Source organism: Aquimarina sp. MMG015 (genome assembly GCF_018100855.1).
Classification (GTDB): domain Bacteria; phylum Bacteroidota; class Bacteroidia; order Flavobacteriales; family Flavobacteriaceae; genus Aquimarina; species Aquimarina latercula.
On record NZ_JAGJEB010000009.1, the window covers coordinates 57,672 to 173,014 of the forward strand.

At 31.5% G+C, this 115,343-nt stretch carries 103 protein-coding genes (2 of these 103 cut by a window edge); 52 read left to right on the plus strand and 51 right to left on the minus strand.

Translation table 11 applies throughout. From position 1 onward, the window contains the following. Positions 1 to 265: the end of a hypothetical protein gene (locus J8L88_RS17060; protein WP_211061377.1), read on the plus strand. 773 nt of this gene lie to the left of the window's left edge; the window shows 265 of its 1,038 coding nt (coding positions 774-1,038); the start codon falls outside the window, past its left edge; the stop codon is at positions 263 to 265. Between the two features lie 13 nt (positions 266 to 278). Here J8L88_RS17060 and J8L88_RS17065 read toward each other — a convergent pair whose 3' ends face one another. Beyond that, the gene (locus tag J8L88_RS17065) at positions 279 to 935 is read right to left on the minus strand and encodes a class I SAM-dependent methyltransferase (protein ID WP_211061378.1); all 657 of its coding nucleotides are present in this window, start codon (positions 933 to 935) and stop codon (positions 279 to 281) included. Positions 936 to 1,180: 245 nt separating this feature from the next. Between J8L88_RS17065 and J8L88_RS17070 the strand changes: the two genes are divergently transcribed. From J8L88_RS17070 to J8L88_RS17090, 5 genes are all read left to right on the plus strand, one after another. Continuing rightward, positions 1,181 to 1,534 carry a hypothetical protein gene (locus tag J8L88_RS17070; RefSeq protein ID WP_211061379.1) on the plus strand — a complete coding sequence of 118 codons (354 nt, stop codon included), beginning with the start codon at positions 1,181 to 1,183 and terminating at the stop codon, positions 1,532 to 1,534. A gap of 34 nt (positions 1,535 to 1,568) precedes the next feature. After that, on the plus strand, positions 1,569 to 2,039 hold the full coding sequence (locus tag J8L88_RS17075) for a YHS domain-containing (seleno)protein (protein WP_035084482.1): 471 nt from the start codon (positions 1,569 to 1,571) through the stop codon (positions 2,037 to 2,039). 28 nt (positions 2,040 to 2,067) lie between these two features. Further along, positions 2,068 to 2,421 carry a hypothetical protein gene (locus tag J8L88_RS17080; RefSeq protein ID WP_027391859.1) on the plus strand — a complete coding sequence of 118 codons (354 nt, stop codon included), beginning with the start codon at positions 2,068 to 2,070 and terminating at the stop codon, positions 2,419 to 2,421. A 240-nt stretch (positions 2,422 to 2,661) separates the two neighbouring features. Continuing rightward, a complete protein-coding gene (locus J8L88_RS17085) occupies positions 2,662 to 3,711 on the plus strand; it encodes an AraC family transcriptional regulator (RefSeq protein WP_211061380.1) in 1,050 nt (349 codons plus the stop codon). A 137-nt stretch (positions 3,712 to 3,848) separates the two neighbouring features. Continuing rightward, complete coding sequence (locus tag J8L88_RS17090; protein WP_051335973.1) at positions 3,849 to 4,358, plus strand: DUF2306 domain-containing protein; 510 nt, start codon at positions 3,849 to 3,851, stop codon at positions 4,356 to 4,358. Positions 4,359 to 4,399: 41 nt separating this feature from the next. Here J8L88_RS17090 and J8L88_RS17095 read toward each other — a convergent pair whose 3' ends face one another. Continuing rightward, a complete protein-coding gene (locus J8L88_RS17095; protein WP_027391861.1) occupies positions 4,400 to 4,918 on the minus strand; it encodes a fasciclin domain-containing protein in 519 nt (172 codons plus the stop codon). A 121-nt stretch (positions 4,919 to 5,039) separates the two neighbouring features. Between J8L88_RS17095 and J8L88_RS17100 the strand changes: the two genes are divergently transcribed. From J8L88_RS17100 to J8L88_RS17135, 8 genes are all read left to right on the plus strand, one after another. Then, positions 5,040 to 5,594: an RNA polymerase sigma factor gene (locus J8L88_RS17100; RefSeq protein WP_027391862.1), complete on the plus strand. Its 555-nt coding sequence runs from the start codon at positions 5,040 to 5,042 to the stop codon at positions 5,592 to 5,594. Continuing rightward, positions 5,594 to 6,379, plus strand: a complete 786-nt coding sequence (locus J8L88_RS17105) for an anti-sigma factor (protein ID WP_211061381.1) — start codon at positions 5,594 to 5,596, stop codon at positions 6,377 to 6,379. The genes J8L88_RS17100 and J8L88_RS17105 overlap by 1 nt, the downstream gene beginning before the upstream one ends. Before the next feature lie 28 nt (positions 6,380 to 6,407). After that, entirely contained in the window at positions 6,408 to 6,950 is a 543-nt protein-coding gene (locus J8L88_RS17110) for a DUF4287 domain-containing protein (RefSeq protein ID WP_118385709.1), read from the plus strand. 172 nt (positions 6,951 to 7,122) lie between these two features. Then, entirely contained in the window at positions 7,123 to 7,521 is a 399-nt protein-coding gene (locus J8L88_RS17115; protein WP_027391867.1) for a heme-binding protein, read from the plus strand. Between the two features lie 92 nt (positions 7,522 to 7,613). Continuing rightward, the gene (locus tag J8L88_RS17120; RefSeq protein ID WP_211061382.1) at positions 7,614 to 8,255 is read left to right on the plus strand and encodes a spermidine synthase; all 642 of its coding nucleotides are present in this window, start codon (positions 7,614 to 7,616) and stop codon (positions 8,253 to 8,255) included. 32 nt (positions 8,256 to 8,287) lie between these two features. Then, positions 8,288 to 9,223, plus strand: a complete 936-nt coding sequence (locus J8L88_RS17125; protein WP_211061383.1) for a threonine/serine dehydratase — start codon at positions 8,288 to 8,290, stop codon at positions 9,221 to 9,223. Positions 9,224 to 9,374: 151 nt separating this feature from the next. Then, positions 9,375 to 9,734, plus strand: a complete 360-nt coding sequence (locus J8L88_RS17130; RefSeq protein ID WP_027391870.1) for a BlaI/MecI/CopY family transcriptional regulator — start codon at positions 9,375 to 9,377, stop codon at positions 9,732 to 9,734. Next, a complete protein-coding gene (locus tag J8L88_RS17135; protein ID WP_211061384.1) occupies positions 9,734 to 12,469 on the plus strand; it encodes a M56 family metallopeptidase in 2,736 nt (911 codons plus the stop codon). The genes J8L88_RS17130 and J8L88_RS17135 overlap by 1 nt, the downstream gene beginning before the upstream one ends. A 156-nt stretch (positions 12,470 to 12,625) precedes the next feature. On the opposite strand, the gene J8L88_RS17140 is transcribed toward J8L88_RS17135, so the two are convergent. Genes J8L88_RS17140 through J8L88_RS17155 form a run of 4 tightly spaced genes read right to left on the minus strand, consistent with a single transcriptional unit; the run spans position 12,626 to position 16,093 of the window. Then, positions 12,626 to 13,534, minus strand: coding sequence for a hypothetical protein (locus J8L88_RS17140; RefSeq protein WP_211061385.1), 909 nt, complete (start codon positions 13,532 to 13,534; stop codon positions 12,626 to 12,628). Between the two features lie 29 nt (positions 13,535 to 13,563). Further along, positions 13,564 to 14,031, minus strand: a complete 468-nt coding sequence (locus tag J8L88_RS17145; protein WP_211061386.1) for a hypothetical protein — start codon at positions 14,029 to 14,031, stop codon at positions 13,564 to 13,566. A gap of 21 nt (positions 14,032 to 14,052) precedes the next feature. Next, positions 14,053 to 15,108 (minus strand): alpha/beta hydrolase-fold protein, encoded by a 1,056-nt coding sequence (locus tag J8L88_RS17150; protein ID WP_211061387.1) that lies wholly within the window; start codon positions 15,106 to 15,108, stop codon positions 14,053 to 14,055. A gap of 46 nt (positions 15,109 to 15,154) precedes the next feature. Further along, positions 15,155 to 16,093: a DUF4440 domain-containing protein gene (locus tag J8L88_RS17155; RefSeq protein ID WP_211061388.1), complete on the minus strand. Its 939-nt coding sequence runs from the start codon at positions 16,091 to 16,093 to the stop codon at positions 15,155 to 15,157. 247 nt (positions 16,094 to 16,340) lie between these two features. On the opposite strand from J8L88_RS17155, the gene J8L88_RS17160 reads away from it, so the two are divergent. Next, entirely contained in the window at positions 16,341 to 17,501 is a 1,161-nt protein-coding gene (locus J8L88_RS17160) for a sensor histidine kinase (RefSeq protein ID WP_211061389.1), read from the plus strand. 10 nt (positions 17,502 to 17,511) lie between these two features. Further along, complete coding sequence (locus J8L88_RS17165; RefSeq protein ID WP_211061390.1) at positions 17,512 to 18,246, plus strand: LytTR family DNA-binding domain-containing protein; 735 nt, start codon at positions 17,512 to 17,514, stop codon at positions 18,244 to 18,246. 87 nt (positions 18,247 to 18,333) lie between these two features. On the opposite strand, the gene J8L88_RS17170 is transcribed toward J8L88_RS17165, so the two are convergent. Next, positions 18,334 to 19,797: a glutamate synthase subunit beta gene (locus J8L88_RS17170; protein ID WP_211061391.1), complete on the minus strand. Its 1,464-nt coding sequence runs from the start codon at positions 19,795 to 19,797 to the stop codon at positions 18,334 to 18,336. A gap of 12 nt (positions 19,798 to 19,809) precedes the next feature. Beyond that, on the minus strand, positions 19,810 to 24,309 hold the full coding sequence (gltB, locus tag J8L88_RS17175) for a glutamate synthase large subunit (RefSeq protein WP_211061392.1): 4,500 nt from the start codon (positions 24,307 to 24,309) through the stop codon (positions 19,810 to 19,812). A gap of 436 nt (positions 24,310 to 24,745) precedes the next feature. Here gltB and J8L88_RS17180 point away from each other — a divergent pair, with 436 nt between their 5' ends. Together J8L88_RS17180 and J8L88_RS17185 are read left to right on the plus strand one after the other, a co-directional pair. Then, on the plus strand, positions 24,746 to 25,084 hold the full coding sequence (locus J8L88_RS17180; RefSeq protein ID WP_027391878.1) for a P-II family nitrogen regulator: 339 nt from the start codon (positions 24,746 to 24,748) through the stop codon (positions 25,082 to 25,084). A gap of 61 nt (positions 25,085 to 25,145) precedes the next feature. Continuing rightward, the gene (locus J8L88_RS17185) at positions 25,146 to 26,399 is read left to right on the plus strand and encodes an ammonium transporter (RefSeq protein ID WP_211061393.1); all 1,254 of its coding nucleotides are present in this window, start codon (positions 25,146 to 25,148) and stop codon (positions 26,397 to 26,399) included. A 64-nt stretch (positions 26,400 to 26,463) separates the two neighbouring features. On the opposite strand, the gene J8L88_RS17190 is transcribed toward J8L88_RS17185, so the two are convergent. Next, the gene (locus J8L88_RS17190; protein ID WP_211061394.1) at positions 26,464 to 26,802 is read right to left on the minus strand and encodes a DUF4870 domain-containing protein; all 339 of its coding nucleotides are present in this window, start codon (positions 26,800 to 26,802) and stop codon (positions 26,464 to 26,466) included. A 196-nt stretch (positions 26,803 to 26,998) separates the two neighbouring features. Beyond that, positions 26,999 to 29,425 carry a T9SS type A sorting domain-containing protein gene (locus tag J8L88_RS17195; protein WP_118385697.1) on the minus strand — a complete coding sequence of 809 codons (2,427 nt, stop codon included), beginning with the start codon at positions 29,423 to 29,425 and terminating at the stop codon, positions 26,999 to 27,001. A gap of 279 nt (positions 29,426 to 29,704) precedes the next feature. Here J8L88_RS17195 and mnmE point away from each other — a divergent pair, with 279 nt between their 5' ends. Further along, positions 29,705 to 31,096: a tRNA uridine-5-carboxymethylaminomethyl(34) synthesis GTPase MnmE gene (mnmE, locus tag J8L88_RS17200; protein ID WP_211061395.1), complete on the plus strand. Its 1,392-nt coding sequence runs from the start codon at positions 29,705 to 29,707 to the stop codon at positions 31,094 to 31,096. 140 nt (positions 31,097 to 31,236) lie between these two features. After that, on the plus strand, positions 31,237 to 33,501 hold the full coding sequence (locus J8L88_RS17205; protein WP_211061396.1) for an acyl-CoA dehydrogenase: 2,265 nt from the start codon (positions 31,237 to 31,239) through the stop codon (positions 33,499 to 33,501). Between the two features lie 65 nt (positions 33,502 to 33,566). Here the strand turns inward: J8L88_RS17205 and J8L88_RS17210 are convergent, their stop codons facing one another. Then, positions 33,567 to 34,076: a hypothetical protein gene (locus tag J8L88_RS17210; RefSeq protein WP_027391885.1), complete on the minus strand. Its 510-nt coding sequence runs from the start codon at positions 34,074 to 34,076 to the stop codon at positions 33,567 to 33,569. Positions 34,077 to 34,335: 259 nt separating this feature from the next. Here J8L88_RS17210 and J8L88_RS17215 point away from each other — a divergent pair, with 259 nt between their 5' ends. Next, positions 34,336 to 34,722 (plus strand): Fur family transcriptional regulator, encoded by a 387-nt coding sequence (locus J8L88_RS17215; RefSeq protein ID WP_027391886.1) that lies wholly within the window; start codon positions 34,336 to 34,338, stop codon positions 34,720 to 34,722. A 73-nt stretch (positions 34,723 to 34,795) separates the two neighbouring features. Here the strand turns inward: J8L88_RS17215 and J8L88_RS17220 are convergent, their stop codons facing one another. Continuing rightward, positions 34,796 to 36,064 carry a S8 family serine peptidase gene (locus tag J8L88_RS17220; RefSeq protein WP_118385694.1) on the minus strand — a complete coding sequence of 423 codons (1,269 nt, stop codon included), beginning with the start codon at positions 36,062 to 36,064 and terminating at the stop codon, positions 34,796 to 34,798. Positions 36,065 to 36,481: 417 nt separating this feature from the next. Here J8L88_RS17220 and J8L88_RS17225 point away from each other — a divergent pair, with 417 nt between their 5' ends. From J8L88_RS17225 to J8L88_RS17260, 8 genes are all read left to right on the plus strand, one after another. Beyond that, positions 36,482 to 36,793 carry a hypothetical protein gene (locus tag J8L88_RS17225; RefSeq protein WP_211061397.1) on the plus strand — a complete coding sequence of 104 codons (312 nt, stop codon included), beginning with the start codon at positions 36,482 to 36,484 and terminating at the stop codon, positions 36,791 to 36,793. 213 nt (positions 36,794 to 37,006) lie between these two features. After that, positions 37,007 to 37,480, plus strand: coding sequence for a hypothetical protein (locus tag J8L88_RS17230; RefSeq protein ID WP_211061398.1), 474 nt, complete (start codon positions 37,007 to 37,009; stop codon positions 37,478 to 37,480). Continuing rightward, entirely contained in the window at positions 37,477 to 38,013 is a 537-nt protein-coding gene (locus J8L88_RS17235; RefSeq protein WP_027391889.1) for a hypothetical protein, read from the plus strand. The genes J8L88_RS17230 and J8L88_RS17235 overlap by 4 nt, the downstream gene beginning before the upstream one ends. Positions 38,014 to 38,072: 59 nt before the next feature. Then, positions 38,073 to 38,591, plus strand: a complete 519-nt coding sequence (locus J8L88_RS17240; RefSeq protein WP_027391890.1) for a DUF6702 family protein — start codon at positions 38,073 to 38,075, stop codon at positions 38,589 to 38,591. A 13-nt stretch (positions 38,592 to 38,604) separates the two neighbouring features. Next, a complete protein-coding gene (locus tag J8L88_RS17245; RefSeq protein WP_027391891.1) occupies positions 38,605 to 39,192 on the plus strand; it encodes a HupE/UreJ family protein in 588 nt (195 codons plus the stop codon). A gap of 28 nt (positions 39,193 to 39,220) precedes the next feature. Then, positions 39,221 to 40,174 carry a DUF5829 family protein gene (locus J8L88_RS17250; RefSeq protein WP_211061399.1) on the plus strand — a complete coding sequence of 318 codons (954 nt, stop codon included), beginning with the start codon at positions 39,221 to 39,223 and terminating at the stop codon, positions 40,172 to 40,174. Positions 40,175 to 40,208: 34 nt separating this feature from the next. Next, entirely contained in the window at positions 40,209 to 41,036 is an 828-nt protein-coding gene (locus J8L88_RS17255) for a hypothetical protein (protein WP_211061400.1), read from the plus strand. Between the two features lie 12 nt (positions 41,037 to 41,048). After that, entirely contained in the window at positions 41,049 to 42,266 is a 1,218-nt protein-coding gene (locus tag J8L88_RS17260; protein ID WP_211061401.1) for a GTP-binding protein, read from the plus strand. Positions 42,267 to 42,355: 89 nt separating this feature from the next. Here J8L88_RS17260 and J8L88_RS17265 read toward each other — a convergent pair whose 3' ends face one another. From J8L88_RS17265 to J8L88_RS17285, 5 genes are read right to left on the minus strand one after another with little or no spacing between them, the layout of a single operon-like run. Beyond that, positions 42,356 to 43,270, minus strand: coding sequence for a bifunctional UDP-sugar hydrolase/5'-nucleotidase (locus tag J8L88_RS17265; RefSeq protein WP_118385688.1), 915 nt, complete (start codon positions 43,268 to 43,270; stop codon positions 42,356 to 42,358). Positions 43,271 to 43,282: 12 nt separating this feature from the next. Beyond that, positions 43,283 to 44,077: a 5'-nucleotidase C-terminal domain-containing protein gene (locus tag J8L88_RS17270; protein WP_247666504.1), complete on the minus strand. Its 795-nt coding sequence runs from the start codon at positions 44,075 to 44,077 to the stop codon at positions 43,283 to 43,285. Positions 44,078 to 44,122: 45 nt separating this feature from the next. Further along, positions 44,123 to 44,557, minus strand: coding sequence for a hypothetical protein (locus J8L88_RS17275; RefSeq protein ID WP_118385687.1), 435 nt, complete (start codon positions 44,555 to 44,557; stop codon positions 44,123 to 44,125). Next, the gene (locus J8L88_RS17280; protein ID WP_118385686.1) at positions 44,550 to 45,713 is read right to left on the minus strand and encodes an ABC transporter permease; all 1,164 of its coding nucleotides are present in this window, start codon (positions 45,711 to 45,713) and stop codon (positions 44,550 to 44,552) included. The genes J8L88_RS17275 and J8L88_RS17280 overlap by 8 nt, the downstream gene beginning before the upstream one ends. 50 nt (positions 45,714 to 45,763) lie before the next feature. Then, the gene (locus J8L88_RS17285; protein ID WP_118385685.1) at positions 45,764 to 46,396 is read right to left on the minus strand and encodes an ABC transporter ATP-binding protein; all 633 of its coding nucleotides are present in this window, start codon (positions 46,394 to 46,396) and stop codon (positions 45,764 to 45,766) included. A 103-nt stretch (positions 46,397 to 46,499) separates the two neighbouring features. Here J8L88_RS17285 and J8L88_RS17290 point away from each other — a divergent pair, with 103 nt between their 5' ends. The 8 genes from J8L88_RS17290 to J8L88_RS17325 all read left to right on the plus strand — a co-directional run bounded on the left by J8L88_RS17290 (position 46,500) and on the right by J8L88_RS17325 (position 56,012). Then, positions 46,500 to 46,904, plus strand: coding sequence for a MerC domain-containing protein (locus J8L88_RS17290; RefSeq protein WP_233557601.1), 405 nt, complete (start codon positions 46,500 to 46,502; stop codon positions 46,902 to 46,904). 6 nt (positions 46,905 to 46,910) lie between these two features. Next, positions 46,911 to 47,588, plus strand: coding sequence for a GTP cyclohydrolase I FolE (gene folE, locus J8L88_RS17295; RefSeq protein ID WP_027391900.1), 678 nt, complete (start codon positions 46,911 to 46,913; stop codon positions 47,586 to 47,588). Positions 47,589 to 47,762: 174 nt separating this feature from the next. Then, the gene (locus tag J8L88_RS17300) at positions 47,763 to 48,575 is read left to right on the plus strand and encodes a S9 family peptidase (RefSeq protein ID WP_211061402.1); all 813 of its coding nucleotides are present in this window, start codon (positions 47,763 to 47,765) and stop codon (positions 48,573 to 48,575) included. A 140-nt stretch (positions 48,576 to 48,715) separates the two neighbouring features. Beyond that, entirely contained in the window at positions 48,716 to 49,615 is a 900-nt protein-coding gene (locus J8L88_RS17305; protein ID WP_211061403.1) for a GTP-binding protein, read from the plus strand. Between the two features lie 308 nt (positions 49,616 to 49,923). Then, positions 49,924 to 50,619 carry an ABC transporter ATP-binding protein gene (locus tag J8L88_RS17310; RefSeq protein ID WP_027391902.1) on the plus strand — a complete coding sequence of 232 codons (696 nt, stop codon included), beginning with the start codon at positions 49,924 to 49,926 and terminating at the stop codon, positions 50,617 to 50,619. A 26-nt stretch (positions 50,620 to 50,645) separates the two neighbouring features. After that, entirely contained in the window at positions 50,646 to 53,144 is a 2,499-nt protein-coding gene (locus tag J8L88_RS17315; protein ID WP_027391903.1) for a TonB-dependent receptor, read from the plus strand. Between the two features lie 73 nt (positions 53,145 to 53,217). Further along, the gene (locus tag J8L88_RS17320; protein WP_211061404.1) at positions 53,218 to 54,669 is read left to right on the plus strand and encodes a DUF3526 domain-containing protein; all 1,452 of its coding nucleotides are present in this window, start codon (positions 53,218 to 53,220) and stop codon (positions 54,667 to 54,669) included. Continuing rightward, positions 54,666 to 56,012 (plus strand): DUF3526 domain-containing protein, encoded by a 1,347-nt coding sequence (locus J8L88_RS17325; RefSeq protein ID WP_211061405.1) that lies wholly within the window; start codon positions 54,666 to 54,668, stop codon positions 56,010 to 56,012. The genes J8L88_RS17320 and J8L88_RS17325 overlap by 4 nt, the downstream gene beginning before the upstream one ends. Before the next feature lie 25 nt (positions 56,013 to 56,037). Here J8L88_RS17325 and J8L88_RS17330 read toward each other — a convergent pair whose 3' ends face one another. Then, positions 56,038 to 57,096 carry a succinylglutamate desuccinylase/aspartoacylase family protein gene (locus tag J8L88_RS17330; protein ID WP_211061406.1) on the minus strand — a complete coding sequence of 353 codons (1,059 nt, stop codon included), beginning with the start codon at positions 57,094 to 57,096 and terminating at the stop codon, positions 56,038 to 56,040. A gap of 148 nt (positions 57,097 to 57,244) precedes the next feature. Between J8L88_RS17330 and J8L88_RS17335 the strand changes: the two genes are divergently transcribed. Next, complete coding sequence (locus tag J8L88_RS17335; protein ID WP_027391906.1) at positions 57,245 to 57,850, plus strand: pyridoxamine 5'-phosphate oxidase family protein; 606 nt, start codon at positions 57,245 to 57,247, stop codon at positions 57,848 to 57,850. Positions 57,851 to 57,926: 76 nt separating this feature from the next. On the opposite strand, the gene J8L88_RS17340 is transcribed toward J8L88_RS17335, so the two are convergent. Continuing rightward, on the minus strand, positions 57,927 to 59,270 hold the full coding sequence (locus J8L88_RS17340) for a PAS domain-containing sensor histidine kinase (RefSeq protein ID WP_118385679.1): 1,344 nt from the start codon (positions 59,268 to 59,270) through the stop codon (positions 57,927 to 57,929). Further along, positions 59,260 to 60,606 (minus strand): sigma-54 dependent transcriptional regulator, encoded by a 1,347-nt coding sequence (locus J8L88_RS17345; RefSeq protein ID WP_118385678.1) that lies wholly within the window; start codon positions 60,604 to 60,606, stop codon positions 59,260 to 59,262. Before J8L88_RS17345 ends, J8L88_RS17340 begins: the two co-directional genes overlap by 11 nt. 361 nt (positions 60,607 to 60,967) lie before the next feature. Between J8L88_RS17345 and J8L88_RS17350 the strand changes: the two genes are divergently transcribed. From J8L88_RS17350 to J8L88_RS17405, 12 genes are all read left to right on the plus strand, one after another. Beyond that, complete coding sequence (locus J8L88_RS17350; protein WP_211061407.1) at positions 60,968 to 62,218, plus strand: efflux RND transporter periplasmic adaptor subunit; 1,251 nt, start codon at positions 60,968 to 60,970, stop codon at positions 62,216 to 62,218. Between the two features lie 27 nt (positions 62,219 to 62,245). Beyond that, on the plus strand, positions 62,246 to 62,923 hold the full coding sequence (locus J8L88_RS17355; protein WP_027391911.1) for an ABC transporter ATP-binding protein: 678 nt from the start codon (positions 62,246 to 62,248) through the stop codon (positions 62,921 to 62,923). 45 nt (positions 62,924 to 62,968) lie between these two features. Beyond that, positions 62,969 to 65,368: an ABC transporter permease gene (locus J8L88_RS17360; RefSeq protein WP_118385676.1), complete on the plus strand. Its 2,400-nt coding sequence runs from the start codon at positions 62,969 to 62,971 to the stop codon at positions 65,366 to 65,368. Positions 65,369 to 65,431: 63 nt separating this feature from the next. Next, positions 65,432 to 67,852, plus strand: coding sequence for an ABC transporter permease (locus J8L88_RS17365; RefSeq protein WP_211061408.1), 2,421 nt, complete (start codon positions 65,432 to 65,434; stop codon positions 67,850 to 67,852). Positions 67,853 to 67,877: 25 nt separating this feature from the next. Continuing rightward, positions 67,878 to 70,325 (plus strand): ABC transporter permease, encoded by a 2,448-nt coding sequence (locus tag J8L88_RS17370; protein ID WP_211061409.1) that lies wholly within the window; start codon positions 67,878 to 67,880, stop codon positions 70,323 to 70,325. A gap of 25 nt (positions 70,326 to 70,350) precedes the next feature. Continuing rightward, positions 70,351 to 72,777, plus strand: a complete 2,427-nt coding sequence (locus tag J8L88_RS17375) for an ABC transporter permease (protein ID WP_118385672.1) — start codon at positions 70,351 to 70,353, stop codon at positions 72,775 to 72,777. A gap of 45 nt (positions 72,778 to 72,822) precedes the next feature. Further along, entirely contained in the window at positions 72,823 to 75,177 is a 2,355-nt protein-coding gene (locus J8L88_RS17380; protein ID WP_118385671.1) for an ABC transporter permease, read from the plus strand. Between the two features lie 14 nt (positions 75,178 to 75,191). After that, entirely contained in the window at positions 75,192 to 77,570 is a 2,379-nt protein-coding gene (locus tag J8L88_RS17385; protein WP_211061410.1) for an ABC transporter permease, read from the plus strand. Between the two features lie 163 nt (positions 77,571 to 77,733). Continuing rightward, positions 77,734 to 80,166 carry an ABC transporter permease gene (locus J8L88_RS17390; protein ID WP_211061411.1) on the plus strand — a complete coding sequence of 811 codons (2,433 nt, stop codon included), beginning with the start codon at positions 77,734 to 77,736 and terminating at the stop codon, positions 80,164 to 80,166. A gap of 52 nt (positions 80,167 to 80,218) precedes the next feature. After that, a complete protein-coding gene (locus tag J8L88_RS17395) occupies positions 80,219 to 80,962 on the plus strand; it encodes a GIN domain-containing protein (protein ID WP_211061412.1) in 744 nt (247 codons plus the stop codon). Positions 80,963 to 81,143: 181 nt separating this feature from the next. After that, positions 81,144 to 81,812 (plus strand): ABC transporter ATP-binding protein, encoded by a 669-nt coding sequence (locus J8L88_RS17400; RefSeq protein WP_027391921.1) that lies wholly within the window; start codon positions 81,144 to 81,146, stop codon positions 81,810 to 81,812. An 11-nt stretch (positions 81,813 to 81,823) separates the two neighbouring features. Further along, positions 81,824 to 83,245 (plus strand): TolC family protein, encoded by a 1,422-nt coding sequence (locus J8L88_RS17405; protein ID WP_211061413.1) that lies wholly within the window; start codon positions 81,824 to 81,826, stop codon positions 83,243 to 83,245. A 153-nt stretch (positions 83,246 to 83,398) separates the two neighbouring features. Here the strand turns inward: J8L88_RS17405 and J8L88_RS17410 are convergent, their stop codons facing one another. The 4 genes from J8L88_RS17410 to J8L88_RS17425 all read right to left on the minus strand — a co-directional run bounded on the left by J8L88_RS17410 (position 83,399) and on the right by J8L88_RS17425 (position 86,995). Beyond that, positions 83,399 to 84,616, minus strand: a complete 1,218-nt coding sequence (locus J8L88_RS17410; protein WP_118385668.1) for a S8 family serine peptidase — start codon at positions 84,614 to 84,616, stop codon at positions 83,399 to 83,401. 441 nt (positions 84,617 to 85,057) lie between these two features. Then, the gene (locus J8L88_RS17415; protein WP_211061414.1) at positions 85,058 to 85,552 is read right to left on the minus strand and encodes a MepB family protein; all 495 of its coding nucleotides are present in this window, start codon (positions 85,550 to 85,552) and stop codon (positions 85,058 to 85,060) included. A gap of 98 nt (positions 85,553 to 85,650) precedes the next feature. Beyond that, positions 85,651 to 86,061: a VOC family protein gene (locus J8L88_RS17420; RefSeq protein WP_211061415.1), complete on the minus strand. Its 411-nt coding sequence runs from the start codon at positions 86,059 to 86,061 to the stop codon at positions 85,651 to 85,653. Between the two features lie 4 nt (positions 86,062 to 86,065). Continuing rightward, positions 86,066 to 86,995, minus strand: coding sequence for a glyoxylate/hydroxypyruvate reductase A (locus J8L88_RS17425; protein ID WP_211061416.1), 930 nt, complete (start codon positions 86,993 to 86,995; stop codon positions 86,066 to 86,068). A gap of 118 nt (positions 86,996 to 87,113) precedes the next feature. On the opposite strand from J8L88_RS17425, the gene J8L88_RS17430 reads away from it, so the two are divergent. Beyond that, the gene (locus J8L88_RS17430) at positions 87,114 to 87,524 is read left to right on the plus strand and encodes an Lrp/AsnC family transcriptional regulator (protein ID WP_211061417.1); all 411 of its coding nucleotides are present in this window, start codon (positions 87,114 to 87,116) and stop codon (positions 87,522 to 87,524) included. Positions 87,525 to 87,660: 136 nt separating this feature from the next. Next, on the plus strand, positions 87,661 to 88,935 hold the full coding sequence (locus tag J8L88_RS17435) for a M18 family aminopeptidase (protein WP_211061418.1): 1,275 nt from the start codon (positions 87,661 to 87,663) through the stop codon (positions 88,933 to 88,935). 5 nt (positions 88,936 to 88,940) lie between these two features. Here J8L88_RS17435 and J8L88_RS17440 read toward each other — a convergent pair whose 3' ends face one another. The 27 genes from J8L88_RS17440 to J8L88_RS23800 all read right to left on the minus strand — a co-directional run. Beyond that, the gene (locus J8L88_RS17440) at positions 88,941 to 89,510 is read right to left on the minus strand and encodes a hypothetical protein (protein ID WP_211061419.1); all 570 of its coding nucleotides are present in this window, start codon (positions 89,508 to 89,510) and stop codon (positions 88,941 to 88,943) included. 163 nt (positions 89,511 to 89,673) lie between these two features. Beyond that, complete coding sequence (locus J8L88_RS17445; RefSeq protein WP_211061420.1) at positions 89,674 to 90,957, minus strand: S41 family peptidase; 1,284 nt, start codon at positions 90,955 to 90,957, stop codon at positions 89,674 to 89,676. Between the two features lie 190 nt (positions 90,958 to 91,147). Then, a complete protein-coding gene (locus J8L88_RS17450; RefSeq protein WP_211061421.1) occupies positions 91,148 to 92,014 on the minus strand; it encodes a helix-turn-helix domain-containing protein in 867 nt (288 codons plus the stop codon). A gap of 389 nt (positions 92,015 to 92,403) precedes the next feature. Continuing rightward, a complete protein-coding gene (locus J8L88_RS17455; RefSeq protein ID WP_211061422.1) occupies positions 92,404 to 93,966 on the minus strand; it encodes an amidohydrolase family protein in 1,563 nt (520 codons plus the stop codon). 57 nt (positions 93,967 to 94,023) lie between these two features. Further along, positions 94,024 to 94,392 (minus strand): nuclear transport factor 2 family protein, encoded by a 369-nt coding sequence (locus tag J8L88_RS17460; RefSeq protein WP_027391931.1) that lies wholly within the window; start codon positions 94,390 to 94,392, stop codon positions 94,024 to 94,026. Between the two features lie 12 nt (positions 94,393 to 94,404). Then, positions 94,405 to 95,148, minus strand: coding sequence for an SDR family NAD(P)-dependent oxidoreductase (locus tag J8L88_RS17465; RefSeq protein WP_027391932.1), 744 nt, complete (start codon positions 95,146 to 95,148; stop codon positions 94,405 to 94,407). Next, the gene (locus J8L88_RS17470; protein ID WP_027391933.1) at positions 95,145 to 95,348 is read right to left on the minus strand and encodes a 4-oxalocrotonate tautomerase family protein; all 204 of its coding nucleotides are present in this window, start codon (positions 95,346 to 95,348) and stop codon (positions 95,145 to 95,147) included. The genes J8L88_RS17465 and J8L88_RS17470 overlap by 4 nt, the downstream gene beginning before the upstream one ends. 131 nt (positions 95,349 to 95,479) lie before the next feature. After that, positions 95,480 to 96,043, minus strand: coding sequence for a Crp/Fnr family transcriptional regulator (locus tag J8L88_RS17475; protein ID WP_027391934.1), 564 nt, complete (start codon positions 96,041 to 96,043; stop codon positions 95,480 to 95,482). A 158-nt stretch (positions 96,044 to 96,201) separates the two neighbouring features. Beyond that, positions 96,202 to 96,963 (minus strand): hypothetical protein, encoded by a 762-nt coding sequence (locus J8L88_RS17480; protein WP_118385657.1) that lies wholly within the window; start codon positions 96,961 to 96,963, stop codon positions 96,202 to 96,204. Between the two features lie 11 nt (positions 96,964 to 96,974). After that, a complete protein-coding gene (locus tag J8L88_RS17485; protein ID WP_118385656.1) occupies positions 96,975 to 97,847 on the minus strand; it encodes an SDR family oxidoreductase in 873 nt (290 codons plus the stop codon). 62 nt (positions 97,848 to 97,909) lie between these two features. Beyond that, positions 97,910 to 98,767 (minus strand): AraC family transcriptional regulator, encoded by an 858-nt coding sequence (locus J8L88_RS17490; RefSeq protein ID WP_118385655.1) that lies wholly within the window; start codon positions 98,765 to 98,767, stop codon positions 97,910 to 97,912. Positions 98,768 to 98,882: 115 nt separating this feature from the next. Then, positions 98,883 to 99,731, minus strand: a complete 849-nt coding sequence (locus J8L88_RS17495; protein WP_211061423.1) for a GNAT family N-acetyltransferase — start codon at positions 99,729 to 99,731, stop codon at positions 98,883 to 98,885. Between the two features lie 165 nt (positions 99,732 to 99,896). Further along, positions 99,897 to 101,216: a sulfatase-like hydrolase/transferase gene (locus J8L88_RS17500; RefSeq protein ID WP_247666506.1), complete on the minus strand. Its 1,320-nt coding sequence runs from the start codon at positions 101,214 to 101,216 to the stop codon at positions 99,897 to 99,899. Continuing rightward, entirely contained in the window at positions 101,188 to 102,420 is a 1,233-nt protein-coding gene (locus J8L88_RS17505; RefSeq protein WP_211061424.1) for a cytochrome-c peroxidase, read from the minus strand. The genes J8L88_RS17500 and J8L88_RS17505 overlap by 29 nt, the downstream gene beginning before the upstream one ends. A gap of 281 nt (positions 102,421 to 102,701) precedes the next feature. Next, positions 102,702 to 103,883 (minus strand): FAD-dependent monooxygenase, encoded by a 1,182-nt coding sequence (locus J8L88_RS17510; RefSeq protein ID WP_211061425.1) that lies wholly within the window; start codon positions 103,881 to 103,883, stop codon positions 102,702 to 102,704. Between the two features lie 228 nt (positions 103,884 to 104,111). Further along, positions 104,112 to 104,372 (minus strand): Imm17 family immunity protein, encoded by a 261-nt coding sequence (locus J8L88_RS17515; protein ID WP_027391943.1) that lies wholly within the window; start codon positions 104,370 to 104,372, stop codon positions 104,112 to 104,114. 145 nt (positions 104,373 to 104,517) lie between these two features. Then, on the minus strand, positions 104,518 to 105,102 hold the full coding sequence (locus J8L88_RS17520) for a GrpB family protein (protein ID WP_118385650.1): 585 nt from the start codon (positions 105,100 to 105,102) through the stop codon (positions 104,518 to 104,520). Between the two features lie 195 nt (positions 105,103 to 105,297). Continuing rightward, the gene (locus J8L88_RS17525; RefSeq protein WP_211061426.1) at positions 105,298 to 106,716 is read right to left on the minus strand and encodes a S41 family peptidase; all 1,419 of its coding nucleotides are present in this window, start codon (positions 106,714 to 106,716) and stop codon (positions 105,298 to 105,300) included. A gap of 106 nt (positions 106,717 to 106,822) precedes the next feature. After that, the gene (locus J8L88_RS17530) at positions 106,823 to 107,968 is read right to left on the minus strand and encodes an AraC family transcriptional regulator (RefSeq protein WP_211061427.1); all 1,146 of its coding nucleotides are present in this window, start codon (positions 107,966 to 107,968) and stop codon (positions 106,823 to 106,825) included. A 350-nt stretch (positions 107,969 to 108,318) separates the two neighbouring features. Continuing rightward, entirely contained in the window at positions 108,319 to 109,032 is a 714-nt protein-coding gene (locus tag J8L88_RS17535; protein WP_211061428.1) for a hypothetical protein, read from the minus strand. A 160-nt stretch (positions 109,033 to 109,192) separates the two neighbouring features. Next, positions 109,193 to 109,462 (minus strand): hypothetical protein, encoded by a 270-nt coding sequence (locus tag J8L88_RS17540; protein ID WP_211061429.1) that lies wholly within the window; start codon positions 109,460 to 109,462, stop codon positions 109,193 to 109,195. A gap of 201 nt (positions 109,463 to 109,663) precedes the next feature. After that, the gene (locus J8L88_RS17545; RefSeq protein WP_091409098.1) at positions 109,664 to 110,314 is read right to left on the minus strand and encodes a Yip1 family protein; all 651 of its coding nucleotides are present in this window, start codon (positions 110,312 to 110,314) and stop codon (positions 109,664 to 109,666) included. Positions 110,315 to 110,593: 279 nt separating this feature from the next. After that, positions 110,594 to 111,292, minus strand: coding sequence for a thioredoxin family protein (locus J8L88_RS17550; protein WP_211061430.1), 699 nt, complete (start codon positions 111,290 to 111,292; stop codon positions 110,594 to 110,596). A gap of 1 nt (position 111,293) precedes the next feature. After that, on the minus strand, positions 111,294 to 111,809 hold the full coding sequence (locus J8L88_RS17555; protein ID WP_211061431.1) for a TlpA disulfide reductase family protein: 516 nt from the start codon (positions 111,807 to 111,809) through the stop codon (positions 111,294 to 111,296). Positions 111,810 to 111,882: 73 nt separating this feature from the next. Beyond that, on the minus strand, positions 111,883 to 112,779 hold the full coding sequence (locus J8L88_RS17560; protein WP_211061432.1) for a DUF2911 domain-containing protein: 897 nt from the start codon (positions 112,777 to 112,779) through the stop codon (positions 111,883 to 111,885). A 67-nt stretch (positions 112,780 to 112,846) separates the two neighbouring features. After that, the gene (locus J8L88_RS17565; RefSeq protein WP_211061433.1) at positions 112,847 to 114,103 is read right to left on the minus strand and encodes a hypothetical protein; all 1,257 of its coding nucleotides are present in this window, start codon (positions 114,101 to 114,103) and stop codon (positions 112,847 to 112,849) included. Between the two features lie 139 nt (positions 114,104 to 114,242). After that, positions 114,243 to 115,343, minus strand: partial view of an AsmA-like C-terminal region-containing protein gene (locus J8L88_RS23800; RefSeq protein WP_211061434.1) — the 3' end only. It continues 2,094 nt past the right edge of the window; the window shows 1,101 of its 3,195 coding nt (coding positions 2,095-3,195); the start codon falls outside the window, past its right edge; its stop codon occupies positions 114,243 to 114,245.

Sequence of the window (115,343 nt, forward strand, 5' to 3'; positions counted from 1 at the left end):
TATTATTGAGTTATGTAATATTGATAGCATAGAAATCTCATCAAAAGATATTGAATTAGACAAAATTACCAGAAAACTATCATTTTTAGGAGCGTTAGAAAATCATAATATGATTATAAGACTAAAAGAAGAAAACACCTTAATTGGGCTTTATGGAATTAAACGTACTTACAAAAATTTAGCAATACATATTGATGACAAAAATGAATTTAAAAATCGAATAATTAGTGTTTCTAATCGATTAAAACTAGATGCAACTTTATAATATAATACACGATCTAAAAAACTTCATAAATTGTTGTTTTTATAAGTCCTTTACCATCTGCTGTATTAATTGATAGTAACTCTTTTTCTTTTTTTATTTTAAAATTAAAAGGTGGTGCTAATAAATTTATTCCGCTTTGCTTTTTTAATCTGATTCCTTGCCCAGAAATCACATCTGTATTTGGATTAAAAATACCTTTTGGTATATGCTCTGTAAGAATAACATACTTAAAATCATATAGCTTATTCACTACTTGTTTTACTTCCTTATTTGACAAATGTTGTAATACTTGCCGTACTATCAAACAATCTGCAGAAGGTAAATCATCGACCGCAGCATCTAGACAATGAAACTCTAAATTTTGTTGCTTAAATTTTTCTTTATTGTACGCTATTAGTTCTTCTACTATATCTATTGCAATATATTTCTTACTGTATTCAACCAATTGCTTCCCTATATTAAAGTCACCACAACCAATATCACATACGATCAATGGTGTCTTAAACGACGTTAGAAATGATATTATAGCATCTATATAAGGAAGTACAATCTTAGGGTTATGAGATCCATCGCCAGAATAAAAATCAAATTCTGTACCTCCCCAAAGTTTCTTTTCATAAACCTGAGCCATTGCATCTTTTGTTGGCCAAGGAGTTTTCTTTTTATTCATATCTGTTTTTCTATTCGTCTTTAAAAACTGCTCCTGCAAACTATTAAAGGGATTCTCTTCTAAAAATAAAAATATAATATCGAAACAAACTTACAAATTATGAAGTATAACAACCTCTTAAATTGTTTGATCATTATTATAATGACAGCTTCAAAAAAGTACAATTAGTAGTCTTTTTTTTGTAGCATCAAAACCTTCATTCTACTTCATCTTTGCATTGTATTAATCATTAAATAAACAAAAAAATGAATATTAAAGACCAAGTACAAAAAATGGATGCAATCGTAGCACAAGGTGCTATTGTTGACGCTGTAAAAGATTTTTTTGCAGATAATGCAGTAACTGCTGATTACCGTAATAGTGGAACAAATGGAAAACCTGAAATGGTAAAAAAAATGGAAGGTTTTGCTAATGCTATAGCTAAGGTTAATGGAATTACACATCATCATACCATTGTTGATAAGAATATTTCTGCTTCTGAATTCACTTTTGATTTTGATATGAAAGATGGCAGTAAAATATACTGGCACGAAATTATACGTCGAATTTGGAATGACCAAGGAAAGGTTACTCAAGAAACATATTTTAACGCAGAATAATTAACATCAATAATAACATTTAAATAAAAACATTATGAAACTTATAAAATCATCATTAATAATAATCGCACTAATTTTTACCGCTAATTTATCTGCACAAGATAAAAAAGCCAATAACGTAGACAATAGCAATATAGCATTACAAGGATATAGCCCAGTATCTTACCTAGATCTAGGTTTAGCGCAGAGAGGAAATAAACAATATAAGTCAGAACATCAAAAAATCATTTATTATTTCACCTCATCAGATCAAAAACAAGCTTTTGATAACAACCCTGCCAAATATCTACCACAATATGGAGGATTCTGTGCATTCGGTTCGTATGCAGGTGCAAAATTTAGAGTTGATCCAACAAAGTTTATTGTTAAAGACAGTAAGTATTATCTATTCTTAAATAACGTAGAACTAGATGCCAAACAATTATGGTTAGCTGAAAATAATCATAATAAATTAAAAAGTACCGCTGATAAAAACTGGAGTAAACTAAGTAAAACTCACAATTAATTTTTCCATCACCTCAAATTTAAAAATCATGAAATTTGTAACCAAAAGAATACACGCATTTTTAGATTATCCTGTTGCGATTATATTAATATTACTACCATACATACTTGGTTTAGGAAGTTCCAATCCAATGGCGCTATATGTTTCTGTAGCAACTGGGGTTGCAGCTTTTATATTGACCTTATTAACAGATCATAGTTTAGGAGTATATCGTATTGTACCATATAAAGTTCATTTAATTGTAGATTTTTTAGTAGCAATTGTATTTATTATCGTTCCTTTTATTTTATCATTCCAAGGAATAGATGCTTACTACTATTGGATAAATGGTGCAATGGTTCTTATAGTAGTAAGCCTACATAAACCAGAAATATCTGTCTGATATATAAATATTTGATCAAATAGATTACAGTAATAACATTAATGAGTAATAACCGTTTGAATCCTAATTTAAGCGGTTATTTCTTTTATATACTATAATTAAAAAAGCTATCATTAATATCTTGAATGATTCATTCTAAAACTTCTTACACTTTTATTATCTTGCTTTTGAATAATAAATTTCTTGTTAATCTTGCGGGATCCACTATAAAGGATCCAAAAAGTGTATATTGTAAATTGAATGCATCACGTCGAAAAATTTTCACCAGAACTTAATAAAGTATACTTTATAGAAAAACATACGTTAATCCACATTTTATCGGGTAACGGGAGTATTCAGGTTGATTTTAAAAATTATTTAGACTGGCAAGAAAAAGCCATTTTTTTAGAAAAAGGACAATACATCAAGTTTCTTTCAGACAATTTCACCGTCAGAAGAATTGAATTCTCGAACAAAGAGAAATTTTATAATACCGAAGTTCGAGTATTATTTAAACATCTAATATCTTTAGGGTATATTGATTTATTAGAATGTGACGAATGTAATAACTTTTTATCAGAATCAACGTTAACAGATAATTCCTCTAATATTATAGATATTTCTTCAAAACAATGGTACTGGCAAAACCCTTTTAAAGCAAACAAAGAAGAATATCAGATTATTTTTGATATTAAAGATATTATTGATGAAGAATATTCTAATAATTTAACCAGTAGCGATCTAGTAAATCTTATTAATGATAATGGATATAATGCCCAAGCACTTATTAAAAATAAAGTAGGATTGTCAATTAAAAATTTAGTTAGCTCTAAAAGATTACAGGAAAGCCAAAAACAAATTGCTTTTACTGATAAGAATATTCAGGAAATCTCTTATGATTTAGGGTTTAAGGATGATGCTTATTTTAATCGTGTTTTTAAAAATTCAACTGGACAAACGCCTAAACAGTTTCGAGAAAACTTCGATTTTGAAAAACGAGATACATTTACCCAAAATATTCTAGAACTTTTACAAAAATATCATACTCAAGAAAGAGCTCTAGAATTTTATGCTGATAAAATGAATCTATCTATTAAAGCGCTTTCTAGTAAAGTTAAATCTAAAATGAATATCACTTTAGGCCAATTAATCAGATTAGAACTTATCAATACTGCAAAATTTATGCTCATTGAAGGGGAATCTATTTCTGAGATATCTAGAACCTTAGGTTTTGAAGAACCTAACCATTTTACTCGGTTTTTTAAACATCATCTAGGTATTTCACCAACGGATTTTAAATCAAATGTTTAAATAAAAAATCCTAGCCAATATCCTGTTTACAAAATGTATCCGATTTGTAACAATTCAGCCAAAACATATAACAATTCGGTAATTATAATTACTTTCATACTACGTATCGCAGTAGCTTTCGCATAAATTAATATATTATGTTTTTAAGCGCTATAGGTATTGTTCATTTCGCCTCATCAATAATTTCATTATTATTTGGAACTCTAGCTTTAATCAAACCTAAAGGCACCAAAAATCATAAGAGAATTGGTTATATCTATACCATTGCTATGAGCGTTTTACTGGCAACTTCTTTTATGATATATCGATTACACGGAACATTTGGTGTACTACATTGGTTCGCAGTAATTAGCAGCATCACTTTATTATTAGGAATTATACCAATGTTCATAAAAAAGCCAACAAATTATTTACAACTACATCTTAGTTTTATGTATTGGAGTGTGATAGGATTGTACTGTGCATTTTTTGCCGAAGTACTTACGAGAATACCATTTATGCTAAAGGTTAATAGCAACATAATCCCTATTTTTTATTCATTAGTAGGAATTGCTGCAGCAGTAGTTAGTATAATAGGTTCAATTTATTTTAGAAAATATAAAGAATCTTGGATGAGTCTTATAGAAGATTCTACAACTAAAAAATAAACGCTGTATTTCTACAGCGCTTACAAATGATACAATGACTTTTATTTTGGCATTACAACATCACCAATTACATGAATCACTCCGTTAGAAGCCATTACATCAGTTTTTACAATTTGGCTATAATTACCATTTTGGTCTTTTAGCCATATTTTCCCATCCTTTTTCAGAACTTTTAATTTCGCACCATTCAGAGTAGTTAGTTCCGCTTTTCCACCGCCACTTTTCAATGCTTTTACTACAGCTCCAGCATCAATTTTACCTGATACTACGTGATATGTAAGAATTGAAGTTAACTTTGCTTTATTAGCTGGTTCTAATAAAGAATTTAAAGTTTTAGAATCAATCTTTGCAAAAGCATCATTCGTGGGAGCAAACACTGTAAATGGGCCATCGCCTTTTAATGCTCCTACTAAATCTGCTGCTTTTACCGCTGTAACCAATGTAGAGAAATCATCTACCGAAGCTGCCACATCTACAATATCTTTTTTTGATTGTGCAAACATCGATTGAGATACTACGAATAAGAAAAGAGTCGAGGTAATAAAAATTAGTTTTTTCATGATTTTATTTTTTAATAATTAAACAATGTTAAACGCGCTTTTCATTATCATATACACAAGTTTGTTTCGTTTGGATGAGTTTGGATGAGATTTTTTTTAAATTTGAAGAAGTCAATAATAAATGAAAGACGATTTAGAGCTCATAAAAAGATTACAGAATCAAGACACAAAAGCGTTGTCTAAGGTCTATGATCTATACTCTGGAGCGATTTATGGCGTAATTTTAAGAATGTGTAAAAATGAACCTTTAGCACAAGAATTATTACAAGAAACATTTATGAAAATTTGGCAAAAAGCAACTACTTATGATTCAGAAAAAGGAAAGTTTTTTACATGGTCCTACCGAATAGCTAGGAACCTTACGTTAAATTCTTTAAGAAAAACAGAAACCCTCATCCAAAATGAGGATTTAAGTGTATATAAAGATAGAAGTACTTCTGAAGAAGAAATAGATACAAAAGGGATAGTAGGTTCTTTAAAGAAATTAGAACCTCATCATCAAAAAGCTTTAGAACTTGTATACTTTAATGGACTCACTCATAGAGAAGCTCATGAAGAGATGAATGTACCATTAGGAACATTCAAATCGTATATAAAACAAGCTCTTAAGAAATTGCGTGAATCTTACAAAGAAGAACTTATTATCGTATGGATTATTATTGAACTGATGAGATGATGGATAGGAATACAATAAAAAATACAGGAATACTAGAACAATATCTATTAGGTGAGCTTTCGGAGAAGGAATCTATAGAAGTAGAAAATATTCTAAAAGAGGATGATGAGTTGCGTGAATACTTTAGCAAAATGGAAGATGATATGGAGCAAATAGCTTTAGAAAATGCCATCTCCCCTCCCACTCATTTAAAAACAGCACTATTTAATACGATAGAAAAAGCTACTATACATTCTGATGAAAAAGTAATTCCATTACAAAAAACAAAAAGAACATCTTATAATTTTGCAGTTGCGGCAAGTTTAGCTACACTATTTTTATTGAGTTCTAGTTGGTTATATAATCAATGGAAAGAGACAGAACAGACTATAGTGGATTTACAACAAGAAACAGATAATTTACGAACCAAATTGGTAAATATAGAAGGAGATTTAAAGGAAACGAATGATTGGTATCGAGCGATTAATAAACCCGATGTAGTTCAATTGGTTTTAAAAGGAAATGAAAAATCACCTAATTCTGCTGCTGTTGCTTATGTTAATCATCAAAACAAAGAAGTTATATTAAACACTCAAGGACTTTCTAAGCTAAAGAACAATAATACTTATCAAATGTGGGCGGATGTAGATGGAGAAATGATAGATATGGGGGTTATTTCTTCTGATGCTGAAATGATAAAAATGAAATACATAGAAAATGCTGAATCATTAAACATCACTATTGAACCAGCTGGTGGAAACGATCATCCTACGGTAGAACAGCTTATTTCTAATGTGATTTTATGATAAACCATTTTTGAAACTTTAGTATCCTATGGACAAAGCACTACAAACCATGATAAGTAACATGCCTGAAAAAACAGGTAAATCATTAGATGAATGGAAAAAAATTCTACAAGAAAAATCTTTCGCTAAACACGGAGAAGCTATGAAGTTTTTGAAGGGTGAACATGGAGTTACACACGGTTTTGCTAATACCATTATTGCGCTATCTAAAGAATCAAACGAAACTCCGGATGACTTAGTTACGAATCAGTATAAAGGAAAAGAAACTTTATTACCAATCTATCAAAAACTATTAGCTGTAGTTAATTCTTTTGGTACTGATGTCATAAATACTCCTAAAAAAACAAGTGTGAGTATTATCAGAAAAAAACAATTCGCACTTATTAAGCCAGCAACTAAAACAAGAATAGATCTTGGTTTAAAATTAAAAGACGTACCAACAACAGATCGATTACTAAATTCTGGTCCTTTTGGAACAATGTGTACTCATAGAGTTCAATTAACAACTGTAGATCAAATAGACTCAGAACTTACAGAATGGCTAAAAGAAGCTTATAAAAAGGCTGAATAACAACCAAGCATTTAATGTTATTTAATATAAACAACTATCTATCAATACATTACCATATAGTATACAATCATCAATAAAACTTTATATTTTATTTATGAGGTAATTCAAATGTTCAGGACAGTTTTATCAAGATATTGCTGTCAAATTAGAACACTCATAAAATAAAATTTAAATGAACATTACATTAGATCAAGCAGAAAAAATAATTAATGCTGCAAAAGCAAAATCAATTGCGCTAAACACTAAAATGAATATTTCTGTTGTTGATGCTGGAGCAAATCTAGTTGCTTTTGCACGCATGGATGGCGCATGGTTAGGATCTCTAGATATATCATTAAAAAAAGCTAAAACAGCGCGATTTTTTGATATGAATACAGGTGTTATTGGAGAGTTATCACAACCAGGAGGCGCTTTATATAATATAGAACATTCTAATGGAGGTTTAATAACCTTTCCCGGTGGAATACCTATAAAAAACGAAAAAGATGAAATTATTGGTGCAATCGGAGTAAGCGGTAGTACTGTAGAAAATGATCACGCGGTAGCAGAAGCTGGAGCTTCAGCTCTATAATTTTTTATAAAAAGGTGTAGATTATCTAAAAACAAAACTTATATAATCTACACCTTCTAATTTCATTCTTAGGCATTACTAATAGTATAAATATGAAAAAAATAGTTAGCTATATCTGGCCGCTTACCCGAAAAATCTCATCTAAGATCAACGGAACATTGGAGATTACCTGGATGAATGGTAAAAAAGTTTTGGATAGTGAAATGGCTAATTATTCCTACGGTTCATTGCAGCGTATTTTAGATTATGGTTTATCTAAGATATACTTTGATAGTAAAGCAAACATCCTGTTGTTAGGAATGGGGGGAGGAAGTGTCATAGAGACATTAAAAAAGAAGTATAATCATAGAGGACATATTACCGCTGTAGAAATTGATCCAGTTATAATCAAACTAGCAGGAGATGAATTCGATATTATTCAAAGTAATAATTTATCTATTATATCTGACGATGCAGCTAATTTTATTAAAAATTGTAAAAGTTCTTTTGACCTTATCGTTATAGATATTTTTATTGATTTAGAAGTACCGGACAAATTCTATACAATTGAATTCTGGCGTTCTCTCATAAAACAGTTGAAATCAAAAGGAAATATCCTTTTTAACGCCGGAATCCAGTTAGAAAATGATACCGATATACAATCAATAATACGAACATACTCTAAAGAGATTGAATTTCAGTTACATGATAATGTTCACGGAACAAATACTCTTTTAATCGGAAGGAAAAAATAGTATCTTCGTTTGAGATATTTATTTCGTCCTTCATGAATGCAAAAAGCCTTAGCACTACTGCTCAAACGATAGCATCCTATATCCATAGAACTCCCGTATTGACATCTAGACTTATCAACCAAATATCTGGTGCGGATCTTTATTTTAAGTGCGAAAACTTTCAGAGAATGGGAGCTTTTAAAATGAGAGGTGCTACTCATGCTATTCTTAAATTATCAGAGGAACAAAAATCAAAAGGTGTTGTTACTCATTCTTCCGGTAATTTTGCACAAGCACTATCTCTATCCGCTCAAATTTTAGGTGTTAAAGCCTATATCGTGATGCCATCTAATGCTCCACAAGTAAAAAAGGACGCGGTTAAGGATTATGGAGGAGAAATCATAGAATGTCCTCCTACCCATAAAGATCGAGAAGAAACCGCAAATAAAATTCAAAAAGAAAAAGGAGCTACATTTTTACATCCATATAATGATCATAATGTTATATTAGGACAAGGGACTGCTGCATTAGAATTATTAGAAGATTACCCAGATTTAACATATATATTTGCTCCTGTTGGTGGTGGTGGATTAATTGCAGGAACGTCATTAGCTGCTCATTATTTTGGAAAAAATTGTACCGTAGTTGGAGGAGAACCTTTTGAAGTTGATGATGCATACCGTGCATTACAAAGTGGTACTTTAGAAATTAATGAAACAACTAATACTTCTGCTGATGGACTTAAGATGCCTCTAGGTGATCTTACTTTTCCAATTCTACAACAATACGTTTCAGAAATTATACGAGTAGATGAAGAAGAAATTATAAGTGCTATGCGTCTTATCTGGGAACGTATGAAAATCATAATAGAACCTTCTTGCGCTGTTCCTTTAGCAGCTTTACTTAAAGAAAAAGAACGTTTTAAACATCAAAAAATAGGAATTATTCTATCCGGTGGAAATGTAGACCTTAGTAATCTTCCTTTCTAAAACCATTTTAATACTTATTTAACAAAGCCTAAAAAGGCCTTATCTGTAAAGGCCTTAGCAACAATACTCCTAATAAATTAGTTAAACTACTAATAGATTAGTTGTAAAACTAATTTATTAGGAGTATGTTTGTTCTATCAAATTGAAAATCATGCAAAAGTTAGCTAAACGAGAAGAACAGATTATGCAGAGTTTATGGAAACTCAAGAAAGCTTTTATTAAAGAGATTATTGAAGAGCTACCAGATCCGAAGCCTCATTATAATACCACTGCTACTATCGTGAAAATTTTAGAAGAGAAAGGTTTTATTAGTCATAAGGCATTTGGTAATAGTTTTCAATACTATCCTTTAATTTCAAAAAATGATTATCAAAAAGATGTTTTGGGAGAAGTTGTCAATAATTACTTCGATAACTCACCTTTAGCATTGGTTAAATTCTTTGCTAAAGAAGAAAAAATAAATACTGAAGAGTTAGAAGAAATTATTAAACTCATTAAAAGCAAGAAATAATGGCGTATATCATCTACAGTTCAGCACTTATAGGTTTGTCATATTTGATATATAGATTATTCCTATCTAAAGAGACTTTTTATCACCTAAACAGAGGAGTATTACTTAGCTTGATGGTGATCTCATTTTCCATACCTTTTATCTCGGTACCAGAAAATATATCTTTTAGAACGGCCTTATTTCAGAAAGAAATTATCGAAAATCCGGTACCTAACTTGGTTGAAACTAATGTTTATAACAATGAAGACTCAGTAAGCTTTTCTGAGAATACAACTACCATTACTGCTACTGAATCAATAAACCCTTCTATTATTTCTTTGGATTGGAAATCAATAATTCTCTATATCTATATTTTAGGTGTAATGGCGTTTGGAGTTAATTTTTTAATTCAATTGATTGTATTAGTATACAGAATGATAAAGTTTCCTACTATCGAAGTTGATGCATACAAAATTGTAGAAACGGATACTAATCATGCACCCTACTCTTTTTGGAATAGGATATTTATCAATCCAAATCAATACAATCCAGATACATATTTGCAAATACTAAAACATGAACAATTACATATTTCCGGAAAACATAGTTTAGATATGTTATTAGTAGAATTATTAGTTACTATACAATGGTTTAATCCATTTGCCTGGTTATATCGTAAGGCCATTGACAATAATCTAGAATATCTTACGGATCACGGTATGCTTATTAAAGGGGAGAATAAAGAAGTATATCAAATGAATTTATTAAAAGTATCAACCCCAGATATGCCTACAGGTTTGGCAACAAGTTACAATCAATCATTTCTCAAAAAACGAATCATTATGATGAATTCCAAAAAATCAACAGCAAAATCAGGATGGAAATACCTAATCATTATTCCATTACTGGCAGTAACCGTATTATCATTTAATCCGGTCAGTATTAACACATCAATCGACGAATCTATTTCTAATGAATTAGAAACCCCAAGTGATGAACATTTTAAAGAGTCCAAGTTTAAAAATGACTTTACCAAAGGAGCCTGGGATGCAGAAGAAGGAGGCGGTAAACTCTGTATTATGTATAGAAATGCAGAACCTCTAAAAAGAAGTTATTGGTCTATAACGCGTTGTTACGATCCTTCATTTTTTGCCGATTTCCCATCGGGTAACAAACAAAAATTCGAAATTACACGAGATGCAGGAACTATGGTATTTAGTGGTCAATACGAAAATGGGATTGGAGATGGAAAATATACTTTTACACCCAATACAAGTTTTAGCAGCGCATTATCTAAACAAGGATTTAAGGTAGATAATGAAGAGCTTGTACATTGTTTTCTTACTGATTTTGACAATGCTTATTTGGCTTATCTAAAACAAGAAAACCTTTCTCTAGATCAAGATGATTTTGAAGATATCATACACAAAGGACTTTCTTTGGAAAAATTAAAAATGTATAGAAAAGAATTATCCAAATTAGGATATACAGATTATACTATGAATGAGATAAGTAAATTAAACTTATTTGATGTAGATGTTGCCTATATAAAATTCATTAACAACGTTAATGGTCAACAAGCTACATTAAAAGAAATTACGAAAGCTAAAATTCATAATCTATCTCCAGATTTTATTAAATCTTATAATGACAATGGATATAAAAAGATGTCATTAAATGACTATATGAGACTAAAGATTCATAATGTATCTCCTGATTTTATTGCCGATTTTAAAAAAGAAGGATACACAAATATTTCAGCAAAGGAGGCACAGAACCTGAAGATCCACAATGTGACTCCACAATATGTGCAAGCTTATAAAAACGTTGGATACAAAAACATTACTCTAAAAGAGGCTAAAAACCTAAAAATACATAATGTAACACCAGCATTTATAAGCAGTTTTAAAACATCGGGGTATCCAAATATCACATTAAAAGAAGCTAGAAATCTTAAAATACATAATGTAACACCAGACCTTATAAAATCTTATAAAAAAGCAGGGCAAACCAATCTTTCCTTAAAAGAAGCCATTAAATTAAAAATTCATGGAATTTCTCCTGAACAAGCAAAAGCTGCTCAACAAAACGGAAAATCAAGTTCTTCTACAAGTAGTTCGGGAAAAGGATATCAAGAAATTAAACAAAACCCTAATGACTTTATAAAACAATTTAAGGCACTTGGTTATGAAAACGCTTCCGTAGATGATATCATTTCACTTAAAATTCATAAGGTGACTCCAGAGTTTATAAAAAAATATCACGCCGCGGGGTATAAAAACATTCCTTTAGATAAAGTTGTAGGTTTAAAAATTCATAATGTGACTCCAGAATTCATTAATACCTTTAAAAAAGCTGGATATCAGAATATTTCTATAGATGAAGCAATGTCATTAAAAATACATAATGTATCGCCAGATGTTGCTAAAGAGTATAAAAATATTGGATATAGTAATTTAGATATTGACGATTTGATGTCTTTAAAGATTCACAATATTTCTCCTGAATATATTAAAGAATTTAAAAAAACTAAGTTTGGTAATCTTCCTTTAGATGATATTATGTCTTTCAAAATACATAATGTAACTCCAGAGTTTATAAAAACATTTGAAGATATAGGTTATAAGAATATCACAGCTGATCAAGCGCAAAGTTTAAGAATTCATGGAGTAACTCCAGAGTTTGTAAAATCATTAAAGGAACAGGACAATGATGTCTCTCTTGATCAAGCAATCAGAATAAAAATTCATTTTTAAATGAATATTGTCAAGAACTAATCTATCATTTATACATTCATCAATCATAGAAAATGCTGTTACTAATAGTCTGTAACAGCATTTTTAATTAATCTTAAACGATTAGGCAGACATTCTAAATCATCAGATATAATCAAAATCTATATAGAACTTAGATTATTTGTGTATATGTAATCCTATTTGCCTATGTATTCTGAGTGAATTGTCTTTTTCTCTTCTCCAATATGAGATCCCAGATCCTGTGGTAATACCTGAAAATCCTGGCACCGTCCAATCTACATAAAACCCTCCATATTTGATATATCCATTTTCTACTTTATCATATGCATACGTCATAATTTCAAGGGAATCAATTTTTGCGGGATTCTGATAATATGCTTTATAATGATCTAACAAAACAGCTTTTCCAGTTTTAATGGTATCGGCGAATGGCAAATACATTGTATCGTCGGTATATGAATCTGCTGTTTTTTCAGGAATTCTAGCAATTACATTACTTTTTCCCAAAGTTGTATAGGCCATCAATTCTCTTGGTATCTCAATAGTTTTTAGTACAGATGTACTTGCTTCGGGAACCAAAAATACTTTAGGATCATCAATATGCTCTAAATAGCCTAATGCTTCTGCGCGTATCATTAGTTTTCCATTTACCATCTTTTTCCAAACATTAAAATACTTTCCTTTTAATTTTTTCGAGTTTTCAAAAACCTTGGTAAACAAACCTATTTCTATAATTCTATTAGAAAATTCTATAACATCAATCGTTTCCCTATGATATTCTTTAATATTCTGTCTCGCAAATATAGTGTCATAGTATATTTTAATATTATCACTATGAACTATTAATGGATTGTAATCCGTAAATAACAAAGATTCTTGATCATACAAATCATGTATCGCTTCAAAAGAACTTGTCTTTATTGCTGTACTAATTCTTTCATTATACTCTTGCAAAAGATCTTCCACCCTTTCTGATTCTTGTAATTCATCAATCTTATTATTCTTTGAGTTTTTACAAGCCAATAACGTTGCTAATACAATAGTTAGGACTATGAAATTTTTCATGTTTTGTTTTTTTAAATTCTAAATCTAGTTTAAGAAGTCATATTAAAAATCACTTTCCAAATTTTTAAAGAATCGTTTTTTATCCTTCTAAAAACAAATAAGTTTTTAGTACTAAAAGTATTCGATGTTTCGGTATTTGCTGGATAGAAAGTTCCAGTTACTTTGCCCTGCATCACTACTATTTCTTGATAAGAGTGTATCTCTGTTATTTCGTGTTTCATATCAGCAAAACCAAATTCTTTTTCTTTATCAATATGTGCTATCAATGCCATTTTATCCGTAATTAAAGGCTGATTTGGAGCCATAAGAACGAGATCATCTACCCAAATTCCCATTTTATTTTCTGTAGAAATAGTATGATCATCTAATATTTCTAAAATAGTCTTCACGGATTTTTGATCTTTTTCTACAGAAAAATTTTGTTTTTCTTTTTGATCATCACACCCAATTCCTAAAACCATAATCATCAGCACTATAGTTAAGTTTTTTATCCGCATAAGTATTAATTTAGAGGTTCATTAAAAGGATAAATGTTTGTTTAAAAATGGTAAAACTCTTGTGGCTAAGCGCCCTTCATCTCCCCAATACTTATTCCAAGGATCTCCCACAAATTCTTCACCCATATGATCTACTCCCAAATCCATCATTTTTTTACTAAACCTACGATTAGAAATTACATGTGCTTGTGTTTGATCAAATCTTGCCCAATCAAATGCAATTGCGGTAAGATTTCTTAAATTATCTGCATAATCATCCAGTCTTTCATCAAGATGAAATTCTCTTTGCTCTTTTCTTATATTTTTTGGATGAAGTTGCAAAACGTTATTTTCATCTTTTTCAAATAGAAAATCACAATATAAAGGTGATCTATTTGGATTAGGAAGAAATGCCTGACATACACTGGTAAAAATCTTAGTCCTAATATCATCACCTACTTCTTCATATGATCGTGCTACTAATACTTTATCCCAATCAACACCTAAAGAAACTCTTGGCAAATACCCAGAACCAGTAGCTACTGGATGCAACGCATAAACAATATTGAAAATTTCTGGATATGCCATAGCAACTTTTAATGCTCCTCTTCCACCCATAAAATGACCGATTACCGCTCTACTATTTTTATCAGAAATCGTTCGATACTTCCTATCTATAAAAGGAACTAATTCTTCCGTAATAAAATCTAACCAAAAACCGCTTGTGCTAGAGTTTTCAAACAAACTCCCAACAGTTGGCGAAGAGAAATCAGGTATTACCAAAATAAACTTGTTAGATTTATTTTTTATAATATTTTTATCAATGATTTCTGGAGTTTTATGATCAGAAACCACTTGATTTGGATTTTCAAATAAACTATGGAAATAATAGACTACTGGATATTTATTTTTTGATGATGAATAACCTGGCGGAAGGTAAATTTTAATGTTTCTATTGGTATTTAATCCTATTTTATTTTTAGTTAGAATTCTAGATTCTATAGTATCATCTATAATACTACCCTTTATTTTATATTGTGCAGAAGTAGTATGAATACACAAGAATATTAGAAAAAATGATATTGATATTTTCTTCAAAAAAGTAATATACATATTAGAGTTCTTTATGGATTCGTTTATTCGATTAATAGTTATAATCATACGTTGATATCTGTCTTACAATTTTTAAGGTCCCATTAGGTGCTCTTTGCCATATCTTTATTCCCTTACCAGTGCTAATACCAGAATGTTCATTATTTCTCCAATTAGCTATATGACTCGCATAATTCACTACATAACCCCCTAAGTCATTTATGTAGTTGTTTCTTATATCTAGTTTCTCGAAAATCGGAAGTTCTACAACGTGATCTTTAATAAACTTATCTAATGTGGGCTTATCTTTAAATACTGGTTTATAGCTAAAAAAAGCGATCACATCATCGGCATATAACTGCGTCCATAATGTATGATCTCTATGCGCTATAAATTCTTCTGTAAAATGATTAATACTTGCTATTTCAAATCTAATGTTACTATTTATCGGAAGATGCTCCTGATAGGCCAAAACAGTACCTGGAATATCATCAAACTTTAATTGTTCAGTAATATCTGTATGATGATTATAATTCCATATTTCTGAAAGTAAGGAAATGTTATTTTCTTGTTTTCTCCATATGTTCATATATTTTCCATTAAGTTCTTCGACTGCGGCTCCATTTTTTAATCGAATTTTCATAGTAAACTCACCTAATACGGAGATTTGAGATCCTAAATCCAGCGCTTCAATATTCTTTCTTTTATACTCGATAATATCAAATCGATCAAAGAATGCTTTGTAATATCGCATTGCATTTTCTTTTCCTATAAGTGTTTTTTGAAAAGCAGGCATTAGATAAATATCATCAGAATAGTATCCTTCTATTATTTCTGGCGTAGCGGTTATCATTGCTTTATTACTATCCTCAATAAATCTATTTAGAGAAATATTAATATCATTCTCACACACCATTTTAGTCTGAGCTATTATCGTTAAGGTATGTAGTAAAAAAAATACCCAAAATAGTCCATCTCTAATTTGTCTCATAAAATATTTAGTTTTAGTGGTTTCAACTAAAATATTCTGAAAACAAACATGATAACGTTCGAAATTGACAAAATCAGTATAAGTATTGATCTATAACAAAAATGATGTATCTGCTAGCATGAAAGGACACAAAACGAGATCAATACACTTTCATCAATAATTTGAACACTTTCGTCAATAAATTAGAACCTCAACTCATCTTTAAGAACTATTTTCTTATTTTAATAGATTGTAAATGATATCATTTATGTCTATAAAATTAGATACTATAAAAAACTCTAAAGTACTTATTGGTTTATATCATTATAAAGTACATCACCTTGTGTTTTGGTTTGTTTATCACTATATGTGGTGGGCAATCGGTATTGGAAGTGCTAAAGAAGCTGCTTACAACATTTTTTTTTCGCCATATAATGTGAAATTTTTATTCTATTTTATTTTTCAAGCGGCAGCTGTATACTTTAACTTGTATTATTTGATACCAAAATTTTTAGAGAAAAGAAAATACTTCATATACCTCTCCTTTTTTAGTTTGACTATACTAATTACTGTATTAATCATTACTTCTGGTTATTTTGTTGCGGCTTATGTTTCTGATACTACTCTTACTGAATTATTTGGCGAGCAAACCTTTATTTCTCTTTTAAAATCAGGTCCTTTATCTTCTACACTAGCTAGTATGACACTAGCAATGAGTATTAAGCTGACTAAAAATTGGATTAAATCTCAACAACAGCAACAGTTATTAGAAAAAGAAAAAATAGAAACAGAGCTTAAATTTTTGAAATCTCAATTTAATCCACATTTCTTATTCAATACTATTAATTCCATTTTTGTTTTGATCCATAAAAACCCAGATATGGCTTCAGAATCATTAGCAAGCTTTTCAGACCTTATGCGGTATCAGTTATATGAATGTAATGAAACAAAAATCCCTTTAGAAAAAGAGATTAATTATCTTCATAATTTTATTAACCTTGGAAAACTTCGTCTTGACCAAACAGTACAAGTGACTACTGCTATCAAAGATCAGATGTACGATGATTGCTCTATAGCACCTTTTATTTTAATGCCTTTCGTAGAAAATGCTTTTAAACATGTTTCTCAAGGTGTGGATCAAAAAAACTGGATTGATATAAAACTTCATAATACAGAAAATAAAATCATATTTGAAATAACAAACTCTATTAATTCCTATGATAATTATACCACGGAAGATCTAATGAAAAACAATGGAATTGGATTAAAAAATGTACAAAGAAGATTAGATTTAATTTATAAAGATCAATATGATCTCTATACCAAAAAAACCGACGAATTATATCGAGTAGCACTTAAATTAAAGTTGAATCCACACTCTGTCACTTCTGAAGGTATAATTACACCTATTGCGACATTACAATCTTAAAAAGATAATTATGGTTTTAAAATGTATTGTAATTGATGATGAACCACTGGCAAGAGAATGCATAACTAACTACATTAATGAAGTAGATTTTTTAGAATTGCAAGGAACTTGTAGTAACCCTTTGGAAATTAATAAAGTTGAAAATGCGCATGAAGCAGATCTACTTTTTTTAGATATTCAGATGCCTAGAATGAATGGTATAGAATTTTTAAAATCTATGAAATCTAAACCTTTGGTAGTAATCACTACTGCTTTTCCTAACTATGCGTTAGAAGGTTTTGATCTAGACGTAATTGACTATTTACTAAAGCCAATCACCTTTACTCGTTTTTTTAAAGCGGTTTATAAAGTAAAGGATCAGTACATCCTCTTACAAAATAACACTAGTATAAACACTAACAAAGAAAACAGCACTGCTAATTATGTTTTCATAAAATGTGATAGCAGTTATAAAAAAATATATTTCGACGATATTCTGTTCATCAAAGCAATGCAAAACTACGTAGCATTCCATACATCTGATGGAAAAAAACACCTTTCATTAATACCCCTAAAAGAAGTCGCAAAACAACTTAACTCTGAAATGTTTATGCAAGTTCACAAGTCATTTATTATACATATCCATAAAATTGAGGCTATCCAAACAGAAGGGATATCCATAAAATCTCATCATATTCCATTAGGTAGAAATTATAAGGAAGCTATTATGAAAAAGATAGTAAATGATAAAATTTTAAAAAAATAATCATATTCTAACTTTGTAAAAAGGCTGCTTACAGAATAGTTAGCAGCCTTTTATTAACACTAATATTGAATATTAGATTCTAAAAAACTAAATTCTTGGTAAGTCTCCATCCCCTTTAAGAGGTAAATTAGAACTTCCCATAAGATATGTATCTATATGATATGCCGCCTGTCTACCTTCTGCGATAGCCCAAACAATTAATGATTGTCCTCTTCGCGTATCACCCGCTGCAAAAATACCTTTTACATTGGTAGCATAATTTTCTTCTGTAGCTTTTATATTTGTTCTTACATCCATATCAACACCTAATTGTTCTGCAATTGTAGGTTCTGAACCAGTAAACCCTAATGCCAATAAAGCTAACTCACATTTCCATTCTTTTTCTGTATCTGGAATCTCTTTTAAAGTAAAACGACCATTCTCTTTTACCCATTCAACTTCAGATGTTATTAAACCTCTAAGATTACCATTTTCATCTCCCAAAAATTCTTTTGTAGAAATACTCCAATTACGTTCCACTCCTTCTTGATGTGAAGAACTCGTTCGTAATCTCATTGGCCAAAAAGGCCATGGTTGATTAGCAGGGCGTTCAACAGTACCTTTACCCATGATTTCAAAATTCGTCACAGATGTTGCACCATGTCGTACAGAAGTTCCAATACAATCTGATCCTGTATCTCCACCTCCGATTACGATTACATCTTTATCCGTTGCAAGAATTTCTTCGCCTAAATCTTTAATTCCATCGACTCTACGATTGTTTTGTGGAAGAAAATCCATAGCCTGAACCACTCCTTTTAGATCAGCTCCTTTTACCGGTAACTTACGTCTTACTGTAGCACCTGTACATAATACTACAGCATCAAAATCAGCTTTTAGTTGATCCGCTTTAACATCTTTACCTATATGCGTATTTGTTTTAAAAACAATACCTTCTTCTTCTAAAACAGCAACTCTTCGATCGATTACATTTTTTTCCATCTTAAAGTCAGGAATCCCATATCGTAACAATCCTCCTACCTTTTCATCTCTTTCGAAAACAGTTACTAAATGTCCAGCTCTATTTAACTGTTGGGCAGTAGCCAATCCAGCAGGTCCAGAACCTATAACTGCGACTGTCTTTCCTGTTCTTTCTTTAGGTAGATTCGCTTTTACCCATCCATTTTTAAAAGCTTCTTCTACTATATTTTTTTCAATATTTTCTATCGTTACAGGATCTTCATTAATCCCTAGAACACAAGCTTCTTCGCAAGGTGCTGGACATAATCTACCCGTAAATTCTGGAAAGTTATTAGTCGAATGTAATATCCGAGCTGCCTTTTCCCATTTACCACGATATACAGCATCATTAAAATCAGGTATTAGGTTTCCTAATGGACATCCACTATGACAAAAAGGGATTCCGCAATCCATGCATCTTGCACCTTGATTTTTAAGCTTACTTTCCTCCATTGGCACAGTAAACTCCTTATATCCTTTTATACGATCTTTAACAGGCTGGTACTGTTCAATCTCTCTTTCAAATTCTAAAAATCCAGTTATCTTTCCCATGTCTATTATCGTTTATGCTTGTGCTAATTTTTCTTCTTCTAATCTTTTTAAAGCCTGCTTGTATTCCTCTGGGAAGATCTTAATGAATTTTGGTAATTCGCTCTCCCAATTCTCGAGAATTCTCTGTGCTAAAGGACTTAGTGTTGCATTATAATGTGATTCAATTAAGTTTTTAAGTTCTATCACATCTTCTGGTATTTCTACAGGATCCAAGTTTAGCGCTTCTTTATTACAATGCGCTTCGAATGTCTTTTTATCATCATATATATATGCAATACCTCCAGACATCCCCGCGCCAAAGTTTCTTCCTACTTCACCAAGGATAACGGCAACTCCACCAGTCATATATTCACACCCATGATCTCCAATACCTTCTACAACAGCTCTGGCTCCTGAGTTACGAACACAAAAACGTTCTCCAGCCTTACCATTGATAAATACTTCTCCATCTGTTGCTCCATATAATGTAACATTTCCTGTAATTACATTGTTTTCTGGAACAAGTGTTGCTTCATCCGGAACTTTAATAATTAACTTAGCTCCAGAAAGTCCTTTCCCTAAGTAGTCATTTGTGTTTCCATTTACGATCATTGTTAATCCCTTGGTTGCAAAAGCTCCAAAACTTTGTCCAGCTGCACCTGTGAAATTTAATTTTAGGGTACTTTCAGGTAACCCTTGAGCCCCATAAATTTTAGAAATTTCATTACTCAGAATAGCACCTACTGCTCTATCGGTATTTGTAATATCAAAGTCTAAAGTGGTCTTTTCTTTTCTAAACAACGCTTGATGCGCCTGTTCTATAATTTCAAAATCTATAGATTTTCCTAATCCATGATCTTGTATTTCGGAATTGTATATACCTACTCCTTCTGAAGCTTCTACCTGATGTAATATTGGCGAAAGATCAACTCCTGCAGTTTTATAATGTTCGATAGCTTGCTTACGATCTAATTTATGTACCTGTCCTACCATTTCATTAATCGTACGGAAACCAAGTTGAGCCATAATTTCTCTTAGCTCTTGAGCTACGAAATACATGTAATTTACTACGTGTTCTGGTTTTCCTTTAAACTTCTTACGCAATTCAGGGTTTTGAGTTGCTATACCTACAGGACAAGTGTTTAAGTGACAAACACGCATCATAATACATCCAGAAGCTACTAAAGGAGCTGTGGCAAATCCAAATTCTTCTGCCCCTAACAGACAAGCTACTGCTACATCTCTTCCTGTTTTTAATTGTCCATCACACTCTAATACAATACGACTACGTAGATTATTCCCTACTAAAGTCTGTTGTGCTTCAGCTATTCCTAATTCCCAAGGCAATCCAGCATGCTTTAATGATGTTAATGGTGATGCTCCTGTTCCTCCATCAAATCCAGATATTAATACTACGTCTGCCTTTGCCTTTGCTACTCCTGCTGCAACGGTTCCTACTCCTACTTCTGAAACTAATTTTACATTAATTCTAGCATCTCTATTAGCTGATTTTAAGTCATAAATTAACTGAGATAAATCTTCAATAGAATATATATCGTGATGTGGTGGTGGTGAAATTAATCCAACATACGGAGTAGAGTTACGAGTTTTAGCAATCTCAGGATTCACTTTTGGACCTGGTAATTGCCCCCCTTCTCCTGGTTTAGCTCCTTGAGCCATTTTTATCTGTATCTCTGCAGCATTGGTTAAATAATTCGAAGAAACACCAAATCTACCTGAAGCAACTTGCTTGATAGCGCTATTTTTCCAATCTCCATTTACATCTTTATAAAAACGTAGTGGATTCTCTCCTCCTTCTCCCGAATTACTTTTCCCACCGATACGATTCATAGCAACAGCCAAGTTTTCATGTGCTTCTTGACTTATTGACCCATAGGACATCGCTCCTGTTTTAAAGCGTTTTACAATTTCTGTCCAAGGCTCTACCTCATCTAGTGGAATTGGATCATAGTTAGAGAATTCTAATAATCCTCGAATGGTCATTAAACTTTTAGACTGCTCATTAATTAAACTTGCATATTCTTTATAAGTTTTAGGATCATTATCTCTTACTGATTTCTGAAGTTTAGCTACAGAAAGCGGATTAAACTGGTGTTTTTCACCATTTCGTCTCCATCTATATTGTCCCCCAATTTCTAAATCTAAATCAGCATCTACTTCTCTTTCTATGTATGCTCTTTTATGACGTTTAGCAATTTCCTTTTCGATTTCGTACAATCCAATTCCTTGAATTCTAGTAGCAGTATTTGGAAAATATTTATCTACCACTTTAGTATTAATACCGATACATTCGAAAAGTTGAGAACTACGGTACGAATTTAAGGTAGAGATACCGATTTTATTCATCACTTTCAATACGCCTTTACCTACAGCCTTATTGTAATTATTAACCGCTTCTTCTGCAGCTAACTCTGTAATATTATTGTCTTCAATTTGTTCCTTGATAATTTCATTTACCATATAAGGATTTATAGCACTGGCCCCATATCCAAATAATAAAGCAAAGTGATGTACCTCTCTTGGTTCTGCAGATTCTATTATGATACTTACTTGAGAACGTTTCCCTAATTTCTGTAGACCACTATTTACAAAAGAACAAGCTAATAATGCCGGAATCGGTGCTCGATGCTTACTTATATTTCTATCAGAAAGTATTATAATATTACTTCCATCATCAATTGCCTCAGATACCTTTTGTAAAGTAGCTTCTAAAGCATCTTCTAACCCATTAAGCCCTCTATTAATATTATACAACATAGAAACAGAAGTTGCTTTAAAGCCTTTATCTGAATATGTTTTGATCTTATCTAAATCTTCTTTAGAAATTACGGGATTCTGAATCTTTAGTTTATTGCAATGCTTTTCATCAATATTAAAAATATTATGATCTGCTCCTAGTGTTAAACTAATATCTGTAATCAGTTCTTCTCGAATCCCGTCTAAAGGAGGGTTGGTTACCTGTGCAAATAACTGTTTAAAGTAATTGTAAATTAATTGCGACCTCTGCGAAAGTACAGCTATTGGTGTATCTGATCCCATAGAACCAATTGGTTCCTTTGCTAATTGACTCATCGGAACGATAATCGTATCAATATCTTCCTGAGTATATCCGAATACTTCTTTACGTTTACCAATAGTTTCTTCACCCAAAAACAAAGGGCAATCATTATATGCAATGTCTTTTAAGTGCACTAGATTATTATCCAACCATTCTCTATATGGATGTTTCGAGGCTATTTCTTCCTTTATTTCTTCATCATTAATAATTCTACCTTCATCCATATTTACCAAAAACATCTTACCAGGCTCTAATCTCCCATGAAACTCTAAATTGCTTGGTTCTATATCTACTACACCAGTTTCAGAAGACATAATTACATATCCATCTTTAGTAACGGTATAACGAGAAGGTCTTAATCCATTTCTATCCAATACTGCTCCAATATAATTACCATCAGTAAACGGGATAGATGCTGGGCCATCCCAAGGCTCCATTGCACATGAATTATATTCATAAAATGCCTTTTTAGCTTCAGACATTTCTGAGTTCTTCTCCCAAGCTTCTGGCACCATCATCATCATAACTTCTGGAAGCGATCGTCCAGTCATCAATAACAACTCTACAACCATATCCATAGATGCAGAGTCTGATTTTCCTTTAAGAACTACTGGTAGTATCTTTTTTATATCATCTCCAAACCAATCACTGGCTAATAATTCCTCTCTAGAGCGCATTCTGGTTACATTTCCTCTTAAAGTATTGATCTCTCCATTATGACACATATATCGGAATGGTTGTGCTAAATCCCAGGTAGGAAATGTATTTGTAGAAAAACGTTGGTGTACCAAGGCTAACCTAGTTACCACTTTTGGATCCATAAGATCTGTATAGTACAATTTAATATCTTCTGGCATTAATAAACCTTTAAATATTAAAGTCTTTGTAGATAAGCTTGGTAAATAAAAGAACTTATTCTCTGACAGTTTAGAACTGTATATTTCATGTTCTGTAACCTTACGAGCAGTAAATAACTTTAAATTAAAGTCAAAATAGCTCTGCTCCCTATCACTTTTGCCAATAAAAATTTGTTTAATCGAAGGTTCTGTAGTTGCTGCTATTTCTCCTAAATGTACTGTATCAACAGGTACGTCTCTCCATCCCAAAAGAACAAGACCTTGATCGGTGATATTTTTTTCAAAAGTATCAATACAGTATTGTCTTTGATTTTCTTTTTTAGGTAAAAACACATTACTTACAGCATATTCTCCAGACTCAGGTAAATTAAATGAACAATTTTCTATAAAGAAATCATGTGGTATATCTATCAGTATTCCCGCTCCATCTCCTGTTTTTCCATCAGAGCTTACAGCTCCACGATGTTCTAATTTTTCAAGAATTTCTAGTGCCTTATGAATAATATCATTAGACTTTTTCCCTTCCAAGCTACAAATAAATCCGGCACCACATGCGTCGTGTTCGAATTCTGGCAGATACATTCCTTGTTTCTTCATATTATTTCCGATCTAAAGTGTTTCAAGTTGTTGAAATTAACAAAACCTTAAGGAAGGAGAAAGAAAAACCACTTATCGAACACCACTTTTTGGAGCTCAATAAAAAAAGTACTATTTAACTAATAGAATCCTAAAATAAGGACTTCAAATTACGAATTTAATAACGCGATTTTTGGTAAAAAACACCAAATAACATAGGGGTTTACAGCATTATAAGGCCAATAGGTACTAAAGAAAACGTTTTCGTAAAAAACAAAAACACCTAACTGCGAAATCCTCATTTATTTCTTCAAAAAATACACACCCCCAATTTTTTAGGGGGTAAATATTTTAAAATGATAAAAATACCTTGATTACCCTTCAAAATTTTGAGGCTAAAGAGTAATTCACATATTTTTGACATAGATTTAACATTAATTTTAACTTTTTAGTCTTTATGAAGAAAATAGAAGCAATCATCAGAAGATCAAAATACCGTGTTGTAAAAGAAGCTTTACACGAAAAAGGTATCACATTCTTTTCTTATTGGGATGTTACTGGTGTGGGTAATGAGAAACAAGGACACGTATATCGTGGAATCTCGTATAGCACCACAGATATCCAGAGACGTTTTTTATCTATCGTGGTAAACGATGAATTTGAAGAAGCAGCCGTATCGGCAATTCTTGAAGCTGGTAAAACAGGAGAAGTCGGAGATGGAAAGGTATTTGTATCCGATATCAAAGAAGCATACAGAATTCGTACTTCTGAAAAAGGAGGTTCTACACTATCCTAACCACCACACACACAAATTACCAACTGAAAACAAAAAATAACTTTTAATAGTCAATTATATAATGGAAATGTTAACTATAAACAACGTATGGATGATGGTGTGTACAGCACTAGTCTTTTTCATGCATTTGGGTTTCTCTTTTTTAGAAATTGGATTAACTCGTCAAAAAAACACAATTAATATTCTTTTCAAAAATGTATTCATCATCTGTGTAGGTTTATTATTATACTGCCTAGTAGGATTCAATTTAATGTATCCAGGATTTGGAGAAGGTGCAGCAGGATTTATTGGATTTGCTGGATTTGGATTGAGTTCTCCTGTTGTAGAAGGAGCTTTAGACTTAACATATAATGAAGGGTATACATACTGGACTGATTTCTTATTCCAAGGAATGTTTGCTGCTACTGCAGCTACTATAGTTTCTGGAGCTGTTGCAGAACGTATAAAGCTAGGAGCTTTTATGATTTTTACCATAATATACGTTGGTGTTGTATATCCAATTGTAGGTTCTTGGCAATGGGGAGGTGGGTTCTTATCATCATTCCAGATTGGTGAAGCTGAAGGTTTTTATGATTTTGCCGGTTCTACCTTAGTTCATTCTGTAGGAGGATGGGCTGCTTTGGTAGCTGTATGGTTATTAGGGTCTAGAATTGGTAAATTCGGTTCTGACGGTAAGCCAAACGCTATACCAGGTCACAACATTCCGTTAGCTGCTGCCGGTGTTTTAATTCTATGGTTAGGATGGTTTGGATTTAACGGTGGTTCTGTACTTTCTGCTGATGCCGCTGGAACATCTCTTACTCTAGTAACGACATCTCTTGCTGCCGCTGCTGGTGGAGTTGTTGCTTTTTTAGTTTCAACGTTATTATACAAAAACTACGATTTAACAATGTTCTTAAACGGTATTCTTGGTGGATTAGTAGGAATTACTGCTGGTGCTGATCAAATGACCCCAACAGATGCTGTATTAATTGGAGCTATTGCTGGTGCTATCATAGTATTTGGTGTAGCATTGATTGACAAATTAAAGCTAGATGATCCTGTAGGAGCTATTGCTGTTCACTTAATCTGTGGTATTTGGGGAACCTTAGCCGTTGGAATTTTTGGGGCAAAAGCTGGTTTTGATCAATTCTTAGTACAAGGAGTTGGAGTATTAGCTGCTGGTGGGTTTTGCGTACTAACTTCTTTCATCATCATATTTGCTTTAAAGAAAACTATTGGAATTAGAGTTTCTGAGAAAGAAGAAATAGATGGTCTTGATGGTCACGAACACGGAATGGATGCTTATCCAGATTTTAGAATTAATCAACACTAGAATTTAATTCAACTTATATATTTATAAAAAGGGTCGATTTACAATCGACCCTTTTTCTTATTCATTATCTTATAATGTCCATGGATAACGGATATGATGGCTCTTCTCCGTTACTAGCTTTAATTGCATTTATTATAGGAAATACTAAGCATAAAATACCTATAACAATTAATCCTAGAATTCCTACTCCAAATAATAGTATTAACGGTATACAAACAATTGCATAAATAAACATACTTATCTGAAAATTCATAATTGATTTTCCGTGATTATCCATTGCTAATACTTGTTCTCTTTGTGTAAGCCATAATATTAATGGTACTACAAACCCTCCGAACCCGGTTACAAGGTCTAATAATTGTGATAAATGGGTAATGACTAGTAATGATCTGTCTTGTCTCATGATTTCTTTTATTTTTGGTTGATGATTGCTTTACAGAATTGCTAATTTAATTAGCAACCTATGCATATATGACGAAATATTGAGCAAAACGTTACAGTTACATCTATGTATAAGAGAAAAAATTACAAAAAAAGCACCCTAAAACTTAGGGTGCTCTCTATTATAATAGTAACTAAATTTAATTCTATATCATTTATTAATTGATTATTAGTTTTTGTGTTATAGATTCTCCATCGCTCTCTATTCGAATTAAATAAATACCTAATCCTAATGATAAATTCTTAGCAGAAATCGTGTTTGCCCCTGGTTGAAGTTCTATCTCAGCTTGTTTTTGACCTAGAATAGAAAATACTGTCGCATTTGCTTTTTTAACAAACGGATTAAGATATATCGAAAAATTATTCGTCGCTGGATTCGGTGCAATTCTTACGTCATTAAATATACCTTCTGGTTCATCTCCTAAAATCGCTTCAGCAGATTCCAAATCAGCGATTAGACTTTCTGCATTAGCTGATTGTCCACAAGAACCTTCATAAATTTTAACATCAGAAAAAGTAGAGTTGTTACCACTACCCGCGTCATTATCATTTATAAATACTAACCTGTCCATATTTCCGGTATAAAAATTACCTACAGGAATCACATAAGTTGTAGATCCACTGCTGTAATTATCAAAATTAGTCACACCATAATTCTGGGTTCCATGAACTTTAAAATATCTGCTAGAGGTCAGCGTATTATCATCTTCAAAACCAACTCCGTGGATTTCTCCTTGACTACTACTACTAAAAGTAAACTCAATAACCGTATTAGCTGTTACATTATAATTAAAAGGAATAAATTTCCAAGTATTATTAGTCATTGATATCGATGCTCCTCCATTACCTATAGAAAAGTTCCCTGCAGAATCTTGGTTAGAAAAACCTGTAATTGCATAATCATTAAAATTTAATGAATCACAAGTCGGCGGTGGTGGTGTATTACCATTAGTTATGCTTAGGTCATCAATTGTAATATCTCCTTGCCAGCTAGTACCTGTAACTACATTTAATCGTAATTGTACACTAGAATTACCCGCATATGCAGAAAGATCTACGCTTGCAGCATTCCAATCAGCACCTTGATCTCCAGATCTAGTAAATACACTACTCCAGTTCCCAGTATTATTAGTTCTAGCTTCAACATTTAATGTTCCTACCGCATTTCCGGTCATATGATATTGAAAGCTTATTGTTGGAGAAGACACGCCATTAAAATTTAAACAAGGAGCATTTAAAATTGCTTGTTTATTTGGATATCCAGTTCCATTACCTGAAGCTTCTACATAAATGTAAGAATTACCATCTACTGCTCCACTAGGTCCTGTTCCATTAGAAGGAGTACCTCCTGAATTTACAGTCCAATTAATATCATCATTAGATGATTGTGACCAAGCACCGATAGATCCTTCAAAACTTTCGCTGTAAGGGAAAGATGAAACATTCCCTGAACACTCATCTGTTGGAGGTGGCGGCGGTGTCCCTAACCCCATTGCATCCCAAAAAGCAGGAATCGTAGCTCTTTCTCCGGAATTAGATCCTCCAGATCCAGAACATCCTCCATATGCATGCACTCCAACAGCATTACCCGTTGCTGTATCTATAATTGGGCTACCAGAGTTACCTCCTGTAGTATCTGTTCTATATCTTACAAAAGTATTTGTCGAAGAGCTTAATGGTCCAGTGTGAATTTGTTGTGTTTGATTATCAATTCCTGTATCTGTTCCGAAACCAGTTATTGTGATATTAGCTCCAGGCGCATCCTGTGTCACATTGTATGATGCTCCTTGCCCTTGAATTGGCGTTTGACCTGTTTGAGAATTCGCAAAACCATCAAAAACTGCCCAGTCATTTGCCTGACTCGGACTATTTGGATATGGTGATACAAAATTTCCTATTGGATATTGATCTTCTGGTCCAGGATGTACTATCGTTCTATCAGGATTTGATTTTGGTACATTAAATTCGATTATCTCAGCTCTACTACCCACACAGTGACCAGCAGTTACTAATTTACCATTTGTGATAATCCAACCTGTACATCCTATTGGAACAATTCTTCCAATAGCATCATCCGCAGAATCCACCCTATCATCGCTAGATCCGCATTGTGATTTTACAGTAGGATCAAGTTCCCCAACACTTAATTCCGAAATATTAATTCCTACTGATGAATCGTTTGCAGCTACCGATAATGTAACTGTAACTGCATCTCCGTTAAAATAAGCACTAGAGTTATTCCAGTCCTTTATAGTTTTGGATGTTAAGGTCTGAGTTGCTCCATCTAGTTTTGAAGTAATAGTAATTGTACTATTATTACCCAAATTTACGTCCTTAAAAAACAGACGTAGCCAAGTAGCTCCTGTTTCTGAAACTTCTTCGGTAATCACTTGTGAGTTATTCTTACCCACAACTCCATCTGATTTTAAGGTTAAATTATAAGGAGTTTCATGTCTTGCTAAACTCTGCGTCTGAGCATAATTGACAAATGGAATTAGCATAAATACTACGCAGACGGCAGCAATAATTTTGTGTTTTAATAGTAGTTTCCTATTATTAAATGAGTTTGTGCTGTGAAAATTCATAAAAATAAAAGTTTTAGTATATAGAAATTAAATTTAGTTACTAAATCAATTTTGTTTAAGGTTAGTTACTCCTTAAACATATACTCCATATAAATGCATTTAAAAACTATTAAATTACATCTACTTTATTTCCCTTTATTTTTTGTCTTAGAAATCTATTAAAATTTCAACCCCAGCAATAAAAGTAAGGAAGAAAATTTTGTCTACAAAAAAGTTTGAAGTCTAAAATGAAATGTAAGATTATATTATGTCTATTTTTGTACTTTCTATTAGTAAAATATGATTTCACAAGATACCATAGTTGCTTTAGCTACTCCAGCAGGAGCTGGTGCTATAGCAGTGATTAGAGTTTCGGGAAAAGATGCAATTAGTATTTGCGCTCCCCTATTTCGTTCTATTAAAGGAAAAGATCTAAATAAACAAAAAAGTCATACAATACATCTAGGTCATATTATTGATAATGAGCGTATATTAGATGAAGTATTACTCTCTTTGTTTAAAGGAACGACTTCTTATACAGGAGAACCTACTGTAGAAATATCATGTCATGGGTCAAGCTACATCCAACAAGAAATTATTCAGTTATTACTTCGTAAAGGATGTAGAATCGCTAACGCCGGAGAATTTACATTAAGAGCATTTATTAATGGTAAATTAGATTTATCACAAGCAGAAGCAGTGGCAGATCTTATCGCTTCTGATTCTGAAGCTTCTCATCAGATTGCTATGCAACAAATGCGTGGTGGTTTTAGTAATGAAATTCAAAAACTGCGGGATGAGCTTCTCAATTTTGCATCATTAATAGAACTAGAACTTGATTTTGCCGAGGAAGATGTAGAGTTCGCTAATAGATCGCAGTTTCAGGATCTAATCTCTCGGATCACCAAAGTTCTAAAGCGACTAATTGATTCTTTTGCTGTTGGAAATGTAATTAAAAATGGTATTCCGGTTGCAATTGTGGGAGAACCTAACGTTGGTAAATCTACGCTATTGAATGCTTTATTGAATGAAGAGCGGGCTATTGTTTCGGATATTGCTGGGACAACGCGTGATACCATTGAGGATGAAATTAACATAGGGGGTATTGGATTTAGATTTATCGATACTGCTGGTATTAGAGACACTAAGGATATCGTAGAAAGTATAGGAATAAAGAAGACTTTCGAAAAGATTGAGCAAGCACAGGTGGTTATTTATTTGATTGACAGTTCTGCATTAACCGTTGATAGTTTAAAGTTATTAAAAACTGAAATCGGTAAGATCAAAAACAAATATCCGCAGAAACCATTAATTGTTGTAGCTAACAAAGTAGATAAACTTAGTGAATCCGAGATTTCATCATTAACTTCAGAGATCGAGAATATACACCTGTTGTCCGCCAAACAAAATATTGGAGTTGAAGAATTACAAAGTAAACTCTTAGATTTTGTAAATACAGGAGCTTTAAGAAATAACGAAACTATTGTGACCAATTCTCGTCATTATGATGCTTTATTAAAAGCTTTAGAAGAAATTCAAAAAGTACAATACGGTATTGACAATGGTTTATCTGGAGATTTAATGGCGATTGATATTCGTCAGGCATTATATCATTTTGGTGAGATTACCGGTGAGATTACTTCTGATGATTTGCTTGGTAATATTTTTGCTAATTTTTGTATTGGGAAGTAGTTTAGATAATACTTCTCAACTCTGCTTTGTTATATGATTATTTATTTAAACTTATAATGCAATAAACTTAAATACAAAAAGTAGATCACCTCATTGTATTATCCATAATTATTCTGAAATAATTATTGTATTTTCATTCTATGAATGCAACAAGCTATACTCAAGGTATTTTACAATATATTCCTTTCTTTTATGTAATCTGGTCAGACGATTTATTATCCTACTCGGAAATTTCTGTTGTAAAGACAGCAATCCAAGGAGATGAAACATTAGGCAAGGAGGACAGAGGTGTTCTTACAAGTTGGTTAAACCCTAATGACCCACCTAAAGATCAAGAGCTAAAAAACTGGAAAAAAACAATAACAAATTCTTCCATTAAACTAGTAGAAAGTGAAGTGCATCCACTGGCAACATTCAGCCAAAATTTAGTTTGTTATTATCAGTCAGCATGTCCTTTTAATACACATTTAAAAGATATAGAAATAAACCTTGGTATTCAGCCCAACCACTACAGGCATTTATTTGATTTAGAAGTAGTCCAAGAAACATCGGCTGAACATTATGAAGCTTCTGCTATTGACCAGATTCTAAAGGGCGAGCACACCGATGTGGTTGATGCTTTTAGAGAAGTTCTTAAAGATCCAATTTTTGATTGGGATATCAGGAGAACCAAAGAAGAATTTAGAGAACACGTATTACAACAAGTAAAATTCTTAGCCAAAGAAGGATATGGAGCTATGGCGTATCCAGAAACCTATGGCGGCACCGAAGATATGCCTGGATATGCAGCTATTTTTGAAAATCTAATGTATGTAGATGGAAGTTTAGCGATAAAGTTTGGGGTTCAGTTTGGTCTTTTTGGAGGAAGTATTCAAAAATTAGGCACAAAAAAACATCATGATCAATACCTAGCAGATACCGGAAAAACAAAACTATTAGGATGTTTTGCCATGACCGAAACTGGACATGGTTCTAATGTAAGAGGTATTAAAACTACTGCAACATATCATAAAGAAACAGATAGTATAATTATACATACGCCAGGACAAAACGATAATAAAGAATATATAGGTAATGCCTTAGATTCTAAGATGGCATCAGTTTTTGCCCAATTAATTGTTAATGGTAAGAACGAAGGAGTACATGCTATTCTGGTTCCGATAAGAAATAAACAACACGAATTAATGCCTGGAGTCACTATTGAGGATAATGGTTATAAATTAGGACTTAACGGAGTAGACAACGGAAAGATATGGTTTCATCAAGTGCACGTTCCCAGAGAGAACTTATTAAACAAATATGGAGATATTGATGCAAATGGCTCATATCATTCTGATATCAAAAATCCAAACAAACGTTTCTTTACGATGTTAGGCACATTAGTTGGAGGTAGAATATGTGTAGCTCGCGCTGGACTAGGCGGAGCTAAAAAAGCCCTAGCAATCGCTGTTAGGCATGCTTTAAAAAGAAGGCAATTTAATGATAGTATAAAAATCCAAGAGGATCTCCTTATGGATTACCCCACACATCAATTACGCCTCACACCGGCTGTAGCAACTTGTTATGTATATGATATTACATTAACGCATATGATGAAAATCTACAGTGACAAATCAGTAATAGATAAACGAAAAATTGAAACTCAGGCAGCTGGACTTAAATCCATAATTACCTGGTTTGCAAATGATACGATACAAGAATGTAGAGAAGCCTGTGGTGGAAAGGGATATTTAATAGAGAATCAAATTGCTGACCTAAAAGGCGATGTAGATATCTTCACCACTTTTGAAGGAGATAACCATGTATTACTATTATTAGCGGCAAAGGGTATATTATCAGAGTTTAAATCTGAATTTAACAGTGCCGGTTTTACGGCTGTGCTAAAATTACTGGGAGCTAGACTTAATGATAAATTAAGTACTATAAATCCTGCTTATACTAACAATGTAGACAAGGATCATCTGTATAATCCTAAATTCCACAAACATGCATTTGATTATCGAACCAGAAGACTTACGTATACCTTAGCAATGCGAATTCGTGATTATGTGAAAAAAGGAATTCCCTCGTATCAAGCTTTTCTAAAAGTTCAAACACATTTATTATCCCTAGGAAAAGCATATAGCACTGAATTGGCATATAGCACCTTTACAAGTTTTGTAGATACCATAGAAGATAAAAAATATCAACAGTTGTTTCAGAAAATAGGTACTTTGTATGCATTACACGAATTAAGAAAAGATGCATCCTGGTATTTAGAACAAGGATATATTGGTAGTGCAAAATCAAAAGCAATTCGAAACCGTGTAGAGCGGCTTTCTACAGAATTAAGACCGCATATAAAAACATTAGTTGATGGATACGGAATTCCAGAGCATTGTATGAGTGCTCCAATAGCAATCTAAAAATAAAAAACCAGTAAATAAACAATTCATTTACTGGTTTTTTTAATAACTATATCTATTTTTATTTACTCTTGTTCCGAAACTTCTTCTTCGGCCTTCTTTTTATCTTCCTCAATCATTTTTTTATCCTCATCAGTAATACGCTCGTGTTCTGCAGCTATACCTTTATGCTCTTTCTCCATATGCTCATGTTCCGCTTTCATGGATTCATGTTCAGATTTCATTTGCTCCAATGTAATCTCTCCAGAAACATGTTTTGTTTCTAATTCAGCGTGCTTTTCTATCAATGTCTGATGATCTTCAATAAGTTTACCGTGTTTGGCTAATAAATCTATGTGACTCTTTTCTGTTATCAAATGAATTGAATCATTTTCGATTGTTTTATGAGCAGCTACCATCTGCTGATGATCATCTTTCATAGTGTTATGTTCTTTAGCCATAGTTTCATGAGAAGCTTCCATTTCTTGATGCTTTTCTACCATAGCTTTATGCTCAGGTGCTTCTGCGGGGTTTTGTTTGCAAGACACAAATAAAAGAACTGTTGCAATTACTGCTAATCTACTAAGTGTTTTCATGATTTTAATTAATTGGTTTACGATTCAAATGTATAAACTATTTTTTTACTGAATTATTTTAGTTTTGCTTTTTTAAAAAATTTAAAAATTCCCTATTCCCTAACAATCTAATTTGGAAAAATTTCCTTTATAAGTAAGGTTTGGATTAATCAGAAGACAAAATGGTGAAGTATACTTTTTTCGAATTTTATAAAAAAAAAGTACTTATGGTCAAAAAATCATTATTTTCGATAAAGTAAAGGAATCCGAATACGATAGCATGGAGATTAAAAAATCAAGAAATACTGAAAAACAAAATCTTGTTAAAAAAATCCTTTCTGACACGGAACATGCAATGTCTGCTGAAGAAATTATGGCTACTATGCCAATAAAAGTTAACAAGACCACCATATATAGAATTTTAGATCGATTTGCCGATAAAGGAGAGGTTCATTTCGTAACTGGCAAAAATGGAAAAGCGTATTATGCACTTTGTGATACTAATTGCGGAACATCTCATAAAATTCATAATCACATACATTTCGAATGTCAGACATGTAAAGAAGTAACTTGTCAACCCAATACACTACATATCCCAAGCTTAGAAGGGTTTACAATCCAAGAGACTCAATTTTTAATTATTGGTATTTGTAATAAATGTAAATAAAGAGAAACCATCAGCTCTCCAGCCAATGGTTTCGTAACTACACATCCCAACGTAAAAATAAAGACTGTGTCTTTTATCTTACTGCTATAGGATAGTTTTCTCCTCTGTTACTTACAGTACCAGATGTTCTAGGTCCGTTATTTCTAGCATGCATAATTCCAGCTACGTGAGGTGATGCCATTGATGTACCACTCAATGTTGCATAACCACCGTTTAAATATGTACTTCTAACGCTACTACCTGTAGCAATAACATCAACAGGATTCATATTGTAATTTGAGAAAGATGAGAATCCTTGACTACAAGTCATAGAAGCTACTGTGAATATATTAGTTCCATTCACACAAGCTGGTTGATAGTTTGCTGAATTAGCACTACTATTTCCTGCTGCAATAGCAACTCTAGTTCCTGCATTTCCAAGAGCTAATAATGCACTTCTGTAAGAAGAATTGTTTGCACATCCTGACCCAAAGAAACCTCCTAAACTTAAGTTAGCTACATCACCAGCTAAATCATATTGACCAACGTGGTTGATTCCATTTAATATTGTAGAAGTACTTGTACCACCACTACATCCAAAAACTCTTACTGGCACAACTGGTGCTCCAGCAGAAACTCCTACTACACCAATACTATTGTTTATAGCAGCTGCAGTTCCTGCTACGTGTGTTCCGTGACCATTACAATCATTAGCGGATCCTCCTACAAATGATCTAGCATAAGTAGTATTTGTAACTACATTAAGGTCTGGATGATCTAAATCAATACCAGTATCGATTACCCATATCCAAGCATTACTACCAGAACCATCAGCGGCTCCACCAGCTCTAGTAATACCACAAGGTGTTTGCTGAGCCATTCTTTGTGATTGATCTCCAGAAACTACTTCTTCGATATCGAATTTAGGCAATTCTACCACTCTATCGTACTCGATCGCTGCAATATTAGCGTCTTTAGATAATTTTTGAAATTCACTATCGCCTAATTCAATAGCCATCCCCGAAATTTTGGTAGTATAGTAACTTAATACTTTAGACTGATCCAAATCATTTTCTGATAAGATGTCATTCATTTTTTTGATAGATACTTCGGAGATCTCTCTAACCGAATTTGCCTTATCTTCTCTACTCGTAAAAGATCTTTTTTCTAAAACTTTCGATGCAGGTTCTATTTTAGAATCTTTAAACACTACAATATACTGTCCGGGAATTATTTTCCCTTCAGTACTAGTAGGTTCTACAATAGTTTCTGCAGTTCCATCATTAAAATTTTCATTTTGACATGATGTGAATACCATAGCTGAGAGTAGTGTCCCCACAGCGATTTTACTTAAATTTTTCATATTGAGTTAAATTTGTGTTAGGCGCAAATTTATAAATTCAAACGAAAAATTTAATATGGTAAAACCGTATGCTATTTCGTTAACAATTAATAATTAAGATAAAAAATTGCATTTAAAAATAATTTGTTGCAACTTTGTTGCTTTAGTGATAATAATGGTTTCAAGAAGAATTAACAAAAACAAAAACCAGTACAAAAACACATAAAACTAAAATAATTAATCAAAATTAATTAACATTTAATTAACACTATTTAACTAAATTTTCCAAAGACAAGTACTTCTAAAGGTTAAAAACTGTTTAATTAACTAAAAATTATATTAAACAAAGTGCCACTTTTTCGAAAACATAGTAAAACAAAATAGCTTTATTAAATACTTTATTATCTAAAAAAGCTTATTAGTTATCATATCTAACCAATGAGGTTGAACTTTTATAAAAATATAATTTCTCTTTTTTTAGTTACAACTTTTCTGCTTTTAAGAGTTGTTAGTGCACACGCATTTTCACATTTTTCCGATGACACGCATCCAGATACAAATTGCGAATTATGTGAGATCATTACAGCATCAAATCAGCTTACACCTTTTATAGGTGATACTACCGAAGAAATAGAACAAAAATCTACAGCAGATTATCAAGAACATAAAGTAGATTTTAGTTACGAAACATCTAAATATAGTATAACACTGCCCAAAAGTGTTTACAACAAACCTCCTCCAACACTTTAAATTAGAGTTAAAACACTTTATTTTTTACTTATTCTTTTACGATTATACAGTGATATATAAAATAACTCAACTTTTCCTGCTAGAAAACCTTATTTCAAATTTTTCTAATCTATCACAATTTTACTCATTATCAAGAAGGTTCTCTATCAGGTATAAAACCTCTCAATATTAAGATTTACATCAAATAACATTATTAATAATTTAAAACTTACCATGATTACTAAAAAAGAAATTGAAAATGCCCAAAAAATTTGGGGAGAAGGAGTTGTTCAAATAGGTGCACTTCATACAGATAGATCAGCAAATGAAACTTATACGGAAAACTTCGTAAATGATTTGTATGATTTTGACAACAAAGAAGTATTATTTAAACCAACTAAAGCTGCAATTGACCAGTTTAGAATTACTAAAGAAGGTGCGATTTCTTATTTTATTGGTGGTAATTCAAAATTTTCTGAAGATAAAGGTTTTGCTCTTCAACCTTGGACACAGGTTAGGTTTGAAAATGCAGCCTTAATATTAGAAGAAAATAGGGCGTTAGCCATGGGGAATTATTTTTTTACTGATACAAATGGACAAGACACTAAAGTTGAATACACTTTTGGATATCGAAAATATTCCAACGGAAAACTAAAAATAGATGTACATCATTCATCTTTACCATTTAGCATAGTAGAAAGTGTATGACTTTTAATAAACTAAAATCAGGTAATTCTCTGTTTTTGATTTGCCCAACGGACCATATAGAAGGTGTTTTAAGACAAACTTGTAGTAATGAAGCATTTTTCTATACGGCCCTTGGGGCTAATTTTAGATGGGATATTGATACTCAAGAAAACCTTATTTCTGTAATTAAAAATCAAAACATTACTCAAGTTATTTTTATAACAAAAAACACAAATATTTTTTACAGAGAAGTACTTGAACCAGAAATCGAGCCCTTTTTCAACGCTAATAAAACCTTATTACAGCTTGATAAAACGTTACCTAAACATTTCTTAAGTCAAAGTCATCCAATATTGAGAGTAATGCTTTTGGCCTCCAGACATTTACAAAAACAACGAAAATACATGTTAGACACTCCAATACTGGGAAAAGCTTTAAAACATCACAATGTTATTACCCAAAGTTTTGTCTACTATTCAAATAATCAAATTTTTTATCCTCCAAAAACAATCGAAAATAAGGTTTTGTTATATGGTAAATTATCTCCTAACTAAAAATTAGGTAGCCAATTGTACAAAATGAAAATTATCATAATAATTAAAATACTGTAATTATGAAATTCTATCAAATATTACTTCTCGGATGTCTATTGCTATTTTCTACATCATTTAGCCTAACACATCCAATAAAGCTAACCTCATCATTAATTCAATCTTTTCCGGAAAGTAATATTTTAGGAGTAGAATGCAGAGTTTTTATTGATGATTTTACTTTTAGTATGAACGATACATTTACTAAAAATTTTAATGCATCAGACTTATCCGAAGAAGATATTGAAGGAATTGAGAATTATTTTAAAAAGTATTATAAAATAATCATTAATGATAAAATATACACCCTTAAATATATTTCATCAGAAGTTTTTGAAAAGCATAATGTTTTATCAATTAAGTTTTCCAAAAAAATTCCGGTGATAAAAGAGGGAGATCAAATTTGTATCGAAAACACACTTTTTTTTCAAGAATTTGACTTTTTACAATCTAATAGGATGACTGTTCGTATACCTCCATTTATTTCAGAAGATTACTTCGAAGTTACATCACTAGACAAACCTATAACTCTTAATTTATAATACCCTAATCCTAATGGATAATTTAAGTTCTTTTTTTATTAATGGATGGCATCATATCGTAGATATTAATGCATACGACCATTTATTATTTGTAATGACATTATGTGCTGCTTTTAAACTAGAGCAATGGAAGCAAATATTAGTAATCATTACCGCTTTTACTATTGGGCATAGCGGAACTCTTATTCTAAGCGCCTTAGATATAATTCCGGCAAATTCCAAACTTATAGATATGCTCATTCCTTTTACCATAATGTTAACTGCATTAGCCAATATTATCAATTACAATAAACATGGTAAATTTTCTGATACTAAAGTAAAATATAGCATTGCCTTAATTTTTGGGTTAATTCATGGATTAGCATTTGCCAGCAATTTTAAATTTATGCTATTTAGTGATAGCATAATTATGCCACTATTGGCTTTTAATATTGGTATCGAGGTTGGACAGTTATTTATTGTACTCCTTTTTATGTTATCCCTATGGATATATACTCAATTTATTAGGGGAGAACATTTAAAATGGAACCTGTTCATTTCGGGAGCTGGTTTTGGAATTGCTGCCACGATTTTATTAAATGCTTTTAATGATATACAATAATAGACTATGTTAACAAAGGAGTTTTAATATGTTTAAACAAATAGCTATTTACTTAATTCTTTCATTTTTGTTTGGATCTTGTGGGGCACAAGAAAAAAAAGAAGAATTTGAAGTTATTATTGATCGAAAAAAAATTGATGCAACTTTTAACAAAGATGTATCTAAGTTATTATTAGATCATTTATACGTGGTTGTAGATAGCATTACTTATGAAAAATTAATAAAAAACAATAGCTGGAAAAGTAAATATGCCTCTATAGATATAGGATTACCAGATTTTGCTCCCGCAGATCATAAAGTATCTACCTGTTATTTACGAGGACATCAACATTATATTGAAATCTTAAGTCCAAAAAATAACTATAACGAACCTGTAGGAAAAAGTGGAATTGGTTTCTCTTTAAAAAACAATGACGAACATTTTCATTTGGGTGTTAAACCAAAATTAAAAACTACTAAAGACTCGCTTCTTTATGCTATGGAAACTGTTGAGATGCCTTTGGATGATCATAACCATACCTGGTTCAAGGCTTTTTACACACCAAGTCCTGGCACATCTTTACACACTTGGTATGGTTTTTATAACCCAGCTTTTTTAGATAACCTTCTAGGCAAAAGACATACCACATATTCACGGGAAGCATTTCTTGAATCTACGTATACTGATGAAAAACTTTTTAACGGGATTAAAGAAATTCATTTAAGCTGTATCCCAAATGATTATCGCCGCGTAACCCAAGAACTAAGGCATTTAGGTTGTAAGCTATTAGAAAAAAACGGAAATACTCTAACCATAGCTAGCGGTGACATTACTATTAATATTCAACCCTCTAATCAGATCGAATACAGTCAAATTACCAAAATAATTTGTCGATTAAACGAAAAAGATAACAGCACGATTCAATTAGGTAATGTTACCATAACCAATCAAGGGAATGAATCTACATGGAATTTTGATAAACTTCATAAAAACAATTTTTAGAAAACACTGTAATATTATTTAAAATTAAAACAAAATGAACAAAAAAACTCACTATCAAATTATTGTAACTCTTCTTTTATTTTTTGCTATTACATCCTGTAAACAAGAAAAAAAGGCTCCAGAAACTACTGATGAGTTAGAAACAGAAATTACTGAAGAAGCCGAAGTAGTACAATCTAAAATTACCTTAGAGAAATTAGAAGGTTCGCCTGCATATAAAGACGCCGCACTTATTTTAGATACTTCTGATGAAATAGTCGCTAAAAAATCTGGAGAAATGGATTTCTCTTTTAACGTTGAAAATTATGAATTAGGTGCTCAAACTAAAGGTCCAAACGCACAAAAACTAGCAAATTCTGGGAAAGGACAACATATTCATTTCATCCTAAATAATCAGCCCTACTCTGCACACTATGAACCAAATTTTAAAAAAGAAATACCTGATGGCATTCACCATTTAGTTGCCTTTTTAAGCCGTTCATTCCACGAATCAGTAAAGAATGAAAATTCTGTAGTTGTTCGTAAACTAGTAGTAGGAGAAAAACCTGAGGATAAATTAAACCTTAATATGGAGGCACCAACACTAATTTATAGCCGACCTAAAGGTGAATATACTGGTGACGGTACAAAGGAAGTATTATTGGATTTCTTTGTACTAAACACAAAACTTTCTAAAGAAGGAAATAAAGTTCGTGCAAAAATTAATGGCACAGAATTTACAATCACAGAATGGGTTCCTCACGTTATCAAAGGGCTTCCTATGGGAGAAATTACTATTCAGCTAGAATTAGTTGATGAAGCTGGAAATTTAATTCCAGGGCCATTTAACAAAGTGACTCGTAAGATCACCTTAAAAAACTAAAAAATAAAGCCCATGAAAAAATTACCTGTAACTGTATTAAGTGGCTTTCTTGGAGCAGGAAAGACGACACTTTTAAATCACATTTTACATAACAAAGAAGGATTAAAAGTTGCTGTTATTGTAAATGATATGAGTGAAATCAACATTGATGCACAGCTTGTAGAAAATGAAAACACCTTATCTAGAACCGAAGAAAAACTCGTTGAGATGTCTAATGGTTGTATTTGCTGCACCTTAAGAGAAGACCTAATGGTGGAGGTAGAAAAATTAGCCAAAGAACAACGCTTTGATTATTTGATTATAGAAAGTACTGGGATTTCGGAACCTATTCCTGTAGCACAAACCTTTAGTTTTACTAGTGAAGATGGACAACTAGACTTAAGCAAGTTTAGCTATGTAGATACCATGGTTACTGTTGTAGATGGTTATAATTTTCTAAGGGATTTTTCTAGCCCACAATATCTAACAGATAGAAACCTTACTAATATTGAGGGAGACGACCGTACTATTGTTAATCTATTAACTGATCAAGTAGAGTTTGCCAATGTTATTTTGCTAAATAAAGTAGACTTGATAACGGAATCAGAATTGAGGAATTTATATGATATTATCCATAAATTAAACCCAAACGCTCGTGTTATTCCTACTCAAAATTCTCAAGTATCAATACGTGAAGTAATTGATACAGGTTTGTTTGATTTTGAAGAAGCAGAAGCATCTGCCGGATGGATACAGGAACTCGAAAATGAGCACATCCCGGAAACCGAAGAATATGGGATTGGTTCTTTTGTTTATCGAAAATGCAAACCCTTTCACCCTGAACGTTTTTTAAAATTTGCTACAGATCACTTTCCTTCAAATATTATTCGTAGTAAAGGATTATTTTGGCTTGCCTCTCGTCCCGACCAAGCCCTTATTTGGGGTTCTGCAGGAGGTTCACTCAAAACAGATCCAGCCGGAGTATGGTGGGCTTCGATGCCTTTTAGTGAACGAATCACTTATGCTTCGTTTTTAGATAATCAAAAAATGATTGAAACTGAGTGGGATCCTACATTTGGCGATCGTAAAATCGAACTCGTATTTATTGGTCAGAACATTGATGTTGATCTGGTAACTAAACAATTGGATGATTGTTTGATTACAAAATCAGAACTTGACGAATGGAAAAAAGGAGTATTTGCTGCAAATGATCATTGGCCAATTCCTAATTACGAAGGATCATCCATCTAACATATAAAACTGAAAGGTGTGAAATAACAATAAATCCGGTTAACTAAAAGCTAACCGGATTTATTTATATTCTATATATTATTAGAATTTTATACAACCATAGCAGTTCCGTCTGAAGTTTTATTTTTTTGGCTATCAAAATAAAAATCTATCCTACCTAGGTACAGACCGTAACACCCAACCTGATTTACCAGCACATTTTTATCTTTTCTATTTTTTACTACTGTTGGTTCTTTTAGAAAGGTATGCGTATGTCCACCTATAATTAGATCAATGTTTTCTGTAGCTGCCGCTAGGCTTAAATCACTCACTTTATTTGGCTCGTTTTTATAATCATATCCTAAATGAGATAAACATATAACCAAATCACACTTTTCTTCGTTTTTTAATACAGCACTCATGTCCTGAGCAATCTCTATTGGATTAAGATAGTTAGTCTCCTTATATAAATCTTTCATTACAAGTCCTTCTAACTCTATTCCTAAACCAAATATTCCAATCTTAATAGAATCCTTTATTATTATTTTATAAGGCTTTACGAACGTATCCATAACTGTATTAGTAAAATCATAGTTAGCGGACACAAAATTAAATTTTGCATAAGGCAATTGTGCATGCAATCCTTCAATCCCATTATCAAAATCATGATTCCCTATAGTTACTACATCGTATTTAAGCATACTCATCAACTTAAATTCTAGCTCACCTCCGTAAAAATTAAAATAAGGAGTTCCCTGAAAAATATCACCTGCGTCTAATAACAAAGTATTAGGGTTCTCTTTTCTTATATTTTCGATAATTGTAGCTCTTCGGGCCACTCCCCCTTTATTAGAATTTCTACCATCATTTGGCCCAAAAGGATCTATATGACTATGTACATCGTTTGTGTGTAAGATGGTTATCTTTTTCGCGTTACTCGCAGAAAAAGAAGATAAACCTACACCTCCAACTGTTAACAAGCCAGCCGTTAATGCAGAATGTTTTACAAATTCTCTTCGTTTCATCGCTTTATTTAATTAGTTGGTTTGTAAAAATCTATCGTCAATTTTCGGTGCAATTGTATCTACTTTTTTAAAGTAGTCAATCATTGCATTCCTAATTTTATAATTCAACTTATGAGCCTTGCCCGCTTTTTTAAAAAAATACATCTCACTACCACCATGATACAGATAATCATTAGTTGCTACGAAATAAACCTTGTCTTCGTTAATTTCCATATCATTAATCAAAGCTTTCACGATATTAAAATCTTCATTAACGGTCAATTTTAATCCAGAAATAGGATGTGCTTTTCTAGATTTTTGTAAATAGGAAATCAATTCTTTAATATGGGCGCCATTCATTTCCACAACTATGATACTATTCTCAAATGGCATCACCTGATAGGCAGTACGTGCGGTAACATTACCTTTTGGAATTGGTGCTCGTATTCCTCCTTGATTTAATAATACCATATCAATGGCACTTTTAGTTTTTGAGATAAAAAAAGGATTGGCTTGTTCTAATACGATATCGGCCATTAAATTACCAATAGCTGTATTAAGGTTTCCATCTCTTTTAGAGTAAGTTTCTGGAGCATACGCCAAGGTACTATCCAAAGTCTTATTTACATGTTCTTTATAAGGTTTTATAAAAGCCTCCACATCTGAATTATCCAGAGTAGTATCATTTATTTCAATTCTCACTCCTTCTACTTTTATAAGATGTTCTTTTTTCTTACAAGATGAGAAAACCAATATGAATGTAAGCAATAAGAAACTCTTATCAATCATATTTTTTCGTAGGTAATTATGATCTATTATTTTATCCATGATTAATTCTTTCTCTAGCAGCTAATGTATAATTTTAATTCTATTTTACTGTATCAATCTAGCGGTTGCTTTTTTCAATATATAATTACAGTGATCAACATCATCCGCATTTAATTCTAGTATTCCCGTTACTTCTATTATTTGGTCTGTTTTATAGCCAGGTTTATTTTTAAAAATCACTTCTACAATAGTTTCAGGACCAGCTCCCCCGCAGAAAAAACAAGATGACATTGGATTTCTAGAAACCATAAAAAACTCTTCTTTATAAGAAAAATCTAAAAAATAACCCCTGATACTAATTTTGGATCCTTCATAAGACTTTATTTTAGGTCCAAATGTTGGTTTCAAAAAATAATCATCATAATGTACGTTATAAATATCTTGAAAACTAACATCTGTAAAATCATCCCATAACAATTTTTGCTGAGCCATAAGATGAAGTGGGATACTGAAGACCAGAAATAAAAATACTTTACGCATCGGCTAAAATTTTAGAAATATTTAATTTAAATAAAGAATAAGAAGCAAAAATTGTAGCAAGTATTGTGGTAAAAAGTACTAGAGTGAATATAAAAAACTCTTCTGTATCAGGTATACTTATCTCCAATTGATACTGATATACCTCTGAAGCTAAGGTTGCAAATAGCAAAACACTTCCTCTACCTAAAATCCATCCTAAAATGCATCCAATGATGGATAAAGAAAGTGCCTCGTAAAAAACTAATTTCAGCAATTGAAAGTTCGTTGCTCCATATGTTCTTAATAAAGCTAATTCATGTTTTCTTTCTCTAACAGTCTTTATTAGGTTAGTAAAAATACTTAACCCTGCTACAAGTAGTATTGCTATGGCAATTCCATTAATTGCCTGAAAACCAACACCTAAAAATCTCAATAATCGGTCAATCTCTAATTTTGGAAGTGCTGCCTGTAATGAGCTATTTTTATTGATAGATCTAGAAAGTTGCAAGGCCCCAATAGGGTTTCTGAAATTTAATAATAAAGCTGTAATTTCTTTATGCTCTTCCTCGTGCTCTGTATGTTCCTCACCTTCGATGTGTTCTTCATCTGATGGATGCTCATGAACTTCCCAAATACTTTCAAGATTTGTTATAATAAGATCATCTACTACTGTTCCTGTAGACACTAAAATTCCACTAACTACAAAAGGTTTATCATCATGAATATCAATTTCATTTTGTATCAACCCATGAGAACTAACAAAAGTACTTCCAACGCTAAGGTTTAAGTTACTAGCTACTTTACTACCCAATACCGCTTCAAAATTTTTCGTGTTTAGTTTCCCTTCTTTACAGGTAGCATTATATTTAAGTAAATACTGACTAGAAGTTCCTAAAATCTTATAACCTTTATAATTATCACCATAAGAAACAGGTATAGCTTCCTTTATCATAGGATTTTTACTTATCCTTAAAGCTTCATCTAGAGATATATTTCCAGTTGGGTTATCTATGTGAAAGATAGTCGATAATACAAGTTGCAAAGGACTTCCTTTTGCCCCAACTACCATATCAAATGGTTTACTATTTTTCTCTAGATGATGATTAAGCTGTTTGCTTATTTGTAAAACAAAAGTAGCTAACAAAATACTTAACGTTAATAGCAAAACGCTAAGCATTGTATTAAGAGGTTTTGAAATGAGATTTTTAAACGCTAAGTATAACAAATTTAGAGGATTATATGTTTATCAAAATGTGGTTTAACTCTTTGATCATGGGTGATAATGACCAAATTACTTTTGCAAATCTGAGCCTCTTTTTTTAATAAGGAGATGACCCTCTCACAATTCTTATCATCTAAATTAGAAGTAGGTTCATCTGCTAAGATTACCTTTGGTTTATGTATAATCCCAAGAGCAATGGAAAGTCGTTGTCTTTGACCCTCGCTTAATTCTTGAACTTTCTTATTCCTAACATTCATTAAATCTAATTTCTCTATTAATCCTATTCTCCTTTCTTGATCTATTGTTTTTTTAGACAGTTTCTCACGAATTTTAATGTTCTCTAATAAACTTAAAGACTTAATAAAATATGCTCTTTGAAAAATTATTCCTATATGCTTACCTCTGAAATTATTTAATTGATTTCTTGTAAGTTGTTGCACACAAGTATTACCAATAAATACATTTCCTTTTTTTGGAACTAAAAGACCAGCCATAATATGTAACAACGTAGTTTTACCAATACCTGAGTCTCCCAAAATCAAAGCATTTTGTTCAAATGATAAATCTATGTCTGGAAAATAAAAAGTATTAGTTTTTGTGTTCTTATATGCAAACCTTAACGATGTCGTTCGGATCATAAAAAAGTTTTGTCAAAAATAAATAAATATTATTAACGCAACAAAGTTGCGTTTGTAAATTATACACTATCTTTGCCCTCATTAAAATATATACACTTTTACTTTGAATATTTTACAAATACGCAGCAACTCCGATACCTTAGGTATTATAGCCAGTAGCTTATGTTTAGCACACTGCTTAGCAACTCCTTTTTTATTTCTAGCCAATACCGGCTCCACCTTATTTCAAGATGGACATTCTTTATGGTGGAAATCACTGGATATTATTTTTTTAGGGCTTTCATTTATCGCAATTCGTCAAACCACTAAAACCACCACAAACCATAGAATAAAATATGCTTTTTGGTCAGCTTGGACGATGTTGTTATTTATTATAATGAATGAAAAACTATCAATTATACCGCTTCCTGAAGAAGTTATTTACGTAGTATCTTTAATATTAGTAGGATTACATTTTTATAATAAGAAGTACTGCCGTTGTAAAGATGAAAAATGCTGCACAAATTAATGCATAATGAGCACTAAGAATCAAAACGAAATAGAATTAATTGGAGATGCGCATATTTCCAATTCAACAGAAACTCCTTTACGGGCAAATGCTTTTGACACATCTGATGAAGACAAAATTAAAAACATACAACATCATTTTGCTGAAATCATGAAAGAGTTAGGACTTGATCTAACCGATGACAGTCTCTCTGGAACTCCTTACAGGTTTGCGAAAATGTATGTAAAAGAACTTTTTTACGGTCTAAATCCAAAGAACCGCCCTAAGACTTCCATTTTTGAAAATAAATATGGATATCAGAAAATGTTGGTTGAGCAAAACATCAATATTGATTCTTCTTGTGAACATCACTTTTTACCAATTGTTGGTACCGCACATGTGGGATACATTCCTAAAGAAAAGGTAATCGGGCTATCAAAAATCAATAGATTGGTAGATTATTATGCCCATCGTCCCCAAGTACAAGAAAGATTATGCTTACAAATTTTAAAAGACTTACAAGAAACTCTAGGAACTGAGGATGTGATTGTAGTAATACAAGCTAAACATCTTTGTGTTTCCTCAAGAGGAATTAAAGATAAAAGCAGTTTTACGACTACCATCGAATATAGAGGAAAGTTTATTGAACCGGATACTAGAAAAGAATTCTTTGATGTTATAAACAAACCTTTTGAAAGTATTTAAATGTTAGAAATCATTAAGTAAAAACCAATAATGAGATATAAACTAACATTACTTTTGCTTTTCACTATTTTTAAGTGTTTTGTTTCTTTTTCCCAAAATGGGAAAATTATAGAAAAGGAAAGGTTAATTTTAAGTGATTCTATAATTACCAAAATTCACAAGGCTGATTCAGCCATGATTAAAGCACTTAAAAACATTGAATTTTTTCGAATTACATATCTATCAGACTCTCTTAAAGTTAAAGGTTTTATCGTTAAACCAGTTCAGAAAGGTAGTTTCCCTTGTATCATTTCAAATCGCGGAGGTACAGGTGAATTCGGGAAATGGAATGAGACTGGAGTGGGTTTCTTTTTAGGAAAACTTGCTAGTTGGGGATATGTAGTCGTGGCAAGTCAATACCGAGGTAATGATGGTGGTGAAGGACAAGAAGAAAGAGGCGGAAAGGACGTAAATGATGTACTAAGTCTTGTTAATACTTTAGGAGAAATTGATAATGCCGATACATCGAGAATTGGAATAGAAGGTGCTAGCAGAGGAGGTATGATGACATATCTTTCACTTAAAAAAACATGTCAATTCAAAGCTGCCGTTGTCCTTGCGGGTGCTGCTAATGCTTTCGAACATCTCGTACATAGACCCGATTTTGAAGAGCATGTATATGCCAAGGTTATTCCTAATTATTATGAAAATAAAGAAAAAGAACTCAAAGCACGGTCGGCAGTATTTTGGGCTGATAAAATGTGTAAAACAACTCCAATGTTAATAATGCAAGGTAGCGCTGACTGGCGTGTTCCGGCAACAGAATCACTAGAGTTATTGAACAAGTTGTATGAATATAAACATCCAGTTCGTTATATTTTATTTGAAGGAGCTGATCACCGAATATCTGAATTTAGAAAAGAGTTTTTTGCACAAACCAAAAGCTTTTTTGACTTTTATGTAAAAGAGCTTAATGATTTACCTAACATGGAGTTACATGGCAGATAACCTTCTTTTATTTAAAAGATGGATTAGTATTAAAAGTGTTGTATTGTTATTCGGAAATATAATCCCCGTCTAATCCAGTGGTATTTTACTCCTTTATTAATCTTCTTTAACCATATAAAATTTTACTTTTTTATTAAAACATGGAAGCTATAATTACAATTGTTGGTTTTTTGGGAGCTGGAAAAACGACACTTTTGAAGCATTTGGTAACAAGCTATATCAAGAATAATTGGAACCCTTTTATTGTTCTAAATGATTATGAAAATGCAAATCTCGATGCACTTCAGCTTATCGATAAAATTGATCCTAAATGGATAAGAGCCCTTACAGGTAGTTGTATTTGCTGTAGTGGTATTAATGAATTAAGAGATCATGTAAACCGAATTCCAGTACGTACTAATGGAGTTACTTTAATCGAAGCCAATGGCACTTCTGATGCATGTGCGCTAATGGAGTTCTTAGGTGTTGGACTTAACGATAGATTCTTACCCCCTATCCAGATATCCGTTGTCGATGTAAAAAATTGGCAAAAAAGAGGAGAATATGATGAGCTAGAAGCAAATCAAGTACAAGTGTCTTCATTGATTATCCTAACTCATCTTGAAAAAACAACTAAAAATAGACAAACTCTTGTTAGGAAAGAATTAAAAGCACTCAACCGATTCGCTAAAATTATGACAATGGATGAAATTGATGCCACACTGCTTCCTGAATTTTTGCCTTCTAAAAACATCGCTCAAAAACTTGATCATCAAAAAGCACATTGGTCTTCTTGCTCCACAGATCTGCCAGATCTGCCCAACTTAGATTGCATATATACTATCTGCAATGCATTACCAAAAAGTATACTAAGGGTAAAAGGTTGCACAAAAATTGGAGACGAAAAAAAGTATACTTATTTTGAACGTAATCCAGATGGTCAAGTTTTTATTCGACCATTTAACGGCATACCTATCACAGGTCCAAAACTTCTTACTGTAGGACCGGGAAGTGAATCTTCATTATTAGAAAAAGTTATCCAAACTAGTCTTAAAAAATAAAACTAAGACCCTAGTAAAATAAAAAAGAGTATCGCAGTAAATAGACAATATGCTCTACATATTCTTTATAAATATACCAATCTATTTCCAAAAATGAATCAAATAATATTTGTGCTAATACCACAGAATTTTAAAATCCATTAACATAATATTAACGCAACAGTGTTGCAAAAACAAATATTATAATTAAGTTTGCAACATAGTTGCTTTAAATACTCTTTTACAGTATAAACTATATGTTTTTTGATCAATTGTATAATTTGATTAAGGAACAAAAAGGGCTTAACTCTCAATTAAAAAAAACTCATATGCTTAAAGCAATAAATCTCACCAAAACATATGGTAAACATCAAGCACTTAGCCAATTAAATTTATCAGTTGATAAAGGAGAAATATTTTGTTTACTAGGTCAAAACGGTGCCGGAAAAACAACTACTATTAATTTATTTTTAGGCCTAATTGAATCTACTAGTGGCGAAGCTTTAATTAATGGAGTTACCGTTACACCCAATAATAACAAAACCACTAACATGATTGCATACATCCCTGAAGTTGTGCAATTATACGGTAATCTATCTGGTACTGAAAATTTAAACTTCTTCAGTAGATTGGCGGGTTTTAAATACTCAAACAAACAGCTTTCTGACTTTTTATCAAAAGCAGGACTACAAGAAAACGCACATCAAAACAAGCTATCCTCCTACTCCAAAGGGATGAGACAGAAAGTTGGTATTGCCATTGCACTTTCTAAAAATGCGGATTACATCTTCATGGATGAACCCATCTCAGGTTTGGACCCCAAAGCCACACTTGAGTTTACCAAAATTTGTAAAGAATTAAGCAATGACGGCAAGGCTATTTTTATGGCTACTCATGACATTTTTAACGCAGTCAATGTAGGAACAAAAATTGGAATTATGAAAGAGGGACAACTTGTACATACTTCCAATACCGACTCTATAACCGCAACTCAACTACAAGATTTATACTTAAAAACTATCTAAACGTAAAACAAATCAATTAACACACAATGAAACTTTTTAGATTATTACCCACCCTTTTATTTATACTATTTGGTTGTGCCACATTTGCACAAGTAAAAGTAACAGGAACCATCGTCGACGCCGAAAATACTCCAATAGTCGGAGCTACCATTTTATTAGAGAATTCTGAAAATAATTTTGGAAAACTAACTAATAGATCTGGACAATTTGAAATAGATGCTCCTTCTGGCAACTACAACCTAGAAGTGAGATATTTAGGATTTCAATCCTATAAGAAAAGTATCGAAATAGGTGATGATTCTACATTTGACGTAGGAACTATTCAATTAGAAGCAGGTACTGAGCAATTACAGACTGTCGAAGTTGTCGGTCGTGTAAGAAAAGATTACAATAGTGATTATTCCTTTTCTGCTACCAAAATAGCTATTAAAAATAAAGAATTGCCTCAATCGGTAGCTACAGTAACTAAAGAACTTATTGATGATCGTCTAGCATTTCAATTACCAGATGCTGTCAAAACAGTAAGTAGTGTATCAGCGACGGGATTATATAATCATTATAACATTAGAGGTATAACTCAAGCTGATGACGGACAAATGCTTAATGGAATGCGTACACGTCAATATTACTTTTTACAACCTATAACATCTCACCTTGAGCGTGTAGAGGTTATCAAAGGGCCTTCTTCAGTAACTTTTTCTAGTGCAGATCCTGGTGGAACTGTAAATATGGTAACTAAAAAACCATTGACTGAAAAAAGAAATTCAGTAAGTTTAACAACAGGGAGTTTTGGAACTTTAAGAGCGACAGCTGATTTCACAGGACCATTGAACGAATCTAAAACTTTATTATATCGTTTTAATGCGGCTTTTCAAGAAGCAGATTCTTTTAGAGATGTTGTAAATAACAATGCTATTTTAATCACTCCTTCTTTAAGTTATATTCCTAACGATAAGACCTCACTTAATGTTGAAATGATTTACAATAACGCCGAGGGTAATTTAGACAGAGGTCAGCCAATTTTTGGTGCAATTAATGGCGAGTTTGATTTGAATAGCACACCAATCACAAGAAACGTAGGTGCATCAAACGATCACTATAAAACTAAAGAACTCATATTCATGGCTAATTTTAGTCAAAAGTTTACTGAAGACTTTGGCTTTAATGCACAGTTCATGAAACAAACTTGGGATGAAGATTTAGCTGAGCATAGAGTTGATGGTACAGCCGTTGATATTGATGGAAATGTGATTCCTACACTTGCTAGAATGCGATATGACAAAAGACAACAATTTTGGGAAACAGATAACTTTAGTGCCTATTTTAATTATGACATCAAAAAAAATAATATTACCAATAAATTATTGGTTGGATACGATGCTACGAGATGGGAAAGAAAAATTGGAGCTGGATTCCTTCGCGCAAGAAGATATCTAACAGTTGATGGAGGTCAGGCTAATTACGACCCAACTAATCCTGGTAATTTTCAGCAAATGGTTGTAGATGGTGTAACTATGCCAGTACCAGCTGTTCCACATTTTAATTTAGAAAACCCTTTTAATGGAGCCAGAAATACAAATAGTTATAATCTTGCTGAATTAACAATTCCTGCAAATTTAAACACTTCAAACGGTATCTATATTCAAAACCAATTCAAAATTGGAAAATTATCAGCATTAGTAAACTTAAGGTATGAGTGGTTTACAGACATTTTTGATTACAAAAATGATGAAGAAGAATTTAAAACTAGTGCTTTTGTACCTAGACTTGGTGTAACTTATGAAATTACAGATGATATTAGTGCGTATACAACATATTTAGAAGGATTTCAACCACATACGAATACAGTATCATTATCTCCAACTGCAGAAGGTTTTTTCTGGGCAGCCTCACCAAGTAGATTCGATCCATTAGAAAGTAGTCTAATAGAAGTAGGTGCTAAAGGAGAATTTTTAAATGGAAAAATCTTTGCCAACTTCGCAATTTTTAATGTTACTCAAAAAAACATCTTGCTAGGAGACACCTACGATTTAGATAATTTAACAACAAGAGGAGAACAAAGAAGTAGAGGTTTTGAAGCAGATATATCAGGTTATATACTACCAAATTTACAATTAACAGCTTCTTATTCTTATACAGATGCTACAATTGAAGAAGATGCTATCGCAGAATTTATAGGAGCTCGAATCGGTGGGGCTCCAAAACATAATGCAAATTTTTGGGGGAGATACGATTTTAATTCAATTTCATTTTTAAAAGGAATTGGAGTTGGTTTAGGTGCACAATATGTAGACGAAAGATTTACGTGGTACAATCCTACATACGATACCAATAGAGTATTATTACCAGAATACACAATATTTGATGCAGCTGTATATTACAAGCCTAGTTACATCAATATGCAGTTAAGCCTAAAAGTAAACAACCTATTTAATGATACTTATTGGTTAGGTGGTCTTAACCCTTCTAGACTAGGACCAGGTGCTCCAAGAAATATTTTGTTAAATGCAACGTATACATTTTAAAGAATGAAACCGATATGATTGGATCAATCATATCGGTTTTATATCACCATTGACAAACAATAAAAGCGAACATATGAAATGGGTTAATATTAAGTTATTCGTATTAAACTTTTGGCATAATGCAACAACTCCCAAGAGTTTCTATCTATTGTATTCCATTTTTATAGTATTAACGTGCTATGCCGCTGTTAGTGGTGTGAAAAATCATATTACACAGAATGAAATTCGATTAGATCATCAAGTCAAAGCTAGACAGAGTTGGGAGGCTAACCCAGATAAGCATCCACACCGAATGGCTCATTTTGGAACTTTTGCTTTTAGAATAAATGCTTCCTTAGGAATATTTGATCATGGGTTAGAAAGTTTTACTGGGAATACAGTTTTTTTAGAAGCCCATCGACAAAATAGCGTAAACTTTTCTGAAGCTACTTTTTCTACAGGTATGCTGCGATTCGGAGAATTAAGCTTATCATTATTATTACAGCTAGTACTTCCGTTGGTCCTGTTTTTTTTAGGATTCTCTAGTGTTGCAAAAGATCGCCAGAATGGAACGCTAAAAATGTTATTGTCCCAAGGAGCTACCTGGAAAGAGATCTTATTCGGAAAATCTCTCGGACTTTTTGCTATTTCTATGTTGTATTTTATTCCCGTTTTTTTGACAGTAATTATTGCCCTTTTGATTTATGGACAACAAGGTGCTAATGATTTTCTTTGGCTACGGTTATTATTCATAAGCTTTGGCTATTTAGCTTTTCTATTTATTATATCAACCTTAACCATCATTGTTTCTGCAAGCACCCATACTTCAAAAGGTGCTTTACTTAGGTTATTAGGTATTTGGTTACTATTAGTGGTGTTATTACCAAAATCTGCACAAGCTATGGGTAATTATTGGTTTCCTACTCCTAGCAAATTAGCATTTCAATCTGCTATTGAAAAAGAAGTTATTAAAAAAGGTGATAGTCACAATCCTAATGATCCACATTATAATAATCTAAGGGACTCTGTTTTAAGTGTTCATAATGTTAAAAAAGTAACAGATTTGCCTTTTAACTACTCAGGTTTTGTTATGAGAGAGGGAGAAAAAATAACGGCTAATTTGTATCGAAAGCATTATAAAAAATTGATCTCTATTTATAACAGTCAAAATGATGTAACCCAGTTTTCATCATTTATCAATCCTTTTACTGCTATCAAACAATTATCCATGATAATGTCAGGAACAGATTTTTCATCTTATATTGATTTTCAAGATCAAGCCGATACGTATCGTTATCAGTTAGCTCAAACTATGAATGAATTACAAATGGAATATATAAGTCCAAAAAAAGAAAGTGGATCTGAAGGGAAAAAACATGTAGTTGATCATGAACATTGGTCAGAATTTAACGATTTTAGACACCAACCAATGATTTTTTCTAAATCAATTAAAGAAGCTTCTCTTACATTGATCTCCATAACATTATGGATGTTATTTGTCTTCTGGTTATTGTTATTCACATCAAAAAAAGCAAAAGCTATATGACAACGTTAAAGTTATTTTTACAGCAATGTATCAGATCTAAAGAGGTCCGGATAAGTTTATTGCTTATTACACTTTTAGGTATAATTAGTATTGTTATTGGCAATAAACATCTGGAGAGACAACAAGATGCAATAGCAGAAGTAAAATCATATCAAGCACAACATTTTGATCGACAAGTAGCGCTGCATAATGAAGACTTAGGGTTATTACTATATTATGCAAAATTCGCCTATATAAACAACTTAAACCCATTAGCTGGACTATCCATTGGTCAGTCAGATGTGAATCCTACTGTAAAGCGAATTACTATTAAGACTTTTGAAGCTCAAAAATATGATGCTGATTTGGTAAACCCAATGAATTTACAATCCGGTAATCTCGATCTATCATTTGTAATCATTTATTTATTTCCATTATTAGTCATTGTGCTATCTTTTAATGTTCTTTCTGAAGAAACAGAAACTGGTACTTGGCGATTAGTAACCATACAAGCGAGATCTAAATTAGGGTTCATTATATCAAAGCTTTTAATCCGAATGCTATTATTATATGCTGCACTAATCGTTCTTTTTTTCATAGCAAAACTAGTGCTTAATCTAACTTTTGACCGTAACTTATTTTGGATGTTAGGGCTATCAATGTTATATATCCTATTTTGGTTTACGCTTACTTTTTTTATCATTATTTTCAAGAAATCTTCTGGTTTTAATGCCTTATTACTTTTATCAGTTTGGCTAGTACTAATCATTCTTTTACCTGCTGGCATTAATGCATATGTATCAACGAAATATCCGGTCCCAGAAGCATTAAGCACAGCTATAGCACAGAGAGATGGGTATCACGTTAAATGGGATACTGATAAATTAGCAACTATAGAGAAGTTTTATGAACACTATCCTCAATTTAAAAGATATGGATATCCTACAGATGGGTTTAACTGGTTATGGTATTACGCCATGCAACAAATGGGAGATGATGACTCTAAAAATCAACAAGAAGCTTTAAATGAAAAGATAAAGCTACGTGAACAAACCAGTAATCAAATTGCATCCATAATTCCGAATATGCATATACAACTAGTTTTTAATCGACTATCTGGAACTAGTATGAGCCAGCAAATGGATTATCTAGAAGCTACTGATGCGTATCATGAAAAACTAAGATTGTTTTTTTATCCAAAAATATTTGAAAAACAACAAGCAGAGACTATCGATTGGAAACAATTTACTCCAGAATATTATGAAACAAACACTAAGATATCACCTGTAAGAAGTATGATTCCAATTGTAATTGCATCCATATTTATGATTTTGATTTCAATACCAAGAATAAGACGTTTATAATTCGAATAGTAAGCTTTGTGTCTCTTTACATTGTTGGTATCATACCAACATTCATAATAGTTTCACCTTTATTAATAGGAGGAGTACCAATCATATAAAGGATCATTCCATTTTGTGATGCCTTAATATTTTCTAATGTATTGCCAAAAAAATCAGTTATGTATCCAACTGGTTCTCCTTTTTTAATAAAGTCCCCTGCTTTTTTATCAGAATAAAAAAGTCCAGTTGATAGACTTTTAATTGTAAATCGCTTCGTTACGATTATTGGTTTTGTGGAAACAAATTCGTCATTAGAGCTAGAGCTCATCATGTTAAGATGAACTAATAACGAAAACATTCCATCAACAATTCTATTCGTTTCCATTTTATCAGGAATCCCCAATTTACCACACTCAATATCAACCGAAGGTATTTTACGATGAAATGCTTCTTGTGAACAATACAAACTAGGTGTCTGGAGTCGTTCCTTTTTAATATTAAAAATGATTGTATAATCAAAACCCATTGCTAAAGCCATTTCTTTTCCTTTTCTAGAAACTTGTGGGAGCGCTTCGCTCTGATACCAAGCATTATAAGAACGTAAATCTTCTGGAGCATCCCCAGCATGTATATCAACGAAGAAATTAGATCTTGCGATTACTTCTTTAGTAAGTACATCTGCCATGCGTTCGGTTATAGATCCATTAACATCGCCAGGAAAAGAACGATTTAAATTCTTATTATCCAATGGGTTTAAAAAAGGGCTTCTACCTAAAAAAGCCGGCACATTAGCTATTTGCACTAAGATAATAGTACCTGATAACTTTGTTGGATCTATTTTTTGATTCAATTGCTGAGCGGCAAGAATAGGTGGATATTCATAGCCATGAACTCCCGCTGTGATTCCTAAAACAGGCCCTGATTTTAATCCATGAAATATAGTAACAGGAATATATGTACTATCCTTATCACTAACTACAGGTATTTTGAAATTTTCTTTAGTTCCTGGTTTGATAGATTTATTTTGAAAAATAAAAGAATTTTGTGCTATCCCATTAGCGACAAAAAAAATAAAAACGTATAACAATAGTCTTGTGTTGAGCATATAAACAAAGATAATTAAGCTTATACAAAGTAAATTATAATAAGCTTTTATACATCATTATTATAATATAAAGTTTTGGTAAGTTTTATTAAAATTATGAAAGCTATTATAAAATACATAGACTATTAAGGTGATTTAAAATTTAGATATGAGTAAGAATTTTGTTAGTGATATAGCGTTTAGTGCAGAGGTAAAAAAGCGACAGGAAGAAATGGGGTCCAGAAAAACTTATCAAAAAATGGCAGAACGTCGTGATTGGCAGGATGAGATAAATGATAGTCTTAGATCTTTTATCAGTTTAAGAGATTCATTTTATATGGCTTCTGTAAATGCTAATGGGCAACCTTATATTCAACATCGAGGTGGACCTAAAGGATTCCTTAAAATATTAGATAAAAAACACTTAGCATTTGCTGATTATTCTGGAAACAGGCAGTACATATCAGTTGGTAATTTTGACACTAACACTAAAGTTCATCTTTTTTTAATGGATTACCCTAACAGGATGAGAATAAAAATTTGGGGAGAAATTGTTACTCACGAACCAAATAACCCACTTTTACAACAGGTACTTGATGAAAATTATACCGCCGAAGTAGAACGTATAATAAAAATTAAAGTTAACGCGTGGGATATCAATTGTCCTCAACATATAGAACAAAGATTCACAACCGAAGAATTTCAACCTCGTGTAAAACAACTTGAAAATAAAATAATCGAATTAGAAAAACAGTTAAAGGAACTTCAAAAATAGAACTATAAAAAAGGATAATTAAAAACTAATTATTTTTCCGCTTTTATATAACAAAATATAATTGCCAATTTAATCTCTAGAATACTAGACTAAATACGGTACCTTCATTTTCTCTGCTATTAACCAAAATTTTACCCTTATGGAGTAACATTATTTGTTTACATAAACTAAGTCCTATTCCACTACCTGTAGATTTACTTGTAAAAAACGGAATAAAAATACTATCCATAATATCTTGAGGAATCCCTGAACCATTATCATATACTTTAATAACTATATTTCTATTTGGTTTTTGTTCTGCTAGTACTCTTATTTGTGGATCTGGTCTATGCTTACACGCATCAACCGCATTAAGAATAAGGTTAATTAGTACCTGTTCTATAAGGTAGCTATCAATATCTAATTCAATTTTTGGAGGAGTAACCTTAAACTCAATGTTTATATTTTTTACATCTAGAGATGGTTGCATTAATAATTGTATCGTTTCAAAAAGTTCGGTTATTTTTTTTCTATCAAGGTTTAAGTGTGTTACTTTACTAAGACTTCGATAGGTCTTAGCGAATTTCAATAGACCTTCACTCCGATTCTTAATCGTTTTTATACCTGAATTTAAATCTTCAATTTCTAATGGATAGTCATCTGGATTATCAAGAGTAAGCTGTAAATGCGACTGTAAAGTATCTGCCAAAGACGAAATAGGCGCTATAGAATTCATAATTTCATGAGTCATTACACTCAACAATTTCTTCCAAGCTTCAGATTCATTCCTATTTAGTGTATCATCTATATTTTGTAATACTATAAGCTTAAATGGATCTTCTTTTACCTGAAAAACGGTATCAGAAATTAATACTTTTATTTTCTCATTTTGAACCGCGATAGAAATTGAATTTGGTTCTTTATGATATGTTTCAAATATAGCATCATATAGATCTGGTTTTCTTCCTTCTACAAAACGAATATTCTTAAACGAAGGAACATCTAAAGTTTCTCTAAAAGAATCATTAGACCATAATACATCTCCTGTTTCTAGATTATAGGCAATAATCCCAATATCTACCATTTCTAAAATCTTCTGTAGATATACATATTGGGCTTCATTCTTAGAGTTTATTTCTTTAATCGTTCTATTAACTTCATTAAAACCTTTATATAAAAACCTGATATCCTTTGGTCCTCTATCTTCTGGGAACCATCTAGAAAAATCTCGATATTTAACAGCTTCAAAAAAATCATCCATCACTACAAAACGTCTTTTCACAAAACTATATGTAGAATATAAAAAGTATAAAATAACGAAGCTAATTATAGTAATACTACTGGTATACTCTTTATCAATAGTATACACAAGACCTAATATTAGAGCTACCAATATTAAAATCCTAAAAAAGAGTCTGGCAATATAACCGTTATAGTTCATATTTATCTAGCCTTCTATATAATGCTGCTCTGGTTATTCCTAACTCTTTTGCAGATTTTGAAACATTCCCTTTATTTTTTTCTAAAACAGTAAGAATTGCATTTTTTTCTAAACTATCTAAATTCATTGTGGTGCTAGAAGTTTTACTAGTCTGTCTTTCTATGGAAGAAAACACTAAATCTTCTGGTTTTAAGGAAGTACTATCAGCCATAATTACGGCTCGTTCTAAAACATACTGCAACTCCCTTACATTACCAGGGAAATCATGATTTTTAAGCTTAGAAATAAAACCAGAATCCAATGAAAATTGGCTTTTATTATATTTATCAGCATACACAGATATAAAATGTTTTGCCAATAAGGTAATATCCGTTCCTCTATCTCGTAAAGGTGGCATTACAATATCCACCGTATTAATTCTATAAATTAAATCTTTTCTAAACTTTTGCTCATCCGCTAATACCTTCGGTTCAATATTAGTAGCACAAATAAGTCTAATATCAATTGATATAGCTTCATTAGATCCTAGTGGAGTAACTAATCTATTTTGTAACACAGTTAGTAAACGTACTTGCTGTCCTAAAGTAATATTACCAATCTCATCTAAGAATAATGTTCCACCATTAGCAGCCTCAAACCGCCCTACTCTATCTTCTTTAGCATCTGTAAAGGCACCTTTTTTATATCCAAATAACTCACTCTCAAACAATGAAGATGTTAATGCTCCAACATCTACTTTAACGAAAGGTTGATCTCTTCTATTAGAATTATCATGTAATGCTTTTGCAATTAAATCTTTACCAGTACCATTTTCTCCTAAAATCAGAACATTTGCATCCGTAGGCGCAACCTTTTTTAGTTTTAAGAAAACATCTTTAATTGCTTCGCTTTCGCCTATTATTGCACTTGTTCCTACCTGAGATGATTTATTATCAGAAGCATTGGATTTTCTAGCCTTTAATAAAGAACTAATCGTGTGTATTATTTTTTCATTTTTCCAAGGTTTCACTAAAAAATCAGAAGCCCCTTCTTTTAATGCTCTAATTGCTAAATCAATATCCGCATACGCAGTGATTAACACCACATCTGTTTTTGGTTTCGACTTTTTAATTTCATTTAACCAAAAAATACCTTCATTTCCGGTATTGACCAAACCATTAAAATTCATGTCAAGTATAATAATATCAAAACTCTTTTTATTTATCTGAGCTCCAATATTACTTGGATTTTTTTCGATTACCACCTCTTTCACCAAAGGCTTAAATAAAAGACGTAATGCAGTTAGTACATCTACATCGTCATCAATAACTAAAATTGTAGCTTCTTTTAATACCATTGATACAATATTACAATATTATCTGCAGCATATAAAAAATAGAAAAATAAAATACTAAAGATTCTTAAATGTACTATTTCCGAACAGAAAGTGTATCGAAACCGAACACTTTTATTTTTACAAAAAACCATTACAAACTGATAATCAGTACTTTGTTTTTTTGGCACCATCTTGAATGTATAAGAAATGAACACAAATAAGATGATAACCTATAACTAGATAACACAAAATAAAATGAGCAAATCAATTCTAATATTAATAGTAAGCTTACTGACTATAAAAGATGTTTGAAAATCTATTACCAATTCGAAAAAAATAAAATAAAATCAACTAATAAACATCAATAATCAAAAGACCTGACATGGACGTTCCAATTCAAAAAAAGAAATTCTCAAAATCACGTATCGTAATGTTGATAGGCGGTGTATTACTCCTAGCACTTCTAGTATTTGTGTTTTCACAATCAATGGGTGGTTCTAAATTAAATGTAGAGAAAGAACGCATTGCAATAAGTACAATTAAAAAAGATGTATTTCAAGAAAACATACCTGTTAATGGAATTGTATTACCTATTACAACAATCTATCTAGATGCTTTAGAAGGCGGAAGAGTAGAAGAAAAATTTGTAGAAGACGGTGCGATAATGAAAAAAGGAGAACCAATATTAAGATTATCAAATACCGATCTAGAATTAAGTCTTATCAATCAAGAAACCTCTGTATACAATTTATTAACTCAAATGCAGATTTCGCAAAATGCTGCTCGTCAAAACACAATAAATCGTCGTAATCAATTTACCGATGTAGAAAACAGTTTGATAGAAGCTAAAAGAGTATATGAATTAAATAAAAGATTATATGATAAAGGAGCTGTAGGACGCCAAGAATATGAATCTTCTGCTAATGATTATAAATATCAACAACAACGTATGCAACTAGCTAAACAAGTTTTAAGTCAAGATTCTTCTGCTACTAAACAAGAAGTTAGTCAAGCGCAGAGTTCATATGCAAGAACACAAAGTGCTCTAGAACTAATGAGAAAAAAAGTTGGTGATCTTGTGGTGCGTGCCCCAGTAGATGGCCAATTAACATCACTAGATGCAGAAATTGGACAATCAAAAAACAAAGGAGAACGACTAGGGCAAATTGATGTATTAAGCGGATTTAAAGTAAGAGTAGATATTGATGAACATTATATTTCAAGAATTTATAATGGGCAAAAAGGAACCTTTACCTTTAATAATGAAACATATACGTTAATCATAAAAAAGGTATTTACTCAGGTAAACAATGGAAGGTTTCAAGTAGATATGCAATTCGAAGGTAATGTACCGGAAGGAATAAGAAGAGGGCAAAATCTTCAAATCCGAGTAGCACTTAGCGCAGAAAAACAAGCACTATTAATTCCGAAAGGAGGATTCTTTCAAAAAACTGGTGGTAATTGGGTATATAAAATAACAGAAAACGGAAACTCAGCGTATAAAGTAGCTATCCGATTAGGTAGTCAAAATACAGAATACTATGAAATCATTGAAGGGTTACTACCTGGAGATAAAGTGGTAACATCAAGCTATGATAGCTTTGGAGACACTGAAGAATTAATATTAAAGTAAAAAAAGTCAATTAAAAAAACGAATAAAATGATACAAATTACGGACTTAGAAAAGTTTTACAGAACTGAAGAAGTACAGACCATAGCACTAAACAAACTATCTTTTAATGTTAAAGAAGGGGAATTTGTTGCCATCATGGGACCATCAGGGTGTGGTAAATCAACGCTACTTAATATTCTAGGGTTATTAGATGATCCCGATGGAGGAAGTTTCAAATTTAATGGTCAAGAAGTAGCTGGATATAATGAGCGTAAACGTTCGGATCTTCGAAAACATAATGTAGGTTTTGTTTTTCAAAGCTTTAACCTGATTGATGAACTTACAGTTTTTGAAAATGTAGAGCTTCCATTAATCTATACAGGTGTTAAACCAGCAGAACGAAAAAAACGTGTAGAAGAGGTTTTAGAAAAAATGCAAATCATGCATAGACGTAACCACTTTCCGCAGCAATTATCCGGTGGACAACAACAACGTGTAGCAGTAGCAAGAGCTGTTGTCAATAACCCGAAACTTATCTTGGCAGATGAACCTACAGGTAACTTAGATAGTACCAATGGTAATGAAGTAATGGATTTATTAATTGAATTAAATGAAGCGGGCACCACAATTATCATGGTTACACATAGTGAACATGATGCTAAATATAGTCATCGAATCATAAGAATGCTAGACGGACAAAAGGTTACAGAAAACGTATTAGTATAGAGGTCATCATCAAATCATCAAAAAACGAACAGTAAATCAGTAATTATGTTTAAGAATTATATCAAAATAGCATTTAGAAACCTCCTTAAAAACAGAATATATTCCTTGATTAATATTTCTGGTCTAGCCATTGGTATGGCAGTGACTATTATGATTGGGCTTTGGGTTACAGATGAACTTAATTACAACAATTATTTTAATAACAAATCTACCGTTGCCCAGATATTTCAAAGTCAAACCTTTAATGGAAAGACTGGAACTGGGCCTGCAATTCCAAGGCCTTTGGAATTCGAACTACGTGAAAATTACAATGACCATTTTGAACATTTAGTAATGTCTTCTTGGACCAACTCTTCATACTTACGATATGGAGAAACTAGTATTTCACGTTCAGGTAATTTTATGCAAGAAGGTGGCCCTAAAATATTAGATTTAAACATTTTACAAGGAGTAAGACAAGGGTTAAAAGAAAACAATTCTATAATGCTATCACAATCTACTGCAAAAGCATTATTCAATAAAGAAAATCCTATTGGTAAGATAATCAAATTACAGAATGAAACAGATATGATCGTTACCGCTGTATATGAAGATGTTCCTATCAATAACTCTTTTGAAGATATGCATTATATCAGTCCTTGGAAATTTTATACTAAAATGCAACCTTGGATAGAAAATGCAAAAGATTCTTGGGGTAATAATTCTTTTCAACTGTTTGTTCAGATTAACAAAAACACAACAATGGAAGCTGTAACTTCCATTATAAAAGATGCTAAGAAAAAAGTAGCAGAGGACGAATCTAGATTTAATCCGCAATTAATGCTATTACCAATGGATGATTGGCATCTACGTTCTAATTTTGTAGACGGTATACGCAAAAATGGACGTATAGAAAATGTTTGGCTTTTTGGGATAATTGGGCTTTTTGTTTTATTACTTGCTTGTATCAATTTTGTCAATTTAAGCACAGCGCGTTCAGAAAAACGTGCTACAGAAGTTGGTATTAGAAAATCTATTGGCTCTAAAAGAGGACAACTTATTTTTCAATTTTTAAGTGAATCATTTTTAGTAGTTGTCTTTTCTTATGTATTAGCCATTATAATGGTATTACTCTTCTTAAGCAGTTTTAACAACCTAGCCAGTAAAGAAATTGTATTTCCTTGGAGTAGTATCCAATTTTGGGGTATTTCTTTAATTTTTATCCTTATCACTTCCTTCTTATCAGGTAGCTACCCTGCTTTATACTTATCTTCTTTCAACCCTGTTGCTGTATTAAAAGGCACATTTAAAGCAGGTCGTTTTGCAGCATTGCCAAGAAAAGTATTAGTAGTTACACAGTTTACTGTTTCCATTGCTCTTATAATAGGTACACTCATAGTTATGAATCAAATAGAGTTCAGTAAAAACAGACCTGCAGGTTATAGTAAAAAAGGATTGGTACAAATTCCAACATTCAGCCCAGAATTCGAAGGTAAGGCAGATATTATGCGTAATCAATTTATCGCGTCTGGTGCTGTCACGGAAATGGCAACCACCAGTAGTCCCACCACAGCAGTTTGGTCTAATCGCGGAGGATATACTTGGGAAGGGAAACCAGAAGGATTTCAAGAAGATCTAGCATATACCGCTGTTTCGTATGAATTTACAGAAGCGCTTAATATTGAATTAGTAGCCGGCAGAGGCTTCTCTAGAGAATTTGCTACAGATTCTAACGCCGTAATACTTAATGAAACAGCCGTTAAGTATATGGGGCTAAAAGATCCAATTGGAAAATATATAAGAGATTCTGATATAGAAGATCCGGAACCTCCAATGCAAATTATCGGTATTATGAAAGATATGATTGTGCAATCACCTTATAGTCCTGTAAAACAAGCAATGTACGTATTTGATAGACATAATAATGCTAGTTATTACAATGTACGTTTAAACCCCGATAAAAGCATAAGTAGTAGTTTACAATTAATCGAAGAAATATTCAAAAAGAATTTTCCAAACCTCCCTTTTGATTATCAATTTGTAGATCAAGAATATGCCAAAAAATTTAGAGCAGAAGAGAGAATTGCAGGTCTTGCCAAAGTATTTACAATCTTAGCTATTTTTATAAGTCTTTTAGGTTTATTTGGCCTAGCTTCTTTTGTAGCAGAACAACGTACCAAGGAAATTGGTGTAAGAAAAATACTTGGAGCTTCTCTAGGTAATTTATGGATGTTACTTTCTAAAGACTTTATAACCTTGGTAATTATAGCACTCTTTATTGCCGCTCCGATTGCTTATTATTTTATGAGTCAATGGTTACAAAAATTTTCTTATCGTACAGAGATCTCTTGGAATACATTTATTATAGCAGGTTTTGGAGCACTTATTATTACAATCATAACTATTAGTATACAAGCCATAAAATCGGTCACAGCCAATCCAGTCGATTCATTACGAACAGAATAAATAAATCAATCAATCAATTTATCACTTTAGACAAATCAAAAAACGAACAGTAAACTAACAATCATGATCAGGAATTATTTTAAAATAGCATTTAGAAGTCTATGGAAAGATCGAACCTTCTCCTTCTTAAATATTATAGGGCTTACAATAGCATTTGGGGTAGCTATATTGTTATCTATGTATGCAGTTTTTCAACTTTCCTTTGATCGTTTTCATGAAAAAGGAAACCAACTTTATCAAGTATATTCAGAAGATAGCACTCCCAAAGGGCTTAAAGCTAATATTGCAAAACCAGAGCCTTTTGCAGCAGCACTTCAGAATGAAACAACTGGCATTAAAAGGATTACACGACATAGTGGCTCGGGTATTCTATTAAGTCATCAAGGCAAACAACTGAATATGCATGCATCTTATGTAGATCCTGATTTTTTTGATATGTTTAGCTTTCCAATAATAAAGGGAAATGTTCAAAATCCAATAACCTCAGAATCTTCCATTGTTATTACTGAAGAAGCTGCAAAACGAATATTTGGAGCAGAAAATCCTATTGGGCAAACTGTTACAGTTTTAAGAGATGAAGAAGAAGTACCATTTAATGTTACTGCCATTGTTAAAGATTTTCCTGCTACAAGTTCCATGGGTTTTGATGTTGCGCTCAATTTTAAAAGTCAATCGAAGCACGCTTACGCAAGAACTATAGGGAGATGGGATATGTCGAATCACGAAGTTTATATACAACTCTCTAAAGAAATAACACCTGAACAGCTAGAGAAAAGCACGGTAAATTTCACCAAACTGCATTATAAAAGTCAGATTGAACATGCCAAACGTGACGGTGCACAACCTAATGCGGATGGACATTATAAACAAATTAAACTATTGTCATTTCCTGACACTCGTTTTGCTAATTTTAATCAAGGTATGGTAACTGTAAATCGTAGTATGCCATATTCGGTATTAGGTATTGCTATTTTGATTGTATTTATCGCCTGTATCAACTTCATAAATATGACCATCGCAAAAAGCTCGCAAAGATTAAGAGAGATTGGAATGCGTAAAACGTTAGGAGCTAATAAATCGCAACTGTTCTTTCAGTTTTGGGGTGAAAGTATTTTAGTCTTTTTGGTATCTACAAGTCTAGGAGTTTTTACTGCTTCTTTATTGTTACAACCTTTTCAGACATTATTTAAAACTAAAGCTTCTTTCGAAACCTTATTGAATCCTTATACATTATCTGGTTTAATTTTAAGCTTGGTAGTTATCACAGTAATTACTGGAGGGTATCCTTCTTTATTAATGAGCCGATTAGGCACTTTGCAAAGTCTAAAAGGCAAAATAGAAAGTAGTGGAAAGAATCATTTAAGAAACAGTTTAATAGTATTGCAATTTGGAATTGCTATAGTACTCATTAGTGGAACACTGGTGCTTTGGAATCAGTTAGAGTTTATGCGCACAAAAGATTTAGGATTTAATAAAGACCAGGTAATTGCTTTTCCTCTTAATGGAAAACGTAATGATCAGCAAGCTTTGAAACTACTTCGAAACAAACTTGAAGCCTATACAGATATAGTTAGTATTACAGCTTCCAATAATATTTTGGGTTTTGGAAAAGACGGAAATCGTTCTACCAGTGTTTTAGGTTTTGACCATAAAGGTCGTGGTATAAATACTCACATGTTAGTTGTTGATGCAGACTATGTAGAAACCTTAGATTTAAATCTTACAGAAGGTCGTTCTTTTCGAAAAAACTTAGCCATTGATAGTTTATCGGTAATCATCAATGAATCGATGGCGAAGCAATTAAACGAAAAAGATATTTTAAACACAAAAATCATCTTAGAAGATTCTATAGCGTTTTCGGTAGTAGGAGTTATAAAAGACTTTAATTTCCAGGAACTTGATCGAAATATTGCACCGATGTCGCTTTTTGCATTACCTAATTGGAATTTAAGACACGTATATGTAAAAGTATCACCTCACAATCTAGAACAATCCTTTACGAATGTAAAAGCTGCATGGGCATCCATAGAACCTAATGCAGAATTCCTAGGATCATTTTTAGATGAAAACATCGAACGTACACTGCACAACGAGCGCTCAATGATAACTATGATTGGTAGTGGTTCTATCCTTGCAATTATCTTAAGTTGTATTGGTTTATTTGCTATCTCACTTCTAGTAGTGGCACAACGCAGAAAAGAAATTGGAATCCGAAAAGTAGTGGGTGCCAGTGTCTCAAAAATTACAATGATGCTCACTACCGACTTTTTAAAACTTGTACTCATAGCATTCATAATAGCTACTCCCATCTCGTGGTATTTTTCTTCTCAATGGCTTCAGAATTACACCTATCGTATACATCTCACTTTTTGGATTTTTCTTACAGCAGGAAGCATTGCAATCATAATTGCATTGGCTACGATTAGCATAAAAACGATCAATGCTGCTATACAGAACCCAATAAAAAGTCTTAAAACCGAATAAATCATCAATCAAAAAACGCACAATCATGATAAGGAATTATTTTAAAATAGCTTGGAGAAATATACGGAAGCAAAAAGTATTTTCTTTGATCAATGTAATTGGTCTTACCATAGGTTTAAGTGTATCATTCATTATTGGTCTAATGGTATATTATGATTACAGTTTTGATAAGTTTCATACCGATGGTGACCAGATCTACAGAATCGTTACAGATTTTCACAGTCCAGAAGGAACATTCTATAACTCAGGTGTCACGGTAGCCTTAGAAGATGCTATAAAAGATAATTCGAATTTTGAAATAGTAAGTGGCTTCTATGTTGAAAGACCAGCAAGTGTTCAAAACAAGGAACAAAATATCAAATTAAAATGGCCAAAACATGTGATTTTTACCGACGCAGATTATTTCGATCTTTTTCAATATAACTTTATTGCAGGAAATCAGTCAACTGCATTATCAAACCCAAATAATGTTGTGCTAACAGCCGAAAGAGCTTCCAATTATTTTCCTGATTTATCACCGAATGAAGTTATAGGGAAAACATTAATTTACAACGATTCATTAAATATTACGGTAACAGCAGTCGTAGAATCTTTTAAAGAGCGAACAGATTTTGTTTTTCAAGAATTTATCTCAGATCCAACACTTCTTAAAACAAGATTAAGAGGAAACTTCTTAGACAAGAATTGGAATTCTACTGATTCTAATTCACAGTTATTTGTTAAGGTAAATCAACAAGCAAACTTTCAAAAAATACAGGAAGAGTTTAATGCTTTGGCAGATGAACATTTAGATGAATACTCTCGTAGCCACGGACAATCTAAAGAGTTTAAATTACAAACTCTAAATGATATTCATTTTAATAAAAACTATGGTGTTTACGATTGGACACAAGGGCAAGCCAGCAAACCTTTATTAAGAAATCTAGCACTTGTGGCATTATTTCTATTATTACTTGGATGTATTAATTTTATAAATCTTAATACTGCTCAAGCAACAAGGCGCGCAAAAGAAATTGGAATAAGAAAAACATTAGGTAGTTCTAGAAAACAACTAATTAGTCAATTCTTAGGAGAAACATTTTTATTGGTATTATTTTCTACTATACTATCACTAATATTATCAAAATGGTTACTTAATCTTTTTTCAGATTTCATAGCCGAAGACCTAGATTTTCAGTTATTCAGCAATCCAATAATTATCATTGGCATCGTAATACTTGTAGTAATAATCACCATACTATCTGGTTTTTACCCTGCACTGGTACTATCAAAATTTAATACTATTACGGTCCTGAAAAATAATATCGCAGTCGGGGAAAGAAAAAATGGGCTTAGAAAGTTTCTTACTGTTTTTCAGTTTACAATTGCTCAAGTTTTTATAATAGGAACCTTATTAGTAGGAAAACAAATTAATTTTTTGCTTAATCAAGATATGGGGTTTAAAACAGATGCTGTTGTATCGGTCTATAGTCCTAGAGGAGAACGACAACTTGATAAGAAGAAACGATACTTACAAAAGTTACAAAGTATTCCACAAATTAAACAATTAAGTTTAGGAGGTGCGCCACCAGCTTCTTTATCTTCTAACACTACAACCACCAATTACAAAACTGAAGAAAGAGATGTTCAATCAGATTTACAATTCATTTTTGGGGATACCAATTATTCAAAACTTTTTGAACTAGAATTATTAGCGGGTAGAACATATAGAAACGATACTATAAAAGAAATCGTTATTAACGAAGCAGCAAGAAAAGTCTATGGGTTTAAAACACCAGAAGATGCCATCGGAAAAAGAATAGACTTCGGAGATTATACTGTTCCTATTGTAGGTGTTATGGCCGACTTCTATCAACGTTCATTAAAATCAGAGATTCGTCCAATGGCATTACGAGGTGATTGGGACAGAGATGTTTTTAGTCGATTCCAAGCAGTACATATCGCTTTCCAAAACACCAATCCCGACGATTTGCAATCTACATTATCCAAAATTAAATCTGCATATGGTGATGTATACACAGATAAAGAAGACTATCGTATAGATTTTATGGATGAAACTGTAGCTAAGTTTTATAAAAGAGAACAAAAAGTTTCTAAATTATTGAATTGGGCAACAGGTTTATCAATTCTAATTAGTTGTTTAGGACTTCTTGGATTAGTAATCTATACTACCAATAGAAGGGTTAAAGAAATTGGTGTTCGCAAGGTTTTAGGAGCTTCATTATTACAGATAAACACATTGCTATGCAAAGAATTTTTAATTCTAGTAGGTATTGCATTTATAATAGCAACACCAATTGCCTGGTATGGAATTCATAATTGGTTACAGGATTTCGCATACAGAAGCGATATAAGTTTTTGGACATTTTTAGTAAGTGGATGTTTAATGATGCTATTCGCATTATTGGTAATAGGTTTTAAAACCTTTCAGGCAGCAAATGCTAATCCGGTAAACTCATTACGCACAGAATAAATCATCAATCAAAAAACGAACAATCATGATAAGGAATTATTTTAAAATAGCTTTGAGGAGTCTTCAAAAGAATAAATTACAAACAATAATCAACTTGCTTGGATTAACTGTTGGGACTGTCTGCTGTTTAAGTATTTTAATTTATGTATTTGCTCAATTAGGGTATGATGATCATCATAAAGATGCAGAAGCAATATATCGGGTAAGAACCATTATTGAAGATCCTAACGCAAAACTATTTAATGCTGCTTCTAGTGGTCCTCCTATTGGGTTTGCTATGAAAGAAGATTTCCCAGAAGTAATTGAAGCTACTCGATTAGTATATATGGGTGAAGGCACCGAAGATTTACTTCGCACAAGTGATGGTACGGCAGGATTTTACGAGCCTAGAGGGTATCTTGCAGATCCCACAATATTTAACATTTTTAATTTCAATTTACTCGAAGGTAATCCAGATACTGCTTTGGTAGCTCCCAATACTGTAGTATTATCTTCTAGCTTAGCCAAAAAACTATTTGGTGATGTGCCTGTGCTTAATAAAACTATTATTTCTGGTAGTGGAGAACAACAATTATCACTAACTGTAACTGGTGTTTTTGATGATAGCGATCTAGAAAAATCTCATCTAAACCCTAATTATTTAGTCACCATAAACACTCCTGGGTTAGGACAGTTTGTTAGAACCGTTCAGAACTTTGCTACTCAAAACTTTATCTATACCTATGTAAAGTTAAATAATCCAGAAAATGCGTCTTTAGTTCAGAACAAATTACCTGAATTTTTAGAGAATCGTGGTGCAAAAGACTTTGCTGCTTTTAATTTTAAGAAAGAACTTATCTTACAAAAAGTGAGTGATATCCATTTACATTCCAAAGGTATATCTAGGCAAATCGGTCCGGTATCCGATATTAGCTACTTATACTTATTAATTACGTTAGCACTATTCATACAATTAGTAGCTTGTGTTAATTTTATCAATCTAAGTACTGCAAGAGCTAATAAACGTGCTAAAGAAATTGGTGTTCGCAAAACTATCGGTGCAGATAAAAAATCATTAATTGGTCAATTTCTTGGAGAATCTATTCTATTATCCCTATTAGCTACCGTTGTTAGTATTCCATTAACATGTATTTTATTACCTCTAGTGAATCAACTAACCCAAGGAGACATAAGTTTCTTAGCAATTCTTGACTGGCGTGTATTATCAATACTTCTTGTAATTGGTATTCTAACGGGCATTATCGCTGGGATATATCCAGCTCTTATATTATCTTCTATAAAGCCAACTCGTGTTTTGAAAGGAGCCGTCACCGCTGCTGTCGGTGGAACTTTTTTAAGAAAAGGCCTAGTAGTTTTTCAATTTGTAATCTCAATTGGCCTAATCGCCACGGTATATATTATCACGGAACAAGTTCGTTATGCTCAAAATAAAGATATGGGTTTTAATAAAGATAATTTAATTGCAGTTCGTTTAGGAACACAAGAAGCCTTTACTCAATACAATACTTTAAAAACAAATATGAGTAAGATTCCTGGAATAAAATCCATTTCAGGATGTAATATATATCCATCTCAATTTTTACGTGGAGATGTAGGTGCTTATTTACCTGGTAACGATCCAACGAAACCTTTATTAGTAAAAGTAAATGGTATTCAAAGTGATTATTTAAAAACAATAGATACCGAATTATTAACAGGTAGAGGACTAAAAAGTCAGGATAGTAGTCGTGTAGTAGTAAATAAAGCCACTATTGATGCATTTAACATTTCAATAGAAAATGCGGTAGGTACAAACCTTTCATTTTCTACAGGTGGTGATGTACAAACTGTAGAAGTGGTTGGTATCACAGAAGATTTTCATTTTGCTTCATTAAAAGAGGAAGTAGAACCAATTATGCTTTTTCTAGATATTAGTTCAGAATGGTTGCTTGTAAAAACGAACACTTCTGATTTCGAAATGATTCTTAATCAGATGGAAACTGTATGGAAACAAGTAAATAAAACTACACCTTTTATTTACAATTTCATTGATAAAGAAACAGAAAAATTAATAGCAGAAGAAAAAAGACTGGCAAATATTTCGATTGTATTTACTACCCTAGCAATCCTAATAAGTTGTCTTGGATTATTTGGTCTAATCTCGTTTATGGCAGAACAAAAAAAGAAGGAAATCGGTATCCGAAAAGTTTTGGGAGCAAGTGTCAGTACAGTCATGAAAATGTTAACAAAAGATTTTTTCTTACTAATACTTATTGCATTAGCCATTGCTACTCCTCTATCCTACTATTTTATGGAAAACTGGCTACAAGATTTTACATATAGAATTTCAATAAGCTGGTGGGTTTTCCTAATAGCAGGTATTGTAACAATGACTATTACTTTTTTAACGGTTAGTATACAAGCTATTAAAGCAGCAACCGCCAATCCTGTAAATTCATTGAGAACGGAATAAATAAAACAATATTTCTGCCCTTGGCAGGTCAAAAAACGAACTATCATGATCACTAATTATATAAAAATAGCTTTCCGTAGTTTACTTAAAAACAAAGGATATAGTTTTTTAAACATTTTTGGTTTAGCCATTGGAATTACGTGTGCTAGTCTAATTTTTCTGTGGGTAGAAGATGAATTAAGTTTTAATGAATCCTTCGCTGATCAGGATCAAATATATTATATTCCTACCAATCAGAACTATGACGGAGAGTGGCGAACTTTTTATTCAACACCTGGGCCATTAGCACAGGCTATGAAAGATGAAGTTCCTGGTGTAATCAAAGCAACTCGATCAAGTTCTGAAGAACGTCTTTTTACCGTTGGTGATAATGCTATCAATCGACAAGGAAGATACGCTGATGTAGATTTTTTAGAAATTTTTAGTCTAAAATTTATTGAAGGTACTAGAGAGAATGCTTTTAATAATCCTGAGGCCATTGTACTTACTTTAGAAACAACTGAGCAACTTTTTGGTAAAAATGCGAAAGCATTAGGTAAAACTATCAAAGTAAACAACAGAGATAATTATGTCATAACCGGTGTTATAGAAAACCTTCCTACCAATGTTACATTCCCTTTTGATTGGGTTGCTCCTTTTGAACGATATCAGGATGGTGCCGAATGGATGAATGAGTATGGCAGTAACTTTTCTGACACTTTTGTAAAATTATCTCCTGAAGCTAATATTGCGGAAGTAGATAACAAAATTAGAGAAATTATACCATCAAAAAATCCGAACACCGATACCTACGCCTTTTTGCACGCTTTAAAACATTGGCATTTAGAATCTAAATTCGAAGGAGGAGAAAAAGTCGGAGGAAGAATTAAGTATGTTCGTCTCTTTTCTATAATAGCTTTAATCATCATGTTAATAGCTTGCATTAACTTTATGAATCTATCTACAGCTAGAAGTGAAAAAAGAGCTAATGAAGTTGGAGTAAGAAAAGCTATCGGATCTAGTCGTCCAAAATTAATGATTCAGTTTGTAATAGAAGCACTTATGATGTCTTTATTAGCATCTATTCTAAGTATTTTTCTTTTATTACTGATATTACCACAATTTAATATTTTAATAGAAAAAGATCTGGTATTAGGTTTATCCAATCCATTACATATCGCTATTTTATTTATCACAACTATTATTAGCGGATTATTTGCTGGTATATATCCAGCATTCTATCTATCATCCTTTAAGCCTGTAGAGGTCTTAAAAGGAATAAAAGCTACTAGTGGTTCTGCTTCCTTTATTAGAAAAGGACTTGTGGTGGGGCAGTTTACAATTTCAATCGTCTTCATTATTTGTACTATACTAGTTTACCAACAAATTCAGCACGTAAAAAATAGAGATTTAGGATATAATAAAGATCAACTAATTAGAATGCGTGCTAATGGCAATATAATTGAGAAGTTTACAGTGATAGAACAAGACCTAAAAAACACAGGAGTTGTAAGCGGCGTGGCATTAAGTAATTCTCAAATTTTATCCGCAGGAAATAATGGTTCTGGCTTACAATGGCAAGGAGGAACCGATACAGAAGATGTTTTAATATCATATAGGCATGTCAATTCTGACTTTTTTAACACAACTGGTATAGAGCTTATAGAAGGAAGAGGTTTTAAGAAAAATCAGAGCTTGGATAGTACTAACATCATAATTACTCAATCTCTTGCTAAACTTATGGGAGAAAATTCTCCTATCGGAAAAACAATCACTGCCGGTGATGATGTTTTACAGATAATAGGTGTTACTAAGGATTATCAATATGGAGATATGTATGCTTCTAGTGATCCTGTTATATTTTTTAATAATCATAACTATGCCAGATACTTCTATATAAAGACTAAATCAGGTGTAGCTATGGAAGATACCTTAGCTTCTATCGAGAAAATTATGAAAAACAACAATCCTGCATTCCCTTTTGAATATACTTTCGTAGATGAGGCGTTTGACGCAATATTTAAAAGTGAACAGCTAGTTGGTAAATTATCTCAAATATTTGCATTACTCGCAATACTTATTTCTTGTCTGGGTCTTTTCGGTCTAGCTGCTTATACTGCAGAACAACGTAGTAAAGAAATTGGTGTTCGAAAAGTCTTAGGAGCCAGTGTAACAGGAATTGTAAAACTATTATCTAAAGATTTTTTGAAACTGGTATGTATCGCTATTGTATTAGCTACACCATTAGCTTGGTTAGTAATGAGTAATTGGTTACAGGAATATGCCTATCGAATAGAAATTAACTGGGTAGTCTTTATTATTGCTGGATTTGTTGCTATTATAATTGCATTAGCTACCGTAAGTTTTCAAGCATTTAAAGCCGCGATAGCAAATCCTGTGAGTAGTTTAAAAACTGAGTAATAAAAACGTACGTTATGATTAGACATATTTTTTTAATCGCTATTAGAAATCTAAAAAATAACAAAGTTAATTTTATAATCAATATTACAGGGTTATCTACTGGATTAGCCTGCGTTCTATTAATTCTTCTTTGGATACGTGATGAGAAAAGTGTTGACACTTTTCATAAAAATAAAGAGGACCTATACCAGGTCATAGCTAATTTCGAGGTAGAAAATAAGATCATCACTATGGATAACAATTCTTTTTTGTTAGGAGAATCCTTGGCAAAAGAATTTCCCGAAGTAGTATCTTCTACTGTAATTAATGCAGATTTCATAACACCAAAAGGTATATTTTCTAATCAAGAAAAAGAACAACTAGGGCAAGGTATTTTTGCAAGTTCAAATTTTTTCGAAAACTTTTCTTTTGATCTTTTAATAGGAGAAAAAACTACCGTTTTATCAAACAAAAAAAACGTAGTATTATCAGAAGAATTGGCAACAAAATTATTCAAAACTCCCGAAAATGCTATTGGAAAAATACTAGATTGGGATTATAAATGGAGTGACGGTTCAAAAAAAGTTACTGTTCAGGTCTCTGGAGTGTTTAAAAATGTTCCTGATAATTCTACACTTCAATTTGATTCAGTTGTACATTCTGATTTACTTAAAGAAACTTCACGCTGGGTCACCGATTGGAAAAGTGGTTATGCCAAAATTTTCCTAATCCTACAAGAAGGAACAGATATCAATAATTTCAACAAAAAAATTGCAAAACATCTATCTACTAAAGTTGATAATAGAGAAATGTTCACACTCTTTGTTCAACAATTTTCGGAAAGGTATTTAAAACAACCTTACCAAAATGGAATACAAGTTGGCGGTCGTGTAGTTTATATTAGATTATTCGGAATGATAGCATTTCTTATTTTGCTTATTGCCTGTATAAATTTTATGAATTTATCAACAGCTCAAGCGAGCAAAAGGTTAAAAGAAATTGGTATTAAAAAAGTTCTCGGTGGTCGTAAAAAAATATTGATAGCTCAATTTATTGGAGAGTCTTTTGTCCTGTCATTAATTTCTTTACTGGTAGCCATTGTCATTATTATTTTAGTATTACCATATTTTAATACTATTACAGCCAAACATATCGAACTAACTATTAATCTAAATATTATAATCTCACTTATTGTATTATTAATATTCACAGGGTTTTTAGCAGGTAGTTATCCTGCATTTTATTTATCTAGTTTTAAACCTATTTATATATTAAAAGGAAAATTAAAAAAATCTTTTGGAGATGCATGGATTCGCAAAGGTCTTGTAATTTTTCAGTTTACATTGGCAATTGTTTTCATTATTGGAGTGTTTATAGTGAATAATCAGATCAACTTTGTAATGAATAAAAACTTAGGATACGAACGTGATCATATTCTTACTTTTTCTTATGATGGAGATGATACTAAACTAGACACTTTTATCAATGAATTACAAAACATATCAGAGGTTACTTCTGTTTCCTTTATAAATGGAAGTATCCTAGAAGCCAATGATAGTCAAAGTGGATTTTATTGGGGCAATCTTCCTTCTGATAAAAATATTATGTTTCAATCCCCTAGAGTTGGATATAAGTTTACAGAAGTAATGGGTATTCCACTTATAAAAGGGCGAAGATTTTCTAAAAAATTTCAGGATGATTACACCAAAATCATTATAAATGCTTCTGCTGCAAAACTTATGGGGTTACAAAACCCTGTGGGCACTTTAATAGATCAAGGAAATAAAAAAGTGGAAATAATAGGTGTCGTAGAGGATTTTCAATATGGTTCTTTACACAAAAAATTAGAACCTCTTATTTTAAGGTTTAGAAAATTTGGTACTGATATAGTACTAAAATTAAGTGGGTCCCAGACAACTACTGTCTTAGATCAAATCGAATCCATCCATAACACTTTTCAACCCGGATATCCTTTCGATTTTTCATTTTTAGATGCTGATTATCAGCAACTTTATGAAGCAGAACATAAAATTGCAACCTTATCAAAAATATTTACCCTATTTGTAGTATTAATCTCTTCTCTAGGGCTTCTAGGATTAGTAATTTTTAATGCTGAACAAAGAAAAAAAGAAATAAGTGTAAGAAAAATTCTAGGAGCAAGTGTTCTGGGAATTGTAAAATTATTATCTAAAGATTTTTTAAAACTCGTTTTGATTGCTATCATTATTGCAGTTCCAATTGGTTGGTTACTAATGAATCAATGGTTACAGGATTTTGCATATCAGGTACAAATAAACTGGTGGATTTTTATTATCGCTAGTTTAGCAGCAATCTTAATTGCTATAATAACAATAAGCATTCAAGCAATAAGAACCGCTCTAGCCAATCCTATTACATCTTTAAGATCTGAATAAATAAGTTTTAGAGTGTTCGTTTTTGAACAAAAAGTGTATCAAAACCGAACACATTTAATTTTAAAAACAAACTCAACTTTCTGTTTTTCAGGTTTTTATGATTTTGGCATCATCTTCACTATATAGATATCAAATTCAACAATCAAAAAATAAAATCAACGTCGTGATCAGAAACTATCTTAAAATAGCATGGAGAAATCTCATAAAAAACAAAGGGATTACTTTTATCAATACAGCTGGACTTTCATTAGGAATATGTTGCTTTATTCTTATTGCTTTATTTGTAACGGATGAAATAAGTTATGATCGATTTCACGAAAAAGCAGATCAAATTTATAGAATCAATTCTGATATACTCTTTGGCGGTACCCAAATGAATATGGCGGTGAGTTCTGATCCTATGGGAGCTACTTTGAAAAAAGATTATCCTGAAGTAGAAGAGTACACTAGAATATATGCTTCTGAAGGATCTAGATTAATCAGAAAAGGAACGGAACTTATAGAAGAGTTTTCAGTTGCTTATGTAGATTCTACTTTTTTTAATGTATTTACATTTCCCGCCTTAAAAGGAAATCCTAAAACAGCATTACAAGCGCCAAATACAGTCGTATTATCAGAAAAAGCAGCTATCAAATACTTTGGGAATGTTGATAATGCCATTGGTGAAACTTTAGAAACCAACAGTAATGGTAAGACCTTATATAAAGTTATGGCTGTTATAGAAGATATGCCAAAAAACTCTCATTTCCGGTTAGATTTTTTATTCTCTATGGAGAACGTTGATTATGGTTTCGGAAATTATCTAAGTCATAATTTCCATACATATGTTGTACTAAAAGAAGGTACAAATTATAAAGAGTTCAATACCCATTTTAGGGAAATTGTAGCAAAATATTTATTACCACAAGTATCTCAATACATGGAAGTTAAAACCATAGAAGATATTGAAGCCGCTGGTAACAAAATTGAATATTCCCTAATTCCTCTTAAAGATATTCATTTACATTCCTCTCGTAGTATAGAACTTAGTGCTAATGGCTCTATAAAGTATGTATACATTTTTTCTGCTGTTGCTTTATTTATTCTTCTTATTGCTTGCACTAATTTTATGAATCTTACAACAGCCAGATCATCGGGTAGAGCAAAAGAAGTTGGGATTCGTAAAGTATTAGGAACAGAGAAAAAATCATTAGTATTACAATTCTTAAGCGAGTCTACACTTATTGTAGTATTAGCACATAGTATTGCCATTATATTTGTATTTCTTTCTTTGGATTGGTTTAATAACATCTCCGGCAAGGAAATCTCAATAAAAGCATTACTACAACCACAATTTCTGGTTTTCTTAATTCTACTGCCTTTTATTGTTGGACCTTTAGCAGGTATTTATCCAGCATTTTTCCTTTCTAAATTCCAACCAATAACCGTATTGAAAGGAAATCTATCTAAAGGGGGAAACAAAAACAACTTAAGAAATTTCTTAGTCATTTTTCAATTTACCACCTCGATCGTGCTCATTATTGGAACCATTGTGGTTTATCAACAACTAAAACATATCCAAACTACCGATGTGGGATTTGACAAAGATCAAGTATTAATTGTAGATAATGCTAATTTATCCGATGAAACCCGGAAATCATTAAAATCAGAGATAGAACAATTTCCTGAAGTAAAATCAGCTTCTTTTGCAGGATATATTCCAGTTTCGAAATCTGCAAGATCTGATACCACTTTTAGCACAGAAATAGTTGCTACTACAGAAAACGGTTTTAATATGCAATATTGGAGAACGGATTATGATTATATAAAAACTATGGGAATGGAGCTTATCGCTGGTAGAAATTTCTCTCGTTCTTTTGGAACCGATTCTACCGCTATCATTCTAAATGAAAAAGCAGTAGCGTTAACAGGTTTTAAAGATCCAATTGGTAAGAAACTATATAAAACCACAGATACAAAAGAAAAAATAATTTATACGATCATCGGAGTAGTAAAAAACTTCAATTTCGAATCTTTACGTCATGATGTAGGACCTTTAAGTCTTAGATTAGGTGATAATAATTGGAGAACCGCATATCGATTTAATACAAGTGATGTAGAAAGTTCTATTAGCAAAATTCGTAATAAATATGAGACTACCTCTTCCGAACTAGCATTTACCTATAGTTTTTTAGATGATTCCTTCCTTGATATGTATCAGCAAGAAAAAAGAATTGGTACAATTGCTTTGATTTTTACCGTACTTGCTGTTATTATCGCTGCTTTAGGATTATTTGGATTAGCCACTTATATCGCAGAACAACGTACCAAAGAAATCGGAATACGTAAAGTTCTCGGAGCTTCTACGGCAATTATAGTAAAAATACTATCTAGAGATTTTATAAAACTAATTGTATTTGCCTTTTGTATCGCGACACCTATTGCGTGGTGGTTTATGAGCAGTTGGTTACGAGATTTTGCTTTCAGAATTCAACTAAATTGGTGGGTTTTTGCACTCACAGGTATTATCACTCTGCTAGTTGCAATCATCACACTAAGTTTTCAGACTATCAAAGCAGCTATCGCAAACCCAACTAAAAGTTTAAAAACAGAATAAAAATTAATATCATCAATTCAATCATATAAACGAACATAAAAACTCATTCATCATGAAACATTTAAAATATTTTTTGGCTTTAATTGCGTTATCTATTGCACAATTAATTTTTGGACAAACAAAGAAAACTGTTACTACTTTTAACAAAGTAATCATCAGCCCACATATAGAGGCAACTTTTGTGGAAAACAATCAAGAATCTGTAATCATAGAAAAGAGTACCGAACCAGAAGACAAAATAAATATCGAAGTAAATGGAAATGTACTTCGTGTCTATCTAGATGATGCTAAAGAGACTACAAAAAATAAAACAGTAATGATTAATGGCACCAAAAGAAAAGTACCTATTTATAAAGGCAAAGTACTTACCGTAACCATAAACTATAGACAACTTACTGATCTTTCTATTAGAGGAGAACAAGCTACAGTTTGTAAAAGTAAGATCACCACAGAAACATTTCGATTAAAGGTTTATGGGGAATCACAAATAATTTTAAACGATGTAAATTTTGAATACTTTGATGTTGATATGTATGGAGCCAGCACATTAGCTATCAAAAACGGATCTATCGAAAATCAGAAAATAACAGCTTTTGGAGAAAGCACTTCGGATCTACTTGCCGTAGACAATAAAAATACTAAGCTAAAAGCCTTTGGAGAGGCCGAATTTAAAATTCAAGCATCTGATCGTATTAAACTTACAGCTTTTGGAGAAGCGAAATTGTACTACAAAGGTGATGCGAGCATTCAAAAAGGTTTAAATATTGGAGACGTAGAAATATCAGAAATTCAGTAATATTATGATTACAAAAATGAATTCAATTTCAGAAAATTATGTCTGTATGAGACGAGAAAACCCCAGAATATTTAATACCATTCGACCAAGACGCATCTCTCAGAAGACTCTTAAAAAATTAAACTGATTATTTTTTACACCAACGAAAAACAACATAGATAATCATCATCAAAAAACAACTATGATTTTACAACTTAACAATACATCAAGAATAATTAATTCAGGTGGAAAAAAAATAGCATTACTCGATGCTATCGACCTAAAAGTGCAAGAAGGCGAGTTTATTTCATTAATGGGACCATCCGGATCCGGTAAATCTACATTATTAAATTGTATCGGCATGCTTGACAATTTTACAGAAGGTAGTTACGCCTTTTTAGATGAAGCCGTGCATACCATGAAAGAAAAACAACGATCTAAACTATACAAGGAATACATAGGCTTTGTCTTTCAGGCGTATCATCTCATTGATGAATTAAATGTTTATGAAAACATCGAAACTCCCCTACTCTATAAAAACGTAAAATCTTCAGAAAGAAAAGCACTCGTAGCTGATATGTTAGATCGTTTTAATATTGTGGGTAAAAAAGATTTGTTTCCATCTCAATTAAGTGGTGGACAGCAACAATTGGTAGGAATTGCAAGAGCATTAATTACTAAGCCAAAACTAATTTTAGCTGATGAACCAACCGGAAATTTAAACTCTAAACAGAGTACGGAGATTATGGAGTTATTTTCTGAATTAAATAAAGAAGGTGTTACAATAATACAAGCCACTCATTCTGAAAAAAACGCTTCTTATGGATCAAGAATTATTAATCTTTTAGACGGACGTATCGTCTCTGAATAACCTAACAACTCATGTCACTGAAATCAATTATATGTATCAGTGTCTTTCTTTTACAATTCCTAGGATTTACACAAAGAAAAGACGCAGAAAGGTACTCCCTAGCCCAATGTGTAGATATAGCACTAAAAAATAATCTGGACCTAAAATCTTCGGTTCTAAATGCAAGTACTGCCAAAATTAATCATAGGCAGGCCACAGCAAACATTCTACCATCATTAAATGGGAATTATAATATAGGTGTAAATAACGGAAGAAGTATTGATCCGTTTACCAATGATTTTATAAATCAAGAACTTACTTTTTCTAATGCACGATTAAATCTCGACGCTACTATATTCAATGGTTTTAGATTATTAAATACAGTTAAGCAACAAAGATTAAATAGACAAGCTTCTGAAATGGAAATAGAAGAAGCTAAACAAACATTAATTCTTAATGTTACCTTAGCATATCTACAGGTATTAAATAGAACAGACATATTAGCATTAGCAAAAGTAAGATTAGTAGCCACCAATAAACAATTAAAACAACAGGAAGATTTATATAGTGAAGAATCTGGAAATCCAGCTGATTATGCCGACATAAAAGGTCAAAAAACTATTGATGAAACTAATATACTAGCGGCAGAAAGTGATCTAAACAGTGCAAAATTAAGTCTTACTAGATTGATGAATATCCGTGAAAATATTGATGCTGACAAAACATCTATTTTATTAGATTTTGAAAAATACGAACTTTCGTCTGAAGATGTTTTTAATGATGCAATGAAAAATTTAGCCACTTTTAAAGCTAAAGAATTAAGAGCAAAAGCAGCAGCAAAAGGAATAAAAGTCGCTAGAGCTCAATATATTCCAGAAATTTCATTTTTTGGACAGTTAAACACCAACTATTCTAGTGTTGCAGAAACATTTACCGAAATTGGATCGAGTATTGTAGAAACAGGAGATTTTGTTACCGTTAACAATGAAGAAATTTCGGTTTTTACTGAACAATCCCAGTTTAGAGGAGATAAAATTGAGTATTTGGATCAATTCGACAATAATTTAAATACAGTTGTTGGTATCGCGGTTGATATTCCTCTTTTTAATAGTTTTAGAGCAAAAAACAATGTAGCATTAGAAAAAATTAAAGCCGAGGAATCTCTTATAGAACTAGAACGAACTTCATTAGAAGTAAAAAATGCAATTGCCCAAGTCCATTTTGATATGCGGGCTGCATTTAATAGATATGAAAGTTTACAAAATCAAGTAACCGCATTTGAAGAATCTTATCGGGTAAATGAAATTAGATTTAATAATGGAGTGTCAAATTTTATTGCTTACATCACAAGTAAAAACAACCTAGATAATGCAAGAACCAACCTTACCAATGCTAAATACGAATACTTACTTCGTGTTAAAATTTTAGAGTTTTATAGAGGTAATACATTATAAAGATTAAGACTATTTTGTGTAATCAGAAGATTAAAATAAGTTCTACATGTTAGAGCAGAAAAACATCTTATATTCTTATAATTTCTCTTAAAAAAACAAAAAAGAGGCTGAAATTACTCAGCCTCTAACTAATTCAAAACTATTTATCTATTTTTAATTTAAGGTAGCAATAGGAGCTGTATATCCTCCTTTACTTACGGACCCATCTGTTCCTGTACTGTTACCTCTTAATAATAATATTCCTGCTACGTGTGGTGACGCCATAGAGGTACCTGAAATATTATTAAACTGACCATTTAACCAAGTAGACCAAACTGCTGTACCTGGAGCCCAACGATCGACACTACTACCAAAATTTGAACCAGAGGCAGGAGCATCTACATTAGTCATATTTCCAACACACCAAGATCGGCTAGTTATTAACCTTTGTGGTGAATAAAATTGAGTATCATCGTTACTGTTACCCGCTGCCATAGCTCCATAAGTTGTATTTTCTAAATTTCTAAACGTGTCGTCTATTGCCTGAGATGTAAATCGATTACGGAAACCTACGCTATAGTTCCAAGTATCTCCATTACCAGCATTGTTAGCTACATAGTCTATTCCTGCAAGAATTCCATCTGTAGCACCACTCCCTGCGGCATTTAAAACTCTAACAGAAACTACAGTTGCTCCATAAGCTACGCCAATAACTCCAGAACCATTATTTCTTGCAGCAACGGTTCCTGCTACATGAGTTCCGTGTCCATTTTGATCTTGCCAAGATCCACCAACAAAACTTCTACTTCTGCCAGTGTCTATGTTTAAGTCACTATGTGGTGCAATACCACTATCTACTATCCAGCAAGTTCTTCCTGCACCGTTAGCTCTACCTACTCGATTTATTCCCCAAGGAAGAAATTCTCCATTAGATAACTGTGAGTCATTAGTCACCGCTTTATTTTGTACTGTTGCTGGTAGTGTACTTACAGGTTTTCCTATTTTAACATCCAACTTTTGGATATAGTTAGGCTCTAAATAAGCTACTTCAGGATCGTTCCTAAGCAAATCAGCTTGCTTCTCGGATAAGTTTTTAACCGCAAATCCCTGAATAGCAGAACTATACGTTTGCTTTATATTATCTTCTGCTATTGCATATTTAGATAATGTTTGCGCCGATTTTGTTTTCATTTCTGCGCTTTTTCCAGAAATAGACTGATCTTCTGTATAAACTACTATATACTCTCCCGGTATCGCTTGATCAGCTCCTATAGCATCTACATTTTCAATTTCTGATTCTAAATCTGTAATTCCTTCTCCATCTTTTTCACAACTGTAAAAAAGAAAAGAAAATACTGTTACTGTGCTTAAAATTCTAAGTCTAGTTTTCATAATTTTTAATTTTGCGTTAAGTTTTAATTTTAGTTTTAAATTAAATGTTGAGTTCTAATAAAATTAGACTAACAAAATTATAGATTATTAACAACAACAGAATACGGGAAACACACAACAACCAAAGGGCAACACTCTACTCACTGCCCATGAATACTACAAAAAAAGTCTACATTACCAATAAAGCAACATAGTTGCATTATTGAAAATCAACAGGTTGAATCAAAAACCAAGAATTTCAGAAAAAGGAAAAAATAACAGGGAATTTACCCCTTAAAAAAACAAAAAATAAGTGAGTTTAACACTTAATTAACTGTAATTTGGCGAAAAAATAAAATTTATTAAGACTAATTCTAAAGAATTTAAATAAAAAAACTCCCAATAAATCATTCAATTTTCATAATTCAACCAAAAAAACTCCAAATTATACCTTAAGACTAGTTATTGACTTGTATATAATTTTAAAACGCTTTCAAGGTCAATTTTATCATTAATTTCATAAAAATAATTAAGTTGCCATTTTTGGGTTTGTTGCGCCTGTTTACTTTTCGTGATGTCCCATTTAGGGTATACTCTAAATGCTCTTTTTCCTTCTTTTATTTCTGTTGATATAATCCCCTTTTTAATCAATAAAGATTTTGGAAATACAAATTGCCCCAACTTATTCTTTTTACTTACATTAACTATATAGAAGTCTATTTGATCAGATTTATCATATGGTTCGATAGGTCCATTCTCTTTTCGTTTCCAAAAAGTTACGAATTGCCCCACTTTTTTTGGTGTAACTTTAGCAGTTCTACTTAGAACATTTTGTCCATTAAGCTTAAATCTGCAAGCAGAATATTCTTGACTTTCTGATTCTTTTACATAATCTAAAATTTTTAAAGAACATCTATCATACACTTTCTTTTTTATCTGACTAAGATTATCATCCATGCGTTTAACTCTGTTTGTTTTTTCAATTCATAGGGTAATTAATAATATATACCATGTCCCATTTCAGTTTGTATTAAGCACATATAGATGATCCTTATTTAAAAAATATTATGATCATTCTTAAACGTTTTAAACTCAATAGCATTTTTACTAAAATCTAAAATAAACATTGTTTGTTGTTCTCCTTTTTTATTTTGATATCTTTTTTGAGGCTTAAAAACAAAATCTACTTTATGATCTTCTAATCTATTTTGTATATCCCGAAATACCTTTCCATCTAAAATACAACCAAAATGCGGAATCGGAACTTTAAGGTTCTCCACTCTTCCGCAATAATCTAATTCTGGTATTGCATCCGATACATGAGCAGAAAGTTGATGTCCAAAAAAATCAAAATCCACCCAATGTTCTGTTTGTCTTCCTAATTTGCAGCCAAGTATGATATGATAAAATGAAATAGTACTTTCTATATCCTTTACCTTAAATGCTATATGAAATTTTGTATCCATTTTACTAATACCCTTTATGTAACGAAACCCTATTTAATAGTTCTCTATTATCTAAAAATCGCTTATAATTTTCTACAATTTTATTTGCCGCACTTTCTACATTAGTTAAACTTGCCACGTGTGGTGTTATTTGAATTTTTGGATGCTTCCAAAAAGGATGCTCTTTTAGTAATGGTTCTGTTCTAAAAACATCAAGAAAAGCACCGGCAAGTTTATTCGTATCAAGTAATTCTATTAAATCTTCTTCTACCAAATGTTCACCTCTTCCTACGTTAATAAAAATTGCATCAGTAGCAAGTCTCCTTAATGTATTTCTGTTTATAATATCTCTAGTTTCATCAGTTAAAGGCAATAGATTAATCAAAACATCAGATTGACTTAAACAAGAATCAAATGCATCAACTCCATTGAAACTTTTCACTCCAGAAATTTCTTTTTTCGAATTACTCCATCCCTTTACGGTAAATCCTAAATCAGCGAATTTCTTAGCTACATATCCCCCAATACTACCTAAACCCAAAATTGTAATGGTCGTGTTTTCAATAGATTTATATTCTTTTTGATCCCAAATTCTCTTTTCTTGTTGTTGTACATATCTTTTAGTATTCTTTAATTGCATTAGTACAACAGTTAGCAAAAACTCCCACATATCAATAGACAATTTCATATCCACCATTCTTGTAATAATAATGTTTTCTGCAATTGTTTGCGAATTAGTAATATGATCTATAGAAGCACCCACAGATTGGATGACTTTTATGTTTGGGAACTTCTTCAGAATATCTTTTTCTGGTTTCCAACAAATAACAAAATCTACAGCAGCTACATCTTTTACATTTGGATATATTTCAATACTAGTAGTAACTATTTTTTTGCTTAATACCTTCTTCCAAGGTTCTGGATCTTTATTATTAAAAATTATAAGAATACTCATGAACAAGAATTTTACACAAAGGTAGACTAAACCCTATACACCAAAAAGTTGAATCGTCGAAATATAACTATATTTACCATCGAAAAACTGAATTTAAAAACAAAAAATCATCGATTCTATGATAGATACTATAGATAAGCAGTTGTTAGACATTTTAAAAAATAATTCACGACTATCATTTGCTGATTTAGGGAGAACTATCAATTTATCTCCTTCATCCGTTAGAGAAAGAGTTCAAAAGATGGAAGATTTAGGTGTGATTCAGAAGTATAGTATTCAAATTGATAATAATAAATTAGGATACGATTTAGAAGCTTTCATATTGCTTAAAGTTTTTCCTGGACAATTAGCTCATATTCTTAAAGTAATTAAAAACTTCCCCGAAGTTAAAGAAGCACATCGCATTACAGGAAACCAAAATATACATCTAAAAGTTGTAGTGAAAAATCAAACTTCTTTACAAGAGTTATTGGATAAACTAATGATTCATGGGGATACTAATACATTTCTTATTTTATCAGAAGTTTAATCTTATATTTTATATTCTCTTCGATAATGAGTATAATATTACTGTGGTCTGTTTTTCTATAGATTGTTTAATTACATTTGCTTTTGATTAAAAATCTTGCTTTAACTATATTTAGAGCAACTAAAAAATACTTTTAATGTCTTACTCCCAAAGTCTTTTAAATTTCATAGATTCCGGTTCTACCTCTTTTCACGTAGTTTCTAACTTAAAAAAAGAATTGATTTCTCGGAGCTATCAAGAATTATTTGAACAGGACATTTGGGATTTAAAGAAAGAAGAAAAGTATTTTGTGACTAGAGCTGATGGCTCAATTATAGTATTTAGAACTCCTAAAAAATGGTCTAATGATTATTCTTTTAAAATCATTGGTGCACATACGGATTCTCCTTGCCTAAAAATAAAGAACAATCCCATTTCTACAAAAGAAGGATATCAATTACTAAATATTGAAATCTATGGAGGTGTTTTGTTAAGTAGTTGGTTTGATAGAGATCTTTATTTTGGCGGCAGATTAATTATAGAAAATGAAACAGGTGTATTAGAGCAAAAACTTATTACGGTAGAAAAAAAAATACGAATTCCTCGTTTGGCTATTCATTTAGACCGAGAAGTTAATAAAAAAGGATTTACTCCGAATCCGCAGGAACATATGTTCCCCGTTATTGGATTGTCTAATGAAATTAATTTTGAAAATTGGTTAAAGGAAGAAACCGGAGTTTCTGGAACAATTCTTAGTTGGGATTTATTTTTATTTGATGCAGAAAAATCAAGTTTTGGGGGTATTCATGATGAATTTATTTACGCTTCTAGATTGGATAATTTAGCAAGTGTCCATGCCTCGTTTGAAGGTTTAAAAAAATCTACTATTGCGGATAACGAAGTACAAATGGCCGTTTATTTTCAGCATGAAGAAATTGGTTCTGAATCGCAAAATGGAGCAAATTCTAATTTTTTAGAAACTACATTAAAACGCATTCACTCTTCTATTTCCTCCAAGGAAGAGACTTTTTTTCAAGCTGTAGCACGTTCCTTTTTTATTTCTGCAGATATGGCTCATGCAGTACATCCAAACTACACGACAAAACACGATGCCAATCATAAACCATTACTTGGTGCTGGTCCAGTAATTAAAAGTAATGCCAATATGCGTTACGCCACAGATGCATTTTCTATAGCTAAATTTAAACAATGGTGTAAAAAAGCAAATGTTCCTTTTCAGGATTTTTGCAGTAGGAATGATATCGGTTGTGGTTCTACTATAGGCCCAATGGTTGCCTCAAATATAGGAATACCAACGATCGATGTTGGAAACCCAATGTTATCAATGCATAGTATTAGAGAAATGTGTGGAACACAAGATCATGAATATATTATTGACGTTTTTACTGAATTTTACAAAACCTCATCTTAGATATATTAGTCTTGGGATCTTACATCCATTAATGCTTTATACATTGCATCAAGAAAATCTTGTTGTTTTTTATCATCTTTAAAATAACGTTGATATATAACACTGCAGCTCTCTACATCTAAAATATTAGAATTATTAAAAGACCAGTCATCTCTATTCTTTACAGTGATACCAAGATCACAACCTTCTTCTTGCCATTTTTTGTAAAATGTAGTTTCATTATCAGGAGTTACTTTAAAATTTGCATACACACTATAACCGCTCATATCTTTATTATAAAACTTATGAATAGCACTTATCGGTACACCTCCCCAATTTATAGTTTTGTTCTCTGGTAGTCTAAAACCCGTAAGGTATTTTTCATTTAATATTGAACCTTGCTCTCCTTTTTTTAAGAAGTGTTTTTCATATTCTAACTTGGTTCCTTCGGGTATTGTTACTCCTTTAACCGTAACCTGTTCCGTAGTTATAAAAAAAGGATTGTTAGAGCGTGGACCATTAGGGTTTAGGGTAAGATTACAGGCCGTAAGAAAACTTATAATCATTATGATAAAAGATAGTTTTAAGAGCTTCATGAATTGTTATCTATTTTTTTCTGTGGAAAAACAATTTTCCTTGAACATTATAGGTTCTTCAAACTATAATATCCATATAAAAATAAACAAAATGTACACAATTACTATCATATTAGATTTCTTCAATTTTTATTTTTATTAGAAACAAACTATTGCTAAACCCTTACTTTTTCTTCAATGCTTTTTTTAAATTTTCTTGATAAACAGAAAGATCAGGAGAGTTGTCAGTTTTTGCAAGCTCTACTGCTTTTTTATAGTTTTTTATAGACTCATCATAGCTCCCCAGATTCATTAATCCTTCTGCATAGCTATCAAATCCATTTGCAGATTGTGGATGTAAAATAGTATTAGACTTAAATATACAGACTGCAATTTTTGTTTTTTTATGTTCCATCATATATTGATATCCCAGAGCATTAATTTCCCATTCTTCAATAAGTCCTTTTTCCTTACAATCTTTTAAAGTAGCTAATATATTTTTTTCAGAATTCACTTCATCATATTTCTCTAATTTTGATAAAAGATTAATAAAAGTATTGGTGTATAATTCTTTTAATTTCTCTCTAAATTGATCTGCTCCTTCTTTTGCTAATTCATGTGCTCTATTATATGACTCATCTTTACTTACTTTAATTTCAGGAACTACACCTACGCCTTCCCAATTTGTTTTAGTAATTGGATTAATAGCTTTTCCAGTTGGAATAAAAACACTTAAAAAACCATTAATTGGAACGGTACCACCTGGGTTAGCTCCTCCTCCTGTAGTTTGACCTATAATAGTCGCTCGTTTTTGTGTTTGCATGTTATATGAAAACTCTTCAGCACCAGAAAATGTTCTTTCACTTGTAATTACAAATAGGGGAACATCTATCATTTTTTTTCCATCCACCTTATCAAGTGTATGAAAATCAATTGTTCTATCACCTTCTCTGAAATAAAGGCTGTTTAAGTGAATATCGCCTTTAAAAAAATAACTACATAGGTATTGAACCATCTCAGGATCTCCACCACCATTTTTACTTAAGTCAATTATTACCGCATCTGTATTTCTGATAAGTTTCATGTAAGCATCTGCAATTACTTTTCCTTCTTTAAAATAAGTAAACCCTCTTAAATCAAGGTATCCTATATTTCCTTCTAGCACTTTAACATTGTGAAAACCAGCATTATACTCTTTTTTTCTTTTGAGGTTAAAAATTTTCTCTTCAATAAGTCGTTCTGGTGTCATAGCGGGAGCCTCGTATGGCGGTTGACTCATAATTTTCATATGTTTATCATTATTGATAGACTGTACCGATTGCGTTAGAGCGGTTGCAAAACTTTCATTAGATGTAAACTGATCAAAATGTCCTTTCTTAAATTGTTCCTTTATATGTTCCTCTGTTTTTTTTGCAATATCAGGAAAGACGTATTTATCATTCATCAAATCAGACAGGGTATTAATCACCTCTTTTTTATATTCTATGCTTAACACACTATCCTGTGAATAAATACAGATATTACATAGTGATAGGGTTAAAAAAAGAAAAATGCATTTACGAATTACCATCATTATTTTAGATTTTTAAACGAAATTAAAAAATAGAGTTTTTATAAAATTGTAAAAAAGTAAATGGTAAAAAAAAATCTCAAATCTATTATGATATAATAGGATCGTATTGATTGGTAAATCGTTTTGTAATATTAAGATTTGCAATTTCTACCAGGTTTGATTTTTGAGCAAAAAACTTAAATGGTGTTATATTAAAAATTGCATTGAAATCTTTAATGAAATGTGCCTGATCATAGAACCCAGCCTCTAAACCTATTGAAGTTAGACTCATATTCGGAAATTCTTCTCTTAGTTGAAGTATTCTATTCATTCTCCATATTTGTGAAACTTTTTTTGGAGAAAGCCCTACTTTATTTACGAAATGTTTATGCAAAGTCACTTTACTTACATTAAATTCTTTGAACAATTCACTGATCTGTATACTACCATGTCTAAACATTATAAAGTTTAACTGAGCTCTTAAACTTTCATCTACTGACATTGTTTTTGATAACAAACCATTAATAAATTCATTAATAAGCTGTTCTTGTATTACAGTTTTACTTTCTATAGAAATTCTTTGGATAAGTAAGTGTGCTATATTATCTAGAGAGAAAATATTTTCTAGATTAACTATAGTATCATTAAAATTTATGAGTGGGTTCTTAATAAGATTTGCAAAAGCAAATGGTTTAAATCTGATTCCTGTAATATTAACAGCTCTTTTGGATTTAAACCTTAATGAAGTATTTGTTTGTCCAATAAAGTAAGCTCCGGGATTTAATCGTTTCCACTTGGTGTGCAAACTACTCCTTACAATACTATGAGAATCAATAAATATTATATTAAATGTACAAGTCGGCAGAAACATTTCTAAAGCATCTTCTGTTGGCTGTTTCTCAAAAAAAATATGCCAATAACTTTCTATATGATGCGAAAATAAATGATCTGGTAATGTTTCTTTGTATTCCATTTTTAATATATAACTATTATATGCTTCCTAGTTTTATTATTATTAAATAAAATCTTAAAACAAATTCTGACTTCATTGATACTAAATCATACACCGTTGTTACTAGTGAATTATTTACCTAAAATTAGATTTTATATTTCACAATTTACACCATCTTCTATATTCATACTAAAAATAGTAAAGTGTAACCTTTCATAATTTGATTTCTCTATAATTTTCAATACCATAAGAAACTAATAAGCAATAAAAAAGTTCTAATTAATTTCAAAGTAAGTGGTTTATATCCGTTTTAAAACTCATCAAAAATGAAGCCAGTTTAGAGTAAACTATTTAAATAATAATACTATTGGTTACAGAGAAATCTTTCAATCCATCAAATAGTTATAGTTTTAATCCGCAAATTGTACTCTTATAAGAGGGCTTTTAAAAAAACTTAATAGTACTTTACTATTCATATGAAAGCTAGCAGCAATTGATTCTGTAAAGTTTTTGAGTTCTATTATTTTTTCTGAGTCATAATAGACCCCATTCATAAGTACCCCATCAATTTTACTAGTATGGGTAATATTTTCTAGAGGATTATGTTGTAATAGAACCAAATCAGCTACTTTTCTTTTTTCTATACTCCCATAAGAATCTTCTTTTTTTGCATACTTAGCAGGTACTATAGTAGCACTTTGTAGAGCTTCGAGGTTTGTTAATCCACTTTTTGTTAACTCAATCAATTCTTCGTGAATACTAAACCCTGCAAATATATACGAGTCTGTTACATCTGTCCCAGTCATTATTGGCACTCCGATGCTATTAGCCAATCTCACTTGATTCATTGCCGCTTTGTAAAAGTTTTGGCTTATATCTTTAGTTTGATCATCCATATTTCTTGAAGCATTATTATTAGTATCTATACCCCACCATAACCTTTTTCTAATTCCTGTGATATATTTTAAATTAGGGTTTGCTACGTAGTCTTCGAGATGCGCATTCGCTTCAAACTTTAACGTTTGTAAGGTTGGTGTCCAATGGGCATTTTTTAATTGCATTAATTTCATAAGTTTAGTAGCAATCTTTGGATCAAATTCATCTACTAACCTTCTCTTTGATTTAGAAAAATAGCTTTTCCAATTATTAGGGTTTTTTAAACTATCTGCTTCCGGAAATGATTCGAACATAAAAATACGACCATGTTCGAAACTACGTTGTCCTAAATTAACAGCCTCCTCCAAACTAAGAAACATTGGTTTATGCCCAGCAATATGCATTTCATACGATGGTGCTTTTTTAGCCAAGGCTTTATATGATTCTTTTGGTATTTGCTGATATACCTTAATAAAATCTACCTGTTCTTTTTTATAAAAATGTAACAATGAATCTACCTGTTCTGGGGTATCTAGTTTAAAAAAATCTGGAAATCCATCAGGTACACTAGAAGCTCCATCTATTTGATAACTACTTTGTAAAACATATCTCGGCATAATTCTTTTATACGCATTCAATTCAGCATTCCATTGTAACCGTTCTCTACTACCTACCCAATAGCTATCTTTACGATCTAATTGCCCAGACATGTCTCTAATTCCTGTAATACCATTGGCTATGTAAAGTGGATGATGTAACCAAGGAGAATGCTGATTTGAATGTGTATGCATATCCCATAAACCTGGAATCATATATTTATTAGTACCATCAATTATTAATGAATTAGAATTTTCAACTAAAATTTCTAAACTATCAATAGCAGCAATGATATTATCTTTTATTAATACATTTCTGTTTTCTAAAACTTGACCAGACTTTACATCTATAATATTTATTGATTTTATGAGTATGGTATTATGTTTTACCGGAAGAATCAGTTTTGGCATTGGCCAAAAAGCTCCAACCATAATTAGTAGTATTAGAAATGATAAAATACCTAATAAAATTTTCAGAAATTTAAATAGTTTCTTTTTCATTATTATTTGAATCTTTTATAATCTAGACTCTATACTTAAAAAAATGTAACAACATCTTTATGCTACATGCGTAAAAATTTTGCTCACAATTTTCCAGTTGTCATTCACTTTCGTTAGGGATAAATAATCATAATAGTTATAACCTAACATAGGTACGCGTAGTTTTACCATAGCTACATTTCCTATAATATCAATCCCAACAACTTCCATTTTAAATGTTTCGTTTAAATCATTAGGGCTTTTTCTTTCTTTAACACCTTCCAAATATTCTATCACACTTTTCTTATAAGGAACTCCGTTAATATCACCATAGACAAACACATTATCCGTAAAGCAAGATGCTAATTTATCAACCTGTCCATAAAAAATGCCTTCGAAATAATTCGTTATTACCTTTTCGATATCTTTTATATTATCTTTATACATAATTTCTCTTTTTTAAATAGCGTGCCCAACTGTATGACCTCCTGCTACGTTAATAGTCTCACCTGTGATAAAATCAGAAGATGCTAAATAGTAGGCAGCTTCTGCTATTTCATTAGCTTCTCCTATACGATTTAATAAATGTAATCCAGCTAAACTATCAGCATCTTCAATTCCCATTTTTCCTTGTAAAGGACTTCTAATAATTCCAGGAGCTATTGTATTTACTTTAATGTTATTTTTACCAAACTCTGCTGCCAACTGTCTTGTTAATGAATGGATAGCCCCTTTGCTTGTTAACGGCGCAGTTGCAGGAAAACCATCAATAGCGTGATCTACAAGTACAGTACCTATATTTATTATAGAACCGTTTTGTTGTTTTATCATTTCTGGAATTGCCGCTTGTGTTGTAAAATAAGTTCCTTTTAAATTAACATTCCAATAAAGCTCTAAATCCTCTTCTTGAACATCTAAAAAAGGTTTTGGAGCAAACAGACCTGCATTATTTATTAAGACATCTACAGAGCCAAAATTTTCTTTCGCTAGACGTACTAGTTCCCGACCTGTAAATTTTTTACTAATATCTCCAGCCAAATACACTGCATTTTTTGGTGATCCAAGTTCTTCATACGTTTTTTGTAAATTCTCTTTATTAGATGAGTTCATAACTACATTACTATTTTGCTCAATAAAATAAGCTGCTATAGCTTTTCCAATACCTGTAGAGGCTCCTGTAATAATTATTGTTTTGTTTTTCATGATTTAAATTTTTCTGAATTTGAATATTGTTTTGCATCTACTCCCCAATTATCAATAGGGATTTCTTCTATAACCACGTGCGTGGTTTTAGGGTTCTTGTCCAATACATCTGCAAGCAATTGTGTCGCACCTACAATTAACAGACGTTTTTGTTCTTTGGTTACCTGTTCATCGGTAACTTTGATGTTGATATAAGGCATCTTTTTATAGTTTTAAATTAACACTACAAAGTTGAGAGGAATCAGAAGAAATTATAAGGAGGTATATCACTACTTTAAAGTGATCTATGTCACTTTATTAGTATGAAAATTAAGTTTTATAAAAAATTAAACTATGGGTTAAGTCTACTCAAGGTTTCTCTAGAAACCCCTAAGTAAGAAGCTATAAGTTTTTTAGGGACTCTTTGAAATAGTTGGGGATATTGTTCTAGTAATAAATCATACCGTTCCTTAGCAGAATTTTTTAAAAGTGAAAGGATTCTTTTTTGTAAAGCGATACGACCAAACTTACTTTTTTTTGCCCAAAACCGTTCCATTTTATGCATTTGAGATGTAAGCTTATCCCTATTCTCAAAAGAAATGTATAACAACTCGCAATCTTCTATACAATCTATGTATATATTCGAGGGAGTCTGTTTTACAAAAGATTCATAGTCCGTAATCCACCAATGTTCCATTGCGAATCTAAGAATATGTTCCTTACCATTATCATCTAAAAAATAACTTTTTACACACCCTTGCGTTATCCAATATTCTTTTTTTACCACTTCCCCTTCTTGAACAAGATATTGATGTTTCCGTTTTTTATCAGTTTCAAAATGAGTTAAAACAAAATCAAATTCTTCATCCGTTAATTCAATTATCTCCTCAATATGTTGCCTTAATGGGTGTTTCATTTAGCTAATGGCTCGTAGTCCTAATTAGTAGTAACGTGTTTCGTGAAATTGCTTTTGGCGGAGGTAATTTACAAAATAAAAAAGAATAGCAATTCGAATAAAAAATCGAGTTACTATTCTCTATAAATGGAATTATGAGTCTTTATTTCTCTTTTCAATTATAAACTAGCTTCACCAATAAAAAAATATAGATTTTTTAATGAGGTATCTCTTTTAGGAAATAGTGCTTGCATTCGTTCATCTGCTCCCATTTGTTGTAAACCTTCCATTGAATCAAAATAAAAACGATGTATTTCATCTGGTTGTGCAATATCTCCCTTTGATTGAAATGGTGCTATAAAACGTTCGAAATGTGTACCGAATTCTGGCATTATCTCACAAACTTCATCATGATAATCCTCAAATTGCTTTTTATATTTCTCCCCTTCATTAAAGTAAATTAAGGCAATACCATAGGTTTTGGTTTTATCACCCTTTTCTTTCTTAAATTCAAAATCAGTGTTCCTACTCGTAAAAACTGAAATATTTTTAAGTGAAGGAACAGCATACTTATTTCTAATTTTTATAAACTCTGGATCTTCATTAAACATATTAAATACTTCCATACTAGGATAACTGGCAAAATGAATTTCATCAGGCATTTCTATTTTTCCTTTTGCTAGTATTTTTGGTTTAATAATACGTTCTATTCTTCCTCCATACTTCTTCAAAATAGCACCTCCCTTCTTCTTGTATTCTTCAAAACGTGTTTCTTCACCTTCTTTTATATATACCAAAGCAACATTTACTATTTCTTGATTTTTTGTTTCCATTTCACTCATATTTTTGGGATTGTTATTTGAGTTTTGTGCATTCATAATACTTGGTAATAGTAATAACACTAAGACCGTAAAGCTTATTAACCTTTTTAAATATTTCATTTTTTACGGATTTAAATTAAGTGCTCCATTTGTAAAGCTTCCTTTATCAAATTTTCTTGAATTGGACTTACTATACTATTCAATTCATTAGTATTATAATCTACTCCGACAGCTTGTCTAATTGGTCTATTTCCTTTTTCCATTTCGACCACTTTTAAAATAGCATTTGGAATTTCTTGCGGATTAGGTGATTCATCACTTTTATAGAATTGATCAAAATTTTGAAGCATTGCTTTCGGAACATTGGCCATTTCTCCATAACTTTCTAATGTAGTTTTATCTTCTTCCTCGGGCCCACTATATAATAGCCCAGATGGATATGGCCCAGGTTCTATAACAGAAACATCTACCCCCATAGGTTTTAGTTCATATTTTAATGATTGAGAATATGCTTCTAAAGCAAATTTACTAGCACAATAAATCCCAAAATATGGAAAAACCAATCGTCCTGCTAAAGATGAAATATTGACTATCAATCCATCTGAAGATTTTTTCAAAAAAGGAAGAAACGCTTTGGAAGTTCGAATCACACCAAAAAAATTAGTGTCAAATTGTTCCTGCGCTTGCTTTATACTATATGCTTCTGTAATACCTACATACATTACACCAGCATTATTTACTAAAACATCCAATCCGCTTTTTTCTTCAGTAAGAATTCTAGCTACTAAATCATTAGTAGATTTATCACTAGTTACATCTAATTCTGCTATCGTAATTGAAATCTTTTCCTCTAAAGCAATTTTTTCAAGTTCTTCTTTTTTAATTCTGTTTTTTCCATTGATATCACGCATCGTTGCCCAAACTCTATGTCCATTTCTAGCTAATGTTAATGCAGATAAATAACCAAATCCGTTACTAGATCCTGTAATAAGTACTGTTTTCATTTTTACATATTTTTTGTTACTGATGCAAAGATGAGAATAGAGAAAACGGAAGTGTTTTAAGATTAGTTCAAAGGTTTGTCTAAATGGGTCAACTTATAAAATGTTGGAGAAATTCCATATTTATTTTTGAACGTTTTTGAGAAGTGAGAAGCATTCGTAAATCCACATTCATAAGCGATATCTGTAGTTCTTAAATCTGTAGATACAAGTAGCTGTATAGACTTTTCTAATTTTTTCTCTCGTAAATACGTGGCTGGGGATGAATTGTATATTTTTCTGAATTCTCTTTTGAAACTAGATAAACTTTGATTATTCAAAATTGCTAATTCTTCTAAAGATATATTTTCATAATAATGAGCTTTTACAATTTCTCTAAGGGAATATGAACTTGGACTAAATAGGTTAGAGAGTATCGATCGAATCGCTGGAGCATTTGTCGTCTGATTTAATAATAAAATGATTTCTTTAAGTTTTAGAATCAATATTTCTTCCGTTACCAAATCAGGATTTTGAAAATAAAACAAAATTCCCTCAATATATTTTCGAATTAAAATATCGCTATTAAGCTTAGACATACCTATGTCTAAAGGTAATTTTTGTGTAAGAAAATCCGGAAGTTTATCTTCATAGATTTTCATCAAAATATCAGGATAAAAGTGTACGGCAAGTGCTTGATATGTATCAGAAACTTCCGAAGAACGCATATTACAGGTATAGTTACCACATTTCATTAAAAGAGATTCTTGAGCCTCTATTTTAAGTCGTTCGGTTTCAGAAATGGAGTCGTATTCTCCTTTTAGTATGTACAAAAAACAAGCCTCGTTTGGCATTAAATTTGGCTTTTTGTATGGTGGTTTTAAAATAATAGTTTCAAATAGTAGTTTTCCAAATAAGTCTATAGTTTTATAGTCTTGTACCATTTTCTTTTCTTGTAAAGATAGTTCTTACAAGTTATTTTAAATTTTCTAATTGAGTCAATTTGTTGTCAATTTGGGTCTTGTTTTAGGTTTTCATAAAAATAATTTTTTGCTAGCTCTAATTTTTATCAAGATGTAATTTCATTTCTAACTGCTCTAGATTATTTTCAAGTCCTATTCTTTCTAAAAATGCATTTACAGGTTTTGAGCTTTTATCTATATTAATAATAGAAAACTCATCCCCATATATTTTAATTAATTCGTGAATTAAAGTAGAAGCTATTTTTTTATTTCTGAAATCTTTACTTACCGCTATTTGCTGTAATCGTTTATTACTTGGACTATAAATTATATAACCTATCAGTTTAGAATCTATATAGGCACCTAACGAAACATTGATGTTTTTTAATTCATCTACAACATTATTAGAATTTTGCCAAGTAGGGTATATATCCCAAAACGTTTTCATTAAGTCCCAATTATAATCTTCTAACACCCTAACAACTATATCGTCATTTGTATGTAACACACTAACCTTCCCTTTATAGCATAGTAATGCTCTTTCAATTTTATAACCCGATTTTTTATATGAAGTAATAGCCTGAATATTTTTAGTTATAACTTCTAGTTGCAGCGTATCGATTCTCTTTTCCATTAAAATGGGTAAAATAAATTGATACATTTTTTTTGTTAAACCAACACCTCTTTTTTCTGGAATAACTCCTGTTCCTCCATTATATACTACTTTTTTATTATCGATTATATCATATCCGTGCAAAATAAACCCTATCAGACTTTCTTTTTCGTAAACTCCTACCGATATATTAAGATCTGTCTTATCAGCTAACATTTTCGAAATTAATTGTTCTTCAGATAGTCTAAAAGGAATAAAATAGTCCGAAAAAGATTTGTTGAATACATTTAGAATATCTTTTTTATTAATTCCCTTTAAGGTTTTAATTTCCATTTCCTAAATTTCTTAGTTACAACTACATTATCATTATTTTCCCGAATGTACCAAATTATTCTTTCGTTTATGTTTTTAAGTTCCCTCCTAACAATTGAAAGATCAAACTTCTCATCACATATAGTTAATTTATCTAATCTATTTTTTGTAATCAGTTTTCTTTTTTTAATTTCTTATATTTAATAACTCAGTTTCTAAAACTGATTTAGCATTAATATCGTTTGTTGTCAAATTTCCATTTAATAAATTATTTTGTTCATAAGGATCGTTATTTAAATTGTAAAATTCTTCACTACCATTGGCGTTTTCGATAAGTTTATAATTCCCATTACTTATAGTCCAAAGATTATTAACCCCATCATCTTTTTCTGAATATTGATAATCTCTTATTGATACGGCTTCTGTAAATAAAGATATAAAGCTTTTACTATCATGAATTTGATTTACCGGTACTCCAGCAATTTCAGAAATGGTGGCAAACAAATCAGAACTTACAATTAAATTATCATCATTTCCAGTTCTCGAGACTCCTTTACCAGAAATAAACATTGGTGTATTTATCCCTCCTTGACTCAAAGAACCTTTTGCAGTAAAAAACGTGTATGGAGATTGTGCTACTTCATTCGGACTTCCATTATCACCAATAAAAATAATTATAGTATTTTCTCTTTCATCTAGAGGCATATCATCTAATAATTCCCCTATTTGATAATCCATTGCTTCAATCGCAGCCATATAATATGGTGTTTCATCCATTCCGCTTAAAAATGAAGGTAAGTTTCCTTGAGAATGCATTTCATTTGGTGGTACATGAAATGGTGTATGAGGAGCATTATAAGCCAACCACATAAACCATGGTTTATCTTGTTGATGTATCCAATCATTGGCCAAGTCAGTAATCTTTTTAGTTACATATTCTGTTTCTACATTACTTACTCCATTTTCCGTCAATTGCCAATTATAGTAACTCTGAGGCGCACCTCTTATAATCCCGGAGTAATAATCCAAACCAAAAATTTCAGGGTTTACTACTGTATTACCTCCTGATAAATGCCATTTCCCTACTATTGCAGTTGCATAATTACCATTTGTTTGATCGTTTATATATTTCTGTAAGCTCGTTTCTGATAAATCAAGTTCGTCTCCTGCCCATTTAACACCCGTTCTATAACCATATTTACCAGTTAGAATAGATGCTCTGGTTGGCGAACAAGTTGGATACGTCCAAAAATTGTTAAAAGACAATCCCGAATTTCGTATTGCATCAATATTAGGAGTACTCGGTTTTATGTTACCTTCGGAAAAACCATTAATAGCATCCTTACCTAAATCATCAGCAATAATAAAAAGAATATTTGGAGAAATTTCAATTGGGTTCGAAACATCAATAACCACCTCATCTCTATTACAACTAAACAATGTAAAAAACACCATTAAATACAGTAGTTGTTTAATATTATTCAAATGGATTACTATATTTTTCATCAGTTAACATTTGGTTGTCGGTTAATGTATTTAAAAAAGCTATTAAAGCCTCTTTCTCTTCTTCTGTAAAATTAAATTGGCCAACTTGTCCCTCTGAATTTACTAAAGGTGATATGAGACTTTGGTGGTTTTGAATCCCTGAACTATAATGTTCAATTACCTCTTCTAAGGTTGCAAACCTTCCATCATGCATATATGGTGGACGAATAGCGATATTTTTCAATGAAGGAACTTTAAATTTACCAATATCATTAGGGTTAGCTGTCGTTTCATTAACTCCTAAATCAGTAGTCGAAATTGCGTCCAATCCGTTGGTTGTGGCAAAAGTTGTAATTCCACTAGGAATTGGAGTAACTGTTGGAATAGGAGCTACAAAAGCTTCAGACACATGACAAGCGACACAGTTAGCATTCAATCCATTTGTAAGTGGTCGAGGCATATAAAAAAGTCTTTTACCTTCGTTTTCTTGTTCTGTAAAATTTGGAAAATCTACAATTGGCGAATCTACATCACTCCTTGCTTGATCGTATTTTGATGTTGTACTAACAAGACTTCTTATAAATTGTGCTAATGCTCTAGAGATTCTATCACTCGTTATATTCTGATCTCCGAAAGCATCTGCGAACAAACTCCAGTAATAAGTTTGTTCAGCTACAATATTAGTTAATTCTTGAAGTGTCAACCCCATTTCTACCTCGTCTTGAAAAGGCATCAACACTTGCTCTTCTAGAGTTGCTGCTCGTTCATCCCAAAAGAATTTCCCTCCTTCATAAAATCGAGCATTTACGATTCCCATGGAGTGCCTTCTGGTAAGTCCGCCTTCAAATCCCTTACTCAGAATATCTGGATCGGAAAATCCATGTTCAGCTTTATGACAAGAAGCGCAAGAAACGGTACCGTTTGCACTTAGTTTTTCATCGTAAAAAAGTACTCTTCCTAATGTTGCTCCTGCATCTGTTATGGGATTATCAATTGGTGTGTTATCGAATTCGATTGCCGCTTGAAACTGAAATTGATCAGGAAAACTATTTTCAGTATAATGTTCAGGTAATACGATATTGGCATAATTAAAAAATACGTCCGGAAGATTTATTTCGGAACTAGAATCTTCTTCTATTGGTACATAATCTTCTTGATCGTTATTACTACAAGAATTGAATAATAAAGCTATTAACAATAGTGATAGAAACATTAATTTTTTCATAAATTAAACATTTTAGTATAAGTTTAAGACTTTGACTATACCAAAACGTTTAATACGAAAACTTTTTATTTTACTTTTATTAATGCTTTTTCACTCCTAGTATCTCTAATATATTGACCATAGACTATTTCTGTATTCCTAACCAGATTAGTGATCAAAGAGCCAACTTAATATTTTGACAACAGAAATAATAACTAAAAATTATTATCACACGAACAAGTATGAGTTTAAAAAAATGACATAGAATAGAACCTTATTAGGGTTTGATAAATTGAGGAAAATTAGTTTTCATATAAACTGGTAGCAATAGTTTTATCCAATTTATACAATTCATACATCTGTTTTTTCATATAAGATTCAGGAGTGCTCTTAAGAATTAAGTTTCGAATGACTTCTATAAACCTATTTGTTATTGCGATTTTTGAGGTGAGTCTCGATTGTTTCACTAATTTTTCAACTTTTGTCTTTCTATAGGTATAGAGTTTATCAAAAGCTATTTCCGTATTATTAGTTTCTTTAATAAAATTTGACAAATAAAATGCATCTTCAATTGCTTGGGCACCTCCTTGTCCTAAATCTGGTGTCATGCTATGTGCAGCGTCCCCTATTAGGCAAATATTTCCTGAATTCCATTTATTTAGTAATTCTAAATCAGAAAGATCTCCTCTAAAAATTGTCTCGCTAGGTGTATTTTTAATAAGATCAGTTACCAATGGATCGTACTCTGAGAACATCCTTGTTAGAAGATTCTTTATAGTTTTCTTATCATCGGTCAAATTAGGCGCACTCAATTTAACAGCAAACCAATATACTTTCCCTTCGGAAATTTTAGATACCCCAAATTGTAATTTTTTACCCCATAAAGTAAAACCTACAGACTCTAATTGAGCGTCTAAATTATAGTTAGAAATACCTCTCCAACATGTTTGCCCTGAGTATCTTAATTTACTATTTGGAAATAATTGCTTTCTAATTTTAGAATTAATTCCATCTGCACCAATTATAGAATTAGTATTTACAACAGAGCCATCTCCAAAATGTAATTCATAAGATTTTTCCCGGTTCTCAAGGTATTTCTTAAATTCTTTCCCTAATCTAATATTTTCTTCCTGCACGTATTTATATAAAATCTGCTGTAGCTTTCCTCTATGAATTGCCATAGTAGTGTAACCGAATTTTTCTTGAACAAAATCTTGTTTAGAGTCTGATATCGGTTTTAACTTATGATTAGCTACCATAATCCGGTTAAAAGTATTTCCAGTATTCTGAATTTCCTGCAATAAACTAGGGCTAATCCATTCTAAAACTTGCAATGCATTTGGTGATAACCATATCCCCGCTCCTACTTCTTCTAAAGAAGCAGCTCTTTCATATAATGTATATGGAATCTTTAATTTATCAAAGGATAAGGCAGTTACTAACCCCCCAATTCCGCCACCGATAATCGATATGTTTTCTGTCATGAATTTATCTTTTTAACCTATCATATTATATTGAAGTTTCAACAAATTTTCTGTGCTCTTTACTTATTAATTTTTCTAACAAATCAAAAGAATCAACATAACTTACTAAGCTACCATTAGATGAAATAAATTTTCCATTATGGATCACCGAAATTTTGCTATCATCCACTACTTCCAAGTTCGGATATTTCCTTTTTAGATATTCTCCACCATCAACATATGTAATTATTACCCCATAAAATAAAGAAAAAACCCACAAAAACCTGCAAGAGTTCCTAATACGTAAACAACCCCTATGAATACTCTAAAAGTTTTATGACCAAACATATTATAAAACATTCTTTGATTTCCACTTTCTGGGTCAATTGCCCAATTCTTATTTTTTACTGTTCCAATGAACAAAACAAGAAAAACAATACCAATGACAAGGTATATAAACTCTGGAAACTCCGTGAAAAAATCTTTTATGTTATTTAATATTTTCTCCACTATTATTTATCAGAATATTATTGTTATGAATATATTGACAATGTCGTTGCACAAGAAATTTAATGTTTAAAAAAATCATAGTTCGTGTTTTGTACAAAATAAATTTTTGATTTTCCAACGAACTAGCAACTCTCTTTTTATGTAATTATGCTTTAGTGTTTTCTTTTATAATGTTCAAAGTTTCATTTACAAAATCCGTTTTACCAAGAACATAAGAACCCCTATCATTTTTAAACTTAGATGCTAATTCTAATTTCAAACTTTCATATTCTTTTGCACGTTTATTGTTAGCGTTTAGATAATCTCTGAAGTCAATTTGTTTCCACATTACATTATCTTTCGGACACATATGGATATGAAAAATTTGTTCTTTAGTTCCATCTAAATTATATCCTTTTCCGAATGAAGAATACTTTTCGATATTTTCTCTTGCAGGAACTTCGAAATGTGAATAACCTAATTCTATAAATTGATCTATTAATTGTCTATCGAATAATAGTTCTTTAGGAATTTCGATCATTAAATCAATATATGGTTTAGATTTTATTGTAGTAATTGATGAACTACCAAAATGTTCTATTCGCAATATTTTTTCCTTTCCTACTCTATCTAAAATCCGTTTTTTTTCGTTTTCATAAATGTTTTTCCATTCGGGATTATGCTCAACCAATTCAATTGGAAAAAGCGTATTCCAATCTTCTTTGGTTAAATCATTTAAAGTCTTTTTCATTAGGTATCTATTTTTAGTTCATTTTAAAACGCCAATATAGGTATCTTAAAAAGATTAAATGTTACCATACTTTTCTGTTTTCTATATATTGATTAGTAACTTTAAATTCTACAAAAAATACATTCACCTAAAAATACGATAAGCAGTTAATTAAATACACATTAACAGCCACACTATTTTAATGATTACCTTGGATTAATCTCTTCTACCTTTAGTAATATCTTTTAAATCTCTATGGATAATCAATAACAATTCTTTCAATATTTCATCGACGTCATCCAACAAATGATCTTTGATTTTAATTTCGGGGATTACACCTTTGTCTTCCTTTTTAGAATTAACACGCTCAATTAAACCTTTAGACACATCTATTATTATGTCTGTTTCCGGTAATTTATAGCTGAAAATTGAAGCATATAAATTGGCATATTCCGCTGTTTCTTCTCCTACGATGGTTCCAAAGTTATAATCCTGTATTTGAGCTGCTGTAACAGTAGATTGTGAATAAGACTGCCGATTCACTAACACATAGACCTTACCTTTAAAACGTTTTAATTCAGGTTGTGGTTCATAAAACCCAAAATCATAATTATATATTTTTCCATTTTTATGTTCTAGTACAGATCTCCAAAAAGCTTCGGTTGTATCTTTGGTTTGTCGTACATGTTCTTTTAGTAATTCACTAGTTTTAAGTTGAAATTTTGAAAACCACTTAAAAGGTTTATTCGCAATATAAGACACCATATAATCACTAAATGAATCATTTCCACCTGGATTATTTCTTAAATCAATAATAAGATTTTTTGTTTGGCTTTTTTTAATTTCAATAAAGGCAGAATCTATAAACTTTCTATAGTCATCCTCATTACCTGCAAAACTACCAGGGTTTAAATAAGCTGTCTTTGACTTAAATCTAAATACTCTTTTGTGATTTATTATATCATCCCGTTGCATTTCAAAATCTTCCAAGGCTTTTATGGCATCTAAACGTATTTCTTTTTGCTTGCCTTCTATAAAAAGTTCTATGTTAAAAACTTTTTGTTCTCCAAAAACTTGCCAATAGAATCTTGACAGCGTTAAAGACTCAATTTGTGCATTCTTTAAATAGGATCTTTCAGCTGAAATCTGAGGATAGATTTTTTGCAAAACCTCTTCAATTGATCTGCCATTAATACTTTTCAATTCAGCACCGATTTTAATGTCCTTTTTTGACCAGTTTTTTCTAACCAAAGCTTTTCCATCTTCAAAGGCAATCTCTAATGGAAAAATGGTGCCCCCAGATTGGACGTATTCCATATATATAGAACCTGGGAACACAATTCTAGTATGGGCATTGTTTGCTGCAGATATAACTTTTTGTAATAGTGATGTTGTTTCAAGAAGATTAAAAGAGTCTTTTTTTATTTCACTTCTTACAATTTGATAATTTCTCTCAAAATCATCTTTTGATGTATATGCATATAAGTTAAAATGTGTGTTTTCTAATGAGTGGTACAAATAATCTAAATCACTAAGAACTTGTCCTTTTTGAAAATTTGTAGTTGCTTGTTGAGCATTTATAGTTCCATAAAGAAGTATAAAAATTAAGGGAATAATTGTTATGTTTTCTTTCATTAATTTTTGGATTAAGCACCTTTAATCACATCTTACATAAAGAATAATCGATGCTATTTTAATTGTTTAAGCCGCAATATTAATCCCTAAAAAATTATTAATCGTCCTACTGCTTCTTTTCGGACGTATTTTCAATTCCCTTAAGATATTGACTTGGAGTCAACTGTGTTGTTTTCTTAAAAACATGGTTAAAAGTAGATTTTGAATTAAAACCACATTCATATGCAAGACCTAATAATGATAGTTTGTCTTTATCAGAAGATTTTAAACGTTCTTTAAATTCTGCTACACGATAAGAATTGATTAAATCATAAAAGTTTTTTGAACAATTTTGATTAATCTTTAATGAAACTATCTTGGGCTTCATTTGTAGTAATTCGGAAAGCTTAGTTAAGTTTATGTCCGTACTCAAATAAGGCTTTTCATTTTGCATTAACTGTTCCAATTTTTCAATAAATTGAGTGTCTTTTTTTATTGGTTTTTTTACCTTTTCGGATGTATCCACTAAAACTTTCAACGCCAAAGATGATTCTTGTTTTCTAAGGTATCCTTTAAAAGCGATCCAGGTACAGAGTATGGAGAGAACAACGAATGTAGGAAGAAAGTAATATTCTCTAAGGCTTCTATCAAAAACAAATCGATCAATTTCTGTTATGATATTCCATAGAATAAAAAATGATGCATAAATAAGTATAGGGATTTTTAACCAGTCAAATGAATGCTTATCCAACTTAGCATAATATTGCTTTAGTAAAACTTGGTGATTAAAGAGTAACCGTAATGATATAATACTGTAGGTAATGATAGAAATAACACCTATCCATTGTTCTATTAAATATACATAACTTATACTAGGAATGGGGTTTTCATACAAACCATCCGCTCCATTTCTATAAATTGATGTTCTATAAAAAATAAACTCTAAAACCAACGGTAAGAAATGAATAAGATGTTGTTTTGAAAATTTAAATGATGTATCCGTAACACTTTTAGTATAAAAATACAGTGCAGGACCAATACCATAAAGCATTTCTAGCTGAACATATCTAAAAACATCAAGCATATTATGATCTTTCAAAACATTAACTAAGACAATATTTAATGCCATAATAGCATAAAAAAAAGTCAACATCGCTAAAAACTTCTGAGCTAATATTTTTGGGCGTTTAAAAAATATCATGGCGCTTAGTACTATCGCCTGTAGTGCAAAAACACTAATAATCGTAAATAAAATAGAGTTTGATGTAATCATTTACAGCATTACTTATAAAGATATCTGTACGTCATTATTTTCGTGAACAAATTAATGCTTGAATACAAACTCAAGATTTTATATAACTAAGGTCTAATATAATTCATTTTTCTTGGTTGAGTTTACCTTTTTCTTCACTCATAACTTATCCACTTTATGTTCATGTAAATATTCAATCGTACTAAAAACCTAATTAATCATTTAGATATATTGATAGTATGCACGGTGCTAGCATATGTTTTTAGTTAGGCTATTTGAGTTACGAAAATTTCCCAAGTAGGGTTCATATTGTTACATCCTATTTTAATTTTTGTTAAGTCATTTCTTAATTATAGATATTGTAGTACACGTTATGGCAATATTTCCGGCCCCAATATGTTCATCCAAAAAATGAATCCAAATACTCCTCCCAAAAATCCACCTAAAATAAATGTAAACCTCAATTGTTTAGGGACAACTTTAAGCAGAACAAACATAGTTACTAATAATCCTATAATTCCTAAAGAAAAAGAAACAGTACCATTCCATAAATTTAATAGCTCAGAGATTTTTTTTTCATCTCCTCCAAAGTAACTCCCATCAGGTTTAATCAATTCACTCCCGATTGACATTGTCAAATTAAAAACTTCTCTTAACCAGAATAATGATAGAAAAATAGCTAACCAGTCTAAGAATTTTAATTGGTAATCATTACTTTTTTTTCTCCTCCAACAAATAATCATCAAACCTACAATCCCAGTAACGGTAGTTTGTAAAGGACCTCCCATTCTGACTAGTAAAATGTCATTTGTCAATTTCTTTACACCTTCTTCATACTCCTTTTTATCCACAAAGTCAGTTCCCTGATCAATCTCTATCTTATTTTGATTATATATTTCAACAATTTTCTTCTTAAAATCCGAATTATCATAACTCATACTTCCATAATGAAGCGTAGTTTGATAGCCTAGTGATTTTGCTATAAGAATATGTCCGAATTCGTGACTTACAGTTCCAATTATTGTAAATAAGACAAACCCAAGTGTAATAAACATCAGATATTTTATATCAATCGATATCTTCATTTAAACAAGCTATAACGTTTCAAATACTTTTCCATCAAAATAAATTATTTCGTAACTATAGATACTTCCTGATCAAATTAATGTGCTTTTCAGTTTTAAAGCATTGTTTCAAATACCTTTACATATATTGCTTTCCGTTACAAATTAATTGATAATTGATTTATTTATACTTTTCAATTTCTTGTTTAAGTGCCTCAATGTGTTCATTTCCGCTGAAGAAACCCTTAAAAAATTTGCTTTTAGGAAGGAAATATACTTTCTCAATTTTCCCTGACTTAATATATTTCATTTTAAAAGGAAAATCATCAAAAAGGAAAGTACGTTTAACATCTTTAATATCTGCTATTGGGATTAAAAATTTAGAATTAAAACTTCCTATTATTAATGACTCTTCATTCCAATAAACCGTTTTAAGTTTTGTAATACCCATATTCCGTAAGATAAAGAAACAAATAATCAACAAAGTTAACATTACCAAACTTGTTTTAAAATCAAATATGAATAGCAAAATAAAGCACACAATTGATAAAGTAATGAACTTTACAATTACAGCTATTTGAAACACTTTCGTGAAATCTGAAGATAATTTATTATTCATATCCTGTTTAATATTTACTTATTTAATGTTTTATCAAATTTGAAAAATCAAGATAATAATAACTATAGGAATCATGAAAACAAAAAAGGGTAATAATAGATTCAAAATTGTTTTTCCAATTGATAATTTTTGAACTTCGGAGACACCAACAACACAAAAGATAATTGTCCAAATCCCTAAAATAAATTCTAAAATTAAAGCTCCATAAACAAAGATATTCGAAACAAGTCCAGCACTTACTATATCTCCATTGGATTTAAACATTTCATTACCATATATTCCTATTTGCGGTATGAGAAAAATCAGTCCTATTACTGCAGGAATCATAGCATAGGAGATAATTCGTAAAATAGATTTTGTATCGCCTTGACCTTTTATCCATTTTCCCGTCCAACTAAGCAATGCTGAATAAATATAATATGATATCCATCCCAAAAGCCCACCAAAAAAAACACAAAAACCTATTATAGCAAATAGAGACATTGTATCTCCAGTATCCTTTAAAGATGCTCTATCAAATGCTCTAGAAATTCCTGCAAAGAACAAAAGAATATTTACATATTTATCATACTGATTGTCATTTATAAATTTAAAAACTGTTCTTGGAGAAGTCCAAATTTTTACAAAAATGTCTTTATCTGTTAAACTCTGACTATTTTCAGAATCTGTTAACTCATTATTCATTTAATTCCTAATTTATATGTAAGTGTCATAACACAGGTAAATGTTACTCAGTTTTCTTATTATTTCCGCATACTAGTTCCTTTTAGTTTTAAACTAGTTAAGCATAAACATATCAAACAGAATCTATAACTCTTTTATGTGATTACTTACTTATATTATCCCTAATAACAGACTAATACTAGCGAGGGAATAAAATATTTACTAAAAAAAATAGCGACTCGAATTAAAACTCGAATCGCTATTTCTCTATAAATGGTATTATAAAATAGTTTACTCTACTTAAATCGCTTTAACAGGGCATCCTATAGCTTTAGTAAAATTCACTTTTGGTTTTTCACCTTTTTGAAGTGCTTCTATAGCGTTTTCAAGATATTTTACCTTCACATCATTAGCAGATCTTGCGTTATCGTCTATAGTTCCTATATACTGTACTTTTCTTTCTTTATCTAAAAGAAAAACATGAGGAGTCCTTACAGCCCCATATTTTGGAAATACATTATGTTGTTCATCCGCTAGATATACAAAAGGGAACTCTTTTTCTTTGGACCTACTTTGCATCGCTTTGAAATTTTCTTTTGTATTACCTTCATTGATATTTGGATTAATTGCTACTACAGCATAACCTTCTGGAGCGTATTGATTATGAATTTGAATTAATCGATCTTCATACATTTTTGCAAATGGGCACTCATTACAAGTAAAAACTACGATGTAACCTTTTGCATTATCGATATCTGATAAAGAAAACATAGTACCGTCCACATTTTTAAGACTAAAATCAGATGCGGTCTCTCCTATTTTATATCCTCCTATTTCTTCTAGTGTTTTTGTTTGTTCTGGACCGTGCCCTCCTCTTGGAGGACCTTTGCGCTCACCATTTGGCGGAGGACCTTTCCTGTCTTGAGCGTATACATTATTGGTGACTAAAAAACTGCACAAAATTAGAATTACTACTAAAGTGATATTACTTTTTTTCATCTTATTTACTATTTATGGTAGTATTAATTACTTTTTCTAAATCTTTAACATCTTCAAAAGATCGTTCATGATAAGATCTCTCTTTATTATTGAATATTATTGTAAAAGGAATAGCTCCAGACCAATTTGGGTCAATTTTATTTATCCAACTATTTGCATCTGGATCGCTTAACAAAACAACTTTTGATGAGATTCTCTTTTTCTCCAAAAAAGGTTTAAGTTTTTTTTCAATGTCTTCTGGAAAATCAAGACTTACCAAAATCAATTCTACATCAGGATTATTTTTTTCATATTCCTGAAAAACAGGTAACTCTTTAACACATGGAGCGCACCACATAGCCCAAAAATTAATAATATGAGTTTTATTAGTTTTGGTGTATAACAGAGGTTCCAATGAATCAAAGTCATATATAGGAATATCCAACTCATCTACGTTTTCAAGTACGACATCTGAGTTAGTTTTGGTAGTAAATCCAAAAAACAGAAAAGGAATAATTAAAAGAATACTTTTATGCATTAACAGGTAATTTAGTCTTTAGACTAACTGTTTACAAAAAGGTTTAATTTGTAGCAAAAATATTTATAGAGTTTTATTGTTTACCCCATGCTTTAATATTTTCTGTATTCGTATTGATATAATATTCACTTTTTATTTTTTCTGCAATGATTAGAGATTGTCTTGCAGATTTTATGGCTTCTTCCTTTTCATCTAAATCGTATAATATTTGAGATTTCAAATAGTAATTATATGCTAATCGCTGATCTTCTAGGTTTGCATTTTTAAGCCATAATTCGAAAGACATTCCTTTCTCCTCAATTTCAATTGACTTTTTAATTGTTGCAAGTGCTTTTTTACTATCCTTTTCTTTATCGAAATATATATAAGCTGCTAAACTATATTCTCGTGAAAGAGAAGTGTTCTTTTTAGAAAGGTAATTTTTTAAAATTTTATCTGTAGGTATTTTTATAGGTACTGCTATTTTTATTTTTTCCCAAGAAATGTTCAAGATTGCGGCATTGGCGGTCAAATTATCAAATGTTATTCCCAAAGTTTCTATTTCTTTATCTAACTTTATCACAGGAACGTTAAGCTGCACAATACTATTTTTAGGGTTAAATGTATCTGGCACACCATATTCATCTATTTCGGCATGAAAATATACATCCCATGTATCAACCGATGGCTTCGTAAAAATAGTATATGTTCCAGGAGCCACTTCGACATCTCCTATTATAACATAATCAGAGAAAACTATTTTAGTATTCTTATTTGCTCCGGTACGCCAAACTTTATCATACGGTTCTAGAGCCCCAAATATTTTTCTTCCGCGCATCGAAGGACGTGAATATTCTAAAGAGACATCTACAATTCCTATTTTAATTTCTGTTTTTTGAAACGGACTTAATTTGGGGTTTGTTAATTTCGAAATTTGTGCCGTTAAGGTCGCAGTAAACAATATACTTACAAGTAAAAGAGCATTTTTCATTTATTATATATTTCTTTATGTATACCCACTAGAAACCGATTAGTGATGATTGAGGTTTATTATAATGCTAATATTTACTTAGATTCAATATAGTATCGTCATACTCATTTAATCCCTTCCGTGTTTGGTTTATATTATCTATTATTCTGTTTAATAAATTTCCTTCAATATGTTTTAAAATAATTATTACTTCTTTTTCAGATTGTTCATTAGAATTATCTGTTTCACCAAAAAATCGAATAAGAGATTTTTTAATAATTACTTTCGTGATTTTAACATTAGAAAATTTAATTTTATCAAAGTGTGTTGCAGAAAATTCTAATCGAACTCTATTATTATTTTGATCAATAATATCTCTATATCTATTTTTCACTAACGATTGATTGATATTATAATCAATAAAAACTTCGTTATCTAAGCCCACTCTTAACATCTCGGATAATTCAACTGAATTTCCTGAATTTATATAAATAACCCAATCCACAAGTCCTCTTACCAACTCATTATCATTATTATACAAAAAAGATAATTGTTTAGGAGGGAAACTAGAGTAAACATAAGTAAGTCCGTCTACACTATTAGTAGTTATCTTAATTTTCTCTAGATTTCCAGTCTTAATAGAAGCTCTTTCCTTCTTTTTTAGTTTTATAAGTGTTTCTTGATTCTTTCTGCTGGTAGATCTAATTCTATCATGAGCACCATATCCACCACCCCGCTCCATAATTTTCTTCCACTGTTTATTTGTTATGCCATCAGCTCCAATACTTTCTTCAAAAATCTGAGAGTTACTTTTATTCTTTTTTGTATCACTTTGTTTTGGTGAGTAAGGATTTCCTACATCATTTCTAAATAAAATAATTTGATCACAGTAAGCATCTGCATATATAATAGCATTTTTAAAATCATTCCAATTTAAAAAAAGCAGTGTTTCTTTATTATTAATTAATTTATTACTAGCCTCTTTTAAGTTTAATAATGTATTCTTTCTCATTTCATCAAATGAGGTTTCTCCCTTATTTAGTTTAGATTTCTCTACTTTATCCGAAACAGAATTGATAATATTTTCAGACATTTGATAAGCATCTTCTAATAACAATCTAGGTAATTTTCCTGAATAAAAATTAGTACTCAACTCATCACTCAGTAAACTATCAGTTACCCAATAGTATTTGTAACCTAGGTCATCTATTATTTTTGCAATAATGCTTCTTTCAGAGTTCTTCTTATACGTTACCTTTTCATAATATGGTAATTGTGCCGCGGTATATTGAATAGGTAATAAATAAAATATGAAAAGATAAAAAGCTTTTTTCTTTTTTAACATCTTACATTATTAACTTTATTTTCAATTAAATTTAATAGTCTGAATTATAAAATTTAGTATTCTGTGTATTTTCTATGATAGATATTAAATCAAAAAAAAATCCATAGTTTATCTTAAATGAAATTATAAAAACCTGCTATTATTTTTGTTTTTTCTTACCTAATGAAACCTTATAATCATCAATACTTCCTTTGATTTTTAGGTTAAGGTATTTTACTTTTTCGTCCGGATCCACCTCTACAATCTCGTCTTCTTGCTCCTGACTAATAACGGTATCTTGTTTTTTTCCAAATAACTTTTGCCAAGAAGCTTTTCGCACAGTTTTCCAAGGAATTCGTATGTAATAATCAATATTTTGATTACTGTCATGCGAACCAGAGAATTCCATATGCCCCAAAGTAGATTCGATCCGCATAGCAGGAATATTGATCTTCCCTTTATTTATATCCAAGCTGTTTTGTAAAGTATCAAATCGAATATTTTGTAAGTTTTTATCTCCCATATAGTCAGAAAGCGCAAGCATTGGATCATAATTTTTTAATCTTCCATTTAGTACTTTCACATCCATTTCTATGGTAGATTGATCAAGATCAGGTACCATATCTGGATATACTCTAATCTTACCTTTAATTCTAGATGTAAGTTTTCCTTGTAGATTTTCGGAAACGAGATGATCTTGTCCAAAATTTTCAAACTTGAACAGTAGTTTATCTAAATCTACATTATTCATAACCAAATCTGGTTGCATATAAATATGTTCTGGATCGCTACCATTAAAATACCCACTTAATCGAATATTTCCTCCAGCTGCATCCATATCTAAGGTATCTATATAAATATAATGATTGGGTGTTGTTCTGATATCCGCTTTAATATTTTGAAGATCTATTCTATGGTAAATAAAGTGGGTGATATCTGCCTTAAATTGCATATCCGTAAACGGCAACTCATATAAATTAAAAGCTTCTGCATGTTCTTTTACATCAGCAGTTGTTGAAGTCACAACTTCTGTTGATTTTGGAGAGCTCACATCAAAGTTAAAAAGCGCATCATAGTCAATATAATTTGCTTTTACTGAGAGGTAATTATCTCTTTTCTTTATCTTCTCATCCTCACCTAAATAGTAATTAAGATCAAAATTAAAATTAGTAGTTCCTATTTCGCCATGAAAATCTTTTATTACCAAGTGTTCATCTTCATAATGGATATTTCCTCTAAAATTATCAAAGCGTAGTGGGTG

Bases quoted from the DNA above. Each gene is read 5' to 3' on its own strand.
- J8L88_RS17550 (WP_211061430.1), bottom strand. From the start codon at position 111,292: ATGAAAAAAAGTAATATCACTTTAGTAGTAATTCTAATTTTGTGCAGT.
- J8L88_RS17500 (WP_247666506.1), bottom strand. From the start codon at position 101,216: ATGAAAAATATAGTAATCCATTTGAATAATATTAAACAACTACTGTAT.
- J8L88_RS17145 (WP_211061386.1), bottom strand. From the start codon at position 14,031: ATGCGGATAAAAAACTTAACTATAGTGCTGATGATTATGGTTTTAGGA.
- J8L88_RS17140 (WP_211061385.1), bottom strand. From the start codon at position 13,534: ATGAAAAATTTCATAGTCCTAACTATTGTATTAGCAACGTTATTGGCT.
- J8L88_RS17385 (WP_211061410.1), top strand. From the start codon at position 75,192: ATGATTAGACATATTTTTTTAATCGCTATTAGAAATCTAAAAAATAAC.
- J8L88_RS17405 (WP_211061413.1), top strand. From the start codon at position 81,824: ATGTCACTGAAATCAATTATATGTATCAGTGTCTTTCTTTTACAATTC.
- J8L88_RS17480 (WP_118385657.1), bottom strand. From the start codon at position 96,963: ATGAAATATTTAAAAAGGTTAATAAGCTTTACGGTCTTAGTGTTATTA.
- J8L88_RS17185 (WP_211061393.1), top strand. From the start codon at position 25,146: ATGGAAATGTTAACTATAAACAACGTATGGATGATGGTGTGTACAGCA.
- J8L88_RS17255 (WP_211061400.1), top strand. From the start codon at position 40,209: ATGAACAAAAAAACTCACTATCAAATTATTGTAACTCTTCTTTTATTT.
- J8L88_RS17525 (WP_211061426.1), bottom strand. From the start codon at position 106,716: ATGAAAGAAAACATAACAATTATTCCCTTAATTTTTATACTTCTTTAT.
- J8L88_RS17135 (WP_211061384.1), top strand. From the start codon at position 9,734: ATGGCGTATATCATCTACAGTTCAGCACTTATAGGTTTGTCATATTTG.
- J8L88_RS17465 (WP_027391932.1), bottom strand. From the start codon at position 95,148: ATGAAAAACAAAACAATAATTATTACAGGAGCCTCTACAGGTATTGGA.
- J8L88_RS17375 (WP_118385672.1), top strand. From the start codon at position 70,351: ATGATAAGGAATTATTTTAAAATAGCTTTGAGGAGTCTTCAAAAGAAT.
- J8L88_RS17085 (WP_211061380.1), top strand. From the start codon at position 2,662: ATGCATCACGTCGAAAAATTTTCACCAGAACTTAATAAAGTATACTTT.
- J8L88_RS17400 (WP_027391921.1), top strand. From the start codon at position 81,144: ATGATTTTACAACTTAACAATACATCAAGAATAATTAATTCAGGTGGA.
- J8L88_RS17160 (WP_211061389.1), top strand. From the start codon at position 16,341: ATGTCTATAAAATTAGATACTATAAAAAACTCTAAAGTACTTATTGGT.
- J8L88_RS17080 (WP_027391859.1), top strand. From the start codon at position 2,068: ATGAAATTTGTAACCAAAAGAATACACGCATTTTTAGATTATCCTGTT.
- J8L88_RS17545 (WP_091409098.1), bottom strand. From the start codon at position 110,314: ATGAATAATGAGTTAACAGATTCTGAAAATAGTCAGAGTTTAACAGAT.
- J8L88_RS17395 (WP_211061412.1), top strand. From the start codon at position 80,219: ATGAAACATTTAAAATATTTTTTGGCTTTAATTGCGTTATCTATTGCA.
- J8L88_RS17360 (WP_118385676.1), top strand. From the start codon at position 62,969: ATGTTTAAGAATTATATCAAAATAGCATTTAGAAACCTCCTTAAAAAC.
- J8L88_RS17475 (WP_027391934.1), bottom strand. From the start codon at position 96,043: ATGAAACACCCATTAAGGCAACATATTGAGGAGATAATTGAATTAACG.
- folE (WP_027391900.1), top strand. From the start codon at position 46,911: ATGAGCACTAAGAATCAAAACGAAATAGAATTAATTGGAGATGCGCAT.
- J8L88_RS17240 (WP_027391890.1), top strand. From the start codon at position 38,073: ATGAAATTCTATCAAATATTACTTCTCGGATGTCTATTGCTATTTTCT.
- J8L88_RS17100 (WP_027391862.1), top strand. From the start codon at position 5,040: ATGAAAGACGATTTAGAGCTCATAAAAAGATTACAGAATCAAGACACA.
- J8L88_RS17365 (WP_211061408.1), top strand. From the start codon at position 65,432: ATGATCAGGAATTATTTTAAAATAGCATTTAGAAGTCTATGGAAAGAT.
- J8L88_RS17490 (WP_118385655.1), bottom strand. From the start codon at position 98,767: ATGGTACAAGACTATAAAACTATAGACTTATTTGGAAAACTACTATTT.
- J8L88_RS17420 (WP_211061415.1), bottom strand. From the start codon at position 86,061: ATGGATACAAAATTTCATATAGCATTTAAGGTAAAGGATATAGAAAGT.
- mnmE (WP_211061395.1), top strand. From the start codon at position 29,705: ATGATTTCACAAGATACCATAGTTGCTTTAGCTACTCCAGCAGGAGCT.
- J8L88_RS17120 (WP_211061382.1), top strand. From the start codon at position 7,614: ATGAAAAAAATAGTTAGCTATATCTGGCCGCTTACCCGAAAAATCTCA.
- J8L88_RS17180 (WP_027391878.1), top strand. From the start codon at position 24,746: ATGAAGAAAATAGAAGCAATCATCAGAAGATCAAAATACCGTGTTGTA.
- J8L88_RS17250 (WP_211061399.1), top strand. From the start codon at position 39,221: ATGTTTAAACAAATAGCTATTTACTTAATTCTTTCATTTTTGTTTGGA.
- J8L88_RS17310 (WP_027391902.1), top strand. From the start codon at position 49,924: ATGCTTAAAGCAATAAATCTCACCAAAACATATGGTAAACATCAAGCA.
- J8L88_RS17305 (WP_211061403.1), top strand. From the start codon at position 48,716: ATGGAAGCTATAATTACAATTGTTGGTTTTTTGGGAGCTGGAAAAACG.
- J8L88_RS17350 (WP_211061407.1), top strand. From the start codon at position 60,968: ATGGACGTTCCAATTCAAAAAAAGAAATTCTCAAAATCACGTATCGTA.
- gltB (WP_211061392.1), bottom strand. From the start codon at position 24,309: ATGAAGAAACAAGGAATGTATCTGCCAGAATTCGAACACGACGCATGT.
- J8L88_RS17555 (WP_211061431.1), bottom strand. From the start codon at position 111,809: ATGCATAAAAGTATTCTTTTAATTATTCCTTTTCTGTTTTTTGGATTT.
- J8L88_RS17370 (WP_211061409.1), top strand. From the start codon at position 67,878: ATGATAAGGAATTATTTTAAAATAGCTTGGAGAAATATACGGAAGCAA.
- J8L88_RS17065 (WP_211061378.1), bottom strand. From the start codon at position 935: ATGAATAAAAAGAAAACTCCTTGGCCAACAAAAGATGCAATGGCTCAG.
- J8L88_RS17070 (WP_211061379.1), top strand. From the start codon at position 1,181: ATGAATATTAAAGACCAAGTACAAAAAATGGATGCAATCGTAGCACAA.
- J8L88_RS17195 (WP_118385697.1), bottom strand. From the start codon at position 29,425: ATGAATTTTCACAGCACAAACTCATTTAATAATAGGAAACTACTATTA.
- J8L88_RS17210 (WP_027391885.1), bottom strand. From the start codon at position 34,076: ATGAAAACACTTAGTAGATTAGCAGTAATTGCAACAGTTCTTTTATTT.
- J8L88_RS17075 (WP_035084482.1), top strand. From the start codon at position 1,569: ATGAAACTTATAAAATCATCATTAATAATAATCGCACTAATTTTTACC.
- J8L88_RS17235 (WP_027391889.1), top strand. From the start codon at position 37,477: ATGACTTTTAATAAACTAAAATCAGGTAATTCTCTGTTTTTGATTTGC.
- J8L88_RS17530 (WP_211061427.1), bottom strand. From the start codon at position 107,968: ATGATTACATCAAACTCTATTTTATTTACGATTATTAGTGTTTTTGCA.
- J8L88_RS17270 (WP_247666504.1), bottom strand. From the start codon at position 44,077: ATGGATAAAATAATAGATCATAATTACCTACGAAAAAATATGATTGAT.
- J8L88_RS17315 (WP_027391903.1), top strand. From the start codon at position 50,646: ATGAAACTTTTTAGATTATTACCCACCCTTTTATTTATACTATTTGGT.
- J8L88_RS17495 (WP_211061423.1), bottom strand. From the start codon at position 99,731: ATGGAAATTAAAACCTTAAAGGGAATTAATAAAAAAGATATTCTAAAT.
- J8L88_RS17485 (WP_118385656.1), bottom strand. From the start codon at position 97,847: ATGAAAACAGTACTTATTACAGGATCTAGTAACGGATTTGGTTATTTA.
- J8L88_RS17220 (WP_118385694.1), bottom strand. From the start codon at position 36,064: ATGAAAAATTTAAGTAAAATCGCTGTGGGGACACTACTCTCAGCTATG.
- J8L88_RS17095 (WP_027391861.1), bottom strand. From the start codon at position 4,918: ATGAAAAAACTAATTTTTATTACCTCGACTCTTTTCTTATTCGTAGTA.
- J8L88_RS17265 (WP_118385688.1), bottom strand. From the start codon at position 43,270: ATGAAACGAAGAGAATTTGTAAAACATTCTGCATTAACGGCTGGCTTG.
- J8L88_RS17320 (WP_211061404.1), top strand. From the start codon at position 53,218: ATGAAATGGGTTAATATTAAGTTATTCGTATTAAACTTTTGGCATAAT.
- J8L88_RS17340 (WP_118385679.1), bottom strand. From the start codon at position 59,270: ATGAACTATAACGGTTATATTGCCAGACTCTTTTTTAGGATTTTAATA.
- J8L88_RS17410 (WP_118385668.1), bottom strand. From the start codon at position 84,616: ATGAAAACTAGACTTAGAATTTTAAGCACAGTAACAGTATTTTCTTTT.
- J8L88_RS17425 (WP_211061416.1), bottom strand. From the start codon at position 86,995: ATGAGTATTCTTATAATTTTTAATAATAAAGATCCAGAACCTTGGAAG.
- J8L88_RS17215 (WP_027391886.1), top strand. From the start codon at position 34,336: ATGGAGATTAAAAAATCAAGAAATACTGAAAAACAAAATCTTGTTAAA.
- J8L88_RS17455 (WP_211061422.1), bottom strand. From the start codon at position 93,966: ATGAAAAAGAAACTATTTAAATTTCTGAAAATTTTATTAGGTATTTTA.
- J8L88_RS17110 (WP_118385709.1), top strand. From the start codon at position 6,408: ATGGACAAAGCACTACAAACCATGATAAGTAACATGCCTGAAAAAACA.
- J8L88_RS17280 (WP_118385686.1), bottom strand. From the start codon at position 45,713: ATGCTTAGCGTTTTGCTATTAACGTTAAGTATTTTGTTAGCTACTTTT.
- J8L88_RS17245 (WP_027391891.1), top strand. From the start codon at position 38,605: ATGGATAATTTAAGTTCTTTTTTTATTAATGGATGGCATCATATCGTA.
- J8L88_RS17505 (WP_211061424.1), bottom strand. From the start codon at position 102,420: ATGAAAAAATTAATGTTTCTATCACTATTGTTAATAGCTTTATTATTC.
- J8L88_RS17260 (WP_211061401.1), top strand. From the start codon at position 41,049: ATGAAAAAATTACCTGTAACTGTATTAAGTGGCTTTCTTGGAGCAGGA.
- J8L88_RS17460 (WP_027391931.1), bottom strand. From the start codon at position 94,392: ATGTATAAAGATAATATAAAAGATATCGAAAAGGTAATAACGAATTAT.
- J8L88_RS17165 (WP_211061390.1), top strand. From the start codon at position 17,512: ATGGTTTTAAAATGTATTGTAATTGATGATGAACCACTGGCAAGAGAA.
- J8L88_RS17415 (WP_211061414.1), bottom strand. From the start codon at position 85,552: ATGGATGATAATCTTAGTCAGATAAAAAAGAAAGTGTATGATAGATGT.
- J8L88_RS17170 (WP_211061391.1), bottom strand. From the start codon at position 19,797: ATGGGAAAGATAACTGGATTTTTAGAATTTGAAAGAGAGATTGAACAG.
- J8L88_RS17355 (WP_027391911.1), top strand. From the start codon at position 62,246: ATGATACAAATTACGGACTTAGAAAAGTTTTACAGAACTGAAGAAGTA.
- J8L88_RS17115 (WP_027391867.1), top strand. From the start codon at position 7,123: ATGAACATTACATTAGATCAAGCAGAAAAAATAATTAATGCTGCAAAA.
- J8L88_RS17380 (WP_118385671.1), top strand. From the start codon at position 72,823: ATGATCACTAATTATATAAAAATAGCTTTCCGTAGTTTACTTAAAAAC.
- J8L88_RS17130 (WP_027391870.1), top strand. From the start codon at position 9,375: ATGCAAAAGTTAGCTAAACGAGAAGAACAGATTATGCAGAGTTTATGG.
- J8L88_RS17275 (WP_118385687.1), bottom strand. From the start codon at position 44,557: ATGCGTAAAGTATTTTTATTTCTGGTCTTCAGTATCCCACTTCATCTT.
- J8L88_RS17345 (WP_118385678.1), bottom strand. From the start codon at position 60,606: ATGGTATTAAAAGAAGCTACAATTTTAGTTATTGATGACGATGTAGAT.
- J8L88_RS17300 (WP_211061402.1), top strand. From the start codon at position 47,763: ATGATTAAAGCACTTAAAAACATTGAATTTTTTCGAATTACATATCTA.
- J8L88_RS17440 (WP_211061419.1), bottom strand. From the start codon at position 89,510: ATGAAGCTCTTAAAACTATCTTTTATCATAATGATTATAAGTTTTCTT.
- J8L88_RS17560 (WP_211061432.1), bottom strand. From the start codon at position 112,779: ATGAAAAATGCTCTTTTACTTGTAAGTATATTGTTTACTGCGACCTTA.
- J8L88_RS17230 (WP_211061398.1), top strand. From the start codon at position 37,007: ATGATTACTAAAAAAGAAATTGAAAATGCCCAAAAAATTTGGGGAGAA.
- J8L88_RS17520 (WP_118385650.1), bottom strand. From the start codon at position 105,102: ATGAAAAAGACTTTAAATGATTTAACCAAAGAAGATTGGAATACGCTT.
- J8L88_RS17325 (WP_211061405.1), top strand. From the start codon at position 54,666: ATGACAACGTTAAAGTTATTTTTACAGCAATGTATCAGATCTAAAGAG.
- J8L88_RS17450 (WP_211061421.1), bottom strand. From the start codon at position 92,014: ATGGAATACAAAGAAACATTACCAGATCATTTATTTTCGCATCATATA.
- J8L88_RS17090 (WP_051335973.1), top strand. From the start codon at position 3,849: ATGTTTTTAAGCGCTATAGGTATTGTTCATTTCGCCTCATCAATAATT.
- J8L88_RS17335 (WP_027391906.1), top strand. From the start codon at position 57,245: ATGAGTAAGAATTTTGTTAGTGATATAGCGTTTAGTGCAGAGGTAAAA.
- J8L88_RS17225 (WP_211061397.1), top strand. From the start codon at position 36,482: ATGAGGTTGAACTTTTATAAAAATATAATTTCTCTTTTTTTAGTTACA.
- J8L88_RS17125 (WP_211061383.1), top strand. From the start codon at position 8,288: ATGAATGCAAAAAGCCTTAGCACTACTGCTCAAACGATAGCATCCTAT.
- J8L88_RS17285 (WP_118385685.1), bottom strand. From the start codon at position 46,396: ATGATCCGAACGACATCGTTAAGGTTTGCATATAAGAACACAAAAACT.
- J8L88_RS17435 (WP_211061418.1), top strand. From the start codon at position 87,661: ATGTCTTACTCCCAAAGTCTTTTAAATTTCATAGATTCCGGTTCTACC.
- J8L88_RS17105 (WP_211061381.1), top strand. From the start codon at position 5,594: ATGGATAGGAATACAATAAAAAATACAGGAATACTAGAACAATATCTA.
- J8L88_RS17510 (WP_211061425.1), bottom strand. From the start codon at position 103,883: ATGACAGAAAACATATCGATTATCGGTGGCGGAATTGGGGGGTTAGTA.
- J8L88_RS17535 (WP_211061428.1), bottom strand. From the start codon at position 109,032: ATGAAGATATCGATTGATATAAAATATCTGATGTTTATTACACTTGGG.
- J8L88_RS17540 (WP_211061429.1), bottom strand. From the start codon at position 109,462: ATGGGTATTACAAAACTTAAAACGGTTTATTGGAATGAAGAGTCATTA.
- J8L88_RS17190 (WP_211061394.1), bottom strand. From the start codon at position 26,802: ATGAGACAAGACAGATCATTACTAGTCATTACCCATTTATCACAATTA.
- J8L88_RS17430 (WP_211061417.1), top strand. From the start codon at position 87,114: ATGATAGATACTATAGATAAGCAGTTGTTAGACATTTTAAAAAATAAT.
- J8L88_RS17205 (WP_211061396.1), top strand. From the start codon at position 31,237: ATGAATGCAACAAGCTATACTCAAGGTATTTTACAATATATTCCTTTC.
- J8L88_RS17330 (WP_211061406.1), bottom strand. From the start codon at position 57,096: ATGCTCAACACAAGACTATTGTTATACGTTTTTATTTTTTTTGTCGCT.
- J8L88_RS17565 (WP_211061433.1), bottom strand. From the start codon at position 114,103: ATGTTAAAAAAGAAAAAAGCTTTTTATCTTTTCATATTTTATTTATTA.
- J8L88_RS17470 (WP_027391933.1), bottom strand. From the start codon at position 95,348: ATGCCTTATATCAACATCAAAGTTACCGATGAACAGGTAACCAAAGAA.
- J8L88_RS17155 (WP_211061388.1), bottom strand. From the start codon at position 16,093: ATGAGACAAATTAGAGATGGACTATTTTGGGTATTTTTTTTACTACAT.